This is a genomic window from Stenotrophomonas sp. CFBP 13718 (assembly GCF_014842145.1).
Classification (GTDB): domain Bacteria; phylum Pseudomonadota; class Gammaproteobacteria; order Xanthomonadales; family Xanthomonadaceae; genus Stenotrophomonas.
On the sequence record NZ_JACYVC010000012.1, the window covers coordinates 1 to 114,302 of the forward strand.

The window sequence follows — 114,302 nt, forward strand, 5'->3', positions numbered from 1 at the left end:
CATTCCGCCGAGCATGGCTCGGCGCTACCCGGTGTCGCACGGTGATGGATTCCGCCGATGGCCGGCGTTGCCGGGGCCGCGGGGCGTTGTGGGAACGGTGGCGCCGAGCCACGCTCGGCGAGCGCAGCGGCGCCTTTCGTCCTCCCGCACGTAGCCGGCATTCCGCCGAGCACGGCTCGGCGCTACCCGGTGTCGCACGGTGATGGATCCATCGGTGGGCGGCGTAGCCGGGGCTGCGGGGCGTTATGGGAACGGTAGCGCCGAGCCGCGCTCGGCGAGCGCAGCGGCGCCTTTCGTCACCCCGCACGTGGCCGGCATTCCGCCGAGCACGGCTCGGCGCTACCCGGTGTCGCACGGTGATGGATCCATCGGTGGCCGGCGTAGCCGGGGCTGCGGGGCGTTATGGGAACGGTAGCGCCGAGCCACGCTCGGCGAGCGCAGCGGCGCATTTCGTCACCCCGCACGTGGCCGGCATCCCGCCGAGCACGGATCGTGCGCTACCACGGCACCACGCACGAGCCCTACCCGGTAGCGCCGAGCCACGCTCGGCGAGCGCAGCGGCGCCTTCGTCCGGGACCTTACTCTGCCCGGGTCATCGAATACGGGGCGTCGGCGCCCTGCCCTGGCCATGCGGTGTTGGGCTCGGCCTGCATCACGAAACGCAGCTCGCCGCCTGCCAGGATCTCATCGTGACGCAGGAACGCTCGCTGCAGCGGCGTGCCGTTGAGCGTGACGGACCCGACGTACGCGTGTCCGGCCTTCAATCCATCGGCGACGATGCGGAACGTCTTGCCATTTGGCAGATGCAACGCTGCCTTCGGCAGGAACGGCCGGCCGATGATGTACTCGCCACTGCCCGGTGCCACCGGATAGAACCCCAACGCCGTGAACAGGTACCACGCCGACATCTGTCCCAGGTCATCGTTGCCGGCCAGCCCGTCAGGACGGTCGGCGTACTGCGTGTCCATGATCTGCTTCAGGCGTGCCTGCGTGCGCCAGGGCTGCCCCGCGTGGGCGTACAGGTAGGCCACGTGATGGCTGGGTTCGTTGCCGTGTGCATACCAGCCGATGAGACCGGTGATGTCCTCCATGTGCTCGAACACCGACGGATCCACCTTCGCCTCGAACACTTGGTCCAGCCGGGCCAGCAGGGCGTCGGCCCCACCGTGTGCGTCGGCCAGACCCCGCACGTCCTGCGGCACATACCAGGAGTACTGCCATGCATTGCCCTCGGTGTAGTCGGTGCCGTAACCGCTCGCCGATGGATCAAACGGCGTACGGAAGCTGCCGTCGCGCTTGCGCGCCCGCATGAAACCCGTCTCCGCATCGAACGCATGTTTCCAGTTGCCGGCGCGCTTGTTGAAGGTCGCGGCCACGTCGCTGCGCCCCATCGCCTCGGCCATGCGGGCGATGGTCCAGTCGTCGTAGGCATATTCCAGCGTCTTGCTGGCCGCCTCGCCTTCTTCGTCGATCGGCACCCACCCCAGCTCACGATACTGCGCGATGCCATCGTAGGGGCCGTGGTTGGCGGTCGCGACCATCGCCTCCAGGGCCTTGTCCGCATCGAAGCCACGGATGCCCTTGAGGTACGCGTCGGCGATCACCGGTACCGCGTGGTAGCCGATCATGCACCACGTTTCCTGGCCATGGAACGACCACACCGGCAGCATGCTGTAGGGGCTGTGCTGCTGGTGGGCCAGCAGCGAATTGATGAAGTCGCTGTTGCGCTGCTCCGGCTGCACCAGGGTCAGCAGCGGATGCAGGGCGCGGTAGGTATCCCACAACGAGAACGTCGAATGGTGGCGGAAGCCTTCAGCGCGATGCACGGCATTGTCGGGGCCGCGGTACTGCCCATCCACATCCATCGACAATGTCGGGCCCAGCAGCGAGTGGTACAGCGCCGTGTAGGCACTGCGCTGGTCGGCGCGCGGTGCGTCGATGTCCAGGACGCCCAGCGCGTCGGTCCACTTCTTTCTGGCCTCGGCACGCACGCGGTCGAAATCGTAATCCGGTACCTCCGCATCCAGGTTGGCGATCGCGCCGGCCTCACTGACCGAAGAAATCGCGACCTTCACCACCAGCGGGCCCTGAAGCGTGCCGAAGTCGAAGGTGGCCACCAGCTGCCGTCCTTCGATCTGCGCCCGCTGCAACGGCGACCCGTGGCCCGGCGGCGGAAACCCCTTGTAGGCGATGTCCGTTTCCGTATTGTGCAGCGCATGCGCCTGCAGGGGCCGCGAGAAACGCAGGGCGAAGTACAGCTGCCGACCCGGCGCCCAGCCCCGCGTTTCGCGGAATCCGGTCACGGTGCCGTCGTCGCGTACCCGCAGGCGCGACCACAGGATCTTGCCGGGGTAGTCGTACAGGCTGGTGCGAAGGTCCAACAGCACCTTCGCTTCATCGCCCTTGGCGAACGCATACCGGTGCACACCGACGCGCTCGCTGGTGGTCAGTTCGGCGCGTACGCGATAGTCGTCCAGGGTGACCGCGTAGTAGCCGGGCTCGGCTTTTTCGTCGTCGTGCGTGAAGCGGGAGGCATAGCCACTACGCGGTTTCTCCGGATCGCCCCGCTCCAGGCCCGGATCGCCGGTGTACGGCATCAACAGCACGTCGCCCAGATCGGAATGCCCGGAGCCCGAGAAATGCGTGTGCGAGAAGCCGACGATGCTGGTGTCGTCATGGCGGTAGCCAGCAGCCCAGTCATAGGCTTTCTCGCGGGGCTGGATGCGGGTATCCGGACTCAATTGCACCATGCCGAACGGCACCGTGGCGCCGGGGTAGGTGTGACCCTCACCGGCCGTGCCGATGAACGGGTCCACCGCGGCGAACGCGCGCTCCCCGATCGTGGCTGCGCTGGTGAGGCTTGAGCCGGTGGCCAGGCAGATGCCCGCAGCCCAGGCCACCCAGTGACGCGTCACGCTGATTCCCATGGTCGGCATTTAGATCGATTCAGGAGAGTCGATCCTAGCATCACGAAAGCACGCCAGCATGTTGCACTGCCGCGCCTGCGCGCGACATGCCAACCTCAACGCCCCAACGTTGCCGCCAAGGCGTCGAGATCGTCTGCGACAGCGGGACGCACTACCCGGCCTACCTCCTGCCCGTCGCGCAGCAGGATCAACGTCGGCCACAGTTTTACGCTGAAGGAGCGACCCAGTGGCCGCCCCTTCCCATCTTCAACCCACTGATGCGGCACGCCGCGCTGCTGCACAAACGCTGCGACCAGCGGCTTGGCCAGTTGGCAGTGCCCGCACCAGGTCGCGCCAAACTCCAGCAGCAGCCAGCCGCTGCCCGCATCAATCTGCGCGCGGGTCGGTTCGCTGGCCATCGCGGTGTCAGGTGCGGTCTGCATGCTGTCAGCTCAGTGCGCGCTGGATGTCTTCCAGCGGTGCGTTGGTGAAGTCCTTCGCCAGGTCGCGTACGAGTCGCGACTGCACTTCTTTGTGCAGTTGCGGACGGATACGTCCCAGCGTCTGCGGGTCGGCGATCAGCACCAGGTGCGCATAGCGGTTGTTCAACGCATCATCGTTGAGCTGCTCGGCCAACTGCTTGGCAAAGGTCGCTTCGTTGAGCTGTGAAATGGTCATGTCTTTCGGCACCGCGCCCGACGGGCCTTGCCCGGATACACCGGCATCACTGACATCACGCAGCACCAGCTCATCCTGCTGCTTGAGCTTCAACTCCGTCTTGCTGCCGACGTTGGTGAACACGCGCGCAGAACCGCCGTCGGCCACGACGATCAGGGTACCTTCGGGAATGGGGGTGTGCTCGGTCATGGCGTGTGCTCCGCTTGAGGTGATCAGGAAAGTAGTCACCACCGTAGAGACACGGATGTAAGGATCCTGCGTGCCCGGTGTGTGCGTACCGTGCATTTCCCAACCTCAGCAGGCCGCGAAACGTGACGGGATGTCGCGCAGCGCGTGCACTTCAAGCGTGGGGGTCGCACTGCCGTCGTTCGGCAGCCGTGCGGGATTGAACCAGCAGCTGTCGATGCCGTAACGGTTCGCGCCCAGCACATCCGCCTCCAGGCGGTCACCGATGATGACCGTCTGCGACTTGACGAACCGGCGCGCCATCGCGGTGCTGAAGGCGAAGAAGCGCTCATCCGGCTTGGCGTGTCCACAGGCCTCGGACGTGGCAACGAAACTGATGCGATCTGCGAGGCCGGATACGGCGATGCGCCGCGACTGCACCTGCTCGATGCCGTTGGTGATGATGCCGATCTCGCCCTGCGCGGCCAATGCATCGCACAGCGCACGTGCGCCGTCGATCAGGACCACCGTCTGCGGCAGCCAGTCCAGATAGGAATCACTTGCCCTGCGCGGATCGGCATCGATGCCATGCAGCGCGAACAGCCGGCGGAAGCGCTCGACCTTCAGCACATCCTTGCTGATCTCACCTTGTTCCAGCGCGGCCCACAGCTCCCGGTTTATCCCCTGGTAGTCCGCAAACACCGCCTCTGCCGTATCGGGCACCCCAAGACTGGCGAGCATGCGCTTGAAAGAAAGCCGCTCCGAGGCCCTGAAATCCAGCAGCGTGTCATCCAGATCGAGCAGGAACAGGCGGTATTTCATGCGGTGCAGCGTGGTTCGTAGGAGCTGCAGGCTAGCACCCCGATGCGTGCGGTGCACAGGGCAACACCTACCACCGGGATGCCGCCGACGCTGTCAGATTTGCCCCTTGCTGGACGAGCACCGCTCCGCGAGGGCTGACGCAGCTGCGTCTGATTGGACAAAAAAAACACCCCGTCGTTGCCGACGGGGTGCCTGCGCGTTCGATGACCACGTGCGCTTGCGTGGATCAGGCCGCTTTAAGGACCTGACGATAATCGTCGTTACTGGCGATTATGGTTTTTGCGCCGGTAACGTCGGTCGCCTCCCGAGCTGTCCACGCTGATTACTCGCCACGTCGAAACCAATACAGCCCCTTCAGCTGAGCATTGGCCCCCCAATACTCACGTGGTGGAGCTGGCGGGACTCGAACCCGCGTCCGCAACGCCTCCTCTTTGCTTCATACAGCCATAACCCCGTTGCCAACGACTGCGTGAGGGTGCGTCCCGATACCGGCGACGCAGGGCTATTGAAACAGGCGCGGACGCACGCAGCTTTCAGGAATCGCGCATGGGGCTCAGTGGCGCCGCTGCCGGACCAACCCGGCCAGGGCGCGGGCGGTGCTCGCCGCAGCGGCCGGCTTCTGCAGGCGCACGCAGGCGGCCTCCATCCCGCTTTCGACGGTGTCGTCATAGCCGGTGACCACCACATAAGGCAGACCCGCCGCCTGCAGCGCCTTCATCAGGGACGCCTCTGCTCCCCGTCCGAGGTTGAGATCGACCACCGCAGCATCCACGTGGCCCGTGCACAATGCATGCAGCGCGGTGGCGGCCGACGAATGGGGGCCATCGACCTCGGCACCGGCGCTGCGCAGGGCCGCGGCGGTGTCGTGCGCCAGATAGAAATCGTCCTCGACCACCAGCACCCGGCAGCCGGCCAGCAGCGCCGCATCGCCCAGGTCGACCGATCCACCGCCCACGCCGGCACTGCTCGGCGCGTCGGTCTGCAGGATGCTGTCACGCTGGCGCAGGGGGAACGAAATATGCGCCTCGGTGCCGTCCGGGCTCATGCGCAGGTGGCCCTCTCCGTCCAGCTCGTACGGAATGCGCTCTTCCACCAGCGCCGTCCCGAAACCACGGCGACGTGGCTGCTGCCAGTCGTCGCGCGGCGCATGGGTCTCCCGCCAGCGCACGTCCAGCCACCGTTCCGGCCCCCCTTCGCGCAGCGACCAGGTCACGTCGACCCGCCCGCTCGGCTCGCGCAATGCACCGTGGCGTACCGCATTGCTGGCCAACTCATGGATCGCCAGCGACAGCACTTCGGCGGCCTTCGGTGGCACCACGGTCGATGGCCCACGCAGCACCACCCGCGACCCGGTCGCCGCGTGCGAGCCCAGTTCGTCGGTCAGCAAGGTGCGCAGATCGATGCCCACGTTCGCTGCACGCGTCAGCAGCGCCTGCGTGCGCGCAAGGGACATCACCCGGCCCGACAACCGCTGCGCATAGTCCTCCACGCTGGTCGCCGACTCGCGCGTCCGCAGCGTGATCGATCCGATGGTGGCCATGATGTTGCGGACACGGTGCTGCAGTTCGGCCACCAGCACGCTCTGGTGCTCGGTCCAGCGGCGTTCGTCGGTCACGTCACTGGATATTCCCGCGATGCGGGTCACCCGCCCCTGCGCATCGAACAGCGGAAAAACGGTGTCGCGGATCCAACGGAACTGGCCATCGGACGGCCGTAACACGCGGAATTCATGTACGCGCCGGGTGCCGTCGCGGACGTCGCGCAGCGTGCCGATCGCGGCGTCCCGGTCGTCGGGCACCACGCGTGCCGCCCACTCCCGCAGCTCGCAGGCCGCCTCGTCAGCGGCGATGCCGTACACCGCATCGAAGGCGGTGCTCTGCAGCTCGGCAGCCAGCGTATCGGCGTCGCGTATCCACAGCACATCGGACGAGGCCGCAGCAAACTGCCGGAAGCGCTCTTCATTGAGACGCAGGCGCTCGTTGCTCAGACGCAGCTCGGCCTCTGACCGTTCGCGCTCCACGCGCGCGACATGCTCGGCGGTGGTGTCGAACATGGTGACCAGCACGCCCTCGATGTCACCGTGACCGTCGCGCAGCGGGCTGTAGGTGATGGTGAACCAGACATCCTGCAGCGCGCCACGCCGGTGCAACGGATAGCATTTGTCGGAGAATACGAGGGTTTCGCCCTGCCACACCCGGTCGTAGATCGGCCCGTTGATGTGCCACACCTCGGGCCAGCACTCGGCGGTAGGCTGCCCCAGGCCGGCCGGATGCTTTTCCGCCATGATCTCGGCATACCCGTCGTTGTAGATCTGCAGCAGATCAGTGCCCCACAGCACGATCATCGGGAAGCCATGGGCCGCCATGAGATCCACCGTGGCCTGCAGGTGGGGCGGCCATACGGCCTGAGGACCCAATGGGCAGGCGGTCCAATCGTGCTGTCTGATGCGGTCGGCCATGCCAATACCGCTGCGGTCCTTCACCCGCGTGCCGGGCGCTCGTCGCTGGCCGTCGGTGCGGTACAGGGAGGGGTCCGTCTGGCTCGCCATGGGGGTGTCACCCACCCGGGATCGCAGTCGGCGGACCCATCGCGGTCTGCAGGATGCGCGTCAGCGCTTCCAGCCGGTAGGGCTTGCCGCAGCGCGGGGTGTCGGAGAAGCGCTCCGGCACGTTGTCGTCGTAGCCGGACGTGAGCACGAAAGGAATATTGCGTTCAGCAAGCCGGTCCGCGAGCGGGTACACCAACTCACCGCCCAGGTTGATGTCCAGCAGGGCACCGTCGATCTCCTGCTCGTCCACCAGCTCGCCCAGTTTTTTCAGGTTTCCAGCCGGGCCTACTACTTCCACACCCTGCATCTGCAGGTATTCCACGAGGAACATGGCGATGTTGTACTCGTCCTCGGCAACCAGCACCCGCTTGCCGTCCAGCCCGCCTGTGTCCTTCATCGTTCCCGTCACGCGTTCCTCCTGCTTGTGCGCGCGCTCGTTGAATGCGCTGCGCGGTGCTGCCATGGGTATGGGGTGGATGATGCTGCAGATGCAGGGCAACGCAACGTGAGGGATGGGTTCGGCAGCGGTGATTGCGCGATTTGCGTCAGATCACAGCGCCGTGGGCTCGAAACGAGGACGCTGTACGTCACCTCTGTCGAAAGGCGATATCCATGACTGCCGCCGCTCCGCTCGTGCCCGCCGCCGTCGCCCAGTCAACGACAAGCTTCCCCTTGCAGGTCATCAGCCTGACGGGCGCATGCTGGGAAGGGCGGGTGCGCGAAGCCAGCGTCCCCTGTGCAGAGGGGCGGTTGGGGATCATGGCAGGCCACCTGCCCCTGCTGGTGCCGTTGCGCGAAGGTCTGGTCCGCCTGTTTCCCGAGCAAGGCGAAACGCCCGTGGACATCCATGTGACCGGCGGCTACCTGGAGGTGCAGCCTGACCAGGTCATCGTGCTGGCCGACCTCGCTTCACGCAGCAGCGCACTGGACGCAGCACGTGCCGACGAAGCCCGCCAGCTGGCGACCTCGCCGCTGGCTGCGGCCCTCACCGACGACCGCTATGGTGCTGTGCACGCTGAACTGGTCGCCCACCTCGCCCACCTGCGCCGTCCGCTCCGCCATCGCTGAGCGGCCGCCAAGCCGATCACGACCCGCAGATAAGCGCGGTGACCGACTGGCGTGCCGATGCAGGTGGTTCAGCTGCTGCTGGCTGCGAGCAGGCAGAGGCTGTATGCGGGCATCAACCACACACCGGATTCGTCCGGCTGCAGCGCCACCTCCGGCGTCTGCAGCAGCACCTTGCGGAATTCGGCCTCGTGCAGGATTGCGCGGAACGGCTGCGGCTCGGCCTCTGCATTGATCAGCAAGGCCAGGCTGAGATGGCGACCGGTATCGCTCGCAGCGTTGTCCACGCTGTGCCCGTCGAGCACGATCACCAGCCCCCTGCCCTCGCTGTCGTGCCAGTCCGCCGGCTGCATGGGCGCGCCGTCGGGGCGCAGCCAGTGGATATCGCCCGCAAGGTCGCCTTCGCGCAGGAAGCGGTTCCTGCGCAGCAGGCCGTAGCGACGACGCAGGGCCAGCAGGCGACGCACGAACGCTGCCTGTGCCTGTGCCGGTGGCTGGCCTGCGCGTTCCCAGTCTATCCACGCCAGTTCGTTGTCCTGGCAATAGACATTGTTGTTGCCGCGTTGGGAGTGACCGAACTCATCGCCTGCCAACAGCATCGGCGTGCCCTGCGAAAGCAGCAGGGTGGCCAGCAGGTTGCGCATCTGCCGTGCACGCACGCCGCGGATCACCGGATCGTCGGTTTCGCCTTCCACGCCGTGGTTGCTGGACAGGTTGTGGCCGTGGCCATCACGGCCCTGCTCACCGTTGGCATCGTTGTGCTTGTGTGCATAGCTGACCAGGTCATGCAGCGTGAACCCGTCATGCGCGGTGATGAAGTTGATGCTGGCCGACGGTCGTCGGCCGTGGTGGTCGAACAGATCGGCCGAGCCGGTGAAGCGCGCGGCGAAGCCGGGCAGCTGTCCGCCGTCGCCACGCCACAGGGCACGCGCCGTATCACGGAAGCGGTCGTTCCACTCTGCCCAGCCGGGCGCGAACGCCCCCAGCTGGTAACCCCCCGGGCCGATGTCCCAGGGTTCGGCGATCAGTTTCACCTGGCTGAGCAACGGGTCCTGTCGCACGGCGTCGAGGAAGCTGCATGACGGATCGAAGCCGTGCTTCTCCCGGCCGAGGATGGTCGCCAGGTCGAAGCGGAATCCGTCCACCCGCATCTCGGTGACCCAGTAGCGCAGGGAATCCATCACCATCCGCAAGGCGCCGGCATTGGTCAGATCGAACGTGTTGCCGGTACCGGTATCGTTGATGTAGAACCGTCGGTCGTCGGCCAGCCGGTAGTAGCTGGCGTTGTCGATGCCCTTGAACGACAGCGTGGGCCCGAGCTCGTTGCCTTCGGCGGTGTGGTTGTAGACCACGTCCAGGATGACTTCCAGCCCGGCGTGGTGCATGCGGGCGACCATCTGCTTGAACTCGGCCACCGTACCCAGCGACAGATAGCGCGGGTGTGGGGCAAAGAAGCCGATGGAGTTGTAGCCCCAGTAATTGCGCAGCCCCTGCTCAAGCAGATGCTGGTCATCGATGAAGGCATGGACCGGCAGCAGCTCGATGGCAGTGACACCCAGGTGTTTCAGGTGATCGACCATCGCGTCGTGGCGCAGGGCGGAGAACGTGCCGCGGTCTTCAACGGGGATCGCAGGATGACGCATGGTCAGCCCGCGCACGTGGGCCTCGTAGATCACCGTGTGGTCCCACGCGGTGGCAGGCGCGCGTTCATTGCCCCAGCTGAAGGCCGGGTCGACCACCGCGCAGCGCGGCATGTAGGCGGCGCTGTCGCGCCGGTCGAAGCTGAGGTCACGGTCGCGGTGGCCGATCGTGTAGCCGAACAGATGGGGTGCCCACTTCAGCTCGCCGACGATCTGCTTGGCATAGGGGTCCAGCAGCAATTTGTTGGGGTTGAAGCGGTGCCCCGCTTCCGGCGCATACGGGCCGTGCACCCGGTACCCGTAGCGTTGCCCCGGCCGCGCATCGGGCAGGTAGCCGTGCCAGATCTCGTCGGTGTACTCGGGCAGCGCGATGCGTTCGCGCTCGCGGCCGCGCGCATCGAACAGGCACAGCTCGACCCGGGTGGCATGCCGCGAATACAGGGCGAAATTGACACCGAGTCCGTCCCACGTCGCGCCCAGCGGGTAGGGTCGGCCTTCGCGTACACGCGATGTCTGCGTCCACTTACGCGTGGCCATCTCCCGCCTCCGCCGTGACATCGGCGGGCGACGCAGCCGGATCGGGCTCGCTGTCGCGGACACCCTTCATGACGGTCATGTCGGCCTGGACCAGGCGCTGGGCCATGTGCCAGTGGCGCAGCTGCTGCCCATCAGGACGCCCTTCGGCTTCCCATATCTGGTGGGCCAGCGCCGCCGTGCGTTCGTCCCGTTCCTTATCGTCCACGTTCTTCTCCCGTTTCAGTTACCCATACCGCGACCGGGCCGCCATCCAGCAGTGCACCCGGTCGGTCAATGTCCGTCGACGCCAGGCGTCGCCCATCCAGCAGATTGCGCCACGGCCGTGCGCGCAACCGGTCGTCCATGTCCTGCAGTACCGCGTGGGACGGTCGGGCGCAGCGCAGGCCGTCCATTCCCTCCGCGCGCTCCAGCGCACCGCATCGGTCCACCAGCAGCAGCACGGCCTCGCCGTCGTGCTCCCGGAGCAGCGCCATGACCGCGTCATCGCCCTTCACTGCCAGCTGGCGAAGCGGTGCATGGCGGTAAAGGTCGGGATGGCGCGCGCGATGCTGCAGCATCGCCGCCAGCATCAGCGCCTTGGGCGCCCCGTCAGTCCATTCCTGCAGGCCAGCGGCCCACGGTGTCGTGTCGGTCAGCCACTCCCTGCGCTGCTCGTGGTCCACGGCGCGTCGGTTGTCTGGATCGACCAGGCTGAAATCCCATCCTTCGTTGCCCTGATACAGATCGGGCACGCCGGGGCAGCCCAGCTGCAGGGCGAGCTGCGCCAGACCCAGCCGCGCGCCCATCGGCGCGATACTGCGCACGAAGGCGTCCATCGCCGAACGCAGTTCGCCCGCCGCGGGGTGGCTGCCCAGCCACTCGATCCACTGCAGCGCGGCCTGTTCGGCCACTTCGTCCGGCGCAGACCAACGACTGACCCGTTTGCCCTCCCGCAACGCCTTGCGCAGCCAGTCACCGACCCGCTCGAAGTAAGCGGACTGTACGGCCTCGGCCCGCAGCGGCCAGCTGCCCAGCAGCGTCTGCCACAGCATCAGCGTCTCGGCGCCTGGCAAGGGACACGGGTGTCCCGCCTGTTCGGCCAGCGTGTTCCAGTGCGCCACCTGTTCCTGCCACACCGCCACATTCCAGCTGAGCGCGGCCAGCCGACAGCGCGCATCCGGGCCCCGTTTGTGATCGTGCGTGGCGACCGCCAGCAAGGCCTGCGGCCAGTGCGTGCCGCGTTCCTGCGCCAGGGCCACGAAGGCGGCGGGCGGCAGCGCGATGCGCGCGGGATCGCTGCCCACCTCATTGCGTGACAGCATGCGCGCATGTCGATAGAAGGCCGTGTCCTCCACGGCCTTCGCGTTGAGCGGTGCGGCCACCTGTTCGAAGCGGGTCCGCAGGGCGGCACTTTCCGGCGTGTCCGCCGCGAGCAGGCTGACGATGCGTTGCAGTGCACTGCGCTCGGCTTCATCCAGGCTGCCCGCTGCGGCCTCGCGGGCGCGTTGCATCCACCCGTGGTCGGCCTGCGAGCGCAAGCCGTGTGTGCGGTAAACCGGGAAGTGCACGTGCAGCGCGGATGTTGCCCGGGCGAACATGCCGGGGGTGAGGTCGGCAGTGGCTGCATCGTCCCCTGTCAGGGCCTGTAGTTGGCGCAGGAACCGATCCAGGTCAGGCCGCAACGAGCCGTCCAGGACCTGCTGGCGTGCCTGCCGCTGCACCGCATCGAAGTGGCGCGCATCCCGGCTGGCGGACTGCCACAGCGCCTGCAGGGCGGGTTCACTGCCCTCGGCATGCAGCACCGCACCCACCTGGTCCATGAAGTCATAACCGGTGCTGCCGTCACAGCACCAGTCTTCCGGCAGGGCCTCACCATCGGCGAGGATCTTTTCCACGTACAGGGTCAAGGTGCCCGGCGCCTGGCCTGCGGCCGCGCCTGCAGCGTCCAGTGCGAAGCGCAGCCGGCGCAGGTAGCCGGCGGGGTCGGCCAAGCCATCGACATGGTCGATGCGCAGGCCCTGCACGCGGCCCTCGCGCACCAGCCGGAGCGGCAAGGCATGCACTGCATCGAAGACCTCATCGCGCTCCACGCGCAGCGCTACCAGCCCGCTGATATCGAAGAAGCGGCGATAGTTCACCACGTCCGCGCCCGTGCGCCACCACGCCAGCCGATACGCCTGGCGCTGCAGCAGGTCATGCAGCCGCGCCGGCGATCGCCTGCACCGTTCGGTCCACGTTTCCCAGCTGTCCGCCGGTGCGGGATGGCTGAGTGGCGACAGCGGCAACCGCAGCTCGTGGTGCCGCAGTTCGGGGCCTTCGCTGCCCACCTCCAGGGTCACCGCACCTTCTGCCAGTGCGGCATCCAGCGGACGGTCCAGCACCGGCAACCACACCTTGCCTTCGCAGCCGGGCGCGTCCCACTCGATGTCGAACCAGTCGGCGTACGCGCTGCGACGACCGTGCCGAAGCACGTCGTGCCACCACGGATTCGCCGGGCTGGCCGCCATGTGGTTGGGCACGATGTCGAGCACGATGCCCATGCCGTGCGCCTGCGCGGCCTGGGACAAACGGGCGAACCCCGCTTCCCCGCCCAGCTCGGCGCTGATGCGGGTGGGGTCCGTGTTGTCATAGCCGTGGGTCGAGCCGGCGGCAGCCTGCGCCACCGGCGACAGATACAGATGACTGATGCCAAGACGGGCGTAATAGTCGACCTGTGCCGCTGCCGCGTCGAAGTCGAAACCCGCATGCAGTTGCAGGCGGACCGTAGCGCGTAAGGTGTTCATGGGGTGCTCTCTTTACCCCGCTGGCCCGCAAAGGCGGCGAGGCGCGCGCTGACCGCGCTTTCATCAAGGTGCAAGGGAACCCGTCGGCGCCAGTTCGGGTGTTCGCTGGTGGTGCCCGGCAGGTTCGGTTGTTCTTCCAGCCCCAGCGCATCTTCCAGCGGCAACAGGGCGAGGCGCGCCGGCGAGCGCGCCGTCAGCGCAAGGGCGTCGCGTTGCAGGTCGCCGCTGTCCAGGCCTTCGTCAGCGACCCGCTCGGCCAGCTGCTGCACGTCGCGTTGGCGTTGCTGCCGTGCCGTGCGGGTGGCGGATTCGTCGTTCCAGCCAAGCCGCTGTCGCCACGCCAGGTCGGTACCGCGCAACCAGCCGGCGAGCGGTGGCAGATCATGGGTCGAGGTCATCGCCACGGCGGTTTCGCGCCAGCGCGCTGGCGGCCACACGCCCTTCTCGTCACGGCTGAAGGCCAGCACGTCCAGACCCAGCACGCCCCGCGATGCGAGTGCGTCGCGGATGCCGGGCGGCACCACGCCCAGGTCTTCGCCGATCACCAGGCAACGGTGACGCCAGGATTCAAGCACCAGCAGGTTGAGCAGGTCGTCGAACGGCTGATCGAGGTAGACGCCTTGGCCGGCGCCCGCCCCCCGCGGCACGACCCACAAGCGCCGCAGTCCCAGGATGTGGTCGATGCGGACCCCGCCCCGCTCCGCCATGACGGCGCGCAGCAGGCTGATGAACGGCGCGTAGCCCTGCGCGCGCAGGGCCAGCGGCGAATAGCCGGTGATGCCCCACGCCTGTCCGTGCGGATTGAAGGCGTCCGGTGGTGCACCCAGTTCCAGGCCCCGCAGCACCGCATCGGCATTGGCCAGTGCCTCGATGCCGGACGGGTCGAAGCCCACGGCGAGGTCTGCGATCAGGCCGATCTGCATGCCCTCGCTGCGCACCTGCTGCTGCGCCTGGCGCCAGCTTGCCTGCGCCAGCCATTGCCCGAAAGCGAGCAGCGAAGCCGGCGTGCGCGACAACGCGGCCGTCTGCTGGCTCCAGTGCAGCAGATCATCGCCGAGCGCCTGCATTCCGGCTTCGATGGACTGCCATTGCGCGGGCTGCTGCGTCTGCAGCCACGCAGGCAACCGGCCGATCCACTGCCATTTCGCTGCAGCGGCGGCTGGCCAGTCGATCAGCGTCGCTGCTTCATGTCGTGCCAGCGTCTGATCGAGAACGGGGTCGGCATGCCGGACTGCGGCGGCGGCCTCGGCAAGCACCTGGACCGGTGAGGCGTGCACGGGCTCGAGCCAGCGGCGGTCACTGGGCGAATATGGGCTGTAGGCATCGGTGATCGGCATGCTGGCGTGGATCGGCGACAGTGCCATGGACGTAGCGCCGTGCAGGCGCAGCGCCCTGCCCCACGCAAGCGCACCGGTGCTGTCGCCTATCCCGCCATCGTCCTGGCCACGCAGACCCTGCACCTGCAGCGCAGCGCCCCACGGTCGCACGGACGCACCGGCGTGCGGGAACCACGCCTGTGCCGGCGATACGGCAACGCGTTGCTGCCGTCCGCCCTGCAGCCACGCGTAGTAGCCGGGCTGCAGCGGCGCACCCCAGCGGCCCCTGCTGTCACGCAGCGCCGGCTGCTCTTCACCGCTCTCGGCGCGCCAGAGGGCCGCAGCGTCGCCTGCACCCGGAATGATGAGCGGCTGACCGCATACGGTGGTCAGCAGCGGTGCGTCCGCTGCGCACTGCTCGGCTCCCCCTCGCAAGGTGGCCAGCACAGCGCCCAGCACCTCCGGCGAGACGGTCCGTTCGATGCCACTGACGTCGGTCCAGTGCGGATGCAGGCCAGCGTCCACCGCGCGGCGCTGGAGGTCAGCGTCGCCGGGTGCCGGGCGGCTCATGACGCCACCCAGTGCACGCGGATGCCGCCGCCGGCCGCGAGGTGCGCCGCCTGCGCATCACCCTGCGCACGCAGCACCTGGCCGTCGGGCAGGCTATGCGCAACGTCCGCTGGGCCGGCATTGAATGCCACCCACCACTGTCCTTCGGGCAGCTGCCAGCCGGCCTGGACGGCCTGCGGGCCCAGTACCCTGGCGCCCAGCGAGCGCGCATGCGCCAGCGCGGGTTGCAGGTAGCGCCTGCGCACGGCCAGCAGCGCCGCGAAATCTTCGATATGCGCAGCGGCCAGGGCATCGTCCGCCGGCGGCAGCGCGACCCGCGAGCGTTCAAACGTAGCAATCGCGTTGGGATCCGGTATGCGGTCCCGCTCGGACTGCGAAGAAAATGCCGCGAATCCGGCGAACTCGCGACGCCTGCCCTCGCGCACGGCCTCGTCCAGCGGCGGCGCGAAGTCGGTGAAGAACTGGAACGGCTGCCGCGCGTGCCACGGCTCCCCCATGAAGACCAGCGGCACCATCGGGGTCAGGAGGGTCAGCGCCTGGACAGCGGAGGCGACCGCCGGCGTCACCTGCGTGCACAGGCGATCACCGAAAGCACGGTTGCCGATCTGGTCATGGTTCTGCGCGAAGATCACGAAATGATCGGCCGACACATCCGCACTCGGCTCGCCACGCATCTCGCCCTTGTGGTTGCGCTCACCCTGCCAGCCAAACCCTTCGGCGAGCGAGCGAGCCAGCAGCTCGGCCGCGCGATCCGCGTAGTCCGCGTAATACCCCTCGCGTTCCCCGGTCACCATCACATGCAGGGCGTTGTGGTAATCGTCGTTCCACTGCGCCTGGAAGCCCGCGCGCAGCCAGTGGGCCTGGTTGCGCTCGTTCTCAAGCACAAGGTGGATCGGCCGATCCGCGCCGCAATGCGTGCGCACGCTGTGCTGCAGATCGGCAAGGAAATCGTTGGGTACGATGGTGTGCACCGCATCCAGGCGCAGGCCATCGAAGCGATACTCCTGCAGCCACATCAACGCATTGTCGATGAAGAAGCGGCGCACCTGCGGCTGCCGGAAGTCGATGGCTTCGCCCCAGGGCGTGGGCGCATCGGTGCGGAAAAAAGCGGACGCGTAGCGCGACAGCAGATTGCCTTGCGGACCGAAGTGGTTGTAGACCACATCCAGCAGCACGGCCATTCCCTGCGCGTGTGCGTCATCGACCAGCGCCTTGAGCGCATCGGGATGGCCGTAGACTTCGGCCGGAGCGTACGGGAACACCCCGTCGTAGCCCCAGTTCCGGCGTCCCGGGAACTGCGCGACGGGCATCAGCTCCAGCGCCGTGATGCCCATCGCGGCCAGCGCAGGCAGTTGGGTGCGCAGGCCCTCGATGCCCCCACTGCAGCCGAGATGCACTTCGTAGATCACCAGCTCGTGCCACGCGCGACCTGTCCACCCGCTTTTCCACGCATGCCCGTCGACGGGCAGCAGCGCACTTGCGCCCTCTACCCCGTGCGGCTGCCAGCGCGACGCTGGGTCGGGCACCTGCTCGTCGCCATCGATCCGGTACCGGTACGGCGCACCGGCGCTGCCGGCGGCGTCCACGCTGAAGCACCCGTCCCCCTCCCCGTGCATCTGCAGCAGATCGCCGTCCAGCACCAGCGCGACCTCGCGTGCATCCGGTGCCCACACGCGGAACTGATAACACCCGTCGCCGATCGGCCATGCGCCGAGGCGCCCCGCGACCGCTACGCTCATGCGTCGACCTGCAGGTACAGCGTGGACAGGGGCGGCAGTGTCAACTGCAGCGAATGGGGTTGGCCGTGCATCGGCTGGGCCTGCGACTGCAGCACCCCGCTGTTGCCGAGATTGCTGCCGCCGTAGAACATGCTGTCGCTGTTGAGGACCTCGCGCCAGCGACCGCCCTGCGGCACGCCGACCCGGTACCCGTGGCGCGGTACCGGGGTCATGTTGCTGACCACCAACAAGGGCGGCGCCAGACCATGTGGATCATGACGGATGAAGGCCAGCACGCTGTTGCGGTGATCATCCCCGACGCTCCACGCGAAGCCGCGCTCGTCCTGCTCGTCGCGGTGCAGCGCGGCCTGCGACCGCAGTACCCGGTTGAGATCGCCGACCAGGCGCGCGACGCCTTGGTTCAGCGGCCTGCCGGCCTGTTCCCAGTCCAGCGATGCGTCGTGGTTCCACTCGTGGCTCTGGCCGAACTCGCCCCCCATGAACAGCAGTTTGCTGCCGGGGTGCGCCCACATGAGCGCGTAATACGCACGCAGGTTGGCGAAGCGCTGCCATTCGTCGCCTGGCATCCGCAGCAGCAACGACCCTTTGCCGTGCACCACTTCATCATGCGACAACGGCAGCACGTAGCGCTCGGAAAACGCATAGACCAGGCCGAAGGTCATTTCACTGTGGTGATGGCACCGGTGGATCGGATCGTGCTGCATGTAGTTCAGCGAATCGTGCATCCAGCCCATGTTCCACTTGTGGCTGAAGCCCAATCCGTCCTGCGCTACCGGCGCGGTCACGCCCGGCCACGCAGTGGATTCTTCGGCGATCACCATCACCTGCGGATGGCGCTCCAGCAGCGTGGCATTCATCCGCTGCAGGAAGGCCTTCGCCTGCAGGTTCTCGCGCCCGCCGTACTCGTTGGCGACCCACTCGCCCTCGTTGCGGCTGTAATCGCGGTACAGCATCGAGGCCACTGCATCCACGCGCAGCCCATCGATGTGGAAACGTTCGATCCACTCCAGGGCACTGCCCAGCAGGTAGCCGGCCACTTCATTGCGGCCGTAGTTGTAGATCAGCGTATGCCAGTCCTGATGGAAGCCTTCGCGCGGGTCGGCGTGCTCGTACAGTGCCGTCCCGTCGAAGCGTTCCAGCCCGTGTGCATCGGTCGGGAAATGGGCACTCACCCAGTCCACGATCACGCCGATCCCGGCCTGGTGGCAGCGGTCGACGAAGCGGGCGAAGTCGGCGGGGCTGCCATGGCGCGCGGTCGGCGCATAGATGCCCAGTGGCTGGTAGCCCCACGAACCACCGAAGGGATGCTCGCTGACCGGCAACAGCTCGATATGGGTGAAGCCGAGATCGTGTACGTGCGGAATCAGGCGGTCGCCCAGCGCATTCCAGTCGTACGCACCGCCGTCGGCGTCGTGCTGCCAGGAGGCCGCGTGCACTTCATAGATGGACAACGGGCGATGTTCGTTGCGGCTGCGCTGCTGCATCCACGCATCGTCGTTCCAGCCGTGCGGCTCCATCGGGGCGACGCGTGAAGCCGTCGCGGGTGGCAGTTCGGCCCAGCGCGCCATCGGGTCCGCCTTGTCCGCCAGCACATGGCCGTCCGCGCCGGTGATACGGAATTTGTAGCGCGCGCCGACCTGCACCCCCGGGATGAAGATCTCCCAGACGCCGGCCTCATGGCGCAGGCGCATGGGATGGCGACGTCCATCCCAGCTGTTGAATTCCCCCACCACGGCGACACGCCGCGCATTCGGGGCCCACACCGCGAACCGCACGCCATCGATGGCATCGACCTGCTGCGGCAGCGCACCGAGCGCGCGCATCGCCTCGCCGTCACCGGCCGCGACGCCGCGCAGCGCGGTATCACTGAGCAGGGGCCAAAAGCCATACGGATCATGCACGATCTGCTCGCCATCGGGCCACTGGATGCGCAGCAGGGCCAGCCCCGCGTTGGGCACCTCTGCCTGGAACAAGCCTTCGCCCTGCACCGCGGACAGGCTGACCTCGGTCGCCTGGCCGGCGATGCGCGCATGCACCGCGCGTGCGCCCGGCAGCAGCACGCGCAGTACATGGCCGCCGCGTCCATCGCCATGCACGCCGAGCCAGGCAAAGGGGTCCGCCGGCTCGCCCCGCAGCAGCGCGGTCAACTCGGCCGGCAGGTGCGCCGCGGGCTCGTTCGGTTCATCGGGCTGCGGGTTGGCAGGATGCAGGGTCGCGTCCAGCGCCATCATGCAGCCACCTGCCGGGCCTGGCGGTACAGATCCAGGTATTGGCGCCCGGCGATGTCCCAGCCGCTGGGCCGCAGCATCGCGGCGCGCTGCATGGACTGCAGCAAAGCGGGCATGCGGAACGTACGCAGTGCGCGCTCGACGCAGCGGCGCATCACGTTGGCCGTCGGCTCGTGGAACAGGAAGCCGGTCACCCCGTCATCGACGGTATCCACCAGGCCGCCGGTAGCGTGGGCGATGGGCAGGCAGCCGAAGCGCTGGGCGTACATCTGGCTGAGGCCGCAGGGTTCGAAGCGGGAAGGCATCAACAGGAAGTCCGCGCCCGCGAACATCTGCCGCGCCAGTTGTTCATCGAAGCCGATCCAGGCGCCGACCTGGCCGGGAAAACGCTGGGCCAGCGCGCGCACTTCGTCCTCGACCTGCGGCTCGCCGCCGCCGATGACGACCAACTGGCCACCGGCCGCGACGATCTGCGGTGCGACGTCGCAGGTGATGTCCAGGCCCTTCTGGTGCACGAGGCGACTGACCACCGCGAACAGCGGACCGTCACTGTCACGCAGGCCGAAGGCCCGACGCACGCTGGCCGCGTTCTCCGCCCGGCCGTCGCAGGCCTGCACGCTGAAATGCGCGGACAGGTGCCGATCCGAGCGCGGATCCCAGCTGGCGTCGATGCCGTTGACGATGCCACTGAGGTGCCCGCCTGCCGCGCGGCGTGCCAGAAGTTCGTCCAGCCCGCAGCCATCGGCCGGCGCGGTGATCTGCTCGGCGTAGCGCAGGCTGACGGTGTTCAGGCGCGTGGCATTGACGATGCCCGCTTGCAGGTAGGACATGTGGCCGAAGAAATGCATTTCTTCCAGATGTTCCGCCGGTACGCCGATGGCCTCGGCCAGCGCATACGGGAACAGTCCCTGGTAAGCGAGATTGTGGATGGTCAGCAGGGTTGCCACCGGCGTGGCATCCCAGCGCACATACGCCGCTGCAAGCGCCGTCGGCCAATCGTTGAGATGCAGCAGGCCCGGCGTCCAGTCCATGCCGGTGCGGCCGGCCGCGATCTCCGCGGCGGCGTGCGACAGGGTCGCGAAGCGGATCGCATTGTCTTTCCACTCCTTGCCGGCTTCATCCACGTAAGGCGAGCCTTTGCGATCGAACAGCGGCCCGTTCAGCAGCACGTAGATCGGCAGCCCATCGGACTGCAGGGCACGACCAATCCGACTGGCCGGCAGATGGCCACGCGGTGCCACACTGCCGACCACCTCGATCGTCGGCAGCCGCGCCAGCACGTCCGGGTAGCCCGGAATCAGGACGCGCACATCACACGCACCCCGCAACGCGCGCGGCAGCGAGGCGGCGACATCGCCCAATCCGCCTGCCTTGATGAAATCGGCCATCTCCGAGACAACGAACAGGACCGGCTCACCGCATTCCACGACCGTCATGGCCGGGGTGAAGCGTCCACGCAGGTCGCGCTGGCGCGAGCGCTGGCTCGCCTTGCGCGCGCTGGAGAGGGATTGCGGGCGTTTGAACGGGGGAATGCTGCTCATGGGGCGTGCTCGATGGGGCGTGCAGGTGGGTGCACCCTGCAGCCCGGGGGAGCTGCGTGGTGGTTATCGGAATCGGCGCGGGCGTGGGGGACGCTGGCGAAGCTCTTGGGTTGAATCTATACCCCCTATCAATCAACCCTCCGTGAAAACAAAGAGTTGTCTTTGTGACAGTGTGTGATGTGCGCCGAAGCGGGACGCATGAGCACGCCACACCGCCCTGAATGGCGCGCTGTCACAACGCGCTTTTCAAGTGGATTCCGTGCGATCGCGACCCTCCGCCGTGCCGTGGCGCGGATCACTTAACCGTTCATGCGGAGGCGCCGGTCACGGTTCGTCGCGATAGGTGGTGATGCTGATCTTGCCCGATGTTTCCAACATCGCCAGTTCGATGTCGGCATGCGCGCGACACCCCTGCGCGCGCATCGCCACATCCAGGTCGGCCGGTGACAGGTTGCTGTGCTTGAGCTGATTCCAGAACACCTGGCCGTTGCGTACCAGCACCACGGGGGCGCCCTCGACCAGCCGGTCCAGCCCGCGGCTGCGTGCGGTCGCGAAGCCGACCAGCCAGTTCAGCGACAACAACGTGGCCGCGAGGATCAATCCCCCCAGCAGTGAGCTGTCTTCGCCGATCAGCGAGTTCTGCACGGCGTTGCCGAGCAGCACGATCACCAGTACATCGAACGCGGTCGACTGGCCGAGCGAGCGTTTGCCGCTCAACCGGGTCATCAGCAGCACCACCACGTAGACCGCCACGGCACGCAGGATGAACTCCCACCAGGGCATCGTCAGGTGCCACAGATCGTCCACGTGTATCGCTCCCGCACCTTGGTGATGCAGGTGTTCTAGAGCAACCGATGTGCGTGCGCCGTGCACGCGCCGGGCTCAGTCAGCGGTGACCGAGCCGTCTGCCAGGTGCACGACCTGCTGCCCGAACATCGCCACATCCTGGGGATCGTGGCTGATCAGCAGGAGCGGAATGCCCGTCTGTGCCAGTACGCTCTTCAGCTCACTGCGCAGGTGGTCTCTCAGGTCGTGGTCCAGGGCCGCGAACGGTTCGTCCAGCAACAAGGCGCGTGGCCGGGTGACCAGTGCGCGCGCGAGCGCGATCCGCTGCCGCTGCCCGCCGGACACCTGCGCCGGATACAGATCGCCCAGCCGCTCTATCCGCAACAGGCGCAACCAGTGCGCAACGTCGGCATCGCGGGTATGGCGGCGCGGGTTCAACCAGCCACGCTGGAGCCCGAAGGCGACGTTCTGGCGCACGGTGAGATGGGGAAACAGCGCATAGTCCTGGAACACGTAGCCCAGGCGGCGCTCGCGGGCCGGCAGGCAGATCGATGCGGCCGCATCGAACACCACCTGCCCATCGAGCACGATGCGTCCGGTGTCGGGCCGCAGCAGGCCGGCGATCGCCTTCAGCGTCAGGCTCTTGCCCGCACCGGACGGTCCGAACAGCACCAGCTGCCGCTCGCTGGCCTGCACCTGCACCTGCAGGTGGAAATGCTGCCCGGCCGACTGCAGGTGGCGCTGGATGTCCGCCTCAAGCCACATCACGCATCTCCTGCCGGCGGCTGCCCACCAGTCGCGCTGCCAGCAGCAGCACGACAATGCACACCACCGACGTCAACAGCACCAGTGCGTTCGCACGGCCATCCTGTCCGGCCTGCACGGCTTCGTAGATAGAAATGGACAGGGTCTGGGTGCGACCCGGAATGCTGCCGGCGATCATGATGGTGGCGCCGAATTCCCCCATCGCACGGGCGAACGCCAGCAGCAACCCGGCGAGGATGCCGCGCCACGCCAGTGGCAGGGTGATCCGGAAGAACACGGCTGCCTCGCTTGCGCCGAGCGTGCGTGCGGCCTGCTCCAGCTGCCCGTCGACACCCTCAAAGGCCGCCCGCGCCGGCTTGAACACCAGCGGCAGCGCGGCAACGGCCGCGGCGATCACCGCCGCCTGCCAGGTGAACACGAGGTTGATGCCGAAGCTCGATTGCAGCCAGCCACCCAGCGGCCCGTTGCGGCCGATCAGCACCAGCAGGTAATAGCCGAGCACGGTGGGTGGCAGCACCATGGGCAGGGTCAGCAGAGTGTCCAGCAGTTCGCGGCCGAAGAAACGGCGGCGCGCCAGCAGCCACCCCAGGCCCACGCCGAGGAAGAGGTTGATCGCGGTCGCCCAGCCTGCCACCTTCAGCGACAGGCCCAGCGCACTCCAGTCCAGGTCGATCATTCAGGGCGTGCTGAAGCCATGCCGGCGCAGGATATCCACGCCTTGGGGCGAACGCACGAAGGCAATGAACCGCAGTGCCTCGTCACGCTTGCCACTGGCCTTCACCACCGCCAGCGGATAGGTGATCCCGCCCTTGACCGGCACCTCGAAGGCGCGTTTCACCCGGTCGGGCATGGCCTGCGCATCGGTGGCATAGACGAACCCGGCATCCACTTCGCCGCGCGACACGTAATCCAGAGACTGCCGCACGTTCTGCGTGGTGATCGCCTTGGCCTGCACCGCGGTCCACAGCCCCGCTGCCTGCAGCGCGCCCCGCGCATAGCTGCCTACCGGCACGCTGTCCGGATTGCCGACCGCGATACGCTTCACCGCGGGCTGCGCCAGCGATGGCAGGCCGGTCAGGCGCGCCGTGCTGCGGGTCGGCACGATCACCCACAAAGCGTTGCGCGCGAACACCTGGCGCGTATCGGCGTCCACCTCGCCCCCCTGCACGGCCTTGTCCATCGTGGCTTCATCGGCGGACGCGAATACATCCACCGGCGCGCCGCGCACGATCTGCTGGAGCAGCACGCCGGACGCGGCGAAGTTCAGGTCCACCTTGCTGCCGGGATGCGCCTTCTCGTACGCGCCGGCGATCTCGCGGAAGCTTTCGGTCAGGCTGGAGGCAGCCGATACAGTGAGGTCGGCCGCCGCCAACGGCGCACTGGCCAGCAGCAGCAACGTCGCGATCAGGGTTTTCATCCGGGGCTCCTGCAGCATGCGGGTATCAAGGCCCGCGCGCAGCGGCTGCTGCGGCGGCGGCGACGGTGGGAACGCCGGGCGTCGCCGGCTCATGACCGGGTTCGCACAGCGAGCAGCCTTCGCTCCAGACACTGTCGCCTCCCTCGTAGTGTTCCTGTTTCCAGATCGGGCTGCGGTGCTTCACCGCTTCGATCAGCGCACGGCATGCCTTGAAGGCCTCGTCGCGATGCGGGCTTCCTGCGGCCACCACGACCGCGACGTCGCCCACCGCAAGGCGGCCCTTGGCATGGGCGACATACAGCTTCAGCAGCGGCCCGTGGGCAGCGCGCACCTCGGCCACCAGGCGCTCGAACTCCGCCAGCACCAGCGGATCGAACAGGTCATAGCTGATGCCCAGCACCGCGCGCCCCTGATTCAGATCGCGCACCTTGCCGATGAAGACATCGATGCCACCAAAACCGGGATCGGAGACGAAGCCGATACCCTCTGCCGGATCAATGGCGTCGCGTTCGCGCTCGACGATCTTCCAGGTGTCCTGTCGCTGCATGCTCAGCCTCCACTGACCGGTGGCAGGATCGCCACGCGGCCATCCTCGGGCAGCGCATCCTGGTCACGCAGCACGCGCTGCTGATCGGCGAAGGCCGAATACTCCAGCAGCCCCGCACGGAACGCTGGCCAGCGCGTGGGCAACAGATCGCGCAGCGCGCTGCGCAGGTCCGCCACCCGGTCGCCGCTGACCTGCAGCCGGATCTCCCGCGCCGCATCCAGTTCCGAAAATGCCCCAAACAACTGCACGGTCATTTCTCTCATGTGATCTCCTGCGGGGCGGGCACGTGCGCTGCAAACCGCAGCGCGTCGGCATGCCCCCAACTGAATACCTGCACCGCGCTGCCCGCCGCGGCCTGCTCGCCCGCCCCGTCCAGCACTGCCCAGCCCGTTGCCTGTACCGTCGCCTGCAGCCGGAACGATTCCTGGCCTGCCAACGGCCGCGCCGTCAGCCGCCCACTGGCATCTGCCTGGATGACCGCACGCGTGTGGAAGCGCAGCCCGGGCGGCGTGGCCGTGTCGCTGGCCAGTGCCACCTGCACGCCCTGCTCATCCACCAGGCCCAGCATGCGGCGCAGCATCGGCTCGACGAAGAAGCGCTGGCCGACGGCGGTCGACGCCGGATTGCCGGGCAGGCCGAAGTACGCCGTGCCGTCCGCCAGCACGGCGAACAGCAGCGGTTTGCCGGGCCTGATCGCCACCTTGTGGAACACGATCCGGGCGCCGCGCGCACGCAGGGCATCGGGGATGAAATCGTAGCGGCCGGCCGATACCGCACCGGTGCTCAACATGATCTGCGCCCCCGCGGCCAGCGCTTCGTCCAAGGCTCGGTTGAAGCGTTCCACCTCATCACCCACCACGACGTCGGCAACCACCTCGGCACCCGCCGCAGCGAGCCGGGCAACCAGATACGGCCGGTTGCTGTCGCGGATCTGGCCGGACTGGAGGGCCTGTGTGGCATCGCTGACCAGCTCTTTACCGGTGGCGATGATGGCCACACGGGGCCGTGCCCGCACGCTCACCGTACCGATGCCGATCGCGTGCAGCAGCGTCACGGCGTTGGTATCGAGCAGTGTGCCGCCCGCCAGTATCTGCTCGCCGGTCGCCACGTCCTGGCCACGGCGGCGCACGAACTGGCCGGGCGTCACGACCGCGCGCAGGCGGATCCGCGTGGGGCGACCGTCCGCTGTCTGCAGTACCTCTACGTCTTCGATCGGCACCACGCTGTCCAGCCCCTCCGGCAGCCGGGCACCGGTCATGATCTCCCAGGCCCCCGCGTCGGCGACCGCACCGTCATCGCCCGCCGCCTGCCAGCCTCGGATATCGAACTCGGCGCCCTGATCGGCGGCTTCGCCGGCCAATCGAAGCGCGAAACCGTCCATGGCCGAGTTGTCGAACGGGGGCAGACATTGCCCACTGCGGACGGCGTCTGCCAGCACCCGGCCGGTGGACGCTGCCACCGACACCGTTTCGGCCGGCTGCAGCCCGGCGGCGTCGCGTACCAGCCGCACGGCGTGGTCATAGGGGATCATCGGTGCTGCCCGCCCTGCACCATCGCCAGCGCGTGGCCGAGCAACGGCGCCAGTATGTCCAGGCATTGCGTCGCGGCGCGCGGGCTTCCGGGCAAGGCGAAGACCAGCATGCCGCCCACCTGCACCACCTCGGCACGGCTCAGCCACGCGGTCGGCGTGTGCTGCGCACTGAGTGCGCGCAGCATCTGCGCCAAGCCGGTAACCGGCCGTCCGCCGAGCGACTGCAGCGCTTCGGGCGAAAGATCGCGCGGACCCAGCCCGGTACCGCCCGTGCACAGACACAACTGCACACCGGCGTCGGCCAGCGCCCTCACCTGCGCGGCAAGCGGTTCGATCCCATCCGGCAGCACCTCACTGGCCACGACGTCGGCGCCCAGCGCCTGCAGGCCCGCCACCAGGATCGGGCCGGACCGGTCTTCGTACTGACCCTCGCTGGCGCGGTCGCTCAGGGTCAGCACCGCACTGCGCGCACCGTCCAGCCGGTACGCCGCACGCGGCGCATAGCGCTGGGTTTCCCGCTCATCCATGCCCTGCGGGTGGACCCACAGGCCGCGTTTGCCGCCTTCCTTGAACAACAGGCGGATGCCGCTGATCTCCAGCGCAGGCTCCACCGGCTTGCTCAGGTCATACAGGGTCAGCAGCGCTGCGTTGACGCCCGCCAGCGCTTCCATCTCGACGCCGGTACGCGCCTCGCTGGCACACTCACACCAGACCCGGATCGCGTTGCGCTCGGGCACGGCGGCGCAGTGCACACGTACCAGTTCCAGCGGCAGCGGGTGGCACAGCGGCATCAACGCTGAGGCCATCTTCGCGCCCTGCAGACCGGCTATCTCGGCCATCACCAGCGCATCGCCCTTGGGCAGGCGGCGCTCGACGATCAGCGGATACGCCACCGGCCCGGCAAGCAGTTCACCCACGGCAACCGCGCGACGACGGGTGACGCGCTTGTCGCGCACGTCCGCCATGTGGAAGGCCGCGCTCATGTCCTCACTCATTGTCTTTCTCATCCTCCAATGGAGGCCAGGTGCGGGATCAAACCCGTCTGGCCCTGGTGCAATCCGTGTCCGGCCGCCTTCAACCCGAGCTGGGTGGTGATGCGGGCCAGCAGGGCATCGAAATCGTCGTCGGACTGCAGCAGCGGGCGTAGCGGCACACCGAACTCGCCGAACAGGCACAGCCGCAGGTCGCCACGCGCGGTGACCCGCAGGCGATTGCAGCCGGCGCAGAAATCACGTGCGTACGGGGCGATGATGCCGACCGTTCCGCGATGTCCAGGATGGCCGAATTCGCGCGCCGGGCCGGCATCGGCTCCACGCGGCCGTTCGCTCCAGCCTGCCGCCAGCAGCTGCGCGATGATCACATCGGCGCGCAGGTGATGGCGTTCGAAATAGGCTTCGTTGTCGCCGGTGCGCATCAGCTCGATGAAGCGGATGCTGACCGGGCGCTCGCGCAGGAAGTCCATCCACTGCGGCAGCTCGTCATCGTTGAGGCCGCGCAGCAGCACCGCGTTGAGTTTCACCGACGGCAGCTCCAGCGCCTGCGCCATCTGCAGCCCCTGCAGGATCTCGGGCAGCCGGTCGTGACCGGTGATGGCCTTGAAGCGATCGCGCTGCAGGCTGTCCATGCTGACGTTGAGCGCGGTCAATCCCGCCCGGCGCCATCCCGGCAGCCGTCTCGGCAGCTGGGTGCCGTTGGTGGTGATCGCCACCTTGCGGATACCCGGCACGGCCGCCACGGTTTCGATGATCGCATCGAGATCCCTGCGCAGGCTGGGCTCGCCGCCGGTAAGCCGGATCTTGTGCATGCCCAGCGCCGCGAACGCGCGCACCAACCGGCCGATTTCGTCCAGCGCGAGAAAGCGCGGACGCCCATCGGCCTGGTAGCCGTCCGGTAGGCAATAGCTGCAGCTGAAATTGCAGGCTTCGGTCAGCGAAAGACGCAGGTACGGGAAGCGCCGGCCAAAGCCATCGCTGAGCGGCGGCGCCGCCGCTGATCCTGCTGCTGTGTCTGCGCGCTGCGCCATGTCCTGACCTTGCCTGCGTTCTTCATGCATAGCGATCAAGGCTAACCGCCGCGGCGTCGACAGGGCATGACTGAGCCGCTTGAACCCTGCCGCGCAGAGGCCTGTTCGGCCGGTGCCGCGTGTAGCCGCCTGGTTCATCGCCTGCGGAAGCGCGCGCGACGACTGCACGAAGCTGCACGAACGTGCACGCAATTACGGCTTTTGGGCTAAGATGACGTGCCCGCCATGCTCTGGATGCCCCATGCGCCCTCTCCCTATGCTGATTGCCCTGCCCGCTGGCGGATGCGGGACGGCCTCGTCGACGACGGCCGCGGCCCGATGAGCGGCCCCGACGCGCTGCCGGGCGAACGCCAGCACTACATCCTGCGCGTGTTGCGCGACGAAGGTCGCGTGCTCGCCGCGCCACTGGCCGAGCATTTCGGCGTGTCGGAAGACTCCATCCGCCGCGACCTGCGTGAGCTGGACCAACGCGGTCTGTGCCGTCGCGTCCATGGCGGCGCATTGCCGCTGACGCCTGCGTTTCCGCCCCTGGCCGAGCGACAGCAGCATCAGTCGTCACGCAAACACGCGCTGGCGCTGAGCGCCGTCAGCCTGCTGCAGCCCGGCAACGTCGTCGCACTGGATGCGGGCTCGACCAACAGCGCGATTGCGGCGGCCCTGCCCGGTGACCGCGCCTTGCGCGTGGTGACCAACGCGCCGGACATCGCCCTGGTGCTGATGGGGCGCGGCGACATCGAGGTCACCCTGATCGGTGGACGCCTGGATGCGCGCTCCGGCGCAGTGCTTGGGGCGCAGGCGCTGGAGCAGTTGGCCACGCTGCGGGTCGATGTGGGCTTCATCGGTACCTGCGCCCTGGACAGCGAAGGGGAGGCGTGGGCCATCGACGGCGAGGAGGCCGCTTTCAAGCGCGCGTTGCTGCGCTGCTGTGATCGTTTCGTGGTGGTGGCCATGACGGAAAAACTGGGCGCCGTGGGCGCGCACCGTATCGGCCGGCGTGATCAGGTCGACACCGTGCTGGTCGAAGCCGATGCGCCTGCCGCCTTCATCGACGGCCTGCGCCAGCGTGGCGTGGCGGTCCTGCCCAGCCCTGACACTGCTGCCTGACTCCTGCCTGGAAAACGTCACGATGAACGATCTGTCCCGCCCTGCCGCCTTGCGCCAGCAGCACGCTACACGCGCGGTGTTCTTCCTGCCCGGCTTCGCCATCGCGGCGTGGGCGCCGCTGGTGCCGTTCGCCAAGATGCGTACGGGGTTGGACGAGGGCACGCTGGGGCTCGCGCTGCTCTGCCTCGGCGCAGGCTCGCTGCTGGCGATGCCGGTCGCCGGTGCGTTGGCCGCGCGTTTCGGCTGCCGCGCCCTGATGTTGGCCACGCTGGCACTGGCTTGCCTGGCGCTGCCCTTTCTCGCCGTGGCACCGAATGCCTTTGCGCTGGCTGGCGCGTTGTTCGTGTTTGGTGCGGGCGTGGGGGCCTGCGACTGCGTCATGAACCTGCAGGCGGTCATGGTGGAGCGCGATGCACAGCGGCCGATGATGTCGGGCTTCCACGCGTTCTACAGCATCGGCGGCGCGGTGGGTGCAGCGGCGATGACGGCGCTGCTTGCGCTGGGTGCGGCGCCGTGGGTCGGCGCGTGCCTGCTGGTCGCGGTGATGGGGGTGGTCATCCTCCTGGCCGCGTCGCACTGGCGCCGTGAGCGCGCCCCCGGTGATGCGCCGATGTTCGCCATCCCGCGCGGGGTGGTGCTGCTGATCGGCGCCCTGTGCTTCGTCGCCTTCCTGTGCGAAGGGGTCATGCTGGACTGGAGCGCGGTGTTCCTGCATGAAGTGCAGGCGGTGCCGGCGGGTCGCGCAGGGCTCGGCTTCCTGGTGTTTTCGGTGGCGATGACCGTCACCCGCCTGTTCGGTGACCGGGTGGTCGCCCGGCTGGGCGCCCTGCGTGCGGTACTGGCGGGGGCGGCACTCGGCGCGGGGGGACTGCTGATGGCCACGTTCGCCGACACGCTTCCCCTCGCGTTGTCGGGCTACGCGTTGGTGGGCCTGGGGTGCGCGAACATCGTGCCGGTGCTGTTCACCCTTGCCGGCAACCAGAAGGCCATGCCGGAAAGCCTGGCGATTCCGGCGGTGACCACGCTGGGCTATGCGGGCGTCCTGGCCGGACCGGCGCTGGTCGGGTTTGTCGCGCACCTGAGCAGCCTGGTGGTCGCCTTCGTACTGGTGGCCATCGCCCTGCTGCTGGTCGGCATCGGCGCGCGCGCGATCGGTGCGGGCTCACGGCGCGGGCCGCAGCGGTAGCGCCGAGCCGTGCTCGGCGGCTGTTGGTTCTGTGCCCCGGAAACACTCCGCCGAGCATGGCTCGGCGCTACCGGGGGCGCGTCTCNAGTGCCCGGAAACACTCCGCCGAGCGTGGCTCGGCGCTACCGGGGGCGCGTCTCGCGACGGAGCCTGCGGTGGTCGCGCCGCCAGCCGCAGTACGGTAGCGCCGAGCCATGCTCGGCGGCTGTTGGTTCAGTGCCCGGAAACACTCCGCCGAGCGTGCCTCGGCGCTACCGGGGGCGGGTCTCGCGACGGAGCCTGCGGTGATCGCGCCGCGGGCCGCAGTACGGTAGCGCCGAGCCGTGCTCGGCGGCTGTTGGTTCAGTGCCCCGGAAACACTCCGCCGAGCGTGGCTCGGCGCTACCCGTGCGGGGCGTGCGGGGCGTGCGCCGGCGTTACCGGAGCAGGCCGCGGCGGCGGAACCACCATTCCAACGGCAACGTGGCCAGCGGTGGCACGGCCGCGACGATGGCGAGCAGCGTGGCCCACCACGGCCAGCGCAGTCGCAGCGCAGCGACCACGGTCACGGCCAGATAGGCCATGAACGCCACGCCATGCAACCGGCCAAACCACCACACCACCGACTCGGTGGCCTGCGGGCCGTATTTCAACCACATGCCCAGCAGCAGGCCGGCCCACGTGAGGGCCTCGAAAAACGCCGTCCAGGCGAACACGCGGCCCATCGGACTGATCGGGGGTAAAGGCTTCAACAGAAACTCCGGTGGCCGCTTGCAGGAATACGGATGATACGCATCCGCAGCCGATACTCATGCTGCACCGACGCTTGCAGGCTCTGGAATCCGGTGATAGCGTCGTAATTACTCCGTAATTACAAAGGTCATCGGCATGACCCGTGTCTGGAATACCCTTGAGCAGCAGCGCCAGGAGCGCCTGCAACGCGCCGCCCAAGCCGGCTTGGCGCGCGAGGTGCCGCACGCCCGCGTGATCGACCTGTTCGAAGCCGTCATCGAGCCCGGTGACCGCGTCTGTCTGGAAGGCAACAACCAGAAGCAGGCCGACTTTCTGGCCGAATCGCTGGCCCAGGTCAATCCGGAACGGGTGCGCGACCTGCACATGGTGCAGTCCGTACTCTCCCTGCCCTCGCATCTGGACGTGTTCGAGCGCGGCATCGCCAAGCGCCTGGATTTCTCCTTCTCCGGTCCACAGGGCGGTCGTCTTGCGGGTCTGGTGGCTGAAGGACGCATCGACATCGGCGCGATCCATACCTATCTGGAACTGTTCGGCCGCTACTTCATCGACCTCACCCCGAAAGTCGCCCTGATCGCCGCCCAGGCAGCGGACCGCCATGGCAATCTCTATACGGGTCCGAACACCGAAGACACCCCGGTCATCGTCGAAGCCACCGCCTTCCGCGGCGGCATCGTCATCGCCCAGGTCAACGAGATCGTCGATACCCTCCCCCGCGTCGACATCCCGGCGGACTGGGTCGATTTCGTGACCCTCGCGCCGCGCCCCAACTACATCGAACCGCTGTTCACCCGCGATCCGGCACAGATCTCCGAGATCCAGGTGCTGATGGCGATGATGGCGATCAAAGGCATCTACGCGGAGTACGGGGTGCAGCGCCTCAACCATGGCATCGGCTTCGATACCGCGGCGATCGAACTGCTGCTGCCCACGTACGGCGAATCGCTGGGGCTGAAAGGCAAGATCGGCAGCCACTGGGCACTCAATCCGCATCCGGCGCTGATCCCGGCCATCGAATCCGGCTTCGTCAAATCCGTGCATTCGTTCGGCTCGGAACTGGGCATGGAGAAGTACATCCAGGCGCGTCCCGATGTGTTCTTCACCGGTGCCGACGGCAGCATGCGGTCCAACCGGGCGTTCTCGCAGACCGCCGGCCTGTATGCCTGCGACATGTTCATCGGATCCACCCTGCAGATCGACCTGCAGGGCAACAGTTCCACCGCCACGCGCGACCGCATCGCCGGCTTCGGCGGCGCGCCCAACATGGGATCGGATGCACGCGGCCGTCGCCACGCCAGTCCGGCCTGGCTGAAGGCAGGCGCGGAAGCGGCACTGCCCGGCCAGATGCCGCGCGGTCGCAAGCTGGTGGTGCAGATGGTGGAAACCTTCCGCGAACACATGGCACCGGCCTTCGTCGACCGGCTGGATGCCTGGGAGCTGGCCGAGCGCGCGAACATGCCCCTGCCGCCGGTGATGATCTACGGCGACGACGTGACTCACATCCTGACCGAGGAAGGCATCGCCAACCTGCTGCTGTGCCGCACCCCGGAAGAACGCGAACAGGCGATACGCGGTGTCGCCGGCTACACCGCCGTGGGCATGGGCCGCGACAAAGCAATGGTGGAGAACCTGCGCGACCGTGGTGTGATCCGCCGCGCCGAGGACCTGGGCGTACGCAGCCGCGACGCCACGCGCGATCTGCTCGCCGCGCGCTCGATCAAGGATCTCGTGCACTGGTCCGGCGGCCTGTACGACCCGCCCAAACGCTTCCGCAACTGGTAAGGGACAGCATCCATGGAAACCCTCCGTTATCGTTTTCCCGGTGAGCGCCTGCTGGGCGCCGCCGATCTGCACGCCCTGGTCGGCGTGGTCGCCTCGGGCAATCTGGAAGTACTGGTCGAAGCGGTGCCGCTTGATGGCCACATGGAGATCGACGTGATCACCTCGGCCCGCGGCTTCGGTGAGATCTGGCAGGCGGTGCTGGCCGACTTCGCCGCACGCCATCCGCTGCGCGATGTCCGACTGTCCATCAATGATGCGGGGGCGACGCCGGCCGTGGTGAGCCTGCGCCTGCAGCAGGCACTGGAAGCGCTCGACGAGCAGGGACAACAGCCATGAGCCAGCGCAGTTACTACGAAGCCGATGCCCGCGAGCGCATCGCTGGCCTGCTCGATGCCGGCAGCTTCACCGAATACTACGGTCCGCGCCGGCGCACCATCAGCCCGCACCTGGCCCAGCTGGACGTACCCGGGGCGTTCGACGATGGCATCGTCGTCGGCGCAGGCAAGTTGCGGGGCCGCGCGGTGCTGGTGGCCGCGCAGCAGGGCGCCTTCATGGGCGGCGGCGTGGGCGAAGTGCATGGCGCCAAACTGACCGGCCTGCTGGAACGCGCCCGCAGCGAGCGCCCGGACGCGGTGCTGCTGCTGCTGGACAGCGGTGGTGTGCGCTTGCACGAGGCCAACGCGGGCCTGATTGCGATTTCCGAGATCATGCGCGCCGTGCTGGCGGCACGCGCGGAAGGCATCCCGGTGCTGGCGCTGGTCGGCAGCGGGAACGGGGCCTTCGGTGGCATGGGCATCGTTGCCCGCTGCTGCACCGCGGTGCTGATGTCCGAAGAAGGCCGCTTGTCATTGTCCGGCCCTGAAGTCATTGAAACGGTGCGGGGCGTGGAAGAGTTCGACTCGCGCGACCGCGCCCTGGTGTGGCGGGTCACCGGCGGCAAGCACCGTTACCTTATCGGCGAGGCAGACCAGCTGGTCGCCGACCGGATGGACGCGTTCGTCGACGCCGCCGTGGCGGCCCTCGATGCCGGCGATGCGGCAGGAACCGACGACCCGCTTGCGTCGCTGGAGCAGGCCCAGCGCAAGCTGGAGGCACGCATCGCCGCCTATGGCGCGTGCCGCGATGGCCTGGATATCTGGACCCTGCAGGGCATCGCCCAGCCCCAGCGACTGCCCCTGCTCGATACCCCCGCCTTCCTCGATGCGGTTGCCGCGCGGAGCCTGCCATGAAGCTCGATCAACTGCTGCCTGCCCTGTTCCCGGCCGGCCACGCCATTGCCCGCAACGATGACGTACTGACCGGAACCGCCACCACCGGCGTGGGCGAGGTCACGGTCATCGGCACCGCCAACAAGCTCGAGGTGGGCGTTGATCACGCGCTGGCGCTGTCGGCCTGCGTCCTGGCCAGCACCCGTGCGCATCCGCAGCGCCCCATCGTGATGCTGGTCGATACGGCGGGCCAGCGGCTGGCGCGCCGCGATGAACTGCTGGGCATCAATGGGTGTTTCGCGCACCTCGCGCGCAGCCTGGAGCTCGCGCGTCGGCGCGGTGCGCCGTTGATCAGCCTGGTGTATGGCGAGTCCGTGAGTGGAGGATTCCTGTCCTTCGGCCTGATGGCGGACCGCATCTTCGCGCTTCCCGAGGCCCAGGTCCGGGTGATGGATCTGCGTGCGATGGCGCGGGTCACCAAGCAGCCGCTGGAGAAGCTGCAGGCGTTGAGCACCAGCTCCCCGGTGTTCGCGCCCGGCGTCGACAACTATGTGCGGATGGGCGCGGTGGAAGCGGTGTGGGAGGGCGATCTTGCGGTCGCGCTGGAGGCAGCGCTCGCCGCGCCACCGACCCGCGACCTGCGCCGCGAACGCGGCCTGCAACGCGGCGGACGCCTGCTGGCACACGACGTCGCCTGCGCCGTAGCGGCGGGCGAGGCCTGAGCCATGCAGCGCCACGATCTGGCCTGGATCGACCCGCAGGCGGACTTCACCGCGCTGACCCCGCAGGCCGAAGCCCGTCTGCGCGCCTGGTTGCGGGCACGGCTGCCGGTGGTCATTGCGCGGCGCGATCCGGCAACCGATGGCGATCAGCTGCGGCTCGGCGTGCCCTTGCCACTGGCCGAACAGCGCCAGCGCCTGGCCTTGCGCGCACCGCGCGGTGCGGTCCTGCGCCACGCGCCGCCGCCGTCGCTGCAGGCGGTGCTGGAAACCTGCAGCGGCAGCTGGCGGCCCGCCCTGCACGCGCTGCATCAGCAGTGCAGCGGACGGGGGCTGGCACCGCGCGTGTTCGGCAGCCACGGCTGGCAGGCGGTCACCGGACGTGAGTACGTACATCCTGGCTCGGACCTCGACCTGCTGTGGGAGGTCGATGATCAGCATGCCGCGACAGCGATCTGCACGCTGTTGCAGCACTGGGAATCCGTGCATCGTCTGCGTGCCGATGGCGAATTGCGATTCGCCGGTGGACAGGCGGTGAACTGGCGCGAATACGCCAGCGATGCACCGCGGGTGCTGGTGAAGGCCGATGCGGCCTGCTGGCTGGCGACGCGCGACGCGCTGGGCGCAGATGCGTGCGCCGACAGGCGTCAGCCTGCATGAACGCGCTCGCGATCCCCTGCCCTTCCCCCTTTCCGCGCGCACCCGCGCACCGGCTGGGCCGCATGGCCATCGCCGCGCTGCACGCCGAGCTGGCCTGCAGTCCGAAACCCGGCCTGGTGACCCCCTTCAGTCGTGGCAGTCACCGCGACATGGATGCCGGCACCTTCATGCGCAGCCTGTTCGCGCTGCGCGGTTATTTCGTGGCGATCGCCGCACAGGGCCCCACCGCGCAGCGATTCGCGTCGCTGCGACAGCTCGGCCTCAGCGCGGAGCAGGCAATGGGCGCAGCGACCGGCGGCATCAACACCCACCGCGGGGCCATCTTCAGCCTGGGCCTGCTGGTCGCACACGCGTCGCGGCTGTACGTCCAACAGGGTCGCCCGGCCCCGGCCGAGACGGTGTGCGCCGATGTTGCACGGTGGCGCGATGACCTGCTGGACGCCCCCTTGGACCCGCGCAGTCCGGGACAGCGTGCGCGTGCCCTGCACGGCGTCGCCGGTGTCCGCGAACAAGCCGCCGCTGGATTTCCCCTGCTGCAGGGGGTCGGAGTGCCAGCGCTCCGCGCGGCCTTGGCCGACGGGCTGGATCCCGCAACCGCGCATGTGCAGACCCTGATGCAACTGATCGCAGTGGCGGACGACCTCAACCTGCTGCATCGCGGCGGACGTGAGGGATTGGCGTTCGCGCAGGCGAGCGCACGGGAGTTCCTGGCCAGCGGAGGCGTCCATGCGGCGGGCTGGTCGGCACGCCTGCGGCACCTCGGCCATGCATTCGAGCAGCGTCGGTTGAGCCCTGGCGGCAGCGCAGACCTGCTTGCCTGCAGCGTGTTCCTGCTGATGCAGGAGCGCATGCCATGACGCTCGCGCTCCTGTGCCCCGGCCAGGGTGGGCAACAGCCCGGCATGTTCGATCGCCTTGCCGCGTCGGCGGCCGCCGCGCCGATGCTGGAGGTGCTTGCGCAGCTGCTTGGTGCGGCACCGGCCACGCTGGCGGCGGACCCGGACCGGTTCCGCAATGCCATGGCTCAGCCTCTGGTCTGTGCAGCGGCGCTGGGCCATTGGCTCGCCCTTCGCGATCACCTCCCTCCCCCACGGGTGGTGGCCGGCTACAGCGCGGGCGAACTCGCCGCTCACGCGGTGGCTGGCAGCCTGGAGCCGGCGCAGTGCCTGCAACTGGCCATCGACCGCGCGGCGGCCATGGACGCCGCAGCGCCCGCCGACGGCGGACTGCTGGCGGTGATCGGGCTGGAGCGCGGCGTCATCGACGCGCTGTGCCGCGACCACGGTGTCTTCGTCGCCATCGTCAACGGCGACGACCACGTCGTGCTGGGGGGGCAACGCCCTGCGCTGGATGCGCTGCAGGCCGCAGCCGAATCCCGTGGCGCGCGCAGCGTGCCGCTGCCGGTGTCGGTGCCAGCTCACACCCCTTTGCTGGCCAGCGCGGCGGCGGCGTTCGCCCAGCGTCTTGCGGTGACCGGGCTGCATGCGCCGCGCACGCGGTTGTTGGCCGGCATCGACGGTCGCAGCGTGGTCACCGTGGAACAGGTCCGCCGCTCACTGGCGAAGCAGATCGAACAGACCGTGCAGTGGCAGACGGTCATGCAGCAGGCCGTCGAACACGGTGCCCGCGTGTTCCTGGAGCTTGGCCCGGGCAGTGCATTGAGCCGGCGCGCCCGTGAGCTGCATCCGCAGCTGCAGGCACGCTCGGTGGAAGAGTTCCACACGCTGGAGGGCGTGCTGGAGTGGGTGCAGGCGGCCTGTGCGCGCGCATGAGCGCACGCACCGGTCAGAACGTACACGCAGTACCCCTGGATGGCGGGCCGCCATCCGAGCTGGTTGACCAGGTGTCTCGGGAGGGCGCATGAGTCCAGAAATCGCAACGATCATCGGACTGGTGATCATGTTCATCGTGGCCACGGCCCTGCCCATCAACATGGGCGCCGTCGGCTTTGCATTGGCGTTCATCGTCGGCGGCATCTGGGTCGGGATGGACGGAAAGGAAGTGCTGGCCGGCTTCCCGGGTGACCTGTTCCTGACCCTGGTCGGCATCACGTATCTGTTCGCGATCGCGCAGAAGAACGGCACGATCGACCTGCTGGTGCATTGGGCAGTGAAAGCCGTGCGCGGCCACATCGTGGCCATCCCCTGGGTGATGTTCGTGGTCACCGCGGTGCTGACGGCCTTCGGCGCCCTGGGCCCCGCTGCGGTCGCGATCATCGGGCCGGTCGCGCTGCGCTTTGCCAAGCAGTACCGGATCAATCCGCTGATGATGGGCCTGCTGGTGATCCATGGCGCGCAGGCCGGCGGTTTCTCGCCGATCAGCGTGTACGGTGGCATCACCAACCAGGTCGTGCAGAAGGCCGGGCTGGAAGTCACGGAAATGGCCGTGTTCCTGACCAGCCTGGGCTTCAACACCCTGATGGCCTTCATCTGCTTCTTTGCGTTCGGCGGCATCGCGCTGATGCGCCGCGGACCCGAGCTTGCATCCGAGCCGATGGTCGCCGGCGTGCAGGCTTCGTCGCGGCAGTTCGCCATTGAAGGCCATGGCGCGGTGGTCAGTGCCGGCGGTGGCACGCTGTCCAACGATCCCTTGGCACTGGAAGAGGTGCGGCTCAACCGCGACCGCCTGATCACCTTGATCGGCCTGCTCGGCCTGGGTGTTGCCGCACTGGTCTACGACCTCAACGTGGGCCTCGTCGCGATCACCGTAGCGGTGGCCATTGCGTTGGCTTCGCCGAGTGCACAGAAGGGCGCGGTGGATGGCATCAGCTGGTCGACGGTGCTGTTGATCAGCGGTGTGGTCACCTACGTTGCGGTACTGCAGAAGGCCGGTGCGGTCGATTTCGTGGGCCATGGCGTGGGCGCCATCGGCATCCCGCTGCTCGGCGCGCTGCTGGTCTGCTACGTGGGTGGCATCGTCTCGGCATTCGCCTCGTCGGCTGCCGTGTTGGGGGCCACCATCCCGTTGGCGGTGCCGTTCCTGATGCAGGGCCATCTCAGCGCGGCGGGTGTGATCTGTGCGCTGGCGGTGTCCTCCACGGTGGTGGATGTCAGCCCGTTCTCGACCAATGGCGCGCTGGTGGTGGCATCGGCCGCGAAGGAAGAACGCGAAGCCCTGTTCCGCCGCTTCCTGGTGTACAGCGGGCTGGTCGTGGCCTTCGGTCCGCTGCTGGCATGGCTGTTGTTCGTGGTGCCGGGCTGGATGTAAGGCCCACCGGTGCATCGAGGGTGGCGCAACCGCGTCACCCTCGGTGGCAGCGATTAAACTATCCCTTCCTGCATTCGATCACCTGACCATGCCCTTGGCCCCCGGCCCCCGCAGAAGCAACCGTCGCGTGCCGCTCTACGAAGAAGTCGCCGAACAGCTGCGGCAGAAGATCTACGACTATCTGCTGCCACCGGGTGAGTGGATCGACGAACCGGCGCTGGCGGAAGAGCTGGGCATCAGCCGTACGCCGCTGCGCGAAAGCCTGAAGCTGCTGGCTGCCGAAGGCCTGGTGCAGATCGACGCCGGCCGTGGCAGCCGGGTGACGCGGCTCACGCTGGAAGACCTGAACCAACTGTTTCCGGTGATGGCGATGCTGGAAGGCCGCTGCGCGCACGACGCCGTGCGGCGCATCGACGACGACGGCATCGCGCACCTGCAGGCACTGCACGACGCCATGGAAAGTGCTGCGGCAAGCGGGGACCTGGCGGAGTACTACCGCAACAACTACCTGATCCACGAATCGTTGCAGACCCATGCAGGCAACCCCTGGCTTATCCGGGTGACCCATGATCTGCACCGCATCCTGAAGATGCACCGGGGCCGGCAGTTGCTGACGCCCGGGCGCATGGCCCAGTCCTTGGCCGAGCATCGCGAACTGATGGCCTGCATCAGCCGCCGCGACGCGCAGGCGGCGGAAGCGACGATGAACCGTCACCTGCTCAGCCAGGGTGAAGCACTGGCCGCCTATGTGGCCGCAGGGGGGCAACTCAATGTGCCCGCCCCGCTGCCACGCGAAGGCGGCATCTGAAGGGTAGTGACGGCCGCTGGCCGTCAAGCTCCAGCTGGCCGTCAAGCGTCCAACGTCGCCTTCAGCGCAACGCGACACTCACCGCACGCAGCAGCTCGGACAGGTTGAACGGCTTCGGCAGCAATGCCATGCCCGGCCCCAGGAACTCATTGCGGACCGTCGCGCGCTCGGTATAGCCGGTGATGAACAGCACCGGCAGGCGTGGCCTGAGTTCCCGCGCGGCATCGGCCAGCTCGCGTCCATTCATGCCCGGCAGGCCGACATCGGACAGCAGCAGTGCGATGCTGTCGTCATCGCGCAGTTCACGCAGCGCCTGGCGTGCATCACCTACGGCCACCACGTCATAGCCGGCCTCGCGCAGCATGTCCTGCACCATCTGACGCACAGAGTCGGTATCGTCCACCACCAGCACGCGCTCCAGCCGTCCGCTGGGTGTATCGCGGTGCGCGTCCACCGGCAGTATCCGCGCGGCATCGCCCAACGGCAGCAGCAGCTCCACTTCGGTACCCACACCGGGCTCGCTGCTGATGCGCGCCACGCCGCCACTCTGTCGTGCGAAACCATACGTCATCGACAGGCCCAACCCGGTGCCCTCGCCCTGCGGCTTGGTGGTGAAGAAGGGCTCGAACACCTTCTTCAGCAGATGCGCCTCGATGCCACTGCCGTTGTCCATCACCTTGACGCTGATGTAGTCACCGGCCGCCAATGCGTAATCGCCGTCCACCCGCGCGCGCTCGCCGCGGATGCGGATCAGCCCGTTTCCGCCCAGCGCATCGCGCGCATTGATCACCAGGTTCAACACCACGCTTTCGAACTGGTTCGGATCGGCCAGCGCGACCAACGGCTCGTCGCCCAGCTCGAACTCGAGCTCGATGTTCTCACCGATGGTCCGCCGCAGCAGGTCTTCCAGCGAGTGGATGCACGCACTGACATTGAACGGACGCGGATCCAGCGGCTGTTTGCGGGCAAACGCCAGCATGCGCTGGGTCAGCGCCGCCGCGCGCGTGGCGGAACTGGACGCTGCTTCGGTATATCGCCCCAGGCGCTCCAGCTTGCCGGTGCTGGCCGCCAGCTCGATCATGTCCAGGCCGGAAATGATCGTGGTCAACAGGTTGTTGAAATCATGCGCGATGCCGCCGGTAAGCTGGCCCAGCGCATCCATTTTCTGCGCTTGCAGCAGCTCGGCTTCGGTCCGTTCGCGCTCGGCGATCTGGTAGGCCAGTTCGCGGCGCTGTTCGCGGTCGCGCTCATGGTGGGCGGTGATGTCTTCCACCACCACCAGGCCCAGATCCGGCTGTTGATACGGGGTCAGCCGCCACTGGGTCATGCGCGGGTTGCCCGCCGGATTGGGCAGCGCCACGGTGCCTTGCCAGCGTTCGCGCCGATGCAGCGCGTCACGCAGGCCATCGATGAACTCGCCTGCATTGCCCAGCCGTTCCAGCGGCATGCCCGTCGCCGCCTGGCTTCCCAGCAGCCGGACGAACGCCTCGTTGGCGTCGTGCACTTTCAGTTCCGCATCCAGCACGGCGATCGGTGCATTGATCTGGCGGAATATCTCGCCGAAACGCGCCTCGGCCTCGCGCAGGGCGTCTTCGGCACGCCGTGCACGCAGCAGGCTGCGCAGTGTGGCGAGCAGCACATCCGGGTCCACCGGGTGCACCAGATAGCCATCCGCGCCGGCATCCAGGCCGGTGATCATGTCACCGGTGCTGATCGAAGCCGCGGACACATGCACGATCGGCAGCAGCGCCGTACGCGGCTGCGCACGCAGTTCGCGCACCACGTCGAAACCGCTCATGTCCGGCAGGTTCACATCCAGCACCAATGCCGCGTAGTCGCGGGCAGCCACGGCATCCAGTCCCTCCTGGCCGGTGCCTGCTTCGTCTACCTGGTAGCCGTGGTGTTCCAGCACGCGCCGCACCGAATAGCGCGTGGCGATGTTGTCGTCCACCACCAGCAGCCGGTCACTCTGCTGCACGGGGCACCTCCGCGCTGGCCACCAGCTTCACCGGCAGCACCACGAAGAACTCCGAGCCCTCCCCCGGCACGCTGTTCATGCCGACATGGCCACCGAGCAGGGTGGCGAAACGCTTGCACAGCGACAGCCCCAGGCCGGTGCCACGCAGGCGCTTCTGCAACGGCGAATCCACCTGCATGAAGTCTTCGAACAAGGCCGCCTGCATGTCGAGGGGGATGCCGATGCCGGTGTCATGCACGCTGAAGCGCACCGCATCGGTTCCCTCCATCTGCGCGGAAACCACCACCCGGCCACGCGGGGTGAACTTCAAGGCATTGGAGATGTAGTTGCGCAGGATCTGCGCCAGCTTCTTGTCATCGGTGTACAGCATCGGCAGCCGCGGCGGGGCGACGAACTCCAGATCGATCTGGTTGCCCTCCAGCAGCGGCCGGAACATGCCGCGCAGCGCGGTGAACAGGTCCATCAGATCGAACCAGCCCGGCGAGATGGTGATCCGCCCCGCCTCGATCTTGGCCAGGTCCAGCAGGTCATCGACCATCTCGCGCAGCTCGCTGGCCGCGTTGCTGATGAAGGTCACCTGCTGCCGCTGGCCGCTGCTCAGCTCGCCGTCCATGCCATCGGTCAACAGCCGGGTCATGCTCAGGATCGACCCCAGCGGGGTGCGGAATTCATGGCTCATGTAGGACAGGAAACGGCTTTTCAGCTCGGACACCTGGCGCAGTTGTTCTGCCTGCTGGTCCAGCTCGCCATACAGCGCCACCACGCCCTGGTTGGTTTCGTCCAGCTCTGCGCGCAGCGCTTCGTTTTCCTGCCGCAGCCGGTCGAGCTCCTGCGGGTCCGGCACATCGTTGACGGTCATTCAAACGCTCCTGCACGCAGCGCGACGACGCAGACATCGTCGCGACCACGATCAAAATCACGGTGCAGCACGGCCACCACCAACGCTGGGTGGCGATGCTGCAGCCCCGGGTAATCACGCATGCTCCAACGCGCCTGGAGCCCGTCGCTGTGCATCACCATCAGCGTGCCAGCCGGTGCGTGAAGGGCAAATGCCTGGGCCTTGCGGTACTGCACGCCGACGATGCCGGGCATGGACGCCATGCCGCGCGACGTGTCGGCGATCAGCAGGCTGCCGGCGATGTTGCCCACGCCAGCGAAGTCGATCGCGCCGTTGTCCAGCGACAGGCAGGCCACGGCCGCCGCTCCCCCGCGCGAGCCGGAAAGTCCGGCATGCAGGCGTGCGATGCGATCCACGGCACCCTCGCCCGCTGGCGCCAGTGCTGACGCGCGCACCCCGGCTTCAGACGCCGCGGCGGCCAGTACGCCGTGGCCCAGCCCGTCGATCATGGTCAAGGTCAGCTGGCGGGCCTGCACCTGCAGGTGCCATGCATCGCCGCAGGCGTCTTCGTGCTTGATCGGCAGGCGGACGGCACCGTAGGCAAGGTCCGCATTGCGTGGGGCGCGCTCGGCATGGATGCGTGCGAGCACGACCGTGCCGCGGTCATCGCTCCACACGTCCATGACCCGTGACTGACGGGCGATCACGCCCATGCCCAGACCTTGGCTGCCACCGGTCGAGTAGCCGTCCTGCAGGGCCTGCGCGAGCACGAACCCCGGGCCGCGATCGATCGTGCACAGCTCCACGCCCAGGCCGTCGTGGCCGGCGATCACGGAAAGATACATGCGGCCACCGCCGCCATGGCGCCACAGATTCGTGGCCAGTTCGGTGGCGGCCAGCGCAACGCGTCCGGCATCCCCTTCGTTGAATCCGGCTTGGCTCGCCAGCGACAGCGCTTCGCGTCGCGCCTGGCCGACCTGAGTGGTTTCTTCGATGGTGACAACGCGGGTGACAGGGCCGGAAAAGTTCAGGTCCATTTGGTGATCGTGACCCGTGTGCCTTCACCGGGCGCGCTGTCCAGCGCGAAATCGTCCACCAGTCGCCGCGACCCGGACAGGCCGAGGCCCATTCCGGAACCCGACGACCAGCCGTCGGTGAGTGCCTTCACCTGGTCCGGGATGCCCGGCCCCTGGTCGGCGAACACCAGCTGGATGCCTTTGCGGACGCCGCGCTCGACGGTGGTCCAGTGCATGTCGCCACCGCCGCCGTAGATCACCGCATTGCGTGCCAGCTCGCTGGCGGCGGTGACCAGCTTGGTCTGGTCGACCAGCCGCAGACCGAACGCCACGGCCAGCTGGCGGACCGTCTGCCGGGCCACGACCACGTCCTGTTCGATGCGCACGGGAATGGAACCGCTGTGGGCGATCATGAGTCGGCGTCGCGTTGCTGGAGCAGCTTCATCCCGCGCTCGACGTTCAGCGCGGTACGCACACCGCGCAGGTCCAGGCCCAGCTCCACCAGGGTGATCGCCACCGCCGGCTGCATGCCCACCACCACGGTGGTCGCATCCATGATGCGGGCCAGCGCGGAGATCGTCGAAATCATGCGGCCGATGAACGAGTCGACGATATCCAGCGCCGAAATGTCGATCAGCACGCCACGTGCGGAGGTGCGCTGGATCTTCTCGGTGAGGTCATCCTGCAGGGTCAGCGCCAACTGGTCGTGCATGTCCACCTGGATGGTCACCAGCAGCAGATCGCCCATCTGCAGGATCGGGATGCGATCCATCTCAGCCGGCCACCTTGGTCACGGTCTGGCCGGTACGCTTCAGCGCCAGCGCCAACGCATCGGCCAGGTTGGCCTTGGTGACGATGCCCTGCAGGTCCAGCCCCAGGTGCACGATGGTCTGCGCGATCTGCGGACGCACGCCGCTGATGATCGCGTCGGCGCCCATCAGGCGGATGGCGGTGACGGTCTTCAACAGGTGCTGGGCCACCAGGGTGTCCACGGTGGGCACGCCGGTGATGTCGATGATGGCGATTTCCGAACCGGTATCGACGATGCGCTGCAGCAGCGATTCCATCACCACCTGGGTGCGCTGCGAATCCAGCGTGCCGATCATCGGCAGTGCCAGTACGCCTTCCCACAGCTTGACCACCGGCGTCGACAGTTCCAGCATCTCTTCCTGCTGGCGCTGGATCACTTCCTCGCGCGACTTCTGGAACGCCTTGACCGTATGCAGGCCCAGCAGGTCCAGCAGTTCGGACAGCGCCCACATCTGGTCGCCCAGCTGCTGCGGATTGTCCACGAAGCCCGCCTGCACCTGCTCGAACAGCGGGCGCTTGAGCGAGAACACGAACTGCGCGGTCTCCGACGAGTTGAAGCCGCGACGCGCGCGGTCCGCACTCAGCTCTTCAAGGAAACGCCGCAGCGACAGCCACTCCGCTCCCTGCAGAGAGCCCGCATCGGCGGCGGAGATCGCCTGCTGGAACAAGCGCCAGTACTCGCGCAGCTGACCATCCAGCTCCAGCGGTGAAATCCGGTTGTCCAGCCCCTGCCCACCGGCGGCAAGCGTCTGCTGCCACTGCGCGAGGATCTGCTCCTCGTTGCGGCGGATGAGGTCGAGGGTGCGCTGCTGCAATGCCGCCATGAAAGTATCCTGGAATGTTCGGGGGGCGCCTGTACCGACATGCGGTCAAGTCAATCGTCCGTGCCTGACAAGGCGCTGCATGCCTGCATTAACGTCATACGCGGCATTCCCTGTCCAACACAGCCCCGTCATTACGCAATCAGCAATGTGTTCGCGACGTGAAGATGCTCAGTCACTGACGGGATCGTTGCGCTGCAAGGAGATGCGTCCCACCCTGCGCTTTTCCACGGACAGAACGCGCAGACGGACACCGGCGTGCTCGACCACGTCACCCGGCACCGGCATCCGGTCGAGCGCATGCAGCACCAGCCCGGACAGCGTCTGGTAATCGCCCTCACGGGTAAAGCGGATGCCTGCATGACGTTGCAGGTCATCCAGCGTCAGCCTGCCGTCGGCCTCCCAGTGGCCCGCGCCGATTTCCTGGATGCCGTACTCCTCGCCCTGCGTATCGGCGAGGTCACCGGCAATGGCGGCCAGCAGGTCGTTGGCGGTCACCAGGCCCTCCACGCCACCGTATTCGTCCACCGCCACCGCCAGCGGCACCGGGTGCTGGCGTATCAGCTCCAGCACCTGCAGCGCGCTGGCCGTGGACGATACGAACTGCGCGTCGCGCAGGCTGGCCTCCAGCTGCAGCGGCCTGCCCTGCAGCAGATTGGCCAGCAGGTCGCGGCTCTGCACCACGCCGCGCAGGCGATCCAGGTCGCCGTCTGCGACCAGCAGCCGGGTGTGCGGGCTGGCGATCAGCCGGGCGATCACGTCCTCCTGGCCGCGGCTGATGTCCAGCCACTGCACGTCGGTGCGCACGGTCATCACGCTGGACACCGGTCGCTCGGCCAGTGTCAGCACGCTGCGGATCATGTCCTGTTCGGCCGGCTGCAGACGCTCGCTGGCATCGCCATCGCGGTCCGGATCATCGTCACGCGGCGAGCCGGCATCGCGTGCGCCGAACATGCGCATCACCGCGTCGGCCGTGCGCTGGCGGAACGGGACCCGCTGGGCATCCCGCTCGCGGTTGAAGCCCACCCACTGGTTGAAGGACTCGACCAGGATGGAGAACGCGATCGCGGCATACAGATAGCCCTTCGGAATCTTGAAGCCCAGCCCCTCGGCCACCAGGCTGAAGCCGATCATCAGCAGGAAGCCCAGGCACAGCACCACCACCGTGGGATGCTTGTTGACGAAGCGGGTGAGCGGTTTGCTGGCCAGCAACATCAACGCCATCGCGATGGTGACTGCCGCATACATCACGCCCAGGTTGTCGACCATGCCGACGGCGGTGATCACCGAGTCCAGCGAGAACACCGCATCGAGCACCACGATCTGGGCGACGACGGTGCCGAAGCTCGCATAGACCCGGTTGCCACCGTCCTCATGCGTACGCCCTTCCAGCCGTTCGTGCAGCTCCATGGTGCCTTTGAACAGCAGGAACAGGCCGCCGGCCAGCAGGATCAGGTCGCGGCCGGAAAAATCATGGCCGAGCACCGCGATCAGCGGCTCGTTGAGTTTCATGATCCACGACAGCGCGGCCAGCAGGACAAGCCGCATCAGCAGCGCCAGCGTCAGCCCGATCACCCGCGCGCGGTCACGCTGGTGTGGCGGCAGCTTGTCGGCCAGGATCGCGATGAAGACCAGGTTGTCGATGCCGAGCACGATCTCCAGCACCACCAGGGTTGCAAGCCCCATCCATATCGAGGGGTCAGCCAGCCATTCCATGATTCGTTCTTTTCAGTCGTTGAGGGGGATGAAGCGTTCGATGCTCAGGGGCCATCGTCCTGCGCGCGTGCCGGATCGTGGCCCAGCAGGTCGCCAGGCGTGCAGCGCAGCTCGCGGCAGATCGCATCCAGGGTGGAAAAACGAATCGCGCGCGCCTTGCCGGTCTTCAGGATCGACAGATTGGCCAGGGTGATGTCGATGCGCCCGGCCAGCTCGGACAGGGTCATGCCGCGTTCCAGCAGCATGCGGTCGAGGGTGATGACGATCGCCATCAGACCACGCCGTCCAGGTCCTCGCGCATGGCCGTGCCAACCGCGAACACATGCGCGATCACGAACAGCATCAGGACCGCGATAAGCCCGGTGATGGACATGCCGCCCCCCACTTCCATCCACGCGAACTGCGGGCCCATCCAGCTGGCGTAAAGGCCGATGACGATCGACAGCAGCTCCATCGCCAGCATCAGCCAGGCCATGCGCTGCAGGCGTGTCACGTTGCCGCGGGTGAACGGCTGCTGCTCACGCACCGAGCGCACCAGCCGCTGCAGGTGGCGCAGGAAGACCAGCCCCAAGGCCAACAGCACCACGATCGCCAGCAGGCCGGCGCTGAAGTGCAGCAGCAGATGGGGGACGTCGCCGTGTTCGGCAACGACGCGGGCATCGACTGAATCCAGCAGACGCGCGGGGCGATGGAACACCAGCGGAACAGCACACAGGGCGCCCAGGATGCCCAGCCAGCACATCGCCGTGACGGCGCGGATGGCGGCATGGGTCAGGTTGAAGATACCGCGCGATCTCGGCGCACGGTAGGTACGGCTTGGCACGAAGCCTCCGGCAGATGGTCACCGGAAGAGCGACCCGCCTTATTGATAAACGATAAACGCGGTCGTGTCCAGCGGCCCCGCGCGACGATCCCGTGGCGGGCACTGCCGCGAGGAGGCGCGGCTGCGGGTCGCTACATCCGGTCCAGCGCCGCGCGCAGTGCCGCCACCTGCTCTGTGCCGGACTGCAGGTGGTCCGCCTCCAGCCCGGACAGCGCAGGATTGTAGTGGTGCATCGTGGAGCTGACCCGGACCTTGGCCGAGGCGTGCAGCTCCCGGCAGCCGGTGCGCAGGGCAATCGCCGCGATGCGATCGGCGGTGATGCCCGCACCGGCCATCACCGCGATGCGTCCGTCCGCCTGGTGCACGGTCGCGGCCAGTGCATCGGCGCCCTGCTCCGCCGACGCCTGCCCGCCCGAGCTGAGGACCCGGCTGCAGCCGAGCGCGATCACGTCCTCCAGCGCCCGCGACAGATCGCGGGCGGCATCGAAGGCGCGGTGGAAGGTCACCTGCATGCCGCCTGCCGCTTCGACCAGGCGCTGGCACAAGGGCACATCGACATCGCCATCGGCGGTCAACGCGCCCAGCACCACGCCATCCACGCCCAGCGTCCGGCAGTGCAGGATGTCTTCCCTCATCACCTGCGCTTCCCAGTCGCCGTAGCGGAAGTCGCCGGCCCGCGGCCGGATCAGCACGAACAGCGGCAGCTGCACGCGCTCGCGGGCGACCGCAAGCGTGCCATGCGACGGCGTGAGACCGCCGGACGCAAGATCGGCGAACAGTTCCACACGGTCCGCTCCTCCGGCCTGCGCGGCCAGTGCCGAGCCCACCCCATCGCAGGCGATTTCAAGTACGTGCGCGGCGCTCATGTCTGTTCGCTACGGTAGACCGACGCCGCATCGTGCAAGGCATCCTGGCGCTGCGTATCGCACACCGCGTACACGAACCCACGGTGCAGCGCATAGGCGCCGACGTCGCCATCCCGGTTCATCGCCAGGAAACAGACCTGCAGCGTGCGGCTGGCCTCGGGGCGCTTGCGCACGACCCGCGCGATCGCCTCGCGACAGGCCTCGGCCGGACTGCGGCCCTGGCGCATCAGTTCGACCACCAGGAACGAGGCCGCGTTGCGGATCATTTCTTCGCCCACCCCTGAGGCGGTGGCCGCGCCGACCTCGTTGTCGACGTACAGCCCCGCCCCGATGATCGGACTGTCGCCCACGCGGCCCTGCATCTTCCACGCCATGCCACTGGTGGTGCAGGCCCCGGCCAGCCGTCCCTGTGCGTCGAGGGCGAGGATCCCGAGGGTATCGTGGTTGCTGCTGTCGCCCGGAATGCTGCGTCGTTCGGCATTGATCTGTGGCGCGTACTCCGCAGTCTTCTGCCACGCCTTCCAGGCCTTCTCCGCCGCCGGCGTCAGCAGCTTTTCGCGCGGGAAGCCCTGCTCGATCGCGAACTGCCGGGCGCCCTGCCCGACCAGCATCACGTGCGGGGTATGTTCCATCACCCGCCGGGCCACCGACACCGGATGCAGGATGTCCACCAGCGCGGCCACTGAACCGCAGCGGCCATCGCCGTCCATGATGCTCGCGTCCAGGCTGAGGTTGCCATCGCGATCCGGATTGCCGCAGCGTCCCACCGTGGGGTTGCATAGCTCGCTTTCCGCCCAGCGTGCCCCCTGCTCCACCGCGTCGAGTGCACTGCCGCCGGCGGCGAGCGTCTTCCACGCCACCTGGTTGGCACCGACGCCGAAGTCCCAGGTGGACACCACCCTGGCGCCGGCAGCGGGTGCGGACCCGCGTGCGCCACGGGGCAACCCCAGTGCACCGATGGCCAGCGCGCCGGCCTGCAGGAAAGTTCTACGGTCGCTCATGCGGTGTCGCTCCAGATCGCCCATGCCATGCCCGGCCACCGGCCGGGCAGCATCACATCGTATCGCCCTTCCAGGCCGCGGCACCGAGTACACCCAGCTCGCCGTGCTCGACGCGCCATACCGGCACCTGCTGCAGGACGCTGCCCAGCACGCCCTTGTTGAGGAAGCGCGCCACGAACGGGCTGTCAGCGATGAACGGGGCGATATGCGCGGACACGCCGCCGGCCAGGTAAACCGAGCGCGCGCCGAAGGCAATCGCCAGGTCACCGACGAAGCTGCCCAGCCAGCCGCAGAACACCTGCACGGTCTCGCTCGCAAGCGGATCATCGCCGGCCTTCGCCGCCGCGAGCAGCGAGGCGGTGTCCCGCCAGCGCGGCGACACCGTGCGCAGCACGCACAGGCACTCATAGAGATTGATCATGCCGGTGCCCGACAGCACGCGCTCGTTGTCGACATGCGGCCAGCGCTGCAGCAGCAAGCGCAGTACGTCCAGCTCCAGCGGCGTACCGGCGGCCAGCGCCGAATGCCCGACCTCGCTGGCCAGCACCGGTCGCTCACCGTCGGCGAACCGCAGTGCCGCACCCAGTCCGGTGCCCGGGCCAAGGACCAGCGCAGGCCATGCAGATGCAGCGCCGTCACCGTCATGCAGCGGCACAAGCGCGTCGGCATGCACGTGCGGGATGGCCAGCGCCACCGCTTCGAAGTCGTTGATCAGCTGCAGGTGGTGCAACCCTGCGTCACGCCGCGTGGCCTCGCGCGCCACCGGCCACGGCAGGTTGGCGTTGACCAGGGTGTCGCCCTGCAGCAGACCGGCGATGGCGACCACCGCACGCAGGCCGGCAGGCGGCGCGCTTCCGGCAAACTCGGACAGGATCGCCGCCAGGCTGGGATGGTGCGCGCACTGGTAACGGCGGAACCCGTCTATGTGCGGCGCGGTGCCGTCATCGTTGGCCCACGCCAGGCGGGCATACGTACCGCCGACATCGGCCACGATCAGGGGCGCGGGTGATCCGGCAACGGGAGGCGTCACGGGGGATGGGCCCGACTGTGGGGCCCGGGGAGATGCCGCAACGTTCACTCGCACGCCTTTGCTGGTTCAACTCAATCCTGAGGATTCTCAGCCATTGCCCGCGCTTTGCATAGCGCGGGCAGCGACCGGGTTCAGGCGGTGCCGGCTGCGGCGTGCGGCGCCCCCATGCGCGTCGGGCGGCTGGGGAATGCGTGGCGCAGGATGCGCCACACCACCTGTCCGAACTGGCTTGGCAGTGACCCGGTGTTGTAGTGCTGGCCGTAGCGACGGCAGATGTCCTTCACTTCCACGGCGATGCGCGAATAGCGGTTCGCGGGCAGGTCCGGGTAGAAGTGGTGCTCGATCTGGTGGCTGAGGTTGCCCGACAGCACGTTGATCACCCACCCGCCTTTCAGGTTGGACGAACCACGCAGCTGACGCAGGTACCAGTGGCCACGGGATTCGTTGCGCAGGCAGTCCTTCGAGAACGTCTCCGCATCGGCGGTGAAGTGGCCGCAGAAGATGATCACGTAGGTCCAGATGTTGCGCATGCCGTTGGCGACCAGGTTGCCCAGCATCACCGGCAGGAAGAACGGGCCGGCCAGCAGCGGGAACAGGACGTAATCCTTGCCCAGCTGGCGCCCCATCTTCGCGGCGACCGGACGCGTCTCTTTCCACAGCTGGTGGGCGGTCATGCGGCCCTTCAGCCAGCGACCGATGCGCAGGTCCTGGATGGCCACGCCCCACTGGAACATCAGCGCGAAGATCGGCGCGATGATCGGCTGCAGGAGGTAGAACGGACGCCAGCGCTGCTCGGGGAAGATGCGCAGCAGGCCGTAGCCGATGTCATCGTCCATGCCGCGTACGTTGGTGTACGTGTGGTGCTTGAAATTATGCGTCTTGCGCCAGTTGTCACTGGTGGCGACGATGTCCCATTCGTAGCTGTTGCCATCCAGCTTCGGATCGCCGGTCCAGTCGTACTGGCCGTGCATCACGTTGTGCCCGAGCTCCATGTTTTCGAGGATCTTCGACAACGCCAGCAACAACGTGCCGGCAATGCAGGCCGGCCACAGCAGACCGGCCATGAACAGCGGCGAGAACGCGCCCACGAACAACAGGGCGCGGCCCAACAGGCCGGACCAGCGCACCGCCGCAGCAACGCGGCGGATGTAGCGGGTATCACGGGCACCCAGCTCGCCGATCACGCGGTCGCGGATCGCATCGAGTTCGGCACCGAAGGCATTCAGTTCGGCAGGGGTAAGGGCACGATCAGGGCGGCTCATTGCATGTGTTCCTCAGAGATCCAGGACCAGGTCGGTGGTCGGCGCGCTGACGCAGATACGCACCGGCATCGCCGGTTCGTCCTGTGCCTCGCCGGTGCGCAGGTGTCGCGTGGCGCCGCTCGCGCGGACGCAGGTGCAGCTGTTGCAGATGCCCATGCGGCAACCGTGCTTGGGCTTGAGGCCGTGCGCTTCCAGGCTGTCCAGCAACGCCTTGCCGCGCGGCACCGTCAGCGTGCGGCCACTGCGCGCCAGGGTCAGCTGCACCTCGCCTACCGCAGTGATATCGACCGCGGGCGGCGTGAACGCTTCGGACTGGAAGCCCGCAACGTGGTGCAGCAGCCGCGCGCGTGCCGCACTGACGAAACCGTCCGGGCCACACGCCAGCACCTGGCGCTGCGCCAGCGGCACATCACCCAGCGCATCGAACGCGATGGTGTCGATGCGTGCGGCGGGCGTGGTGCCCTCGCGGGTCGCCAGCAGGTGCACGTGCAACTGCGGATCTGCTGCGGCCAGCGCCTGCAGTTCTTCGCGGAAATTGATGGCGGCGTGGCTGCGCTCCCAGTAATACAGGTCCACCGGAGCGGCCAGCGGGCGCGCCGACAACCCGCGCAGCAGGCTGCGCATCGGCGTGATGCCACTGCCTGCGGCGAGAAGCAGCAGCGGGGCAGCGGTTGGCGCGACGAATTCGCCGAACGCGGTGCCGATCGGGAACACCGTGCCGGGCGTGGCCTGGTGCACCAGATACTGGCTCACCCGCCCGCCGTCGACGGCCTTCACGGTGATCGACAGCTCGCGTGGGCCCAGCCGGGTCGGGCTGTAGCTGCGCTGCAGCAGCCGACCGTCCATCTCCACGCTCAACGCGACGTGCTGGCCCGGCTGCATGCCGCGCCAGTGGCGGTTGGTCTGCAGCACCAGCGTGCACGCGCCCTCGCCCGCCGGCTCGCGCCGGACCAGGCGGGCCAGCGGTTGGCGCAGGGTCCACAAGGGATTGAGCTTGCCTGCCCAGAAATCGAACAAGGCAGGCGGCATCCAGCGTTGCGGGGACATCCGCGACGGGCGGGTAACCGGGACAGGACGGGCGGCAGCGTTCATGGAGTGAACTATACGTCCGCGCACACAGCTGTGTATACAGGTGTATACCGACCACATCAGGTATGATTCACGCTACGTCCACCCGGTTGCCCCATGCCCCCCATCGTCACGCCTCCGCCTGAAGACACCACGCCGGTCCGCCGTACGGTGACCCGCGAGGATCTGATCATCGCGGCGCTGGCGTTGATCGGGCCGCACCGCAGTCTGTCCACCCTCAGCCTGCGTGAGGTCGCGCGTGAGGCCGGCATCGCCCCGAACAGCTTCTACCGGCAGTTTCGCGACATGGACGAGTTGTCCATTGCGTTGATCGACCTGGCGGGCCGCTCGCTGCGCACCATCATCGGCCAGGCCCGCCGCCGCGCCACGACGTCGGCGAGCAGCGTGGTCGGGGTGTCGGTAGAAACCTTCATGGAGCAGCTCCGCGCGGACGACAAGCTGCTGCACGTGCTGTTGCGTGAAGGCGCGGTCGGCTCCGATGACTTCAAGCACGCCGTCGAACGCGAGCTGCAGTATTTCGAAGACGAACTGCAGGTCGATCTGGTCCGGCTGGCGGCCATGGACGGAGTGCGCCTGCACGCACCGCAGCTGGCGTCCAAGGCGATCACCCGGCTGGTATTCGCCATGGGCGCAAGCGCGATGGACATGCCGCCGGAGAAAGACGCCGAGCTGATCGAAGAGATCTCCACGATGGTCCGCATGATCATCGTCGGCGCACGCACACCGGCCGCCTTCCGCCGCAAGCGCTGAACCGCGGCCGTCACTGCCCGAGAAATCGGGCGATCGCCGCCTCGATCTGGACCGGGGTCTGGTAGCCCGCCAATCGCGCCACTTCGCCACCGTCACGGAAGCGCATCAGGGTGGGGGTCTGCCGCAGCGCCAGCGCCTTGAAGAAGGGCTCGCCCAGCACCTCCAGCTGTGCGCGCAGCAGCACCACCCCCTGCCCGGCGGCCGTGCCTGCCACCCGTTGCAGCGAAAGCGCCAACATGCGGCAACCGGGGCACTGGTCTTTATGGAAGTCCACCAGCAGCCGGGGGTGCGTGGCCACCACCTGATGGAAGTGGTCTGTCGTGCCGGCCTCAATGATCTGCATGGCGCGCGCTCCCCAGGCCGCCCAGGACGGTGTCCATCCACTGCGCCACCCGCGTGGCATCGTGCGTGCGCTGTGGCATCTGTTCCACGGTCAGCGCCGGGTGCGGGCTGTTGAAGTAATGGATGAGCCGATGGACCGCCCCGCAGTAATAGTCCACCCCCCACTGCGTCTCGCCGGTGCCGAACACAGCGACCTGGCGAGGTCGCTTTCCGCTCTCCACCATGCGCGCGATCCATGCCTTCATCTCGGCCGGCGTCCTGCCCGCGTTGTCCGTCCAGCAGCCCAGCACCAACAGATCCGCTTCGTCGACCTGCAGCGGCGGCGAGGCGCCCCCCTGCTCCGCCTCCTGCCAGTGCACCGCATGGCCTGCCTGCCGGCCGTGGCAGGCGATCATGCGGGCCAACTCGCGGGTGTTGCCGCTGAGCGAGGCGACCACCAGCAACAGCCGCAAGGGGCGCGTCTGCTCACAGGTCGTCGAATCCGTTGTCGAGGTTGGTCTTCTTGTAACTGGCATTGCGCATCTCGAAGAAGTCGGTCTTGGTCTCGGTAAAGTTGTCCGCATAGGCCTTGATCCACGGCATCACGTTGTCGCTGGCATCGCTGTACAAGCGCTCGATGCCGAGCATCCCGGCCATCTTGTTGGCGCGGTACTTCACGTAGCGCACCATCTCATCCACGTCGATGCCGTCGATGCCGTCCAGGACTTCGCCGCTCCACTGCGTTTCCAGCTCGATGGCGTGGGCGAAGGCGTCGTGTACGTAGGCGGTCAGCGCATCCCCCTGCAGACTCGGGTTCTCGCCGACGATCGCGCGGATCAGTTCGCTGATGAACTTGGTATGCGCCAGCTCATCGCGGTTGATGAAGCTGATGATCTTGCCAGTACCGTTCATGCGGTTCTGGCGGACCATGTTGTAGAAGAACGCGAACCCCGAATAGAAGTTGATGCCTTCCAGGATAGAGGACTGGATCAGCGCCTTCAGCAGCGTCTCTGCGGACTTCTCGCGCAGGAAGTCGTCATACGATTCCATGATGGGCGCGTTGCGCTTGATGATGGTGGGATGCGTACGCGCGATCTCGAACACCCGGTTCTGGTTGGACAGGTCGGTGATCGATGCCAGCACGTAGCTGTAGCTCTCGTTATGGATCACTTCCTGCTGGCCGATGATCGCGGCGTTGGCATGCGCGGCAGGATCGGTGATGTACTCGGCCACGTTGTAGATGAAGCGCGTCTGCGGTGAGTCCAGTGTGGCCAGCAGGCCGATGATGCTGTCATACGCATTCTTCTCGCGACCGGACAGCTCGGCGTACTGGCGCGCGTCCTGCTTCATGTCCACTTCGTCGGGAATCCAGAAGTTGGTCGAAAGCTCCTTGTAGGCCCGGTAGAACGAGGGATACGGGATATCGTTCCAGTTGAGGATGCCGCTGGTGCGGCCGTTGATGATGCCGGTGCTGCGGTTGGGGTGGCGCGGTTCGAGGATGCGGATGCGGTCCAGCGGGGTTGCCATGGGGATTCCTGTGGTTCCGGTAGCGCCGGGCCCTGCCCGGCGGCGGTTGATCGGTTGCATCGGCCGTTCGCTGGGCGGCCAGCGCCTGTCACGACGATCAGCTGGAACACCACTCACATTCGCTGATGTCGATGTCATTGGAGCGCACGTAGTACGTGGTCTTGAGACCCTGCCGCCACGCATCCAGGTGCAGCTCCAGCAACGTGCTGGCGCGGATGCTGCTGGGCACATACAGGTTGAAGCTGATGCCCTGGTCTACGTGGCGCTGGCGCCGCGCGTTCTGCCGCACGCTGGCGAACTGGTCCACCATGTAGGCGCCCTTTTCGTAGTAAGGCCAGGTGTCGAGGGACAGGCCGGGTGCCGCGACGGGTCGCCGGAAGTCCTTCTTTTCTTCGTAATAGAACGCGCTGTAGATCGGATCGATGGACGCGGTCGACCCGGCGATCTGAGCGGTGCTCATGTTCGGCGCCACCGCCAGCAACCAGCCGTTGCGCAGCCCCTGCCGGGACACGTCGGCGGCGAGCGTCTGCCATGCGTCACTGTCATAGCCGCGGTCACGGAAGTAGGCGCCGGTGTCCCAGTCGCTGCCACGGAACATCGGGTAGCTGCCCTTCTCCGCCGCCAGTTGCGTGCTGGCCTGGATGGTGAGGAAATTGATGCGTTCGTAGAGGGTGTCCGCCAACGTCTCGGCATCCGGGCTGTCCCATTGGATGGCCTGCTGGGCCAGCAGATGATGCCAACCGAACGTGCCCAGGCCGATCGCGCGATAGCGTCGGTTGGTGATGGTGGCCTGCGGCACCGGCAGCACGTTCAGATCGATCACGTTGTCCAGCATGCGGACCTGGATGGGGATCAGCCGCTCCAGCACGTCGCTTGCCAGCAGGTCGTCCGCCGCCCTGATGGCGCGGCCGAGGTTGATCGAGGAAAGATTGCAGACGACGAAGTCACCGGCACGCCGGGTGGTCACGATCTGGTCGCCGCTGACGATCTCCTGGATCATTCGCGTCGGACTCATGTTCTGCAGGATCTCGGTGCACAGGTTGCTGGAATACACCATGCCGCAGTGCTTGTTGGGGTTCCGCCGATTGACCTCGTCGCGGTAGAACAGGAACGGGTTGCCGGTTTCCAGCTGGCTGAGCATGATCCGCTTGAACAGATCGATCGCACGCACGGTGCGGCGACTGATGCGCTCATCGGCGACCAGTTCCGCGTAGCGGTCACGGAAACTGCCTTGCCCGCGCGTTTCGTCGAAGAAGTCCTGCAGGTACCAGCCTTTGGCCTGCTTTACTTCATGCGGATCGAACAGATACCAGTCTGCACGGCGCTCCACTGCCTCCATGAACAGGTCCGGGACGCACACCGCAGTGAACACATCGTGCGCGCGCAGGCGCTGGTCTCCGTTGTTCAGTCGCAGGTCGAGGAACGCCTCGATATCGCGGTGCCAGATATCCAGGTACACCGCCACGGCGCCCTTGCGTTGCCCCAGCTGATCGACCGACACCGCCGTGTTGTTGAGCTGCTTGATCCAGGGCACAACGCCACCGGAGGAGTTCGCCACCCCGCGGATCGGTGCGCCGCTGCTGCGCACATAGCCCATGTAAGCGCCTACGCCGCCGCCATGCTTGGAGACGCGCGCGATGTCGGTGTTGGAGTCATAGATGCCCTGCAGGCTGTCGTCGACGGTATCGATGAAGCAGCTCGAGAGCTGGCCACCGGTCTTGCCGGCGTTGGCCAATGTAGGCGTGGCGACGGTCATGTACAGATGGGACAGGGCCCAGTACGCCTCGCCCACCAGCTGCATGCGGCGGCTGCGTCCGCCCTGCCCCGTTCCGCCCTCGTTCTGCATCAGGTACAGCGCGATGGTCAGCCAGCGCTCCTGCGGCAGCTCATACACCTCGCGCGAGGTGTCGGTGGCGAGGTAGCGCGTCGCCAGCAGGTACAGCCCGTTGTAGGCGAACAAGGCGTCGCGCTGCGGGTCGATCATCGCGCCCGCCTGCTGCAGCTCCTCCTTCGAGTAGCAGCGCAGGATATCGTTGCTGTACACCCCGCGATCGGCCAGGCTTTCCTGCAACCCGACGTACGAGCCGTACTTGAGGCCGGCATCGTAGAAGCGGTTGCGTGCGGCGCGTTTGTACAAGCGCGCCAGATAGAGCCGCGCGGCGAACTGCTCCCACTCAGGGGCCACCACGTCGACCCGCGATTCCGCTTCCCGGATCATCAGGTCGACCAGGTCATCCGCACTGATGCGGGGCTTGCGCTCGACGATGGAATGCACGCTGCGGCGGAAACCGGCAACGTCCAGCATCGGCAGATCATGCTGGATCCGGTCGATGCTGCAGTCCAGGCGCAGCGGATCGAAGGGCAGCTGGCGATTTCCTGCTTCCTTGGTGATCCACGTGGTGATGGACTCGCCAGTGGCGTGCACGGCCTCGCTGGCGCTGGCCGGGGCGGCCGCGCGGTAGGGGGTGTCTGTCATGGTCCAGCTCTCCTGGCACACCGCGGGACCCGGGTGTGGCCATGGAACCCCGCACGCGATACCGGCGCACGAGGAGGTCGGGTGTGATGCCATCGCGCGGGAACGGAGATCGTCGGCTGTTGCCTGCGCCTGCGGCCGGTATCCGGGCCGTGGGGGCGACCTGCGTCCGCATGGTGGCGGCCGCGTCGACACGGAAAGCTTCAGGGGAGGCTGGCCGCGGGACGTAGAGGTTGCGTCCGGCGGCGGCGGCTGACCGGGAGTGACAGCCACAACATAGTGGGCTTGGTCGATGCCGTCAACACAAGATAAGCGATTATCCGGCCTTGCGACGATAGGTCGCAGCCTGCGTTGACCTGCTGTTGCAGGGACGGGTGGCACGCTGTCCCTCTGTTTCTACGTACCAAGGATTCACCATGCGCGCTGCCCTCCACGCCAGTTTCGGCGACCCGACATCCGTCCTGTCCGCCGCCGATCATGACCTGCCCGAGCCCGGCCCGGGCGAAGTCCGCATCCGCACCGTGCTCGCGCCCATCCACAACCACGATCTGTGGACGGTCCGCGGCAAGTACGGCTACAAGCCCACCCTGCCGGCCATTGGCGGCAGCGAGGGCTTGGGCACGATCGATGCGCTGGGCCAGGGCGTCGAAGGCTTGAAGATCGGCCAGCGCGTCGCCGCTGCATCAGTGCACGGCACCTGGGCCGAGGCGTTCATCGCGCCCGAACGGATGGTCATCCCGATGCCGGACAGCATCAGCGACGAAATCGCCGCACAGCTGATCGCGATGCCGCTGAGCGCGCTGATGCTGCTGGAGTTCCTCAAGGTGGAGCGCGGCCAGTGGATCGTGCAGAACACCGCCAACGGTGCGGTGGGCAAGAGCCTGGCCATGCTGGCCAAGGCGCGCGGCGTGAACGTCGTCAACCTGGTCCGCCGCGACGACGGCGTAGCGGAGCTGGAGGCCATGGGCATCCCGCATGTCGTGTCCACCGCGTCGGACGGTTGGCAGGACGCAGTGCGTGACCTGCTCGGCGAGGCATTGGCCGCGGCGGCCGTGGATTCGATTGGTGGCACGGCCAGCGGCGAGCTGCTGGGCCTGCTCGGCGAGGGCGGCACGTTGGTGTCGTTTGGTTCGATGACCGGCGAACCGATGCAGATCCCGTCGGGGGATGTGATCTTCAAGCAGGCCACCGTCAAAGGCTTCTGGGGCAGCAAGGTCAGCCAGGCGATGGCCGTGGACGACAAGAAGCGGCTGGTGGGCGAACTGCTGAAGCGCGCGGCGGCGGGCGAGCTGCAGTTGCCGGTGCAGGCGGTGTTCTCGTTGGATGACATTGGCGACGCGGCGGCGGCCAGCCTCGCATCCGGGCGCACCGGCAAGGTGCTGCTGCGCCCGTAATCACGTCTGTCTCGCCGAACATAACGCGGCGCTACCGTCTCCGGGAGCTGTGGTAGCGCCGAACCATGCTCGGCGAGCGCATCGCGCGGCGCTTCCCGCGCTACGCCCGCTGGCCGTCAGCCCGGAACCCTCATGCCGGTTCGGCGACTACACGCCTGGGCACGTTCGCCGTGCCAGCGGTACCGCGCAGGCGGAAGATCGCCACCGCCTGTTGCAGTTCGTGCGACTGCTCTTCCAGTGAACGCGCGGCCGCGTTCGCCTCTTCCACCAAGGCCGCATTCTGCTGGGTAGCTTCGTCCATCTGCACCACGGTCTGGCTGACCTGTTCGATGCCCGCGCTCTGTTCCTGCGACGCGGCGGAGATCTCGGCCATGATGTCGGTCACCCGGTGCACCGAGCTGACGATTTCCTGCATCGTGCTGCCCGCCTGCCGTACCAGCGTGGCGCCCTGCTCCACCTGCTCCACGGAATCATCGATCAGGCCCTTGATCTCGCGCGCGGCCGTGGCCGAACGCTGCGCCAACGCACGCACCTCGGTTGCGACAACGGCAAATCCACGCCCCTGCTCGCCCGCCCGTGCCGCTTCCACGGCCGCGTTGAGCGCCAGGATGTTGGTCTGGAAGGCGATGCCATCGATCACCGAAATGATCTCGGCGATGCGCCGCGACGACACTTCGATGCCGCTCATCGTCTGCACCACCTGCGCCACCACCTCGCCGCCCTGTGACGCTACCCCGGCCGTGCCCTGCACCAGCTGGTTGGCCTGGCGCGCATGGTCGGCGTTCTGGCGCACGGTGGAGGTCAGTTCTTCCATCGACGCCGCCGTTTCTTCCAGGCTGGCGGCTTGCTGTTCGGTGCGCTGCGACAGGTCATCGTTGCCCGCCGCGATCTCGCCGGCCGCCGTGTTGATCATCGCGCTGGCCTGCTGGATGCCGCCGACGATGCGCGTCAGCTGTTCGACCGTGGTATCTGCATCACGCCGCATCTGTGCGAAGACGCCGTGGAAATCACCCTCCATCCGCGCCGTCAGGTCACCGCGGGCGATCGCCTGCAGCAGCCGCGAGAGCTCCGCCAGGTTGGCGTCAGTGGTCTGCATGAGGGTATTGAGCCCCTCCACCATGCCGCGGAAGTCATGCGAGAAGCGCGACGCATCGCCACGCTGGGTGAAGTCACCCGCTGCCGCGGCATGCGCCAGCTGCAGGATCTGTGTGTTGATGGCCTGCAGGTTGGCCTTGGTATCACGCATGGCAGCGCTGATCAGTGCTTTCTCGCCCGGCAGGTCCTCCATGTCCGCACTCATGTCGCCCACTGCGTAGCAGGCCATCACCTGCACCAGGCGCTGCTGCACCGCCACGTGGCCGGCCACCAACGCGTTGGTGCCGGCGATCATGCGACCGTACTCACCGGGGAATGCGGCCGCGTCCAGCCGGTAGCTGATCTGTCCCTCATCGTGCCGCTCGGCCAGTTCCGACTGGGCAGTGATGACGGCGCGCAGCTGGTCCTGCATGCTGCCCATCGCGCCCAGCAGGCGCCCCACTTCATCATCGCGCACCACGCTGATGCGGCTGTCCAACTTGCCTTCGGCAACGGCTGCCGAGACATGCTCCGCCTCCGCCAGCGGCTTCAGGACCAGCCGCTGCAGCAGCAGGTACAGCGCGGCGCTCAGCAGCAACGCCGACAACAGGCCCACGGCCACGATCACCCACAGCAGTTCCCGGGCCTGCGCCATCACGTGCGAGGCAGGCACCGAAATACCCAGCGCGAAGACCTGCGGCGCAGAGCCCACGCGCAGCGGCACGAACACCTGCAGCTCTTTTTCGCCATTGAAGTCGACCTCACCGCTCACCGTTTCCCCCTTGGCCACGGCGGCCAGCATCGCGCGGGTGGCGGCATCGTCGCGGACCTTGCCGACATCCGCTGGGTTGCGGCTGGCCATCACCGAACCGGCCGGCGACAGCAGCGTGGCATGCCCCACGTCCATCGGGCGCATCGCAGCGATGCGCGCCTGCAGCGCGGCCAGGGTGAAGTCCACGGTCACCACGCCCAGGTAGCGGTCGCCCTCCAGGATCGGCGTCGCCACCGTGGTCATCAGCGTGTCCTTGCCGGCCACGGGGTAGTAATACGGCTCCACCACGGCCTGCGCGCGGGTCTCCCGCGGCTTGAGGTTCCAGTCGCCGTCACCGGGCTTCTCGTAGTCCCTCAACGGTTCGCGCACCAGGGTGCCGCTCTGCCAGGCCCACCACGTCATGAAGCGACCGCTGTCATCGTGGCCCTCGCTGCCGACGAACTCCGCATCCTTGCCATCGAACGCATCCGGTTCCCACAGCGTGCCCATGCCGAGCCATTGCGGATGCGCCTCGAGCTGGGCCCGGATCACCGCGTCGGCGGCCGTCCGGTCCAGGCTGCCCAAGGTGCGCTGCACGCGGAAGCTGTTGGCCAGTGACGTGCCGGTGTCGGCAGCCACCGCGATCTCGGCGGCGATGCGCTGCGCTTCCTGGCCGGACAGGTCCTTCAACCGGGCCTGGGCGCTTTCCAGCAGCGCATCACTGCTGCGCCAGTAGCTGATGACGGCGGTGAAGCCGAAGCAGGCCAAGGCCAGCAGGCCGGTGCCCAGCATCAGGCGGCGGGCCACGCTGGGTCGGCGGGGGGAGCGGGGTGAGGGGGAGACGGCGCGCATCGTGAGGCTCGGAAGGGGGGCGGACAGCCTCTCTATCGACCTGCGTGACACTTTCTTGACCATCTTCGGCGCTGCCAGCATCCCGCCGAGCATGGCTCGGCGCTACAACGGCATCCCGCTTCGGCGCTGCCGGCATCCCGCCGAGCATGCCTCGGCGCTACAACGGCATCCCGCAGAATCGAGGGGCGGCCAGCGCGCCGGGGACGGTAGCGCCGAGCCATGCTCGGCGAGCGCACCGCGCGGCGCTCCCGGCGACACGCTGCCCTGCCCTGCCCGCATCCCGCGGGGCGTCAGCGGCTCAGGTGCAGGAACTGCACGTGCCGCTCGTACTGGCTGATGATGTCGTTGATGATCTGCTCGCGACTGTAGTCCACCAGATCGTAGTCCTGGCTGCCTTCGTACAGGTGCACCTCGGCGCGGTAGTAGCGACTGTTGCGTGCCTGGTGCGAGGCGAAGGACGGTACCCGGTAGCCGGTCAGGATGACCCGGTACTGGAAATCCTGCTGCTCACCATGGTCCACCGCCAGCTCCATGTCACCCGAGTCGAAGCGGGTCGAGACGTCCCAGCCCTGCCCGCGCAGCTGCTCGGCTACATCCTCCATCGCCGGCTTCACATCGTCATCCATGAAGCGGTAGACCTGGTCGCGCACCGGGAAGTTGACCGCCTGACCCAGCCGCTGGCGCCAGCCCTGATGGTGCCTGCTGGCCCCGACCAGCGGCGAGGCACGGTACTGCAGCGCCCGCTTGCGATGGCCCTCATCGGCGAATGACCGCATCAGCCCCCACATCATCAGCAGCAGCACGGCGGAGAACGGCAGCGAAGCCAGCACCACCGCCGACTTCAGGGCGTCCATGTTGCCGGCCAGCAGCAGGCCCGCGGTGACCACGGCGGTCACTGCGCCCCAGAACACGCGCAGCCAGCGTGGGCCATCGTCTTCCGGCGCCCCCCCGTGCGAGGACAGGGTCGACAGCACCACCGCACCGGAGTCGGCCGAGGTGACGAAGAAGATGAAGCTCACGAACACCGTCACCGCGATCACCACCCGGCTCCACGGATACGTGTCCAGGAGGGCGTACAGCACGGTCGGCGGGTCATCGATGGCCAGCTGCGCCAACTGCGATTGTCCGTGATGCAGGACCTGGTCCAGTGCGCTGTTGCCGAAGATGGACAGCCACGCCAGCGTGAAGCCCAGCGGGATCAGCAGCACCCCGAACACGAACTGGCGGATGGTGCGGCCACGCGAGATACGCGCGATGAACAGGCCCACGAACGGCGACCAGCCGATCCACCACGCCCAGTAGAACACCGTCCAGTTGCCCATCCAGCCGGGTCGTCCGCCGTAGGCATAGACATCGAAACTCTTGCCGACCACGCTGCCCAGATAGTCACCGACGTTCTGCATCAGCGTGCCAAGCAGGTACTGGGTCGGCCCGGCAAACAGCATGAACAGCACCAGCGCGATGGCCAGCAGCATGTTGACGTTGGACATCAGGCGGACGCCCTTCTCCACGCCGGTCACGGCCACCGCGACCGCGGCACCCATCATCACCACGACCAGGGTGATCTGCACCCAGTGCGCATGCGGGACATCGAACAGGTGCGACAGGCCGGCATTGAGGTGCAGCACGCCGAACCCCATGTCCGCGCCCAGGCCGAACACCGTGGCCACGATCCCCAGGGCATCCACGGTATAGCCGATCGGTCCGTTGATGCGGTTGCCGATCAGCGGATACAGCGCCGAGCGCAGGGCCAGCGGAAGGTTGTGCCGGTAAGCGAAGTAGGCCATCGCCATCGCCGCCAGGGCGAACACGCCCCAGCCGTGCAGGCCCCAGTGCAGGAACAGCACCGACATGGCCTGGCGTGCACCGGCCTCTCCGGCCGGCCCGCCGCCCTGCGGTGGCTGCATGAAGTGGGTCAGCGGCTCGGACACGCAGAAGAAGAACAGGGTGATGCTGATGCCGGCGGCGAACAGCATGCCGGCCCACGACAGATAGCTGAACTCCGGCTCGTCATGGTCAGCGCCCAGCTTGATGTTGCCGTACGGCGACAGCGCAGCGACGACGACGAACACCAGGTACAGCGTCATCGCCAGCAGGTAGTACCAGCCTACGTTCGACGAGGCCCAGTCCTGCGCCTGCAGCAGCATGCGCCCCGCGCCCAGCGGGTACACGCTGACGAAGACGGCGAACGCCACGACGATGATCGACGCGATGGCGAAGACGGGCCGCAGGGTCCGCACCGGGGTATGTTGTGGCTCCAGTGCTTCCATGAAAGCGACCTGCTCCGAATCAGTGGGATATCCGTACCATGATGGCGGAGCTGCCATGGATTCTGCATGAAGAATGGCAAAAACCGCGCTTTAGGCGCGGTTTCGGCTGTTTACGTTAGTCAATTGCGTCATATTGCCGTACGTCACCCACCGGCGACCCGGCCGAGGGCGTGGTCCAATGCCGCCGTGACCGCGGCCACCTGGGCGTCATTGCACTGTTGTGGGGTCGCCCGCGGACTGTCCGGATACACCTCGGTGGTGGTGGTGAAACGCGCCCCGGTGATGCCCGCGCAAAGGCCCAGCGCCACCAGCGGGTACTCGATCACCCCGTGCGACACCACGGTTGAGCCGATGATCTCGCCCTGGGTGTCGGCCGGCGCGATGTGGGTGACCTGCTCCACCGCGCGGATCACCGCCTGCTGGAACGCCGGCTGCGGGTTTTCGGTGTCATCCACCAGATAGAAGCCATCGGGGATCAGGCCCGGCTCGAAGGGCTTGCCATCGCGTGCAGCGACCGCGGGGCGGAACTCGCTCTCGTCGCTGTCCGTGGTCTCATGCAGGTCGATGTGCAGCACGAACTGTGACTTCAGCGGTGCCACCAGCTCGACCACGGCCGTGGATTCGCGTGCAGGGCCATTCGCGCGGAAATTGCGGTTCGGGTCGATCGCATCGAAGTTCCACCGGTTGATGCGCTCATAGCCCCACGGGTTGACGCAGGGAATCACCAGCAGATTGATGCGGCCGGCGTAGTCGGCGGCGCGCTGCTCAAGGAACTCAAGCGCCCCCATCACGCCACTGGTTTCATAGCCGTGCACGCCACCGGTCACCAGCGCCGCGGGCAGGGCCGGATCCCACGGCTGGCTGCGCAGCGCGAGCAACGGGTAGCGATCCCCGGCGTAGTCCAACGCACCGTACTGCACGCGTTCGAAGCGCGACGACAGGGCATCGATGCGCGGCAGCACGTCTTCGTCGAATCGCCGCAGCCGCTGCTGGCGTGCACGCCACTGCGCACGTTCGGCTTCGCCCCAGGGCTGACCCGGTGTACCCACGGGATAGAACGCTTCAGGCGACATGATGGTCTCGCGGCAGCAGGAATCAGGCGTGATTTTAACACCGCACGCTGTGCCCCTGTCGGCCACCGTGCTGGGCCCGTGTGTCGCCCGCCCTACCCCATGGCCTCGCCGGCGTCGGCCAAGCGGCCTTCAATCTGCGCATACCAGTCCTGCAATACCTCGATCAGCAGGGCCATCTCGGCCTCGGCCCGCTGGGTGCGTCCGCTGCGCAGTGATACCTGTGCCTCCTGCAACTGCGCGATGAACCCCGCCACGGTATCGGACTGCACGATCAACCCCGGGTGGCGGCGACCGGGCAGGCGCACGACCGCATGATTGCCGAGCTGCCCGTACAGGCTGATCGTGGTCTGGGTCTTCATGGCCAGTTGTGCGTTCATGGATTTCCTGCTGCAAGAAAGAACTGGTTCACCGGCACGCGCGGGCTGGACGGGGGAGACGCTGCCGCGCGTGCCGGAGAACCAGGGGGACACGGGAGGTGAGCGTGCCGACAGGCACGTCACGCAAAGAGATCGGTCAGTCCATCCGTGCACGGCCGGATATCTGTACCCGGCGGTTGGGCGCCAGGCACGCGATCAGCTGCGCGTGGCTTCGCTGCGCGCACTGGACCAGGGGCTCGGCATCGCCGCGCCCGTCGGCCCGGATGGCCGTGGGGTCCACACCGCCTTCCACCAAGGCACTGCGCACTGCATCGGCGCGGCGCCGCGACAGGTCCAGGTTGTAGGCAGGCGTTCCGATGCGATCGGAATAGCCCACCACGTCGACGTGCTGGACCTGGCTGGCGCGTTGCACTTGGCCCACCACCCCGTCTACCGCCTGCCGACCTGTCGCGCTGAGCGCTGCGCTGTCGAACGCGAACAGCGCATCGGCCGAAAGGCGCAGGGGTTCACGCGGCAACGCGGCGGGCTGGGCTGCTGCAGCCGGCACCGTTGGCGGCTCGACCAGCGCCGCGCACGACTGTGGCTTCCAGTGGCCGCCCTGGGCGACGCCCTTGTCATCGAAGCGCACCTGGAACTGGCACGTGAAGTACTCGCCACCCTGTGGCATGCGGAAATTGAACAGGTAGTTCCACTCGCGTACGCCCCACATGCCTTCGTTGAAATGCGGCGTGCCCAGAAGGGCGTAGAGCTGCCGCTTGCTCATGCCGGGCGAGAAGCGCCGCAGGTCCGCCGGATCGGCGAAGACGCCCTCTTTCAACGACGCCTTGGCGGGCGGCGGAAACGCCATGCTGTCGGCACCCGCCGTCGCATGGCTGCGGCAGCCGGTGAGGGCAGCAAGGCCCAGGGCCACTGCCGCGAGCATGCAGCGCACGGCGTGGGCGTGATGGCGTGATCTGTTCATCTGTTTCCCCCTGTATGAAGCGATACCGGTGCCGGCCGACGCAGGGCCGGCCGCCCCGGTGCAGTTACCACTGGATGCCGGCACCCATGGCGACACCGCCGTCGCCGCGGGTGTTGGTCGACCCGCTGAACTTGTAGATCCAGCGCCCGCCATCGGAGACGCCGGAAATGCCCAGTGCCATGCCCGACTCGCCGTTGAAGCTGCCCGCCGCGAAGGAGGCCATGCTGCGGCCGGCTTCGCTGGGCTGCGGCAATGCAGCCACCGCCATGGCCGATGCGATGCCGGCCGACGCACGGTCGTCGGTGCGCTTCAGGTTGCGGTCGAAGCTGTCGATGCGTTCGTCTGTGTAAGCCTTCGACCAGTCCAACGTCTGCGACATGCCGCTGCGGAGCTGATCCACGTTGACCGCATCCGTGCCCGATGAGCCGGCCGCCACGTTGCGGACCTGGGTCGGGCCACTGCCCGCCTGGCCCAGGGTGACGCTGCTGAAATCGGTGGCGCCGCTGGTGGTGCTGTCGTAGCGGATCGTGCCCTGTTGCGAGGCCTGCAGTTGGCGGACGTTAACCGCATCGGTGGCCTGGCTGCCGTCGGCCACGTTGGCGATCTGCCGCTCTGCCCCCGCGCTGCCCACCGACACCGTGTTGGCGCGATTGGCGACCGACCCCGCACCCAGCGCAACCGTGTTGTCGGCCTGCGCCTGCGCGCCGTTACCCAATGCCGTGGCATTCGCCCCGGCGGCGCTGGCGCCTGCGCCACCGGCGGCAGCGTTGCTGCCGCTCGCCGACGGATTGGCCAGCGCCTGCGAGTTGTTCACCTGGAACATCCCGGCGCTGCCGTTGTTGATGTTGGTGATCTGCTGGTCGGTGTAGCTCCTGGACTCGTCGATGGCGTACTGCACACCGTTCTGCAGCTGGCCGACGTTCACCGCGTCGTAGCGCGCCGATCCATCGGCCACATGGGTGAGCTGCCGCTCGCTGCCGGTGCTGCCGAGCGACACTTCACCCGCCGAGCTGCTGCTGCCTGCGGCACCGAACGCCCCGGTGTAGCCGGCTTGCGCTCCCGTCGCGGCCACCGATCCTGCACCGAGGGCCACGCTGTTGTCGGCCGCCGCGCTGGCGCCATCGCCGATCGCCACGCTGGCCGTCCCGGCCGCACTGGCCTGCGGCCCTACGGCTACCGCGTCGGTGCCTGCGGCCGTGGCGCCGGACTTGCTCGAGTTGACCGCGAGGAACGCGCTTCCGCCGCCGCCGATGTTGTCGATGCGCTGGTTGATGTTCTGCAGCGACGAGTCCACGGCAGAGAACGCGACGGTGACATTGCCGTAGTCACTGCCAACCACCGACCCGTCGGTAGCGATGGACGAGATGCGGAACGTCGGTGCGGTCCAGGTATTGGTTGCGCCGTCATACACGGTCGTACCTCCGAAGTAGTTGGCGACGGTCTGGTGGGTGGCGAACAACTGGTTGCCGGTCACCGCCTGCCGGCTGCCCGCGCCGATGCTGCCGTCGGCCAGGTTGCCCAGCTGCACCGCGCCACCGCTGCCGTCACCGGCCAGGGTGATGGCGTTGCTCGCGTTGCCGGAGGCATCGGCGTCGTACTTCACGGCCAGCCGGTCAACGGTGTCGGTCTTGTCGGCGACATTGGCGAGTGAGGTACTCACCGCATCGAAGGCGCTGCCCACATCGTTGTAGTCGCCGCTGCTAACGGCACCGTCAACCGCCACGCTGTTGAGCGTATAGGTCGGCGCCGTGATGCCACCCGTGGCATCCACGCCGGCGCCCCCGCCCAGATGCGTTGCGACGGACTGGCTGGCCGCGAACAACTGGGCCCCGTTGATCGCCTCGCTGCTGGTGGCCGCCACCTCGCCCGCCGCCAGGTTGCTCAGCGTGGTCGCGGTACCGTTGCCCAAGGTGGCCGTGCGGTAGTCGATGCTGCCATCGGCCGCGACGTCGTAGCGCAGCGCGCCCTGTTCGGAGGCCTGCAGCTGCCCCAGGTTGACCGCATCGTTGCGTTCGGTGGCATCGGCCACGTTGGTCAGCTGGCGCGCGGCACCCAGCGCGCCGATGGACACGCTGTCGGCGCGATCCGCCACGCTGCCCGCACCGAGGGCCACGGCATTGCCCGCCATTGCGCTGGCGCCGCCCCCGATGGCGACCGACTCCGTGCCCGGCGCCGCCGCATCCACGCCGATCGAATTGACTTTGAAGAAGCGCGACGCCTCCCCATTGCGGATGTCGCTGATCTGCGTATTGAGGTTGACCAGCGAGCCGCCAACCGCGTCGAACGCGTCGTTGGCATTGTCGTACACGCCTGCTGCCTGCCCGCCGTCCGCTGCCACCGAGGTGATGGCGAACTGCGGCGCAGTGAACAGCGCGGTAGCGGGGTCATAGGACGTGGTGCCGCCGAAGAAAGCCGACAGCGCATCATTGGTAGTGGAGAGCTGCGCGCCGGTGACCGCTTCGGTGCTGGCCGCGGCAACCATGCCGTTGGCCAGGTTGCTCAGCCGGGTCGTGCCGCTGCCGTTGCCCAGCGTGGCACTGCGGTAGTCCACGCTGCCATCGGCGGCTACGTCATAGCGCACCGCGCCCTGCTCCATGGCCTCCAGCTGGCTGACATTCACCGCATCGTTGGCGTCCACGCCGTCGGCGATGTTGGCCAAGGTGGTCGTGCCCGTCCCCCCGCCCAGCGTGGCACGGCGGAAGTTGGGCAGGCCGGTGCCATCGTCGTCGTACGTGACGGCCATGACGCCTGCTGCGTTGATCAGTTCGACCGCGCCCTGCAGCTGTGCCACGTTGACCGCATCGCTGGCGAGGCTGCCCGCCGCGACGTGGGTGATCTGCCGCTCGCCGCCGGCGAAACCGACCGACACTTCGCCACTGGACACCTGTGCGGTATCCAGCCCATAGGCGTTGTAGCTGGCCTGCGCACCGCGCAACGCACTGGAGCGGTAACCCAGCGCGACACTGTTGGCTTCGCTGGACGTCGCCTCCGCGCCCAGCAACACCTGGCCGTTGGCGGTGCCGCTGGCGCTGTCACCGACGATCACCGAGTGGCCCATGCGTGCGGCGTAATCCGCCGTCGGCACGCCGGTGGGATTGCTTGGATCGTTGACGCCGGCGCCGGGGAAAGCGACGTTGGCATCCTGCTGCGGCAGTCGGTGGCTGGCATTGGCGCCGATCACCACTTCGCGCGACCCGTTGGCATAGGCGCCATCGCCCATCAGCACCTGGAAGTCCTGCGCCGGATTGACCGCCCAGCAGTCCACCGAGACGACGCCCAGCACGTTCAGGCACGATGCCGCCCACTCCGGCGCCTGGCCCGGAAGCAGCAGGCCCAGCAGCCCGTTCGGGTCGCCGTTGTTGATGTTGTAGATATAGCTGTCCGAGGTGACGCCGCCGATCAGCGTCAGGTGCGAGCTGCCACCGGTGGTGGCGCCACCCAGTCCGTCAAGCAACGTGCCGACCGGGGTCAGGTTGACCACCGGCAGGCCCAGCACATTGGTGACCGAGTAGGTCTGCTGCACGTTGGCGCTGCTGACCGACAACCCGCCATTACGGACGAAGCCATCGCCGCCCAGCACACTCTGCAAGGTCGGCCCGACCAGCGTGGACAGCGTACCGACCACGCCACCGCTGCCGATGACCAGGCCCGCGTTGGGCGCGGCCGGTCGCGGTGCCTTCGGGCTTCCCGGCGGAATGGCCGAAGGTGCGCTCAGGCCAAGCCCGTCAGTGACCCCGCCGACCAGTCCGCCCACGCCGGCGCCGATGCCGCCCACCACCGTGCCGAGGTCACCCTGCACCAGCCCGCCCACTGCGCTGCCGACGCCGCCCAGCAGCGAGCCGACACCGCCCACCACGCTGCCCAGGTTCAGGCCACTGGCCTGCGCGCTGGCAGATGCCTGGAGGACCCGCTTCGGGTTGCGATCGGCGGCACCGAGCACATGGGCGTCGGCGGCAACCGATACACCGCCGGCAGGACCCGCATCCAGCGCGGCGTTGACCACCACGTCGGTCGCAATCGGATCTTCTTCCTTCGCGGCGAGGCGCACGGCCGCTTCTGCCGCGACGTGGGCGTTGCTGCTACCGGTAGCGGTCCTGCCATCCGACAGCGCAGCAGCGACGACGGCCTGCACGCCACTCGCTGGCTGATCGGCTGCACCACCGGCCTGCACGGCTGCGTTCACTGCCATCGCAGGTACGGCGCGGCGCGGGTCGGTGACGGAAGCGACGGCACCCGCCGCGATGACCGGCTTCGCCGCCGATGCCTCTGCCCGCACCGCCGCTGCGACCTGCACCTTCGCTGGCAGCACGTGGCGGACAATCGGCAGGTCGGCCGCGAGTCGCAGGTTGACACTCGCATCGACGTCGACAAGCGGTCGTGCGGCCTGTTGGCCGGCGAGGACGGCCAAGGCGGCATCGGCATCGATCTTCACCGGTGCCTGCTGCGTGTACTTAGCGGCCAGGGCATGCAGATCACGCATCGTCTGGTTGTTCTCCGCAGCGGCAGCCGAGCCGGCGCACAGCGCAAATGCCATGGCAATGGCGAGCGCGGCCGGGGCGGGCAGCCCAGGGCGCTGATCGATGAGTGAAGAGGCGCCGTGGGCGCCGGTGGCCAGTTCAGAGGCCACGACCATGGCGCGCAGCTGCTTGCTCCACACCAGTCGGAAAATGCGATTCATGAGTTCAGTCCCCCGTGGACGACGCGTCGTGAGTCATTCGGTCTGCCTGTTGGCAGGTGACTGCTATTTCAGCGCGTGCACGTCATGCGGGGCACTTCATTCCGGCAGGCAAACGACGCATTCCGGCAAGGTGTCGAAGAGATTCGGCAGCGCGATGCACGATTCCGGCAATCGCGTCTGCTGCCTCAGTTGGACTGGCCCGTCGCGCCCGGCGCACGCATCAAGGTATCGCGTGGCAGCTCACCGAACACCTTGCGGTAGTTGTCGGCAAACCGGGACAGATCCCACAGGCCGCAACTCAATGCGATGGCCTTCACCGAGCGACGTCCGCCGTCCGCCATCGACAGCCCGCGGCAGGCAGCAGACAGGCGCAGCATCGACAGGTAGCGGTTCGGCGAGAGGCCGAACAGATCTTCGAACGCGTAACGCAGGCCGCGCTCGCTCACGCCCGCCGCATCGCAGATCTCGTTCATGTAGATGTTGTGGCGCAGGTTCAAGCGCATGAAGTTCTCGGCGCGCTGCACGATGAGGTAGTGCGTCCGTCGCGCCCGCGTGTTCATCACCTGCTCGCCCGGTCCCGCGGCAAGCAGTGCCTGCACATGTTCGTGCAACAGGCCGTCGCTTGCCTGCGCAGCCAGGCCCGCACTGTTGCCCGCGGTCAACACTGCCTGCAGTTCCCGGTAGTGATCCGCTAGGCCGGCATCGTCGGCGATGCCGAACAGATTCAGCGCCTGGCCTGACGGCGGCGTGGATCGCAGGCTGAGCTCGGTCAATTTGCGCTGCAACCGCGCGGCAGCGACAAGCACCAGCGTGATGCGTGTTCCGGCGCCCAATGCGAATTCACTGATGCCCTCGGGCAGCACGGTCAGCACCGTGCCGGCCGCCAGCGGTACACCGTGGCACCAGCTGCGATCGGGATCAGCGGCATGGACATACCCCACCATCGCCCAGTCGGGCGGCAGCATGAAGCGACCACGCACCTGGAACCCAGTCGCCACATGGCAGAACAGCGCCTCGTCGTGCACGCGTGCGTCGATGGACGCGCGCGGACCGTTGCCATCAAGCAGCACCAGCTCCACATCGCACACGCGCAGCACATTGCCAAGCGTCGCCAGGTCCATCGGCCGCAATCCGTTTTCGCCAACGCTTCCAACACCATCTGCCATGACAGTGACATCCCCCTTCGGCACCACACTTCGACTTTCACCAACCATCCGGCGTGCGCACGCGCACCCTGGTTCGTTCGTGTTGATGAACGGAGTATGCCTGATTATCTGCGCGCGTAAACTTGAAATCCTGGACGCGCCGTGGACACACCGATTATTAAGTGAACGCGTCAATTTCCCGACGCACCCGCGGAGGACCTCTGCTTTAATTCGATCCAAATGTGATGTAGTCCGCACTCCGCCACGCCTCAATCGCATTCATCACGTTTGTGCCGAATTTGCATAGCGATTGATGTTGTCATCAGGTGAAATTGAGGCACAGTAAGCACGCGGTGGCAGTTCGGGGAACCGTTGACTGGCGAAATACGAGCCAGCACACGGCCTTTGCAAGGCGGGGTCGGCGTTGGACGTCGTGCCGGCCGCCTATTAAGTCCGTGCCCTGTGCCGGTCGCCACAATATGCAGGTTCCCTCGCGGGAACCGCTGCCTGCACAGGGAATCGTGCGGGAAACTAAATGGTCGTGGCGGAGCCGCATCGACCATCCGGGCAATATCCTTGGAATAACTGACAGGTAAAGGGAGTCAACCGTCATGAATGCATCCATCCGCAAGTTCCTGAAAGAAGAAGACGGCGTTACCGCGCTGGAATACGGCCTGCTGGCGGCGGTCATCGCCGGAGTGTTGGTGGTCGTGGGCCGTGACCAGTTCACTGGCTTCTTCACTGCACTGTTTACCCGCCTCAACGTGCTAGTCACTCAGGGCAGCGCAACAACCTGACGCGGCGCCTCTTTCCCCGATCCCGCGCGTCGTATAGGAGGCGGGGTTTAACCGCTGACGTGCGCTCACCGGAGGAGCCCAACGATGACCGCCTTGAGCTTGTTGGCCATGGTGCTGTGCCTGCGGATCGTGATCAGCGATCTCTACGCACGTCGTGTTCCCAATCTCTGGCTGCTGGCGGCGGCGGGCGCCGGGGTCGTGGCCATCACGACCTCGGCGCTGACATCGTCCGACCGCGATCCGATGCCCCACGTCCTCGGTCTGTTGATCGGCTTTGCCGCCTTGATTCCGTTTTACGCCATCCGCTGGATGGGCGCGGGCGACGTCAAGTTCTTCGCGGTGGTGGGGCTGCTGCTCGGCTGGCAGGCGCTGCTGCCCGTCTGGATCGCAGCCAGCCTGCTGGCGGGCGTGCATGCCGTCGCCGTGTACGCCTGGCGTGCGCTGCAGGGCCTGCTGCCTGTCCGGATGGTGCTCGCGCGACAGCAGTGGGAAAGCCAGCTGCACGAACGTCCGGCGATACAGCGCATGCACAGTGCCCGGCAAGGGCGTGCCGGGATTCCGTATGCCGCCTACCTGGGTGCGGCTGCCATGGCCTGGGTGCTCTGGACCGTTGCCGGGAGCGCCCGATGAACATCCGCTTCCCTGCCCGCTCTGCCCGCTCTGCCCGCCCTTCCCGCCAGCGCGGCGTGGTCACCCTCGAATTCGCCTTCATGCTGATGCTCGGCGTGTTGCCGTTGCTGTTCCTGACCTACACCGGCGTGATGATGATGGCCGTGCAGCAGACCTTGGCCACGGCCTCGGCAGAAGGGGCGCGCGCATCGCTTCGTTTCGGCACCGCACAGCAGCGACGCGTCGGCGCCTGCCAGGCCGCACAGCGTTCCATGCAGTGGCTGCTCGCCTACGCCGGACAGACCCCGGACTGCAGCAACGGCGGCAGCGCCCCCATCCTCGTTTCCCAGCCCACGCCCTGCGTCGGCATGGCTGACGCCCAATGCATCCAGGTGTCGGTGAGCTACGACTACGGTGCGCACCCTTTCCTCCCTGGAACCGGGCGCCTGTACGGCTGGGCCATGGACCGTCCGATCCGCAGCATCGCCGTCGCCCAACTCGACCTGGGCAGTAACTGAAAGGTGTCAGGAGACGCTCCATGCTCAAGTTCACCCGCATCGCCGCCATTGTCCTGCTCGCCCTTGCGGTGCTGCTCGCGCTCATCGCGCTCGTTGTCGGCCGCCGCGCTGCGGAGGCCCGCGCGCCGGCCAGTCCGCCGACCCACAGCACCGCCGATGTTCCGCAGGAGCGGGTTGTCGAGGCCAGTGGGCGGCTGATCGCTGGCAGCCCCATCGAGCTGTCGCAGGTCCGCATCAGCGTGCGTCCGCACTCCCCTGCCGGCGCGTACCGCGACACGGCGAACGTGGTCGGCCTGGTGCCTACCCAGGACATCGCCGAAGGCACCGTGCTGCAACAGGAATTCCTCGCGCAGGGGTTCTCCCTCCAGGTCCGCCCAGGTGAGCGCGCGCTTGCCGTGCCGGTCGATGAGCTGGCGGCTGCGGGCAACCGGATCCTGCCGGGCGATTTCGTCGACGTGTTCCTCAACCTCAAAGGCAGCCAGGCCTACGGCGAGCCGGAGCAGGCGCAGACCCGCCTGCTGCTGTCCCGGCTGCGCGTGCTGAGTTACGGCGCACACGATCTGCACGTGCCACGGACGCAACCAGCGGGCACGGACGAGCCGCTGCAGGAGGCTGACAGCGACCCGCGCGCTGCGGACATCCGCGGGTCCGCCAGCGCGGACAGTGGCAGCGGTCCACCTGAGCAACCGGCGCGCAGTGCGGTGCTGGCGGTGCCGGTGGCCGAAGCCAATCGCCTGCTGCTCGGCGCACAGCAGGGCAAGTTGTTCCTTGCCCTGCGCAATCCCGCCGACACGGCCGTCGCCGACCCCAGCCTGTTCCCGGTGCCCCGGACGGTGCTGGCCGCTGCGCGCGGACTGCAGGACGAACGCGCTGCCGCGGTCTCGAATCCGGAGAACGACGCGTTCGCCGGTCTTGATTTCGACGCGCTGGCAGGGCGCAGCGGGCCGCGTCCCGCCGCAGCGGCCACCGCCAGCGCGGTCGCCACAACCCGGCGTCCAGTGCCACGACAGGCACCGCCCGGTATCGAAATCATCCGTGGCAGCAGCACCCCTTGAACTCGACGAGACCCTCCATGATTCCTCGCTGCACGCCTCGTCTGTTGCGCCGCCCGCTGCGGATGGTGATCCTGTTCGTCGCGCTGGTGTCCTCGCCCGCGCTGCTGGCCACAGTGTCGGCGGACATCGTTTTGCAGACGCGCGAACAGCGTCCCTGGGCGCTGCCTGCCGATCTGGAGCGGGTGGCCATCGCGGATCCTTCGGTCGCCGATGTGGTGATGCTGCGCGGCAACCGCGACGCCCTGCTGGTCGGCAAGGCCCCCGGCACTACCACCCTGCTGCTGTGGCAAAAAGGTCAGCGCGATCCGCAACGCCTGCAGATCGATGTGCGCAGCGCGGTACAGGGCGGACTCGCGCTTGCAGAGGGAGGCGGCGCCGCGGTCACCGTCCAGGGCAGCGACGCGCTGGTCAGCGGTACCAGCGCGTCCCTGCTCGACCATGCCCAGGCACGCAAGGCGGCTGATGCCGCGGTCGGCAAGGACGGTCAGGTCAGCGACATCTCCACGGTCGGCATCGGCGGAGTGGTGCAGGTCGAGGTCAAGGTGGTCGAGTTCAACCGCACGGTGCTGAAGCAGATCGGCATCAACTTCCAGAACCAGAACGGTGGCTTCTCGTATGGCATCGCACGGCCCGGTGGCGTCCCGGGGGGCGGCGACGGCGATGGCGGCAGTACACCGCTGCAATCTGCATTCAAGCTGGTGTTCGGCTCCAGCAAGGATCTGTGGACCGCGGACCTGGACCTGCTGCAGAGCAATGGCATGGCCCGTGTGCTGGCCGAACCCACGCTGGTTGCCCTGTCAGGACAGAGTGCAAGCTTCCTTGCCGGTGGCGAGCTGCCGCTGCTGGAACCCCAGGGGTTGGGCACCACCACCATCACCTTCAAACCGTTCGGCATCGGCCTGACGGTGTCACCCACGGTGTTGTCGGCGGACCGGATCGCGCTGAAGGTAGCGCCCGAAGCCAGCGACCTGGATTACAGCAATGCGCTGACCCTCAACGGCGTGCAGGTGCCATCGATCAGCACCCGCCGCGCCGACACCACCGTTGAACTGGGTGATGGCGAAAGCTTCGTCATTGGTGGGCTGGTCAGCAGCACGGTGGCCTCCACCGTGAACAAACTGCCGCTGCTGGGTGACCTGCCCATCATCGGTTCGTTCTTCCGCAACCTGGATTACAAGCGCCAGGACAAGGAGCTGGTCATCATCGTCACGCCGCGGCTGGTCAAGCCGCTGGCGCGCAACACCGAGCTGCCACTCCCCGGCGAGCGCGAGTCACGCGCCAACCTGCCGGTGTGGGGGTCCTGGCTGATCGGGCCGGCCGGCCCCGACGCCGTGCCCGGTTTCTCTCGCTGATCCATGGCCCGAGCCCACAGCCCATGCCACTCGCCACCGCCTTCAGCCTGCCGACCCTGGGACCGCCGATGAACCTCGTCGTGCTTGCCAGTGACCGCGACCTGCTGCCCAGGCTGGCCGCGAAGCTGCCGCCGAACTGGACGCTGGGGCACCACGATGCCGGCTTCCCGGGCGCGGTCCAGCAGCTGCGCGTGGGGGCGCAGACGCTGGTGCTGCTCGACTTCCATGCAGCACGGGCTGCCGCGTCGGCAGAACTGGTGCGCCAGCTGCGGCAGATCCGCCCCGACCTGTCGATGGTCGCCGTGGGGGCGACCAGCCTGGGCCAGATCGAGGGGGTGGTCAGCGCGTTGCGCGCGGGACTGCGCGACTTCGTTGACCTGGATGCCGATGCCGAAGAGATTCTTGCCGTCCTTGCGCGGGCGGCCATCGCGCCGGCTCCCCCCACACCGGAGGTTGCGCGCAAGGCGCCGTTGACCCTGTTGCTGGGCGTGCGCGCCGGGATGGGCAGCAGCACCCTGGCCGCCCATCTCAGCGTGCTCGCGCAGCAGATGCGCGCCGCTGGGAACCATCAGGATGTGCTGCTGCTGGACATGAGCCAGCCCGCCGGCGACCTCGCGCTCTACCTCAACATCGACAGCCGGTTCCATTACGACGAAGCCCTGCGCAGTGCCGCACGCATCGATGCCACCCTCGCACGCACCGCCATGGCCCGGCATCCCGGCGGCCTGGTACTGCTGGATCGCGCTGCCGGCAGCGAAGCGCTGCCGCCAAGTGACCCCGGCCTGCTGCTGCAGCGGCTGCGCAGCCTGTTCTGCAGCGTGCTGTGCGATCTTGGCGGCACGCCGCTGCGGCAGGTACCAGGCACGCTGCTCGACAACGCCGACGAGATCTGGCTGGTCACCGACAGCGCGATCGCCAGCCTGGTATCGCTCGACCAGCTGCTGCACCAGTTGCCTGCCGGCCTGCGCGGCAGCGATCGGCTGAAACTGATCGTCAACCGCGATGGAGAGCACAACGGCCTGACCGCCGCGCAGATCGCCACGCGTTTCGCGCTGCCGTTGCTGGCCACCCTGCCCGACCGTCCGCGGCTGCGCGCCAGTGCCAGCCAAGGCCACCTGTTGCTTGACGATGCGCCGCGTGATCCCTACGTGCGTGCCCTCGCCCCGCTGCTGGCCCGCTTCGACCCGACCACCAGCCCACCCGAAGCGCAGGGCCTGCGCGACAGGTTCGCCCACGCCCTGAGTAGCCTGCCATGGAAGACAAAGTGATGCCGTTCCCGAACGCACCCTTCCGCGAGGTGCCGCCTGATCCGGCGCCGCTGCCGTTCGCGCAGACAGAGCAGTACCAGAAGGTGCTGTCCGCCGCGCACGAACACCTGCTCAACCGGGTGGAAGACGAGCGCATCGACATCGACGCGTGGGCACCGGACACCGTGCGGCGCTGGGTGGAGGGTGAGACGGCCGGGTTCGTGCAGGAATGGCGCATCCCGATCAACGAACAGGAAATGCAGATCGTTGCCGAGGGCCTGGTCAAGGAGCTCACCGGATTTGGTCCACTCGATGACCTGCTGCGTGACCCGGACATCGAAGACATCCTGATCAATGGCTACAAGGACGTGCACGTCTCGCAGGGCGGGCGGCTGCAGCGCGCCCCACAGCGTTTCACCGACGACACCCACCTGCTGCGCATCCTGCGCCGGATCATCGCGCCGCTGGGGCGGAGGCTGGACGACTCCAACCCGATGGTCGATGCCCGGCTGCCCAATGGCGGACGCCTGAACGCCATCATCTCGCCGCTGGCCGTGGACGGGCCGATGGTGTCCATCCGCAAGTTCCGCAAGGACCCGTTCACCCCGGACGAACTGCTGGCGATGGGCACCTTCGACAAGCCGATGCAGACGTTGCTGCAGGCGATGGTGCTCGGTCGCTGCAACATCCTGGTGTCGGGCGGCACCAGCTCCGGCAAGACATCACTGTTGAACGCGCTGGCCAACTACATCCCGGAGAACGAGCGCGTACTGACGGTGGAGGACACCGCCGAGCTGTCACTCAACCATCCCCACGTGGTGCGCCTGGAAAGCCGCATCGGCGGCACCGATGGACACGGTGCGGTGAGCATCCGCGACCTGGTGCGCAACAGCCTGCGCATGCGTCCGGACCGTATCGTGGTCGGCGAGGTCCGCGGGGCGGAAGTCCTGGAAATGCTGCAGGCGATGAACACCGGCCATGACGGATCAATGGCCACCATCCATGCGAATTCCCCGCGCGACTGCCTCTACCGCATCGAGATGCTGGCCGGGTTCGCCGGTTTCCAGGGCAGCGAGGACAGCCTGCGCAGGCAGATCGCCAGCGCGATCGATTTCATCGTGCAGATCTCCCGGCTGGGCAGCGGCCGTCGCGTGCTGGTGTCGATCACGGAAATCACCGGCGTCAGCGACAACATGATCTCGACCCAGGAGATGTTCCGTCACGAAGTCGAGCTGGACGCGGAGGGTGGCGAGCGAGACCGCTGGATCGGGCTGGGCTTCCACCCGCATTCGCACAAACTGGAGCCGTTCCGCCAGGCACTGCGCGAATCGTTCAACGCGGGGGCCTGGTAAGCATGGCCACGGTGCTGCTGTTGCTGTGCATCGCCGCCGTGCTGGGTGCCTGCGCCCTGCTGCTGCTCGGCAGTGCACAGCGCCGGGCACGCGCACAGGCGTCGATGGGACACACAGAGCAGCGCCTGCAGCGCAGCGCAACGCCCGCGTCGGCCACCCAGCTCGACTCCGCCGCATCCGGTGCCGCCGCGATCGCGCCCCTGCCCGCTACACCGGGGGCCACCGCAGGTAACGCCAGCGCGCTGCCGTGGGATGCCACCCTGCTGCGCGCGGGCATGCGTCCGGGCTGGCGTGCGCCCGTGCTGGCCCTGCTGGCAGGAATCGCGTTTTCTTCATTTGCCGTGGTGCGCCTGGGCACCGGCTGGGCATTTCCGGTCACGTTCGGCCTGTACGCACTCGTCTGTGGGCTCGTCCTGCAGCGACGCATCGGCAAGCTGCAGCAGAAGCTGGTCCGCCAACTGCCTGACTTCCTCGACAACCTGGTCCGCCTGACCGGGTTGGGCAACAGTCTGCAGATGTCCTTCCAGACCGCAGCGATCCAGACCGTCGCGCCCTTGCGCGACCTGCTGGATGTCACGTTGCGCAATGCGCGTACCGGCATGGATCTCGACCGGGCGTTGTCGCAGGCGTCGGCTCCATGGCGGGTGGAGGCACTGGAGGTGCTCGCGGTGGTGATGGGTGTCTGCGTCCGCATCGGCGGCCGCTCCGACCAGGTGCTGCAGCGGCTCAGCGACTTCATGCGCGACCTGGACCAGGCGCAGCAGGAATTGAAGGCCACCACCTCGGAAACCCGGATGTCGGCGTGGGTACTCGGCCTGCTGCCTCCCATCAGCGCCCTGCTGATGGCCCTGATGAGCCCCGGCTTCTTCGAGCCGATGCTGCGCCAGCCACAGGGACACACCCTGCTGTTGGCAGCGCTGGGGTTGGAACTGGTGGGCGGCTTCCTGTTGTACCGGCTGGCGAAATCGCTATGAAACTTCCGCACGCCGCACCGGGAGCAGCCCCATGAGCCCGACCGGTTGGTGGACCCTGTCGTTGCTGCTGTTCGCCGCCAGCGTGGCGCTGTTCGGTGCGCTGTACTGGATCCAGGCGGTTCGACAGCAACGCAGTGATGCGACGCTGCAGTCCGCACTGCAGCCCCGCGCGTCGACCGTGCCGACCCCGGCAGCACCCCGCACCGCATTGGCCTGGCTGGAAGCCATCGGCCAGCGCTTCAGCGGCGGGCGGATCGAACGTGCGTTGCTGGCCAGCGAGGACCGCATGCTGCTCGACCTCGGCGGCTGGAACACGCGCCGGGGCACGGCCATCTATGTCGCCCTGCGCCTGCTGCTCGCCGTGGCGATCGTCCTGCCGGCACCGGCCCTGGTGGACGCCGAGGGCGCCGGACGGGTGTTCACCGTGATCGCCGCGCTGGCCGCCGGCCTGCTGCTGCTGCTGCAGGGCGTGGGTTACAGCATGGACCAGAGCCTGCAGACACTGGGCGAGAAACTGCGTCCCGCGCTGCCCGTGCTGGGGCGTGAGATCCACGACGCCAACATCGCCTATGCGCATGGCCGCAGTCGATCGCAGTCACTGCGCCGGCTGGGCGAGGCGTACGACGATGACGACCTGCGCAGCCTGGTGCAGCTGATCCTGCAGGTGCATGCCCACGGCGGTGCGGTGCAGGAGCCGCTCAAGCAGTTCAGCCTGCGGCTGCGCGAACAACGGCGGCACACCCTGAAGGAAAAGGTGGGAAAGCTGTCGGTGAAGATGACCGTGGTGATGATGCTGACCCTGCTGCCGGCGTTGATGCTGGTGCTTTCCGGCCCTGCGCTGCTCGCGCTGGCTTCTACCCTCACCCGGATATGACGACGATGCGGCGACACCTGATACTGACCTTGAGCTGCTGCCTGCTGGCCACCGCGTGTTCGCAGACCGTCGGCGGCTATCGCCAGGTCGCCCCCAGCCTGGTCGAGCCCGGCGCGGAAGCGGTCAACACGCGCGGTACCTACCTTGACCTGATCCAGCGCATGCAGAAGCAAGGCGCCTACTACGCGTCGCTGGCCCACATCGATGCGTTCAGGCAGCGCCATGGCGATACACCCGCCGTGCGACTGCTGCAGGCCGACGCCCTGCGCCAGACCGGCCAACTGGACGCGGCCGATGCCCTGTACGTCACCCTGACGCGCGGCGACCAAGCGGCGGCGGCCTGGCACGGCATCGGCCTGATCGCGGCGCAGCGCGACCAGGATGACAAGGCGGAAGCTGCCCTCGCACGCGCGGCCCACCTGATGCCGCTGGATACCGCCGTGCTGGGTGACCTCGGCTACGCACGCCTGCGTGCAGGCAAACTCGAACAGGCGCAGGCTCCGCTCGCGCAGGCACTGGAGCTCGTACCGGACGATCCGCGCGCTGTTGCGAACCTCGCGGTGTGGGCGCTGCTGCGCAACGACCCGGACACGGCCGAGCGCCTGCTGCAACGAGGCAACGCCTCCGCTTTCACGCGCAGCGAGGTGCAGCGCCAGGCCGTCGCACTGCGCCAGCGCGCCAGCAGCACGCAGGCGGCGTCCGCCACTTCATCACCCGGCATCGCATCCGCAGATCACCGGCGCCGCGGCGCGCCGCAGCCTGGTGCTGCAGACCGCCGGACCGTCCCTGTCCGCACCACCCCCGTACGTCCCGACAGCGCGCTTCCCGCCACCATGCTGGAGCGCTTTGGCCACATCGCCACTGCCACGGAGAGCACCCCATGACCTCACCTACCCTGCTCGGCTGCAGCCTTGCACTCGCCCTGCTGTCAGCATCCGCCGCCGCGCAGCAGGCACCCGTCACCGGGCGCATGCTCGGTGACCCTGTGGTGCCGTTGCGCACCGAGGCCCAGGTGCCTGCACCGCCTGCCGCCGACGCTGCACGACCGGCTGCACCAGGCCCCGTCCCGCCCCCCGCCTACCGCGCCGCGTCCGTCGCCACGCCGTCCGGGGAACCGGGCCAGGCCACCCGCGACCTGATCCGTCTGCAGGCATCGGGCACGCAGGCCGGACCCGGCCTGCCCGTACTGGGCGACCAGGCGCGTGCCAGCTACGCGCGCTACCTGAAGAGCTTCGAGCACGAACTGCCCGAGTACTTTGAAAACACCGTCGGGACCTCAACCAAAGCAGGGAGCAACTGACCATGGCCCGCCGCTGCGCGATACCCTGCCGCGCACGGCAACGCGGTGCCATGTCGGTCACCATGCTGCTGCTGATGGTCGGCCTGGTGACCATGCTGGGCCTGGTGGAAGTCGGCTATCTGTACTGGGCAAAGCGTGACGCGCAGAAGACGGCTGACCTTTCGGCCATCGCTGGCGCCCAACGGCTGGATCTGTGCAGTGCCGGCCTGGGCGACAATACGGCGGCACGCCGCAACGCGCTGGTGGAAAACCGGTTCGGCGGCCAGGTCGATATCCAGTGTGGCAGCTGGAAGCCTATCCATCCGGCGGCCGACCACTTCCTGTCCGGTGCCAGCACGCAGCACGCGCTGAACGCGGTCAAGGTCACGGCACGACGCAGCGTGGTGCCCTTCTTCGGCCACAACACCGCGATGCCGACCGTCAGCGCACAGGCCGTTGCCAAACGGAGCGCACCCAGCGCCGCCTTCAGCGTGGGTGCCCAGCTGCTGCGGGTGAATGGCAGAACGCCTCTCGGCAACACCCTGAAGCTGGTCGGCGTCGACCTGGACCAGACCACCCTGCTCGGCTACGACGGGCTGGCGCAGGCACGCATCACGCCGGGGGGCCTGCTGCAGGCGCTCGGCATCCCCGTGGATGCGAACATCAGCGTCGGTGACTTCAACGCCCTGCTTGCCGCACACCGCGTGTCACTGGGCCGGCTGCTGGATGCAACGGCGACCGTGCTGGCGCAGTCGGGCGTGGCGGCTGTCGATCTGAGCGCACTGCGCAGCGCGCTGGCCACCCGACTCGACCTCGACCAGCTGGCCATCAAGCTGGGCAGCGATACCGCAGGGGGTGGCCTGTTCGCGCAGGTAGTGGCACCGGAGGGCACGGCAGCCAGCGCATTGGAGACGCAACTGAACGCCCTGGACCTGATAACCACCAGCATCAGCATCGCCAACGGCGGACGCGGCGTCGCGGTCAACAACCTGACCCTGCTGGGCCTCGTCCAGGCGCAGGCCGCCGTGATCGAACCGCCGTCGATCGGCATCGGCGGCGCGCATCAAGGAGGACCCGGCATCACCCACAACGGCGCGCGCGCCTACAACGCCCAGGTCCGTGTCTTCGTCGATATCGACACCAACAACCTGCCACTGGCGGGCGGCCTGCTGTCGTTGCTGGGCACCCGCCTGAAGGTGCCGTTGCATGTCGACGTAACCAACGCGTATGCCGACCTGAAATCGTTGCAGTGTGGTGCCCGTCCGCGCACCGCCACCTTCGATGTCACCTCGTCGGTGCTGCGCACCTGCATCGGCAAGGTGGCCGATGCGGATCGTTTCACCCGGCGCGATGTCTGTGACGCCAGCCTGGGCAAGGAACAGCTGCTCACCCTGTTGGGCGCACCGCTGATCAACGACAAGCTGCAGTTGGCCGCGCTGTCGGGTACCCAGCGCGTGACCGTGCCCGAGAACGAAACCCGCTCCACCGACCCCAACGCGTTGCCGATCGGCACCTCGTTGATGACCCTCACCAATGAGCTCATGAAGCTGCTCGCCAACATGATCAATCCCGGCATCGCCGGCGCCAGGACCGACGACACCGCGCTGCAGTTCGCCGGTCAGTTCCTGGATGCGACGCGGCAGGCCAGCGGCCGTTACGATGTCGATCAGGCCGTCAAGGTGCTGCGCGGCGATGTCCGCGTCGCCAACTTGAATCCAATTGGTGACTGGTCACTGAAAGACCAGCCATCGGCCTTGAATGTCTTCGCCGATGTCACCCAGGGGCGCAATGGCGGATTGCTTGGCGGCCTGCTGTCGCTGCTGCTGGGTGACCTGACCGCAAAAAGCTGCAGCGGCCTGCTGACCCAGCTCGTCGACTACAACGGCTGCGTCAAGCGCAACCTGGCCTCGTTCCTGCAGACCCGGCCCGGCGGCATCGGCGACCCGAACGCCGGCAGCGTCGTGGCCACGCCGGGTGCCACGTTGAACTGCTCCGGGGTGCTCTGTGCCGTATTGAAAGTGGCACTGGAGCCGTTGAAGGGGCTGCTGAACGAGGTCGGCAGGCTGCTCTCGATCACGCTGGCGAACGTACTTGGCCTGGAACTCGGACGTACCGACGTGCACGTGCAGTCGATCAGCTGCAGCGGCGCGCAACTGGTTTATTGAAGCCATGCACGCGGCATCGGCGACAGTTTCACGCATGCTAGACTGCGCGCGGGGAACTCCACTTCAACAACAATCCACTCGTGGGTGGTCTATACATGCGACATGACTCTGGGGATGCAGCGACCAACCGACGGATCACCGTCGCGTCGATGGCGCTGTTGATGATCCTTTCCGCACCGTCGGCGTTCGCCGCGCGCACCGAACGCACGCCGCGACCGGATCCCGCTCCGACCGCGCCCGTCGCCCGCACGTCGGTGGACGAGCTCCGCCAGTTGATGGATTCCCAACAGCTGACGGAACTGCGCACGACCTACAACGGCGCGTACGGCGCCAGCCTGCTGTTCAATCCGAGCACGCTGAATTACTACGTCGCGCTGTTCCAGGAAAAGAACTTCTGGCGCGTCATCAAGACCGATTCGGTGGAGAACGCCGAGCATGCGTACCGCACGTTCGTGCAGCAGACCGAGCAGCTCGCACAGGTGAGCCTCGACACCATCCGCCTGGATGCCGGCAAGCGCTACACCGAGCGCCTGGTCAGCTTCAACGAGGAGCGCCTGCGCACCCTGCAGGCGCAGGTCGAGCAGGAACGCGCGCAGTCGCTGCAGGTCAGCACCGCGCTGCAGCAGGCACAGCAGCAGGCCGTCAGTCTGAGCACCGACCTGCAGAGCAGCAACAGCCAGCTCGATACCCTGCAGCAGCGGATCCAGCAGCTGCAGTTGCAGCAGGGCAACCCGGAGACCACGCTGCCCGCGCCGACGACGACGTCGGCCGCACCGGTGGTCGGCGACTGAGACCCGGCACGGGTCCCCGTTCCACCGACGTGATGTACGCCGACGGCGCCCCAGGGGCGCCGTCATCGTCTACGGTGCAGGCTCAACGGACGACGTCGGGATCCTCCATGACCGGCAGCGCCTCCGCCGTTTCGCGCCAGGCCTCGCGCATGCGCCTGCGCTGCTGCGGCGAGGTGTAGAGATAGATGTTGAGCGTGTCGAGGAACGTGGACTGCTCCAGTATCGCCAGATCAGCGAACTGTTCCAACAACAGCACAACGCTGACAGGAGGCAGGGGAAACACATCGACACCGGAAGATCAAAGCGGAGCCCGTCACGATACCCATCGCCGCAGCGTGGACGCATCGGACCCGGCTGAATCCCGTGCAGGGCCTACTCCGACTCGACTGCCTTGGCCCGCGCTTGTTGGGATGCGTTGACCAGCCCATGTGCGATGGCGTAGTGGAAGACTTCTGCGTCGGTGGCGAGGTTGAGCTTGCGCATGGCGGCGACCTTCTGCGTACTGACGGTCTTGCGGCTGCGACCGATGCGCTCGGCGATCTCGATCACCGAAAGCCCTTCGGCATACATGCGCAGCACTTCGTTCTCGCGCTTGGACAACACCGCGCCGTGATCGGCCATGGCAGGTTCGACGGCCAATCGGGACTCGACCTCGGGGGACTGATACGCGCCGTCCGCCGCTGCCATGCGCACGGCCGGCAACAGGTGGTCCAGCGGATCGCTCTTGCTGACGATGCAGCGGACGCCCGCCGCCAGAATGTTCCTCAGCACCAGGGGGCTTTCCATCCCGGTCAGCACGACCAGCCGGGTCTTCGGGAAACGTCGCTGCAGGAAACGCAGCATGGCAATGCCGTCGCCATAGCGACCATGCGGCATCGAAAAATCCGACACCACCACGTCCACGCTGCTGCTGCTGACCAGATCGACCAGCGCCGTGGAATCCTTGACCATGCCCACCAGTTCCAGCCCGGGCTGGCCCTGCAACAGGTGGGCGATGCCCGCCAGCAGCACGGGATGATCATCGGCAAGCACGATTCGGAGTTTCACGTCTGCAGCCCGTCCAGGATGGGGTACGGCGGCCACTATATGCCACCTCGGCACGAAGCTGGCATATAGTTGCGCCGCTGCCCGTCTGCAGGCTGCCCCCCCGATGAGAGCTGGAGTCCAGAATGGTCGATAACTCGATCCGTGTAGCCATAGCCGACGACCACCCCCTGATCCGGATGGCCATCGAAGCGGCACTTGATACCGTACCGGCGATCGTCCATGTCGGTTCTGCCGCCAACTCCACCGAGCTCATCGCCCTGCTCGATGCGCACCCGTGCGATGTCGTGGTCACCGATTTCGCGATGCCCCACGGCGAGCACGGCGACGGTCTGCAGCTGCTGCAGCTGCTGCGTTCGCGCTATCCCGAGCTGCAGATCGCCGTGTTCACCGGACTGGACCAGACCGCTGTCGTCCAGGCGCTGTACGACGCCGGCGTGAACCACATCCTCAGCAAGGGAGACGATGTATCGCACGTGGCGGCCGCCATCATGGCCGCGCATGTAGGCAGACGCTATCTGTCTCCCAGCGTGGCCCCGCTGTTGCCGGCGCGCAGCAGCCAGCGCAGTACCGTGCCACTTTCACCACGGGAGCGTGAAGTGCTGCGCCTGTTCGTGGGGGGTATGAGCATCAACGCCATTGCCGAGCAACTGGACAGGCGCAAGCAGACCATCAGCACGCAGAAGGTCAATGGCATGGCCAAGCTGGGCGTGGAGCGTGATGCCGATCTGTTCAAATACGCGGTTGAACTTGGCCTGGAGGCTCCCGCTGCAGGTTGAGCGGACCGCCGGCCCGGTCCGCTCCATCAATTGTCCTGCGCGGTCGTCGGAAGCTGCGCGGCATGCTGGTCCACCAGTGCACGCAGATCGGACAGCGCTGCATCGAGTGCGACGCCATCGACGGCTACGCCGTCACGCAACTGCCCCTCCATGACGCCGAAGCGGATCCCCAGCGCGCGATGGCCCAGCATCATCAGCACGCCTTTCACGGCATGCAGGCGATCGAGCAGGCCGTCGTGGTCTTCCGCGAGTCGCGCTTGCGCGATCCGCTGCAGGTCATCAAGCGTGCTGGTCACGAAGGTGCGGCGCAATGCATCCGGCAGGACCATCGGCGGCGGGTCCGCAGTGCCCGCCTGCGTCGCGACCCGCCCACCCTCACGCGGGCCCGCAGGCGCACTTGCCACAAGGTACGGTTCCAGCGCGCGCGCCAGCGTGTCCAGGTTCATCGGCTTCAGCAGCAGGTCACTGATGCCCGCCGCGCGACAGCGCTCGCGCTCGCTGGCAAGCGCCGTCGCGGTGATGGCCAGGATCGGCACGGCACTGTCGCGCGCGCGCAGCGCGCGGGCCAGCGCGTAACCGTCCATCACCGGCATGTTGATGTCGGTGAGGACAGCCAGGTGTACATCGGGGCGCCAGGCAAGCAGGCCGTCACTGCCGTTCTCCGCAGTGTCCACGCTCAGGCCCAGTGTCTCCAGCTGCTGCTGGATCAGCTCGCGGTTCACCGCATTGTCTTCAACCAGCAACACGCGTCCCTGAGCTGCCTGCATCGCGCTGACCGGGGCTGCGGCGACGACGGCGGGCGCCCCCTCGACGGTGTCATTCAACGCCCGCAGCAATGCGTCGGCGGCGTAGCTGCTGACATGCACGCCATCGTCCATCGGCTGTGGCGACAAGGGCCCATTCGGAGACGCGCGGACAACATCACGATGCAGCGCCGCCAGCGCATTTTCCTCGTCTGCCGTCCAGGCGCGTCGCTCGCCGAACAGCAGCAGCGTTGTATCGGCGTGCGGCAAGGGCTGCAAGGGGGGCTGCTCCAGCACCGTGACCTCCGCACCCCAGCGCTGCAGAAGTTCCGCGATTTCATGGCGCCACTCCGCTGCCGCCGACAGCAGCGTGATGCGACGGCCGCGCAGCGGCTGTGCGCTGCTGACCGGAGCCCCCTCCGGCTGCACGGGCACTTCGAAGGTGAAGACGCTGCCGACGCCCAGGGTGCTCTCTGCGCGGATGCTGCCCCCCAGCAGCCGCGCCAGCTGCTGGCACAGCGCCAGCCCGAGGCCGCTGCCGCCATAGCGCCGCGAGATGCTCGCATCCGCCTGCTGGAAGGGCTGGAACAACTGCGCCAACGCCTCCTCGCCCAGGCCGATGCCGGAGTCGACCACCTGCAGGCGCAGCATCGGCGCGGCACCGGGCGGACGCTCCAGCAACTGCGCGCGTACCACGATGCGGCCCGACTCGGTGAACTTGACCGCATTGCCAAGCAGGTTGTTCAGCACCTGGCGGATGCGGTGCATGTCCGCCAGGAACGTGCGCTCGAGCTCTGGGGCGATGGCGTAGAACAATTTGACGCCCTTGCGCTGGGCTTCCGGCGCAAACAGCAACGCCGCCTGCTCGATCAGCGGCCGCGGCGTGAATGCGACCGGATCGATGTCCAGCTGCCCGGCCTCGATCTTGGAAAAGTCCAGCACGTCGCTGATGATGCCGAGCAGCGCATCGGCCGAAAGACGGATACGCGCCACCCGTTCGCGCTGCGCCGGCTGCATCGGCGAACGCGCCAGCAGCTCCAGGTGCCCCAGCACGCCATTGAGCGGGGTACGGATTTCGTGGCTCATCGTGGCGACGAACGCCGACTTGGCCCGCGATGCCGATTCGGCGGCAGCGCGTGCACGCTCTGCATCGTGACGCGCACTTCGCAGCGTCTGCTCCAGCTCGGCTTGAGCGGTCACATCGCGCAACGCGCACACCCACACGGCACGGTCGCGGTACGCAGCCAATGCCATGGCCACCTGGAGTCTGAGTGCAGGCTGGTCCGGCACGGCGACCGGCGCGCTCCAGAGGAACTCCCGCACCGGCTGACCGCTAGCCGCATCGGCCTGCACTTTATCCGCCAGCGCCGCATGCAAGGTCTGCCCGTCCACCGTCGCTGCCGCATCCGCCATCTGCCGGGCAAGCTCGTTCTGCACCAGCGGCTCACCACTTTCCGGATCGATCAGCACCAGGCCGACCGGCGACGTATCGATGATGACGCGACTCAGCGCTTCACTTTCGTACACCCGCCACGCATCTGCCAGCGCAGGCATGAAGACGCGCCGATCCAGCCGCAGCAACACCCACCACAACGCAGCGAGGATCAGCGTCGCCGCCAGCAGCTGGGCCAACAGCCGGTGACCTTTGTCGTGCCACAGGTCGCCCCAGCCATAGGTATGCAGGATGCGCCAGTCCACTGCCGCCACCGGACCGGCCACCACGAACTGGCCATCCTGGTAGAACCGGACGTCGGCCTTTCCCGCCTCGTCGTTCACGCGCCTGGCCAACGCGGGCGCGATGGCGGCAGCCGCACCGGCACTGCGCAGCACCGTGCGGCCGTCGTCGGTAATGACCGTGTAGGCGCCCGACTCCCGCGCGTCCAGCCGTGCCTTGATGGTGTCCACCGGCTCGAACGCCACCCGACGCAGAATCGGTTCGCGGCCCTGCTGCAGCAACTGCAGCGCAACCAGCGAAGGCTGGCCGGTGATGGGATTGGCGTCGAAGGTCGACACCATGCGGCCTCCGCCCGCTGCGCTCTGCACCGGGCCGACGGCGGGACGCATGCGCAGCGCCCGTGCTTCGGTCGCCAGCAAGCGGGTAAAGGCTTCTTCGCGGCTGCTGACCCGCAGGGCACGCAGCAGCTGTGCCTCGTCGGTGACACCGGACACGGCCAGCAGCCGGCGCTTCGGTTCGTAGAAATACATCGTGACCGGTCCCACCGACCGCAGCGCGGCCACCGATGCTGCCGTGTACACCGAGTACTCATGCATGATGCCCATGTAGGCATCCAGCAGCGGCCGCGGCACCGGATTGTCCTTCGCCCCCAGTACCAGCCACGGCACCGCCGTGCGCCCTTCGGCGCGCACCAGCAGCTGCCCGCCATTGGCCAGAAAACGGTCAGCCAATGGAGCGCCCAGCGTCTTCAGCCTCGGCTGCTGCGTATTCCACATCATCTCGCTGCCATTGATGTTGCTGGCGTAGGCGCGATCCCGCTGGAACAGGAAGTAGTCGACCGCCGAGCGCGCGTCGACGAAGCGCTGGCGTTCTTCGGCGTGGAACGTATCGACGTCCGAAAACACCGCCATCAGCAGCGTGGCCACGATCAGCAGGCTGACCAGCCCCCCACCGCCGAACAGCAGGCGACGCTGGTGGCGGCGCAGTGAAGCGAGCGACGGGCGTGCCTGCACGGTCGTTCCCAGGGTGGATGACAGCGGGTCCAAGGCAGTTCCTCGTGCGCGTCTGCGCGCGTCGAATCTAGCTCATCGTCGCAGGGGTTTCCATGTCGCCGCCCGGATCCGCTGTGCCGCCGATCCCTTCATCCGCAATGTCAGCCTGCAGCGCCTCCAGCAGCGCGGCGGCCGAGTACGCCGACACCCGCAGGTCGCCGGGTGGGCCAGCGGCGCGCAGCGGCCCATCGCCGCGCACCCGCACGATCCGTCCACGGAATCCATCCACCGTTCCTCGTGCCGCACGCTGGTTCCGCTCGAAGATCACCAACGGCAGTGCGCGGCATGACGCCACGGCCTCGATCTGCTGCAGCGATTCCAGCACCACCACCTTGGCTCCCCATGCACGCAGACGACGGGCAAGCTCTTCGCGCCACGTCACGGTGGCGGAGTACAGCAGCACACCGCGCCCCTGCAGCGGAGGCGCAGCGTCAGCGGTTGTTTCCACCGCCTGTGCCTCGATATCGAAACCGAACACGCTGCCCACCCCCGGCGTGCTGTGTACATCGATCTCACCGCCCATCAGATGACAGAGCTGCCGGGACAGCGACAGCCCCAGGCCAGAGCCGCCGAAACGGCCGGCAATGGAGGCATCGGCCTGCGCGAACGGCTCGAACAGCCTGCGCTGTTGCACCTCGCTGAGGCCGACCCCGGAGTCGGCGACTTCCAGCCGCAGGCAGTGGGGATGTCGTGAGGAGACGGCCCGGATCTCGATCCGACCCGACGCGGTGAACTTGACGGCGTTGCTGACGAGGTTGCGCAGCACCTGCTCCACCCGGTCCGCGGCACCGCGGTACCGTGGCGCCAACGACCCGTCGACCAGCAGGTCCAGGTCCACGCCCTTGCCCTGCGACAACGGCGCGTACAGCAGCGCCACCCGCTCCAGCAGCAGGGCCGGCTCGAACACGGCGCTGTCCAGCTCCAGACGGCCGGATGCGGCACGCTCCAGGTCCAGTACGTCGTTGATGATCAGCAGGAGCGAATCGGCGGACTGGGTGATGCGGCCCAGGCGCGCACGCTGTTCGATATCCAGCGACGAGCGTGCGAAGAGCTCCAGATGGCCCAGGATGCCGTGCAGCGGGGTGCGTATCTCATGGCTCATGGCCGCCAGGAACCGGGACCGGGCGCGGTGCGCCGCCTCGGCTTCATCGCGCAGCTGGTCTTTCTGCACCTGCAGTTCCACCCTCGCGGTCAGGTCCTGCAAAGTACACAGCAGCACCCTGCCTGCACTGTCGAACAGCGGCGTCGCATTGACGAGCAGGTGCGTCGCCACCGCGCCGCGGCCGCCTGGGTAAAAGACCTGGAACTCTCGGATGTCCAGGTTGTCGTCACGACGCGAAACCGCCTCGGCGTAACCGTCGACCAGCGCATCGTACAGCGCGACCCCGGAGCGTTCGGCGGCACCGGCATAGCGGCGCGCCAGCTCGTTCTGCACCTGCGGCACGCGCTGCTCGATGTCCACCAGGCAGAGTCCTGCCGGCGTCATCTGGATCAACGAACGGAACAGGGCTTCGTTCGCGTACACCTGCATGGCGCGCGCAGCAGCAGGGGCCAGCACGTGCCGGTCCACCCACGCCAGCAGCCCCCACAGACCTGCCATCAAGCCCGCCCACAGGGCCAGTGCCAGGCACAACATGGGCGTTCCGTCAGCCAGCATGTCGCGCCAGCCCACGGTGGTCACCAGCGCCCAGTCCGTGCCCGTGACCAATGAAGCGATCACCCTGCGGCCGTTGCGACGGTACTGGACGATGCCGTCGTCCGCATGCGACCAGATCCCGGCATCGTGCAGGGTGCCGACCACGCCATCGGCCGCTGCGCTGCGCGATCCCAGGATGACTTCGCCGTTGGGCGCCATCACCTGCAGGTTGCTGTCACTGGCCTCGCGCAGAACCTGCGCCAGCCCCGCAGTCGGCTCGAACGCCACGAAGACACCCAGTCCGCGTCGGCCGTCGTGCGCGGCAAACACGGTGACCAGCGACGCCCGCCCGGTCACCGGGTGTGCGGCAAAGCCGATGCGCGCCTCCCCCCGGCCATGGCTGGCACGCAGCGCAGGGACCGTATCGGCCGCCGAGGCCGGCGGTAGCAGGTGCGCATAGGCCCGTAGCTGGCCGAACGTGCCTTGGCGATCACGCTCGGCGCTCGCGATGCCGGTGCCGCTGTCGTCCAGCCCTTCGTTGATCACGACCAGATGCCCGGTGGGGTCCAGGAAGTAGGCAGCGCCGGCGGCTTCCGCATCGGGTCCGTTGAACGCCATCCGCGTGATGACCGACATGGTACGTGCCAGCGCCAGGTAGCGATGCAGCCGTTCTGCGGGCCAGTGATCGGTCCCCAGTCCCAGCACGAGCTGCGGGGCGTCCTGCGCACCCTGCTGCAACCGCAGCGTCTGGGCGTCGGCCAGGTAGCGCCGGGTTTCTGCTTCCAGTACCACCGGGTCGCTGTCCATGCGGTGCCGCCACGCGTACTCGGTCATGTTGACCAGACGCGCGTAGCTCGCGTCATGCCGGGTCAGCTGCGCATCCAGTGCGGTCCGGGCACGGATGAACGCCTGCAGCCGATTTTCCTCGTAGCTGCGCGCATGCAGCCACACCGCCGTCGCCAGCGCCGCCAGCAGCAGGACGCTCAGCAACGCGCCGGCGATCAGCAGCAGCCGGCGCGGATGGCTGCGCAGCGCGCGCAGGTCCTCGTCGTTGGCGCACGTGTCCTGCAGGGGCTGAAGGCGCGCCATGATGGATCGCAGCAAGGGGCTCATGACGGGGGGGCGGGGCCGCGGTCGCGCGCGGGAGCAGCGCGGCCGACGCAGCGCAGCGAGCGTTGGGAAAGGACCATCCACGATATGCAGACCGGACGTGGGTCCCTATAGGACCCGCCTGAATCGCGGAAGCCGCGGCCTCCTCAGCGACAGGCCTCGCGCACGCGATCGTCCCAGCCGCGCTGCATGAGGTAGTCCGGTCGCCGCAGTGCACGACGCAAGGCCTCCTCGCGCAGGCGCTGCATCCGCCTGCAGGCATCGGGATCACGCTGGAGGGTGATCAGCGCCGCCTGGCCGCGCGATTGCACGCGTGCACCGCGCTTGCGGGTAACGGCGGCGCGGCGCGGCGCGCTGGGCGTTGCTCCCGCCTGACGGGTCGCAGTGCCTCCATCGTGCGGCCGCCATTGCCCGCCGGCCTCATCGACCGCGCAGGGCCGGTCCTGATAGCGCACGGCACCCGCGGCGACGCAGCGATGGATGTCCCCCCCGTCCCGTGCCTGCACGCTCGTTGCCACCGCCGGGAGAAGCGTCAGCACCCAGACCAGCGTCCTCAGGATCACCGTGCGCATGAAAAGCCTCCGTGGAAGGCCCACCGTCGTTCATCGGTTCGCTGCCTGCCAAGCGCGGTACGCGGCAGGGCTCACCTTTCGTGATTGTTGTATTCCGCTGTCTGCGGCCAGCGACGAAGCTGCTTGGCGTGGATGACCTGCGCCGCCACTCCCTCCCCACCGGCGAAGACGAATGATCGCCCTGCTTGCCCGCCTGCGCGACACGGCGCGATGCCATGCCGAACACCGCGCACGGGTCCGCCGCATCGAAGCGGGCGTGCTGGTGCTCATCGTACTCAGCGTGCTGGTGCTGATGGCCGACAGCGTGCCCGAGGTGCATCGCCGTCATGGGCCGCTGCTCAGCGTGCTGGAATGGACCTTCACCGCGCTTTTCACGATGGAATACCTGCTGCGCCTCTGGCTGCTCCGCCGTCCGTGGCGCTATGCGCGCAGTTTCTTCGGTGTGGTCGACCTGCTGTCGATCCTGCCGGTGTTCCTGGCCTTGCTGATGCCCGGCCTGCACGTGCTGGCCGACGTCCGCCTGCTGCGGCTGCTGCGGCTGTTCCGGATCCTGCAGCTGCCGTTCTATCTGGAAGAAACCCGCCACCTGCGCCAGGCACTGGTGCGTGCACGGCGCAGCATCCTGGTGTTCATCGGCGTCATGGGCCTGCTGCTGGTGCTGCTGGGCACGGTGATGTTCCTCGTCGAAGGACCGCGCAACGGGTTCAACAGCATCCCCACGGGCGTGTACTGGGCGGCCGTCACCATGAGTACGACCGGCTACGGCGACCTGACCCCACAGACCGCGCTGGGACGTTTCATCACCGGCTGCGCGATCCTGCTCGGCTACGGCATCATCGCCTTTCCGACCGGCCTGCTGGGCGCGGAGATATTCGCCGGTGTGCTGCAGGATCGCGACGCGACGGCCACGGGCTGCCGTTGCAGCTGCCACCGGCGCCCGCCCGCTGCACCGCCCGATCCGTAAGCCTCAGGGCGCGGCCTTCGCCGCCTCTGCGTTCCACTGTTGCACCTGGCCACGGACCTGCTGCAACAACGCATCCAGGGCAGCGCGGTCCAGTACGGTGCCGCGCACGATCACCGTATTGATCCGTTCGGTCGCCCGGATGTCCTGCAACGGGTTCGCGTCGAGCAGCACCAGGTCAGCGGCCTTGCCCGCTTCGACCGCGCCATAGCGATCCAGGGTGCCGAACCAAGCAGGTCCCGCGCGGGTGGCGGCGGCGAGCGCCTGCGGCGCGGTCAGGCCTTCGCGGACGAACAACTGCATTTCCTGATGCAGGCCGATGCCGGGAAAGTTGAACGAATTGAGGAAGCCCGCATCGGTACCGGCAATGATCGTCACCCCCGCTTGCTGCAGCATCGGCAGCACCGCGGCCACGTCGTGGTAATGCTGGTGGCGGGCGGCGATCTGCGCCGGCGTTGCCTTCGCCGCGCGCTCCACACGCCACGCGTAGGTCGCGCGCAGGCCGGGCCCGATATAGGCCAGGTAGGGGTCGGCGTGATGGTCATCCTGATCGAGGAAGTCGAGGATCCGCCCCCCATTGAGCGTCGGTGTCACGAATACGCCGCGACGGGCGAAATCACGGTAGGCGGCCATCGCCGTCGGCCGGTCGAAGCTGGCATCGATACGCTGGTTCGCCTGTGCCCGGTCGATCCTGCCGGCAGCGAAGTCCGCGGCGATGGCGGCTTCGTCGCGACTGCCCGCCTTGAAGGCGTAGTCCAGGTGCTCGATGGACGCCAAGCCCGCATCGACGGCCTGCTCCACCGTCAAGGCCATCGGTATGTGGCCGGAGGCCTTCAGTCCTGCCTTGCGCGCCGCACGGGCGGCATACAGGAACAACGCCGGCTTCAGCGTACTGTCGGTGATCTTGACGAAATCCACCCGGTCACGCTGCAACTGCACGATGGCAGCATCCACGTCGGCCTCGCTGCCCACCTCCAGGGTGCCTTTCCATACCGGCTTGATGCCCTCGATCTTGGCGCCGGAGGTCAACAGGCGCGGGCCGAACAAGGTGCCCGCTGCGATATCGCCACGCCATTCAAGCACCTGCTGCGGCAGGTCGCCCGACGCATCGCGCACCGTGGTGATGCCGTGCGCGATGTACAGCGGCAGCAGGGCCTTGTTCTCTTCCACCAGCGCCGGCCCGCCACCGAAATGCACGTGCATGTCCCACAGCCCGGGGATCAGGTAGCGGCCGGCAGCTTCCACCTGCCGCGCTGCCGTCCACTGCGCCTGCATGGCGGCATCGGGCCCCACCGCGACAATCGCGTCGCCCCGGATCGCCACGCTTTGCCCGGGAATGGCGCGCGCGTGTTCGACGTCGATGACCACGGCATGCCGGATCAGGACGTCCGCTGTCTGCGGTGCCGCCTGCGCGATCGCAGGCAGGGCGAGGGCGAGACTCAACAGGGTTCGGGCAAACATGGCGGGTATCCGTCGAAGCGGCGCGTCGGCCGCGGGTTGGGGCGGAACCGCGCGCTGGCCTGTCCCGTCAGCGCATGGTAGAAGTCGCAAACCGCATGCGGAAACAAAATAAGTGAATGCCAGTCATGACGCAGTCGAATAGATCGCTGTTCGAGCTCGATCTGCTGCGCGCGCTCGTCGCCGTCGCGGACTGCGGTAGTTTCACCGCCGCCGCCAGTCGCTTGCACTCAACCCAGTCCACCATCAGCCAGAAGATCCGTCGGCTGGAAACACTGGCCGGCCATCGCCTGCTCGAGCGCGGCCATCGTGATGTGCAGCCCACCGACGCCGGGCATACCGTGCTGGGCCATGCGCGGCGGATGTTGGGGGTGAACGATGAACTGCTGCAGGCATTGGCCGGCGAGACGGTGGCCACCACGCTGCGCCTGGGCGTGCCCGAAGACTTCGTCAACGCGCGCACGACCGGCATGCTGGCCACGTTCAGTCGCCGCCATCCCCAGGTCAGGCTCGAGATCAGCAGCGGCCTGAGCCGTGACCTCGCCCACGGCTTCGACCATGGCGAACTCGACCTGGTGCTGGTGAAACAACGACGCAACAGTCGCCCCAGCGTGTACTGCTGGCCCGAGCCCCTGCACTGGATCGACAGCGCCCGTGCGCCCTGCTCCGCCGCAGACGTGCTGCCATTGGTGACGTTCCCGCCGCGCGGCCTGTACCGGGATGAGATGCTGCACGTCGTGGAAACGCTGGGCAGACGGTGGCGCATCGCATTCACCAGTTCCTCGCTCAGCGGTATCCAGGGCGCGGTCGCCGATGGGATCGGCATCAGTCTGCTGCCGCGCCGCGCGGTCCGCGCCGATCACCGCATCATCGACGGCGAGCACGGGCTGCCGCTCATCGACAATTACGAGATCGGCATCCTGTTCCGCGACACGGCCGACGAGGGTGTGCATGCACTGGCACGCGAGCTCAAGCGCCAGGTGGACGAGGAGTCGACCTGATCGGTGCGCGTCACGCCGGCGGCGGCACCACCCAGCGGCCTTGGCGCATCGACAGCCGTGCCGCCGGCGTGCCCGCCACGGCCGCCGCCGCATTGTCCGCGCGCACCGCGAAGAACGTGGCCGGCTTGCCCTCGCCCAGCCCGTGATCCTGCAGGCCGAGCACCGCGGCCGCGTGCGTGGTCACCATGTCCAGCGCCAGTTGCAGCTCGGCATCGGTATTGAAGCCCGAGCGGTAGCCGATCAGCATCGCCCGCTGCAACAGGTCGCCGTTGCCGTACGGCCACCAGCTGTCACGGATGTTGTCGTTGCCGGCGAACAGGCGAACCCCCAACGCGTGCAGGGCCGCCACCGGCGGGAACGGATGGTCGCCCGGCGCGTTGGTCATGATCGCAACATCGGCACGTGCCAACTGCTCCCCTACCTGCAGTGCCCGTGCCAATGGCACTTCGCCCAGGGCATAGGCATGGCTCACCGCCACCCTCCCCTGCAATCCCCCGGCAGCCGTGCGCTCGCAGATGCGCTGCAACTGCCGCAGCCCCTGCTCGCCGGGTTCGTGCAGATGGATGTCGATGCGCGCGCCATGGCGTTGCGCCAGATCGAACAACAGGTCCAGCTGACCTTGGGCATCGCCGTCCAGCAGATCCGGATCGATGCCGCCGATCACCTGCACACCCGATTCCAGTGCCTGCTGCAACACCTGCGAGGTACCCGCACAGGACATCACGCCGGCCTGCGGGAAGGCGACGTACTGGATGTCGAGCAGGTCCGCGCATCGCGCGTGGGCGTCCTGCACGGCATGCAGGTTGCGCAGCCCGGTGGTCGCGTCCATGTCGATATGGCAGCGCACCGCACTGGTTCCCCAGCCGACGATCTGCCGGATCAGTGCTTCGGCCCGGTCGGCCATCGGCGCCGCAGTGGCCAAGGCGTCTTTCTCCTGCGCCAGGCGTTCACGCAGGCTGGCGACCGGCTGATGGGGATGCCAGCGGTCGCCGACAAAGCTTTTGTCCAGATGGATGTGGCCGTCCACCAGCGCAGGCAGCACGGTATAGCCGGTGAGATCGGTCGCGTCCATCGGCGGCGATCCCGGCGACGGCGCGCCGAAATGGCTGAAACGGCCGTTATCGACGGTGAACGCCAGCGGCTGGCCGGCGGAATCCACGGCACCGTGGAAATGCTGGGCGCGCATCTGCGCCTCCTTCAGGGGGATGAATGCTGCGGACCTTACGCGCCGCGCGTCTGGCCCTGCAAATGAAATCCCTGCATCGCAGGCATTCACCTCGGCGATGGCCCGCGCTGAGCCGCACACCGTGCGTGCACGACAGCGGGTAAACTAGGCACCAGAATCAAGCGTGGACTCCCATGGGCCCGTTCAACCGCCCCGACCGACTTCGCTGGCAGGCCGCTTCCGTGCTGGCTGCCGCGCCGATTGCCGCGCTTGCGGCAGGCGACTTGCCCGCGCCGCCCCTGGGCGCACCCGTGCACGCCAGCCCTGCCGCCCTGGTGGCGGACCTGCATCGGCGCCTGCTCGCAGGCCAGAGCGCGACGGCCACCCTTGAAGCCTGGTGTGCCGAGCATGGGCTTGCCGACACCCCGCGCGTGCGCGCCGTGCGCGTGCGCGGCGTGCAGCGTGACGCACCGGCGGAGGTGCGCAGCGCCCTCGCGATCGAAGACGCCACGCCGCTACGCTACCGCCGGGTCCAGCTGACCTGCGGCCAGCGCGTGCTGTCCGAAGCCGACAACTGGTATGTCCCGTCCCTGCTGACCGCTGCGATGAACCACGCGCTGGACAGCAGCGATGAACCGTTCGGCCGTGTCGTGGCGCCGCTCGACTTCAAACGGCAGACACTGCACGACCGGGAATTCTGGCCGCCACGCGTGGACGGTACACGTGCCACGGTGCTGGAAGTGCGCGCCCTGCTGCGCGATGGCCAGCGTCGTCCCTTCAGCTACGTGGTGGAGAATTATCAGCAGGAGATCCTGCCGCGGCAGACACCGGCGGCAGGTGGGACGGCACCCCACCGCTAGCGGGGTGACACAGCCAGCGGATCGATCCGCACCAGCGCATCCGGGCCGATATCCGCAATACACCGTGCACCGGTGAGCGTCATCGCCACGCGCATTTCCCTGGCGATCAGATCCAGCAGGTTGCCCACGCCGGCCTCGCCGTGCGTCGCGAGTGCATACACGAACGCACGCCCAAGCAGTACGGTATCCGCACCCAGGGCGAGCATGCGTACCACGTCCAGGCCGGTACGGATGCCCGAGTCGACGAGGATCTTCAGGTCGCCCTGCACCGCATCGGCGATCGGCGGCAAGGCCCGCGCCGTGGACAGCACGCCGTCCAGCTGGCGGCCGCCATGGTTGGACACCACGATGCCATCCGCACCGAATCGCACCGCTTCGCGCGCATCGTCCGGATCCAGGATCCCCTTGATCACCATCGGCCCCTTCCAGAACTCGCGGATCCACTGCAGGTCCTTCCAGCTGATGGACGGGTCGAAGTTGCTGCCCAGCCAGCCGATGTAATCGGCCAAGCCGGTGGATTCACCGCGATACGCGGAAATGTTGCCGAGATCATGCGGCCGCCCGTTCACGCCGACGTCCCACGCCCACCGGGGGCGCGTAAGCACCTGCAGTGCGCGTCGCAACGCCGCATGCGGGCCACTCATGCCGGAATGCGCATCGCGGTAGCGTGCACCGGGTACCGGCATGTCCACGGTGAACACCAGCGTCGAGACGCCTGCTGCCTGCGCGCGCTCCAGCGCATTGCGCATGAAGCCGCGGTCACGCAGTACATAAAGCTGGAACCACATCGGCCGCTTTATCGCCGGGGCGACTTCTTCAAGCGCACAGACCGACACCGTGGACAGCGTGAAGGGGATGCCGTGACGGTCCGCCGCACGCGCTGCCTGCACTTCGCCCCGTCGGGCGAACATGCCGGTCAGTCCCACCGGCGCCAGCGCAACGGGCATCGACATCGCTTCGCCGAACAGCTCGGTCTCCAGGCTGAGTTCGGCCATGTCACGCAGGACGCGTTGGCGCAGCGCGATGTCGGCAAGGTCGGACACGTTGCGCTGCAACGTCTGCTCGGCGTACGCACCGCCATCGAGATAGTGGAACAGGAACGGCGGCAGCCTGCGCTGCGCGGCGGCACGGTAATCGGAGGAAGCGGAGATGATCATCGGTCAGCCAAGGTCCGGGAGCAGCGGAACGCACGCAGGGTACAGGGACGCAGTGAACCGCCCCGCCGCCATCAAGCCCATTAGACCATGGGCTACCCCGGCCGCTGGGCCCCTCCTCCGACAGCGGTCACTCGCGCTTTTCGATGCGTTTTTCAACGCGCTGCATCACCGCCAGCACGATCACGCACATCAACGTGACCCCGGTGGCGATGACATACGCCCCGATGCCCACGGCAATTCCCACCGCAGCCGACATGATCAGCGAGCTGGCCGTGGTCAATCCGCTGACCTCACCGTCGCGCGAACCCCGCAGGATCGTGCCGGCCGCCACGAAGCCCACGCAGGCAATCACCGCTTCGATCAATCGGATGGGGTCGACCTGCAGCAGGTCGCGGTACTGCTCCTGGCGGAAATGCTCGGCGACCGAATCCCCCAGGCCGACGATCAGGGCGGCCGCACCGGCGATGAGCATGTGGGTACGAAGGCCGGCCGCATGCTTGCCGAGCTCCCGCTCGAAGCCGATGACGCCGCCGAAGACCATGGCCGCCGCCACGCGTAGCAGGATCGAGACATCCTGGCTGAGATCCATCGCACAACTCCGGTCGAATGATCCGGCACGTTGGCGAGGGTCACGTGCGGATGACGTGAAGCCGCGCGCGCGGCGGCGGCAACCGGCACCGCCGCACCCTGCCCCGCGCACACCGCACCGGCGCCGCAGCTCACACGGCCAGGTATCCGCCATCGATGGCGTAATACGTGCCGGTCGCGAACGATGCCGCATCGCTGGACAACCACGCGACCAACGCGGCCACCTCCTCCGGCGTACCCAGCCGCTTCATCGCATGGCGCCCTTCCAGGGTCGCGCGCACCTTGGGTTCCATCGTCTCCAGCAACGGCGTGCTGATGAATCCCGGACCCACGGCATTGATGCGGATCCTGTCGGCGGCGTGCTCCCACGCGGCGGTCTGGGTCAGACCCACCACCCCGTGCTTGGCCGCCGCGTAGGCGGACGATCCGGCGTAACCCACCTGGCCGAGGATCGAGGCCATGTTGATGATGCTTCCGCCTTTGCCCGCTGCACGCATGGCCTGGATCTGCGCACGCTGGCACAGGAAGACACTGGTCAGGTTCACATCGATCACCCGGCGCCAGCCGTCGATGGGGTAGTCACCGCTGCTCGCGGCCGGGCCGGAGATGCCGGCATTGTTGACCGCGATATCCACCCCGCCGAATGCGTCCACGGTGCGCTTCACGGCGGCCTCGACGGCCGCCTCATCGGTAACGTCCAACGCGATCCCGATGGCCTCGGCACCCTTGGCCTTCAGATCAGTGACCGTGGCATCCACTGCCTCCTGCTTGAGGTCCCACACGGCAATCCGGGCACCGGACGCGGCGAGCATTTCAGCAACGGCCAGGCCGATGCCGGACACGCCGCCAGTGACGATCGCGGTCTTGCCCTGCAGCTGGTAATCAATCATGTGCGTATTCCTCGTTTGGACAGGCGTGGTGCAGGCACCACCTGTGTCCGACCCTACGCCGCAGCGCGTTATGCCCCTGCCTTCTCTGTCCACGCCTCGTGCAACAGGCCTTCCCATGATTGCAACACCGCATCGCCTATGTTCGCTGCGATGCTGCAGATCCCCCTTCCCCACCACGAGGTTTCCATGTCAGACCATGACACCGTGTTGTTCTCCCCCACCCGCCTGGGCGACATCGACATCGCCAACCGGATCGTGATGGCCCCGCTGACGCGCAACCGCGCGCAGGCAGATCGCGTGCCCACGCCACTGGCGGCGACGTACTACGGACAGCGCGCAAGTGCCGGCCTGATCATTGCCGAAGCCACCCAGATCAGCCCGCTCGGCCAGGGGTACCTGGACACACCCGGCATCTACAGCGACGCGCAGATCACCGGTTGGAAAGCGATCACCGACGAAGTGCACGCTCGCGGCGGACGCATCGTCCTGCAGCTGTGGCATGTCGGCCGGATCTCGCATACCAGCCTGCTGCCGGACGGTGAGGTCCCGGTAGCGCCCAGCGCCCTGCGTGCGGATACGAAGACGTTCACGGCGAACGGATTCGAGGAGGTCTCCACGCCGCGCGCATTGGCACTGGATGAGCTGCCGGGCCTCGTCGAGGACTACCGTATCGCCGCACGCAATGCGATCACCGCAGGCTTCGACGGCGTGGAGGTCCACGCCGCCAACGGCTACCTGATCGACCAGTTCCTGCGCGATGGCAGCAACCACCGCGACGATGCGTACGGCGGCAGCATCGAAAACCGTACCCGTCTGTTGTTTGAAGTCGTCAGTGCCGTCGCCGACACCATCGGTGCCGCACGCACCGGTGTGCGCCTGTCGCCGACCACGCCGGCCAACGATGCCCACGACAGCAACCCGCAGCCCTTGTTCGAGCGCGCGGTGGAGCGTCTGGAAGGTATCGGCGGACTGGCCTTTGTCCACGTCATCGAAGGCGCCACCGGTGGCGACCGTGACAACATCGACTTTGATTACGCTGCGTTGCGCTCACGCTTCACCGGGCCGTGGATCGTCAACAACGGGTACGACAAGCAGCACGCAGTCGACGTGCTCACCGCCGGGCAGGCCGACGCGGTCGCGTTTGGGCGGCCCTTCATTGCCAATCCGGACTTGGTGGAACGCCTGCGCCGGAATGCCCCGCTGGCACAGCCGGACCAGGACACGCTGTACGGCGGCGGCGAACACGGATACACCGACTACCCCGCACTGGGCAGTTGAGCCAGCGGACACGACGCTACAACGTAAAAGAGCCCGCCTGCTTGCGCGGGCGGGCTCTGTTCGTCGCCTGGATCAGCGGACCGGTGTTTCCTGCAGCGTGATGTCCACGACCTGCAGCGGCTCGGCGGCCGTACGACCCAACTGCACCTGGTAGGTGCCCGCCGCGATCGTCCACTGGCGCGTCGCCGGATCAAAATCGGCCAGCGTTTTCGGCTCGGCATCGATGCGGATGCGGCGCTGTTCGCCCGGCTGCAGCGTCACCTTGTCGAAGCCCACCAGGCGGATCGGCGTGGTGTGCCCCTGCGGCAGCTTGAGGTACAGCTGGGCCACGTCCGCACCGGCGCGTGCACCGGTGTTGCGTACATCCACGCTGGCCACCAGACGCTGACCCTCCACGCTGACGCTCAGGTTCTCGTACGCGAACTGCGTGTACGACAGGCCGTGGCCAAACGCGAACGTCGGCACCAGGCCCTTGGCCGCTGCCCACTTGTAGCCCACGTTGGCGCCTTCGATATCGAAGTCGAAGATATCCACCGGCGGCTGCTTCGGGTTGAAGCCGAGGCCCGGGATCTGCGGCCGCGGCAGCTGCGATTCGTCAACCACCCAGGTCACCGGCAGGCGGCCGGACGGGTTGGCCTTGCCGGTCAACAACGCCGCGATGCCTTCACCGCCACGGATGCCCGGGTACCATGCCTGCATCAGCGCCGGCACCTGCTGCAGCCACGGGGTGCGCACCGGGCCGTTGGTTTCCAGCACGACCACGGTCTTCGGATTGGCCTTGGCCACGGCGGCGATCAAGCCGTCCTGCTTGTCCGGCAACTGCATATCCGGCAGATCCACCGACTCTGCCGCCCACTGGGTAGCAAACACGATGGCCACATCGGCCTGGGCCGCAGCGCGTGCCGCAGCGGCGGTGTTACGGCCGTCGACGTACTGGATGTCGGCGTCCGGACGTTCGGCACGCAGTGCTTCCAGTGGCGAGGACGGGTGGAACATCACCGGGCCCGGCCACGTCGTCGGCAGCACGCCCGGTACCGCGTTGGTGCCCTTGGCAGTGATGCCGACCATCGACGAACCGCCGCCGCCGATCACGCCCTTGTCCGCGTGGCCGCCGATGATCACGATGCGCTTGACACTGTCGGCCAGCGGCAACAGGTTGCCCTCGTTGCGCAGCAGGACGCTGCCCTCTTCGACCGTGCGCTGGGCCGCGGCGAAGCCGGCTTCGACGTCGATCTTCAGGTGCTGCGGCGGATTGTCGAAGTTGCCGTGCAGGAACATCGTGCGCAGGATGCGCGACACCATGTCATCCAGGCGGGCCTGCGGCACCACGCCACCGGCCACAGCCATGCGCAGTGGTGCATCGAAGAACGTGGTGGCATCGAAGACTTCGCCGGCCGACTGCTGGTCCAGCCCGGCCAGGGCGGCCTTCGAACCGCTGTGCACGCCGCCCCAATCCGACATCACGAAACCGGGGAACTTCCACTCCTGCTTCAGCACCTGGTTCATCAGGTAGGGATGTTCGCAACCGTAGATGCCGTTGATCTTGTTGTACGAACACATGGCCGAACCGGGCTTGCCCAGCTCGATGGCGATCTCGAACGCCAGCAGGTCCGACTCGTGCATGGCCTGGTCGCCGATCTGCACGCTGTGGAAATTGCGCCGTGTCTCCATGTCGTTCAGCGCGTAATGCTTCATCGTGGAGATGACGTGCTGGCTCTGGATGCCACGGATCGACTCACCGACGATCACGCCGGCCAGCAACGGATCCTCACCGGCGTACTCGAAGTTGCGGCCGTTGCGCGGGTCACGCTGCAGGTTGACGCTGCCACCCAGCAGGATGTTGAAGCGCTGCTGCCAGGCCTCGCGGCCCATCGTGGCACCGCCGGTATAGGCCACTTCCGGGTTCCAGCTGGAGGCAGTGGACGGGCCCGACGGCATGGCGGTAGCGAAATCACCCGGGCGGATGCCGCCCGGATTGGTGACGCCCACGCCCGCATCGGCAGACTGCTGCGCCGGGATGCCCAGCCGCTCCACGCCCGGTACGAAACCGGCCGAACCGACCGCGCCTTCCGGCAGCGGGCCGCCGTCCTTGCCCAGGCCGAAGTAGCTGCGCAGCATCTGGAATTTTTCGTCCTGGGTCATTTCACCCAGCAACAGCCGCGTGCGCTCATCCGCACTCAGGGCCGCATCCATCCACGGCTTCGCGCCGCCCGCCGCTTCGGCGTAGCCCAGCACCAGCAGCCGCGCGGCCAGCGACTTGCCGGCCGCATCACGCAGCGCCACCTTCTGCACATCCGCGTCGGCGAAGCCCGCGCTTGCGGCGCTGTCCAGTCCGGTCGCGGTGAATCCATCGATGCCTGCCTTGCCACCCAGCACCACCGCCGGTGCGCCAAGACGCGAGGCACTCAACAGCGAGGCCATGCCGTTGGCATCCTGGTCCGCATCGGTATACAGCGCTACCACGTTGCGGCCGTCGGCCACGCGCAGGTAGCTGCGGCCCGGATGGTCCGGGCCGGACTCGGCCTGCACCGGCAGGCGGCTCAGCACCACCTGGCCGCGCGCGTTGCCCTGCGCATCGACATCGGCCTGCACGAAGCGATAGGCGTAACCCAGCTGGTCAGCCAGGGTCTGCAGCGGGTCGATCGCCCCCGCTGCGCGCTGGACCTCGTGCACGGCCACGATATCGGCCTGCAGGCCAGGCAACTGGCTGGCAAGCGCCGCGACATCGGCACTGGCCGGGGCTTTTTCCAGCGCAAGCACGCTGAAGCCGGGCGCGGTGTCGGCCGCGAAGGCCGGTGCGGAGAGCGCGACGGCAATGGCCGCGGAGAGGGAAAGCTGCTGTGTAAACGTTTTCATCGACGGACGTTTGAATACCGATGCCTACGCAGTCGGTCCTGGAAAGGGTGCCGCCGAAGGGAGCAGCGCTAGCCATGCGCAGGCATCACCAAAGCGATGCTGCGCGGGCCGGGGTGCAGCAGGCCTGCGCACGGACCCCTCCGTCCGGCGTGACAACCTGCTGCGGGTCGCAGAGCAACCCAACAGGTGAAGAGTCGTTTACCGGGTTATTTGCTGTCAACCTCTGACGCATACGCCAAAGGTCGCAGGCGCGCCCGGGGCACCCTGGCCAGCTCCGCTGGCGTCGCTGGCGGATCCCTGCACGGCGTCTGCAGCTCTTGCGCAGCTTCAAGCCCGGCGTGACCCCGTGACGCCGGGCTTTGCCCGGCGCATCGCCCTTACCCTTGCGGTACTCAGCGCGGACCGAACATCAGCTCAAGGTCATTGCCCTGCGGCATGCCCGAGCGACGCTGCACGTTGCCTTCGGCATCCTTGAACAGGATCCCCGGCGTTCCCTGGAAACCAAGTTCCACCATCAACGCCTGGTTGGCCTCCAGCTTGCGGCCGACATCGGCACTGATGGCGACCGGCTTGATGCCGCCGCGTTCGAAGCCGCGCTCGTTTTCCAGCAACGCCGCGCTGGGGTCCTTCGCACCGATGATGGCCGCCGCCTTGCCGGGGCTGTCTTCGCGGATGACACCGACCATGATGTGGCGCAGCTGCACCTTGCCGGCATCCACCCAGGGACGCGCCGCATCCCAGAATCGGTGGCAGTACGGGCAATTGGCATCGCCGAAGGTGTAGACCACGCGTGGCGCGTCCGCCTTGCCATCGGCAACCCAAGCGCTGTTCTCCAGCTGGCTCCAGATCTTCGTGGTCATGGGCCCGGCGACCTTTGCCGTCAGCAGGTCACGCCCGACGTCATTGCCCTGCGCATCGAACAGGCTGCCGACCACCACGTGCTTGCCATCCGGGGTGAGGTAGGCGGCCGCAGGCTGCTGTCCGCCGACCACGCCGGCGAAGCCGCGCAGGCCACCGGGTGCGTCGAATTCGGATACCACCTCGAAGCCCAGCTTCTGCAGGCCCTTGATCGGCGCAGGCACGGCCGCGCCGTCCTTGGCCACCGCCGCCGGCTTGCCGCCGCCAGCGGCTGCAGGCGTGGGGGCCTGCGCCTGGCCGCAGCCGGACACCGCCAGCAGGATCGGCAACACCAGCGCTACCGGAGCAGCGCGCAGATACGTGGGCAACATGGAAAACTCCTGGTTGATTGCGTGCGCAAGGCTACCTCAGCCGGCGCAGTTTGTGCTCCAGCCCGGCGGCGGTAAGTTCACCGAGGTGCAGCTCTCGAAGGCGACCATCACGGTCGAAAAACAGGGTGCTGGGATAGGCCTGCACCCCCAGCGCATCGCCGGTGGCGGACGGCGCATCCAGCAACACGCCCTGCAGCGCGGGCGCATGCTGCCGTAGGAAGCGCTGGACGGTTTCAGCGTCTTCGCCCTGGTTGACGAACACGAAGCGCACCTGCCCATGCCGGCGTTGCGCGGCGGAAAGCACCGGCATTTCGCGCACGCAGGGGCCGCACCAGCTGGCCCACAGATTCAGCACCAGCGGCTGGCCCTGCGTATCGGCGAGCCGGACCGGCGCGCCTGCCAGGTCCTGCAGCACCACCGCAGGCACCTGCACGCGCTGTGCCTGCAGGTGCTGCAGGCCGAACGACGCCAACAGCCAGCCGCCGCTGCCCAGCAGCGCAGCCGCCAACACCGGCCCCCGCACGGCGGGTGCCTTGCGCAGGCGCCAGATGGCCCAGGCTGCAGCGACGACGAAGAAACCCAATGGGTCGAACCCGCCATCGCCGATGCGCAGCACCGACCAGGGCGACTCCAGGTAAGAGGCGGCGTTGCGCAGCACGAACACTCCGCGTGCACCGACCAGCCCGAGCAGGAACATGTCCAGCAGCAGCGCGTTCGCAGGCCGCCACGACAGCAACGGCGGCCGTGGCCAGAACCGCGCGACCCCCATCGCAAGCAACAGGAACACGAGGGCCAGCACCACCGGCAGCGGTACTGGCCCGACACTCAACATCGCTTGTCCCTCATCACCACACCCTGCCCTGCACTGTCGCGACCGCTGATGCTCCACGACCCCTGCATCCAGCACAAGACAGGGAAAGCGCCGTCATTCAGGCAGCGTGACGATCTACCGGGCGCACCGGCGCACCCATCACCGAGGGCACCGGCGCGGGCGCCAGCGAGCGATCACGCAGCTTGCCGGAGACCATGCGGCGATACGTCGCCGGTGTCATACCGACGATGCGCAGGAACAGGCGCCGGAACGCACTCTGGTCCGCGTAACCGACCCCCCATGCCACTTCATCGATCGCGCCGCCCTGCTGCAGCAGCAACTGGGCCTTGGCGATGCGCAGCCGCTGACAGTACTCGATGGGGCGCAGGCCCGTCGCTTTCAGGAACCGCCGCTGCAGCGTGCGCGGCTCCAGTCCCGACGCCTGGCAGATCGCGCCCAGCGTCGCACCACGTGCCGCCGTGGTGTGCAGCCAACGCTGCGCCTTCAGCACGTCACGGTCACCGTGGGCGAAATTGGCACTGAACCGCTCCAGGTCCTGCTGGATCGCCGCAGGCACCACGATGCCCTGCTGCTGGGCCACGGCCGCCATGACACCTTGACCGTGCACGCGGTACAGAAGGCGCAGGGCCAGGAAACGCCACGCCTGGGAGCCGCTGACGGTCAGCAGATCGCCATCATCCACCAGCAACCGCTCGCTGGGCACCCAGCTGCCGCTCTGCGCATTCAGGCCGGGAAAACGGGTGCTGTCCAGACTGGCCACGGCACGCCCAGCCAACAGCCCGGCACGTGAAAGCACGCCGATTCCATCATTTACCGCCGCCAGCAGGCTGCCGCCGTCGTAGTGCGCACTCAGCCATTCCAGCAGGATCGCCTCGTCACGGATCTGGCCGTTCTGGCTTACCTGTCCCGGCAGGGCGATGATCGCAGGCACCGTCGCATCCAGTACGTCCGCGCCGGCTACGCGCTGTGGCCCGCCGCCATCATTGGCCATGACCCAGCGCGACACCAGGATGCGCGCGGTATGGCGCCCCTGCTGTTGTGCGAGCCGGTTTCCGACGTGGGCCATTTCGGCCAGCATCGATGCCGCAGACGGGTCGGCGCCCGGGTATTCAACTACTGCGATTTCTGTCAGCTCGTTCTTGTGTGCGTCCATCAGCTCCTCCTCTTGCCTACCGCGAACAGAGTCGGCGCCATTGACAGCGTGACTCTTCGGTGGCTGCAGGTTAGGAACGGCGGACAGGCCGAGGCTATGAAGAAAGCTGCAATCTGCGCCAAAAGCCTTGCATTTAGCTCGGTATTGACTCTAGACCACACTCAAGGGTTGATGATGGTCACATTCGGAGGTGCAGATGAACATTGGTCAACTCGCGCGCCATGTGGGCGTGCCTATCGATACGGTCCGCTATTACGAGCGCCAGCAGCTACTGCCGCCGGTGCACAGGTCAGCGGCCGGCTATCGGGTCTTCGACGAGAACGCGGTGCAGCGGCTGCGCTTCATCCGACGCGCCAAAACGTTGGGATTCACCTTGCAGGAAATCGCTGAACTGCTTTCGTTGTCGGCGCGCGCACCGCAGGACATGGCCGCAGTGCGGCTGGCCGCTACCGCCCGGCTTGCCGATATCGACCAGCGGCTGCGCGAACTGCAGCGGATGCGCGAGGCGTTGGCGCACCTGGTCGATGCCTGCCCGGGCCATGGCGCGCTGGCGGCCTGCCCGATCATGGCCGCCCTGCAGGAGGACCCCGCATGAGCCCGACTGCCTGCTGCGGCAGCTCCGCCCCTGCCGACAGCGTGCAGGCGAAGGATCCGGTCTGCGGCATGACGGTGGACCCCGCCACCACGCCCCACCGCACCCAGTACGATGGCACGGCATGGCACTTCTGTAGTGCACGTTGCCGCGAACGGTTCATTGCCGATCCGCGCCGGTTCCTCGATCCGCAGACACGCCCCATCGTGGCCGCCGGAACACCGTATACCTGTCCGATGGACCCGGAGATCATCCAGGACGGACCGGGCAGCTGCCCGATCTGCGGCATGGCGCTGGAGCCGATGATGCCGACGCTGGATACGCAGGAGAGTCCCGAGCTGATCGACTTCCGCCGTCGATTCTGGTGGTCGCTGCCGCTCAGCGCAGCCACCATGGCGCTGGCCATGCTGGCGATGACGCCCCTGCTGCATGCCCTGCCTGCGGGCGCGCGGGTCTGGATGGAGGCCGCACTCGCTACGCCGGTGGTGCTGTGGGCCGGTTGGCCCTTCCTGCAGCGGTGGGCGCAATCCATCGTCAACCGCGGTCCGAACATGTGGACACTGATCGGCACCGGCGTCATCGCCGCCTACGGCTATTCGCTGGTCGCCACCCTGGTTCCAGACCTGTTCCCGGCCTCGTTCCGCACGCACGGCCATGTCGCGGTGTATTTCGAAGCCGCCGCGATGATCGTATCGCTGACCCTGCTCGGCCAGTTGCTGGAACTGCGCGGACGCGCGCGCACGTCCGACGCGATCAGGGCCTTGCTGGGTCTGGCACCGAAGACGGCGAGGCGGATCGATGCCGATGGCAGCGAACACGACGTGCCACTGTCTTCGATTGCGGTGGGTGACCGCCTGCGCGTACGCCCCGGCGAGAAGGTACCCGCGGATGGCCTGATCCTCGACGGCCAGTCCCATCTGGACGAATCGATGCTCACCGGCGAGCCGGTGCCGGTCACCAAGCGCGCGGGGGACAGCGTGATCGGCGCCTCGTTGAATGGAACCGGCGCACTGGTGATCGAGGCCGTACGCGTAGGCGAGGCCAGCCTGCTGTCGCAGATCGTGCAGTGGGTGGCACAGGCCCAGCGTTCGCGCGCGCCGATGCAGAAGATGGCGGACAAGGTGGCGTACTGGTTCGTGTTGGCGGTGCTGCTGGTCGCCGTGCTGACGTTGCTGGGATGGGGGCTGTTCGGCCCTCCGCCGTCATGGACGCATGGACTGCTCAACGCGGTCGCGGTGTTGATCATTGCCTGCCCGTGCGCGCTGGGCCTGGCCACCCCGATGTCGATCATGGTCGCCAGCGGGCGCGCTGCGCGGCATGGGGTGCTGTTCCGTGATGCCGAAGCGATCGAAAAGCTGGGCGACATCGATACGTTGGTAGTGGACAAGACCGGCACCCTGACCGAGGGCCGCCCTGCATTCGGTGGCGTCATCGCGGCACCCGGCTTCATGCCCGACCAGGTGCTGCAGTTGGCGGCCAGCCTGGACCAGGGCAGCGAGCACCCCCTGGCCACGGCCATCGTGGCCGAAGCACGCCGTCGGCAGATCACGCTGTTGCCCGTGGAAGACGTCGATTCGATTACTGGCAGGGGCGTGCGCGGCGTGGTCGATGGCCGTGCGCTGCTGATTGGCAGCAGCAGCCTGATGGCCGACAACGCGGTCACGCTGCAAAGCGCAACGCGGGCCGATGCGGACGCCCAGCGCAGCCGCGGTGCCAGCGTGATGTTCCTGGCCGCCGACACGGTACTTGCGGGCGTGCTGTGGGTGATCGATCCGATCAAATCCACGACCGCAGAGGCACTCGCCGCGCTGCGCGCAGATGGCCTGCGCATCATCATGGCCAGCGGCGACGACGCACGCACCGCGCAGGCCGTGGCCGCGGCACTGGATCTGGATGAGGTGCACGGCGCCATGAGCCCGCAGGACAAAGCCACGCTGGTGACGCGCCTGCAGTCAGAGGGGCGCAAGGTGGCGATGGCCGGCGACGGCATCAATGACGCCCCGGCGATGGCCAGCGCCGACGTCGGCATCGCCATGGGCACCGGCACCGATGTCGCCATGTCCAGCGCACAGGTGACGCTGGTAAAGGGCGACCTGCGCGGCATCCTGCGTGCACGGCATCTGTCACGCATCACGGTACGCAACATGCGGCAGAACCTGGCGTTCGCGTTCGTCTACAACGGGGTCGGCATTCCGGTAGCCGCCGGCGTGTTGATGCCATGGGGAATCAGCCTGTCCCCGATGCTTGCCGCCGTGGCGATGAGTGTGAGTTCGGTATCGGTGATCGGCAACGCGCTTCGACTGCGTACACAACGTCTTCCAGATGGCTGAAGAGGCCTGCAGAAAACTGCAATAAATGCTTGCCATCCCCAGACCCCATCGCTATGATTTCGCACCTCGGCGACGTGGGGCCATAGCTCAGCTGGGAGAGCGCCTGCATGGCATGCAGGAGGTCAGCGGTTCGATCCCGCTTGGCTCCACCACACTTCCGGCAATAGGCCGTCGGAAGGTCGCGAAAAAATTGATGAGATACGCGTCCCCATCGTCTAGAGGCCTAGGACATCACCCTTTCACGGTGGCGACCGGGGTTCGAATCCCCGTGGGGACGCCACTCATCTGGACAAGCAGGACCTGCCGAAACCGGGTCTTTTTTGTTCATCGCCTTCGGCCTTCACGGGCGGCGCGCATTGCATTTCCTTCACTGCCGGTGCGGGACGATACAGGCGACAGGAAGCAGAAAAAGTGCTTCCACAAACGTGAATAAGCCGGTATGATAGGCGGCTCGGTTAAACGGGGCCATAGCTCAGCTGGGAGAGCGCCTGCATGGCATGCAGGAGGTCAGCGGTTCGATCCCGCTTGGCTCCACCACTTTCGACAATAGGCCGTCGAAGGTTCTACAACTTGAAGTTTTTCGTGCGTCCCCATCGTCTAGAGGCCTAGGACATCACCCTTTCACGGTGGCGACCGGGGTTCGAATCCCCGTGGGGACGCCAGTTTCAAACGGAAACCTGACCCATCAGGCAACCGGGTTTCATCGGGGCCATAGCTCAGCTGGGAGAGCGCCTGCATGGCATGCAGGAGGTCAGCGGTTCGATCCCGCTTGGCTCCACCACTCCAGGCATTAGGCCGTCTGGATAGCAGTACAACTCAAGTTTTCGTGCGTCCCCATCGTCTAGAGGCCTAGGACATCACCCTTTCACGGTGGCGACCGGGGTTCGAATCCCCGTGGGGACGCCAATTCTGCAAAAACCCGGCTTCGGCCGGGTTTTTCTTTTCCTGCGCTAAGCTGCCTCCATGTGCTACTCCGCCCAGATCCGCGCCGACTACGCCAAGCTGGTCCGCCATTACGGCGCGACGATGTCGCTGGAGGAATTCTCCCGTCTTTACACCTTCGACCCGACCAAGAAACGGCCGAAGACACCGAAGGCGATGGACGACGGATTCCGGGGTGCGCGCACCGACCAGGGGCGCGAGATCGTGGCGATGATCCAGCAATGGCATGCCACCGAGCACGCCGAACTGGAGACCGAACTGCGCCGCCAGCACGAACGCCGCCGCACCGCGCAGGCCGCCCTGGCCAGCACCCCCACGCAGAAAGCCCGCAATGAACTGCGCATCGCCGGCAACCGGATCGAGCGCGCGCAGTCACGCCTGGACGACCTGCAGCGCAGCCAGCACCTGCCGCGCGACAACCGTATTTTTCCCGGCACGTACGCGCCGGTGATCGTGTCCGAACAGGGCCGGCGGGTGATCAAGCCGATGCGCTACCAATGCAGGCTGCCTGACAAACCCGCGCGCAACGACGCCCTGTATCCAGGCACTTACAACGCGCGCAGGGACAGCCTCGAGGGCTATTGGCGCGGCGCCTTCGGCCATCGCCATGGCGTGGTGGTGGTGCAGTCGTTCTATGAGCACGTGCCGCGCAAGGGGCTCCCGCTGGCAGCCGCCGATGACGAGCGCGATGTCGTGCTGGAATTCCAGCCGCGGCCGCAGCGAGATCTGTTGATTGCCTGCCTGTGGGCCGAGTGGGAGGGTCCCGAAGGTAGACTGCTGTCCTTCGCCGCCGTGACCGATGAGCCACCACGCGATGTGGCGGTGACCGGTCACGACCGGGGCATCGTGCCCATCCGCGACGTCCACCTGGATGCATGGCTGAATCCGGACCCCAGCGACCTTGCCGCCCAGTACCGCATTCTCGATGATCGCGAGGATATTCAGTACGTGTGGAGCGAGGCCGCCTGATCGTCGCTGCCCCTACCCGTCTGCCGCAGTTTTGTTTACACTACGCGGCCACGCTGCCGGTGTGGCGGAATGGTATACGCAGCTGACTCAAAATCAGCCGGGGGTGACCCCATGAAGGTTCGAGTCCTTTCACCGGCACCAGTGACATCAGAACAGCCAGGCCCGCGCCTGGCTTTTTTGTGCCTGTGATTACGCCCTCCGCCACAATCCCCAGCTGACCCAGCCACCGTGGCCGAGCGTGGCCATCAAGAGTCCCACCACGGTCCAGCGCAGCACCGCTGCCACCTCCAGCTGCACCGCCTGGCCCTGCAGCTGCTCCAGCAGCAGCCAGCCGATGACCGCAGCCACCCATGCGCCCATTGCGGGCCGATAGGCACGAAGTACGTTCTGATCCCAACCTGTCATCTCTGCCACCGGTGTGTCTGAAGGTGCGGCCAGTGTTCCCTGCCCCGCTCTCACCAGCTGAGATCTTCAGCAAACCACGTCACGCCACAGTGGCCGGCGGGACATCCGCCTCGCCATCGGTTTCGGAC

At 67.5% G+C, this 114,302-nt stretch carries 99 protein-coding genes and 7 tRNA genes (1 of these 106 running past the window's edge); 42 read left to right on the forward strand and 64 right to left on the reverse strand.

The features are described 5' to 3' along the window. Positions 1-578: 578 nt before the first annotated feature. The 6 genes from IFT58_RS16005 to IFT58_RS16030 form a co-directional block, all read right to left on the reverse strand. Complete coding sequence (locus IFT58_RS16005) at positions 579-2,936, reverse strand: GH92 family glycosyl hydrolase (protein ID WP_192096086.1); 2,358 nt, start codon at positions 2,934-2,936, stop codon at positions 579-581. An 86-nt stretch (positions 2,937-3,022) separates the two neighbouring features. Further along, positions 3,023-3,349 (reverse strand): thioredoxin family protein, encoded by a 327-nt coding sequence (locus tag IFT58_RS16010; protein WP_192079611.1) that lies wholly within the window; start codon positions 3,347-3,349, stop codon positions 3,023-3,025. A 4-nt stretch (positions 3,350-3,353) separates the two neighbouring features. Next, a complete protein-coding gene (locus IFT58_RS16015) occupies positions 3,354-3,773 on the reverse strand; it encodes a host attachment family protein (RefSeq protein WP_192079614.1) in 420 nt (139 codons plus the stop codon). Between the two features lie 105 nt (positions 3,774-3,878). Continuing rightward, entirely contained in the window at positions 3,879-4,571 is a 693-nt protein-coding gene (locus tag IFT58_RS16020) for a YjjG family noncanonical pyrimidine nucleotidase (protein ID WP_192096088.1), read from the reverse strand. A 553-nt stretch (positions 4,572-5,124) separates the two neighbouring features. Beyond that, the gene (locus IFT58_RS16025; protein ID WP_192096090.1) at positions 5,125-7,119 is read right to left on the reverse strand and encodes an HWE histidine kinase domain-containing protein; all 1,995 of its coding nucleotides are present in this window, start codon (positions 7,117-7,119) and stop codon (positions 5,125-5,127) included. 7 nt (positions 7,120-7,126) lie between these two features. Continuing rightward, entirely contained in the window at positions 7,127-7,582 is a 456-nt protein-coding gene (locus tag IFT58_RS16030) for a response regulator (RefSeq protein WP_249404986.1), read from the reverse strand. Between the two features lie 149 nt (positions 7,583-7,731). On the opposite strand from IFT58_RS16030, the gene atpC reads away from it, so the two are divergent. Continuing rightward, positions 7,732-8,187: an ATP synthase F1 subunit epsilon gene (gene atpC / locus IFT58_RS16035; protein WP_192096092.1), complete on the forward strand. Its 456-nt coding sequence runs from the start codon at positions 7,732-7,734 to the stop codon at positions 8,185-8,187. 68 nt (positions 8,188-8,255) lie between these two features. Here atpC and glgX read toward each other — a convergent pair whose 3' ends face one another. From glgX to moaA, 16 genes are all read right to left on the reverse strand, one after another. Then, positions 8,256-10,382, reverse strand: coding sequence for a glycogen debranching protein GlgX (glgX, locus tag IFT58_RS16040; protein WP_342029573.1), 2,127 nt, complete (start codon positions 10,380-10,382; stop codon positions 8,256-8,258). Next, entirely contained in the window at positions 10,348-10,566 is a 219-nt protein-coding gene (locus tag IFT58_RS16045) for a DUF2934 domain-containing protein (RefSeq protein WP_192079624.1), read from the reverse strand. The genes glgX and IFT58_RS16045 overlap by 35 nt, the downstream gene beginning before the upstream one ends. After that, a complete protein-coding gene (gene treY, locus IFT58_RS16050) occupies positions 10,556-13,123 on the reverse strand; it encodes a malto-oligosyltrehalose synthase (protein WP_192096096.1) in 2,568 nt (855 codons plus the stop codon). The genes IFT58_RS16045 and treY overlap by 11 nt, the downstream gene beginning before the upstream one ends. Then, positions 13,120-15,009: a 4-alpha-glucanotransferase gene (malQ, locus tag IFT58_RS16055; protein WP_192096098.1), complete on the reverse strand. Its 1,890-nt coding sequence runs from the start codon at positions 15,007-15,009 to the stop codon at positions 13,120-13,122. The genes treY and malQ overlap by 4 nt, the downstream gene beginning before the upstream one ends. Continuing rightward, positions 15,006-16,748, reverse strand: coding sequence for a malto-oligosyltrehalose trehalohydrolase (treZ, locus tag IFT58_RS16060; protein WP_192096099.1), 1,743 nt, complete (start codon positions 16,746-16,748; stop codon positions 15,006-15,008). The genes malQ and treZ overlap by 4 nt, the downstream gene beginning before the upstream one ends. Beyond that, on the reverse strand, positions 16,745-18,979 hold the full coding sequence (glgB, locus tag IFT58_RS16065; RefSeq protein WP_192096101.1) for a 1,4-alpha-glucan branching protein GlgB: 2,235 nt from the start codon (positions 18,977-18,979) through the stop codon (positions 16,745-16,747). Before glgB ends, treZ begins: the two co-directional genes overlap by 4 nt. Continuing rightward, positions 18,976-20,517, reverse strand: a complete 1,542-nt coding sequence (gene glgA / locus IFT58_RS16070) for a glycogen synthase GlgA (RefSeq protein ID WP_274602774.1) — start codon at positions 20,515-20,517, stop codon at positions 18,976-18,978. Before glgA ends, glgB begins: the two co-directional genes overlap by 4 nt. Before the next feature lie 324 nt (positions 20,518-20,841). Beyond that, positions 20,842-21,324, reverse strand: coding sequence for a YetF domain-containing protein (locus IFT58_RS16075; RefSeq protein WP_192096103.1), 483 nt, complete (start codon positions 21,322-21,324; stop codon positions 20,842-20,844). Positions 21,325-21,399: 75 nt separating this feature from the next. After that, positions 21,400-22,068 carry an ATP-binding cassette domain-containing protein gene (locus IFT58_RS16080; RefSeq protein WP_192096104.1) on the reverse strand — a complete coding sequence of 223 codons (669 nt, stop codon included), beginning with the start codon at positions 22,066-22,068 and terminating at the stop codon, positions 21,400-21,402. Further along, complete coding sequence (gene modB / locus IFT58_RS16085) at positions 22,058-22,741, reverse strand: molybdate ABC transporter permease subunit (protein ID WP_192096198.1); 684 nt, start codon at positions 22,739-22,741, stop codon at positions 22,058-22,060. The genes IFT58_RS16080 and modB overlap by 11 nt, the downstream gene beginning before the upstream one ends. Before the next feature lie 3 nt (positions 22,742-22,744). Continuing rightward, positions 22,745-23,485, reverse strand: coding sequence for a molybdate ABC transporter substrate-binding protein (gene modA, locus IFT58_RS16090; RefSeq protein ID WP_192096106.1), 741 nt, complete (start codon positions 23,483-23,485; stop codon positions 22,745-22,747). A 25-nt stretch (positions 23,486-23,510) separates the two neighbouring features. Then, the gene (locus IFT58_RS16095) at positions 23,511-24,032 is read right to left on the reverse strand and encodes a molybdenum cofactor biosynthesis protein MoaE (RefSeq protein WP_192096108.1); all 522 of its coding nucleotides are present in this window, start codon (positions 24,030-24,032) and stop codon (positions 23,511-23,513) included. A gap of 2 nt (positions 24,033-24,034) precedes the next feature. Next, the gene (locus IFT58_RS16100; protein WP_188327122.1) at positions 24,035-24,295 is read right to left on the reverse strand and encodes a MoaD/ThiS family protein; all 261 of its coding nucleotides are present in this window, start codon (positions 24,293-24,295) and stop codon (positions 24,035-24,037) included. Continuing rightward, positions 24,292-25,563: a gephyrin-like molybdotransferase Glp gene (glp, locus tag IFT58_RS16105; RefSeq protein WP_192096109.1), complete on the reverse strand. Its 1,272-nt coding sequence runs from the start codon at positions 25,561-25,563 to the stop codon at positions 24,292-24,294. Before glp ends, IFT58_RS16100 begins: the two co-directional genes overlap by 4 nt. Further along, positions 25,560-26,558: a bifunctional molybdenum cofactor biosynthesis protein MoaC/MoaB gene (gene moaCB, locus IFT58_RS16110; protein ID WP_192096111.1), complete on the reverse strand. Its 999-nt coding sequence runs from the start codon at positions 26,556-26,558 to the stop codon at positions 25,560-25,562. The genes glp and moaCB overlap by 4 nt, the downstream gene beginning before the upstream one ends. 8 nt (positions 26,559-26,566) lie before the next feature. After that, positions 26,567-27,586, reverse strand: a complete 1,020-nt coding sequence (gene moaA / locus IFT58_RS16115) for a GTP 3',8-cyclase MoaA (RefSeq protein ID WP_192096200.1) — start codon at positions 27,584-27,586, stop codon at positions 26,567-26,569. A 318-nt stretch (positions 27,587-27,904) separates the two neighbouring features. Between moaA and IFT58_RS16120 the strand changes: the two genes are divergently transcribed. Next, the gene (locus IFT58_RS16120; protein ID WP_192096113.1) at positions 27,905-28,690 is read left to right on the forward strand and encodes a DeoR/GlpR family DNA-binding transcription regulator; all 786 of its coding nucleotides are present in this window, start codon (positions 27,905-27,907) and stop codon (positions 28,688-28,690) included. 22 nt (positions 28,691-28,712) lie between these two features. After that, positions 28,713-29,876: an MFS transporter gene (locus IFT58_RS16125; RefSeq protein WP_192096115.1), complete on the forward strand. Its 1,164-nt coding sequence runs from the start codon at positions 28,713-28,715 to the stop codon at positions 29,874-29,876. Positions 29,877-30,292: 416 nt separating this feature from the next. Here the strand turns inward: IFT58_RS16125 and IFT58_RS16130 are convergent, their stop codons facing one another. Further along, entirely contained in the window at positions 30,293-30,580 is a 288-nt protein-coding gene (locus IFT58_RS16130) for a DUF3817 domain-containing protein (protein WP_192096201.1), read from the reverse strand. A gap of 163 nt (positions 30,581-30,743) precedes the next feature. Here IFT58_RS16130 and mdcA point away from each other — a divergent pair, with 163 nt between their 5' ends. From mdcA to IFT58_RS16175, 9 genes are all read left to right on the forward strand, one after another. Then, complete coding sequence (mdcA, locus tag IFT58_RS16135) at positions 30,744-32,387, forward strand: malonate decarboxylase subunit alpha (protein WP_192096117.1); 1,644 nt, start codon at positions 30,744-30,746, stop codon at positions 32,385-32,387. Positions 32,388-32,399: 12 nt separating this feature from the next. Then, positions 32,400-32,723, forward strand: a complete 324-nt coding sequence (gene mdcC, locus IFT58_RS16140) for a malonate decarboxylase acyl carrier protein (protein ID WP_192096119.1) — start codon at positions 32,400-32,402, stop codon at positions 32,721-32,723. After that, positions 32,720-33,616, forward strand: coding sequence for a biotin-independent malonate decarboxylase subunit beta (locus IFT58_RS16145; protein WP_192096121.1), 897 nt, complete (start codon positions 32,720-32,722; stop codon positions 33,614-33,616). Before mdcC ends, IFT58_RS16145 begins: the two co-directional genes overlap by 4 nt. Beyond that, entirely contained in the window at positions 33,613-34,317 is a 705-nt protein-coding gene (gene mdcE / locus IFT58_RS16150; RefSeq protein WP_192096123.1) for a biotin-independent malonate decarboxylase subunit gamma, read from the forward strand. The genes IFT58_RS16145 and mdcE overlap by 4 nt, the downstream gene beginning before the upstream one ends. Before the next feature lie 3 nt (positions 34,318-34,320). Next, positions 34,321-34,974: a malonate decarboxylase holo-[acyl-carrier-protein] synthase gene (gene mdcG / locus IFT58_RS16155; protein ID WP_192096125.1), complete on the forward strand. Its 654-nt coding sequence runs from the start codon at positions 34,321-34,323 to the stop codon at positions 34,972-34,974. Next, positions 34,971-35,831 carry a triphosphoribosyl-dephospho-CoA synthase MdcB gene (mdcB, locus tag IFT58_RS16160; protein ID WP_192079663.1) on the forward strand — a complete coding sequence of 287 codons (861 nt, stop codon included), beginning with the start codon at positions 34,971-34,973 and terminating at the stop codon, positions 35,829-35,831. Before mdcG ends, mdcB begins: the two co-directional genes overlap by 4 nt. Beyond that, the gene (gene mdcH / locus IFT58_RS16165; protein WP_192079665.1) at positions 35,828-36,745 is read left to right on the forward strand and encodes a malonate decarboxylase subunit epsilon; all 918 of its coding nucleotides are present in this window, start codon (positions 35,828-35,830) and stop codon (positions 36,743-36,745) included. Before mdcB ends, mdcH begins: the two co-directional genes overlap by 4 nt. 88 nt (positions 36,746-36,833) lie before the next feature. Then, a complete protein-coding gene (locus tag IFT58_RS16170) occupies positions 36,834-38,180 on the forward strand; it encodes an SLC13 family permease (protein WP_192096127.1) in 1,347 nt (448 codons plus the stop codon). An 88-nt stretch (positions 38,181-38,268) separates the two neighbouring features. Further along, entirely contained in the window at positions 38,269-38,988 is a 720-nt protein-coding gene (locus IFT58_RS16175; protein ID WP_192079669.1) for a GntR family transcriptional regulator, read from the forward strand. A 61-nt stretch (positions 38,989-39,049) separates the two neighbouring features. Here the strand turns inward: IFT58_RS16175 and IFT58_RS16180 are convergent, their stop codons facing one another. The 14 genes from IFT58_RS16180 to IFT58_RS16245 form a co-directional block, all read right to left on the reverse strand. After that, a complete protein-coding gene (locus IFT58_RS16180) occupies positions 39,050-40,966 on the reverse strand; it encodes a response regulator (RefSeq protein ID WP_342029574.1) in 1,917 nt (638 codons plus the stop codon). Further along, the gene (locus IFT58_RS16185; protein ID WP_192079671.1) at positions 40,953-41,825 is read right to left on the reverse strand and encodes a HAMP domain-containing sensor histidine kinase; all 873 of its coding nucleotides are present in this window, start codon (positions 41,823-41,825) and stop codon (positions 40,953-40,955) included. The genes IFT58_RS16180 and IFT58_RS16185 overlap by 14 nt, the downstream gene beginning before the upstream one ends. Then, a complete protein-coding gene (locus tag IFT58_RS16190; RefSeq protein ID WP_192096129.1) occupies positions 41,822-42,841 on the reverse strand; it encodes an ATP-binding protein in 1,020 nt (339 codons plus the stop codon). The genes IFT58_RS16185 and IFT58_RS16190 overlap by 4 nt, the downstream gene beginning before the upstream one ends. Next, complete coding sequence (locus IFT58_RS16195; RefSeq protein WP_192096131.1) at positions 42,832-43,233, reverse strand: ATP-binding protein; 402 nt, start codon at positions 43,231-43,233, stop codon at positions 42,832-42,834. The genes IFT58_RS16190 and IFT58_RS16195 overlap by 10 nt, the downstream gene beginning before the upstream one ends. After that, the gene (locus IFT58_RS16200; RefSeq protein ID WP_188327103.1) at positions 43,230-43,592 is read right to left on the reverse strand and encodes an STAS domain-containing protein; all 363 of its coding nucleotides are present in this window, start codon (positions 43,590-43,592) and stop codon (positions 43,230-43,232) included. The genes IFT58_RS16195 and IFT58_RS16200 overlap by 4 nt, the downstream gene beginning before the upstream one ends. A 1-nt stretch (position 43,593) precedes the next feature. Beyond that, positions 43,594-44,454 (reverse strand): STAS domain-containing protein, encoded by an 861-nt coding sequence (locus IFT58_RS16205; protein ID WP_192079677.1) that lies wholly within the window; start codon positions 44,452-44,454, stop codon positions 43,594-43,596. Between the two features lie 168 nt (positions 44,455-44,622). Beyond that, a complete protein-coding gene (locus IFT58_RS16210; protein ID WP_192096133.1) occupies positions 44,623-46,167 on the reverse strand; it encodes a TerC family protein in 1,545 nt (514 codons plus the stop codon). Positions 46,168-46,211: 44 nt separating this feature from the next. Then, the gene (locus tag IFT58_RS16215) at positions 46,212-46,439 is read right to left on the reverse strand and encodes a helix-turn-helix transcriptional regulator (RefSeq protein ID WP_192079681.1); all 228 of its coding nucleotides are present in this window, start codon (positions 46,437-46,439) and stop codon (positions 46,212-46,214) included. Further along, the gene (locus IFT58_RS16220) at positions 46,439-46,909 is read right to left on the reverse strand and encodes a DUF2975 domain-containing protein (RefSeq protein ID WP_192096203.1); all 471 of its coding nucleotides are present in this window, start codon (positions 46,907-46,909) and stop codon (positions 46,439-46,441) included. The genes IFT58_RS16215 and IFT58_RS16220 overlap by 1 nt, the downstream gene beginning before the upstream one ends. A gap of 212 nt (positions 46,910-47,121) precedes the next feature. After that, the gene (locus tag IFT58_RS16225; protein WP_192079683.1) at positions 47,122-47,856 is read right to left on the reverse strand and encodes a copper homeostasis protein CutC; all 735 of its coding nucleotides are present in this window, start codon (positions 47,854-47,856) and stop codon (positions 47,122-47,124) included. Further along, complete coding sequence (locus IFT58_RS16230; RefSeq protein WP_192079685.1) at positions 47,853-48,857, reverse strand: N(4)-(beta-N-acetylglucosaminyl)-L-asparaginase; 1,005 nt, start codon at positions 48,855-48,857, stop codon at positions 47,853-47,855. The genes IFT58_RS16225 and IFT58_RS16230 overlap by 4 nt, the downstream gene beginning before the upstream one ends. 52 nt (positions 48,858-48,909) lie before the next feature. Further along, positions 48,910-49,887 (reverse strand): glucokinase, encoded by a 978-nt coding sequence (locus IFT58_RS16235; RefSeq protein ID WP_192079686.1) that lies wholly within the window; start codon positions 49,885-49,887, stop codon positions 48,910-48,912. 131 nt (positions 49,888-50,018) lie between these two features. Further along, entirely contained in the window at positions 50,019-51,149 is a 1,131-nt protein-coding gene (locus tag IFT58_RS16240; protein WP_192079688.1) for an acyl-CoA desaturase, read from the reverse strand. 12 nt (positions 51,150-51,161) lie between these two features. After that, positions 51,162-52,241, reverse strand: a complete 1,080-nt coding sequence (locus tag IFT58_RS16245) for a ferredoxin reductase (protein WP_192079690.1) — start codon at positions 52,239-52,241, stop codon at positions 51,162-51,164. A 93-nt stretch (positions 52,242-52,334) separates the two neighbouring features. Between IFT58_RS16245 and fabR the strand changes: the two genes are divergently transcribed. Further along, positions 52,335-52,988: an HTH-type transcriptional repressor FabR gene (gene fabR, locus IFT58_RS16250; RefSeq protein WP_188327094.1), complete on the forward strand. Its 654-nt coding sequence runs from the start codon at positions 52,335-52,337 to the stop codon at positions 52,986-52,988. Between the two features lie 10 nt (positions 52,989-52,998). Here fabR and IFT58_RS16255 read toward each other — a convergent pair whose 3' ends face one another. The 4 genes from IFT58_RS16255 to IFT58_RS16270 all read right to left on the reverse strand — a co-directional run bounded on the left by IFT58_RS16255 (position 52,999) and on the right by IFT58_RS16270 (position 57,312). Continuing rightward, positions 52,999-53,331, reverse strand: coding sequence for a thioredoxin family protein (locus tag IFT58_RS16255; RefSeq protein WP_192096135.1), 333 nt, complete (start codon positions 53,329-53,331; stop codon positions 52,999-53,001). Further along, on the reverse strand, positions 53,318-53,782 hold the full coding sequence (locus IFT58_RS16260; RefSeq protein ID WP_274603074.1) for a flavodoxin: 465 nt from the start codon (positions 53,780-53,782) through the stop codon (positions 53,318-53,320). The genes IFT58_RS16255 and IFT58_RS16260 overlap by 14 nt, the downstream gene beginning before the upstream one ends. 13 nt (positions 53,783-53,795) lie before the next feature. Further along, positions 53,796-54,836, reverse strand: a complete 1,041-nt coding sequence (locus IFT58_RS16265) for a ribonucleotide-diphosphate reductase subunit beta (protein WP_188327092.1) — start codon at positions 54,834-54,836, stop codon at positions 53,796-53,798. Positions 54,837-54,933: 97 nt separating this feature from the next. After that, positions 54,934-57,312, reverse strand: coding sequence for a ribonucleoside-diphosphate reductase subunit alpha (locus IFT58_RS16270; protein ID WP_192096139.1), 2,379 nt, complete (start codon positions 57,310-57,312; stop codon positions 54,934-54,936). Between the two features lie 413 nt (positions 57,313-57,725). On the opposite strand from IFT58_RS16270, the gene IFT58_RS16275 reads away from it, so the two are divergent. Further along, positions 57,726-58,703: a zinc-binding dehydrogenase gene (locus IFT58_RS16275; protein ID WP_192096141.1), complete on the forward strand. Its 978-nt coding sequence runs from the start codon at positions 57,726-57,728 to the stop codon at positions 58,701-58,703. 130 nt (positions 58,704-58,833) lie between these two features. Here the strand turns inward: IFT58_RS16275 and IFT58_RS18955 are convergent, their stop codons facing one another. The 7 genes from IFT58_RS18955 to IFT58_RS16310 all read right to left on the reverse strand — a co-directional run bounded on the left by IFT58_RS18955 (position 58,834) and on the right by IFT58_RS16310 (position 71,905). Further along, positions 58,834-61,380: a methyl-accepting chemotaxis protein gene (locus IFT58_RS18955; protein WP_274603075.1), complete on the reverse strand. Its 2,547-nt coding sequence runs from the start codon at positions 61,378-61,380 to the stop codon at positions 58,834-58,836. Between the two features lie 290 nt (positions 61,381-61,670). Further along, positions 61,671-63,650, reverse strand: coding sequence for a choline BCCT transporter BetT (gene betT, locus IFT58_RS16285; RefSeq protein ID WP_188327089.1), 1,980 nt, complete (start codon positions 63,648-63,650; stop codon positions 61,671-61,673). A gap of 143 nt (positions 63,651-63,793) precedes the next feature. After that, complete coding sequence (locus tag IFT58_RS16290; protein ID WP_192096143.1) at positions 63,794-64,723, reverse strand: M14 family metallocarboxypeptidase; 930 nt, start codon at positions 64,721-64,723, stop codon at positions 63,794-63,796. Between the two features lie 92 nt (positions 64,724-64,815). Next, a complete protein-coding gene (locus IFT58_RS16295) occupies positions 64,816-65,100 on the reverse strand; it encodes a hypothetical protein (RefSeq protein WP_188327087.1) in 285 nt (94 codons plus the stop codon). Between the two features lie 136 nt (positions 65,101-65,236). Next, the gene (locus IFT58_RS16300) at positions 65,237-66,061 is read right to left on the reverse strand and encodes an OmpA family protein (RefSeq protein WP_192096145.1); all 825 of its coding nucleotides are present in this window, start codon (positions 66,059-66,061) and stop codon (positions 65,237-65,239) included. 64 nt (positions 66,062-66,125) lie between these two features. Then, positions 66,126-70,739: a YadA-like family protein gene (locus tag IFT58_RS16305; protein ID WP_192096146.1), complete on the reverse strand. Its 4,614-nt coding sequence runs from the start codon at positions 70,737-70,739 to the stop codon at positions 66,126-66,128. A gap of 185 nt (positions 70,740-70,924) precedes the next feature. Beyond that, entirely contained in the window at positions 70,925-71,905 is a 981-nt protein-coding gene (locus IFT58_RS16310) for a helix-turn-helix domain-containing protein (RefSeq protein ID WP_192079709.1), read from the reverse strand. Positions 71,906-72,495: 590 nt separating this feature from the next. Here IFT58_RS16310 and IFT58_RS16315 point away from each other — a divergent pair. From IFT58_RS16315 to IFT58_RS16375, 13 genes are all read left to right on the forward strand, one after another. Next, positions 72,496-72,681, forward strand: a complete 186-nt coding sequence (locus IFT58_RS16315) for a Flp family type IVb pilin (protein WP_192079711.1) — start codon at positions 72,496-72,498, stop codon at positions 72,679-72,681. A 108-nt stretch (positions 72,682-72,789) separates the two neighbouring features. Next, the gene (locus IFT58_RS16320; protein ID WP_342029575.1) at positions 72,790-73,311 is read left to right on the forward strand and encodes an A24 family peptidase; all 522 of its coding nucleotides are present in this window, start codon (positions 72,790-72,792) and stop codon (positions 73,309-73,311) included. Next, on the forward strand, positions 73,308-73,808 hold the full coding sequence (locus IFT58_RS16325; protein WP_192096150.1) for a TadE family protein: 501 nt from the start codon (positions 73,308-73,310) through the stop codon (positions 73,806-73,808). Before IFT58_RS16320 ends, IFT58_RS16325 begins: the two co-directional genes overlap by 4 nt. Positions 73,809-73,828: 20 nt before the next feature. Further along, positions 73,829-74,863 (forward strand): Flp pilus assembly protein CpaB, encoded by a 1,035-nt coding sequence (gene cpaB, locus IFT58_RS16330; protein ID WP_192096152.1) that lies wholly within the window; start codon positions 73,829-73,831, stop codon positions 74,861-74,863. Positions 74,864-74,925: 62 nt separating this feature from the next. After that, positions 74,926-76,215, forward strand: a complete 1,290-nt coding sequence (locus IFT58_RS16335; RefSeq protein ID WP_192096207.1) for a type II and III secretion system protein family protein — start codon at positions 74,926-74,928, stop codon at positions 76,213-76,215. 23 nt (positions 76,216-76,238) lie between these two features. Further along, complete coding sequence (locus IFT58_RS16340) at positions 76,239-77,483, forward strand: fimbrial protein (RefSeq protein ID WP_192096154.1); 1,245 nt, start codon at positions 76,239-76,241, stop codon at positions 77,481-77,483. Then, entirely contained in the window at positions 77,468-78,814 is a 1,347-nt protein-coding gene (locus tag IFT58_RS16345) for a CpaF family protein (RefSeq protein WP_192079723.1), read from the forward strand. The genes IFT58_RS16340 and IFT58_RS16345 overlap by 16 nt, the downstream gene beginning before the upstream one ends. A 2-nt stretch (positions 78,815-78,816) precedes the next feature. Then, positions 78,817-79,788 (forward strand): type II secretion system F family protein, encoded by a 972-nt coding sequence (locus IFT58_RS16350; protein ID WP_192096156.1) that lies wholly within the window; start codon positions 78,817-78,819, stop codon positions 79,786-79,788. 31 nt (positions 79,789-79,819) lie between these two features. Then, the gene (locus IFT58_RS16355; protein WP_192096157.1) at positions 79,820-80,662 is read left to right on the forward strand and encodes a type II secretion system F family protein; all 843 of its coding nucleotides are present in this window, start codon (positions 79,820-79,822) and stop codon (positions 80,660-80,662) included. Positions 80,663-80,667: 5 nt separating this feature from the next. Then, positions 80,668-81,546: a tetratricopeptide repeat protein gene (locus tag IFT58_RS16360; RefSeq protein WP_192096159.1), complete on the forward strand. Its 879-nt coding sequence runs from the start codon at positions 80,668-80,670 to the stop codon at positions 81,544-81,546. Then, positions 81,543-81,962, forward strand: coding sequence for a DUF3613 domain-containing protein (locus tag IFT58_RS16365; protein WP_192096161.1), 420 nt, complete (start codon positions 81,543-81,545; stop codon positions 81,960-81,962). Before IFT58_RS16360 ends, IFT58_RS16365 begins: the two co-directional genes overlap by 4 nt. A 2-nt stretch (positions 81,963-81,964) precedes the next feature. Next, on the forward strand, positions 81,965-84,106 hold the full coding sequence (locus tag IFT58_RS16370; RefSeq protein WP_192096162.1) for a TadG family pilus assembly protein: 2,142 nt from the start codon (positions 81,965-81,967) through the stop codon (positions 84,104-84,106). Positions 84,107-84,201: 95 nt separating this feature from the next. Further along, positions 84,202-84,897, forward strand: coding sequence for a DUF2968 domain-containing protein (locus tag IFT58_RS16375; RefSeq protein ID WP_192079735.1), 696 nt, complete (start codon positions 84,202-84,204; stop codon positions 84,895-84,897). Between the two features lie 82 nt (positions 84,898-84,979). Here the strand turns inward: IFT58_RS16375 and IFT58_RS16380 are convergent, their stop codons facing one another. Both IFT58_RS16380 and IFT58_RS19030 read right to left on the reverse strand, forming a co-directional pair. Beyond that, entirely contained in the window at positions 84,980-85,180 is a 201-nt protein-coding gene (locus IFT58_RS16380; RefSeq protein ID WP_192079737.1) for a hypothetical protein, read from the reverse strand. 89 nt (positions 85,181-85,269) lie between these two features. Beyond that, entirely contained in the window at positions 85,270-85,944 is a 675-nt protein-coding gene (locus IFT58_RS19030; RefSeq protein WP_192079739.1) for a response regulator, read from the reverse strand. Between the two features lie 122 nt (positions 85,945-86,066). On the opposite strand from IFT58_RS19030, the gene IFT58_RS16390 reads away from it, so the two are divergent. Further along, a complete protein-coding gene (locus IFT58_RS16390; protein WP_192079741.1) occupies positions 86,067-86,720 on the forward strand; it encodes a response regulator transcription factor in 654 nt (217 codons plus the stop codon). 26 nt (positions 86,721-86,746) lie between these two features. Here IFT58_RS16390 and IFT58_RS16395 read toward each other — a convergent pair whose 3' ends face one another. The 3 genes from IFT58_RS16395 to IFT58_RS16405 all read right to left on the reverse strand — a co-directional run bounded on the left by IFT58_RS16395 (position 86,747) and on the right by IFT58_RS16405 (position 93,508). After that, the gene (locus IFT58_RS16395) at positions 86,747-90,184 is read right to left on the reverse strand and encodes a hybrid sensor histidine kinase/response regulator (RefSeq protein WP_249405734.1); all 3,438 of its coding nucleotides are present in this window, start codon (positions 90,182-90,184) and stop codon (positions 86,747-86,749) included. Between the two features lie 34 nt (positions 90,185-90,218). Further along, entirely contained in the window at positions 90,219-92,939 is a 2,721-nt protein-coding gene (locus tag IFT58_RS16400) for an ATP-binding protein (protein ID WP_192096164.1), read from the reverse strand. 143 nt (positions 92,940-93,082) lie between these two features. Further along, positions 93,083-93,508, reverse strand: coding sequence for a hypothetical protein (locus tag IFT58_RS16405; protein ID WP_192079744.1), 426 nt, complete (start codon positions 93,506-93,508; stop codon positions 93,083-93,085). A gap of 172 nt (positions 93,509-93,680) precedes the next feature. Between IFT58_RS16405 and IFT58_RS16410 the strand changes: the two genes are divergently transcribed. Further along, the gene (locus IFT58_RS16410) at positions 93,681-94,472 is read left to right on the forward strand and encodes a potassium channel family protein (RefSeq protein WP_192079746.1); all 792 of its coding nucleotides are present in this window, start codon (positions 93,681-93,683) and stop codon (positions 94,470-94,472) included. Between the two features lie 3 nt (positions 94,473-94,475). Here IFT58_RS16410 and IFT58_RS16415 read toward each other — a convergent pair whose 3' ends face one another. Continuing rightward, positions 94,476-95,930, reverse strand: coding sequence for an amidohydrolase family protein (locus IFT58_RS16415; RefSeq protein WP_192096169.1), 1,455 nt, complete (start codon positions 95,928-95,930; stop codon positions 94,476-94,478). A 116-nt stretch (positions 95,931-96,046) separates the two neighbouring features. Here IFT58_RS16415 and IFT58_RS16420 point away from each other — a divergent pair, with 116 nt between their 5' ends. After that, positions 96,047-96,928 (forward strand): LysR substrate-binding domain-containing protein, encoded by an 882-nt coding sequence (locus tag IFT58_RS16420; protein WP_192079751.1) that lies wholly within the window; start codon positions 96,047-96,049, stop codon positions 96,926-96,928. 10 nt (positions 96,929-96,938) lie between these two features. Here the strand turns inward: IFT58_RS16420 and IFT58_RS16425 are convergent, their stop codons facing one another. Beyond that, positions 96,939-98,114, reverse strand: coding sequence for an amidohydrolase family protein (locus tag IFT58_RS16425; protein WP_192096171.1), 1,176 nt, complete (start codon positions 98,112-98,114; stop codon positions 96,939-96,941). A 173-nt stretch (positions 98,115-98,287) separates the two neighbouring features. On the opposite strand from IFT58_RS16425, the gene IFT58_RS16430 reads away from it, so the two are divergent. After that, positions 98,288-98,953, forward strand: coding sequence for a hypothetical protein (locus IFT58_RS16430; RefSeq protein ID WP_192079755.1), 666 nt, complete (start codon positions 98,288-98,290; stop codon positions 98,951-98,953). Here the strand turns inward: IFT58_RS16430 and lldD are convergent. From lldD to IFT58_RS16445, 3 genes are all read right to left on the reverse strand, one after another. Continuing rightward, entirely contained in the window at positions 98,950-100,110 is a 1,161-nt protein-coding gene (gene lldD, locus IFT58_RS16435) for an FMN-dependent L-lactate dehydrogenase LldD (protein WP_192079758.1), read from the reverse strand. The genes IFT58_RS16430 and lldD overlap by 4 nt on opposite strands. A gap of 127 nt (positions 100,111-100,237) precedes the next feature. Further along, on the reverse strand, positions 100,238-100,699 hold the full coding sequence (locus IFT58_RS16440; protein ID WP_192079760.1) for an MgtC/SapB family protein: 462 nt from the start codon (positions 100,697-100,699) through the stop codon (positions 100,238-100,240). 130 nt (positions 100,700-100,829) lie between these two features. Further along, positions 100,830-101,588, reverse strand: coding sequence for an SDR family NAD(P)-dependent oxidoreductase (locus IFT58_RS16445; protein WP_192096173.1), 759 nt, complete (start codon positions 101,586-101,588; stop codon positions 100,830-100,832). Positions 101,589-101,774: 186 nt separating this feature from the next. Between IFT58_RS16445 and IFT58_RS16450 the strand changes: the two genes are divergently transcribed. After that, a complete protein-coding gene (locus tag IFT58_RS16450; protein ID WP_192079764.1) occupies positions 101,775-102,866 on the forward strand; it encodes an alkene reductase in 1,092 nt (363 codons plus the stop codon). 72 nt (positions 102,867-102,938) lie between these two features. Here IFT58_RS16450 and IFT58_RS16455 read toward each other — a convergent pair whose 3' ends face one another. The 4 genes from IFT58_RS16455 to IFT58_RS16470 all read right to left on the reverse strand — a co-directional run bounded on the left by IFT58_RS16455 (position 102,939) and on the right by IFT58_RS16470 (position 108,936). Further along, on the reverse strand, positions 102,939-105,722 hold the full coding sequence (locus IFT58_RS16455; protein WP_192079766.1) for a glycoside hydrolase family 3 C-terminal domain-containing protein: 2,784 nt from the start codon (positions 105,720-105,722) through the stop codon (positions 102,939-102,941). 392 nt (positions 105,723-106,114) lie between these two features. Beyond that, positions 106,115-106,951, reverse strand: coding sequence for a thiol:disulfide interchange protein DsbG (dsbG, locus tag IFT58_RS16460; protein WP_192079768.1), 837 nt, complete (start codon positions 106,949-106,951; stop codon positions 106,115-106,117). A 31-nt stretch (positions 106,952-106,982) separates the two neighbouring features. Further along, a complete protein-coding gene (locus IFT58_RS16465) occupies positions 106,983-107,783 on the reverse strand; it encodes a TlpA disulfide reductase family protein (RefSeq protein ID WP_192079770.1) in 801 nt (266 codons plus the stop codon). Between the two features lie 97 nt (positions 107,784-107,880). Further along, positions 107,881-108,936: a helix-turn-helix domain-containing protein gene (locus tag IFT58_RS16470; RefSeq protein WP_192079772.1), complete on the reverse strand. Its 1,056-nt coding sequence runs from the start codon at positions 108,934-108,936 to the stop codon at positions 107,881-107,883. Between the two features lie 196 nt (positions 108,937-109,132). On the opposite strand from IFT58_RS16470, the gene IFT58_RS16475 reads away from it, so the two are divergent. The 10 genes from IFT58_RS16475 to IFT58_RS16520 all read left to right on the forward strand — a co-directional run bounded on the left by IFT58_RS16475 (position 109,133) and on the right by IFT58_RS16520 (position 113,910). Continuing rightward, positions 109,133-109,531, forward strand: coding sequence for a heavy metal-responsive transcriptional regulator (locus IFT58_RS16475; protein WP_192079774.1), 399 nt, complete (start codon positions 109,133-109,135; stop codon positions 109,529-109,531). Next, positions 109,528-111,858 (forward strand): heavy metal translocating P-type ATPase, encoded by a 2,331-nt coding sequence (locus IFT58_RS16480; RefSeq protein ID WP_192096174.1) that lies wholly within the window; start codon positions 109,528-109,530, stop codon positions 111,856-111,858. The genes IFT58_RS16475 and IFT58_RS16480 overlap by 4 nt, the downstream gene beginning before the upstream one ends. Positions 111,859-111,934: 76 nt before the next feature. Continuing rightward, a tRNA-Ala gene (locus IFT58_RS16485) sits at positions 111,935-112,010 on the forward strand. A 52-nt stretch (positions 112,011-112,062) separates the two neighbouring features. After that, positions 112,063-112,138 (forward strand) — tRNA-Glu (locus IFT58_RS16490). 181 nt (positions 112,139-112,319) lie between these two features. Further along, positions 112,320-112,395: transfer RNA gene (locus tag IFT58_RS16495), tRNA-Ala, on the forward strand. Positions 112,396-112,444: 49 nt separating this feature from the next. Continuing rightward, a tRNA-Glu gene (locus IFT58_RS16500) sits at positions 112,445-112,520 on the forward strand. 43 nt (positions 112,521-112,563) lie between these two features. Beyond that, positions 112,564-112,639 (forward strand) — tRNA-Ala (locus IFT58_RS16505). Positions 112,640-112,688: 49 nt separating this feature from the next. Continuing rightward, positions 112,689-112,764 (forward strand) — tRNA-Glu (locus IFT58_RS16510). 57 nt (positions 112,765-112,821) lie between these two features. After that, positions 112,822-113,769, forward strand: coding sequence for an SOS response-associated peptidase family protein (locus IFT58_RS16515; protein WP_192096176.1), 948 nt, complete (start codon positions 112,822-112,824; stop codon positions 113,767-113,769). Between the two features lie 55 nt (positions 113,770-113,824). Next, positions 113,825-113,910 (forward strand) — tRNA-Leu (locus IFT58_RS16520). Between the two features lie 48 nt (positions 113,911-113,958). Here the strand turns inward: IFT58_RS16520 and IFT58_RS16525 are convergent. Both IFT58_RS16525 and IFT58_RS16530 read right to left on the reverse strand, forming a co-directional pair. Further along, positions 113,959-114,174, reverse strand: coding sequence for a hypothetical protein (locus IFT58_RS16525; RefSeq protein ID WP_192096177.1), 216 nt, complete (start codon positions 114,172-114,174; stop codon positions 113,959-113,961). Between the two features lie 79 nt (positions 114,175-114,253). Continuing rightward, on the reverse strand, positions 114,254-114,302 hold the end of the coding sequence (locus IFT58_RS16530; protein ID WP_192096178.1) for a PAS domain S-box protein. 2,129 nt of this gene lie beyond the right edge of the window; only the last 49 of its 2,178 coding nucleotides appear in the window; its start codon lies off the right edge, out of view; the stop codon is at positions 114,254-114,256.

What these genes read in the sequence shown, in the direction of transcription:
- IFT58_RS16005 (WP_192096086.1), bottom strand. Translation starts at nt 2,936, where the DNA reads ATGCCGACCATGGGAATCAGCGTGACGCGTCACTGGGTGGCCTGGGCT.
- IFT58_RS16010 (WP_192079611.1), bottom strand. Translation starts at nt 3,349, where the DNA reads ATGCAGACCGCACCTGACACCGCGATGGCCAGCGAACCGACCCGCGCG.
- IFT58_RS16015 (WP_192079614.1), bottom strand. Translation starts at nt 3,773, where the DNA reads ATGACCGAGCACACCCCCATTCCCGAAGGTACCCTGATCGTCGTGGCC.
- IFT58_RS16020 (WP_192096088.1), bottom strand. Translation starts at nt 4,571, where the DNA reads ATGAAATACCGCCTGTTCCTGCTCGATCTGGATGACACGCTGCTGGAT.
- IFT58_RS16025 (WP_192096090.1), bottom strand. Translation starts at nt 7,119, where the DNA reads ATGGCGAGCCAGACGGACCCCTCCCTGTACCGCACCGACGGCCAGCGA.
- IFT58_RS16030 (WP_249404986.1), bottom strand. Translation starts at nt 7,582, where the DNA reads ATGGCAGCACCGCGCAGCGCATTCAACGAGCGCGCGCACAAGCAGGAG.
- atpC (WP_192096092.1), top strand. Translation starts at nt 7,732, where the DNA reads ATGACTGCCGCCGCTCCGCTCGTGCCCGCCGCCGTCGCCCAGTCAACG.
- glgX (WP_342029573.1), bottom strand. Translation starts at nt 10,382, where the DNA reads ATGTCACGGCGGAGGCGGGAGATGGCCACGCGTAAGTGGACGCAGACA.
- treY (WP_192096096.1), bottom strand. Translation starts at nt 13,123, where the DNA reads ATGAACACCTTACGCGCTACGGTCCGCCTGCAACTGCATGCGGGTTTC.
- malQ (WP_192096098.1), bottom strand. Translation starts at nt 15,009, where the DNA reads ATGAGCCGCCCGGCACCCGGCGACGCTGACCTCCAGCGCCGCGCGGTG.
- treZ (WP_192096099.1), bottom strand. Translation starts at nt 16,748, where the DNA reads ATGAGCGTAGCGGTCGCGGGGCGCCTCGGCGCATGGCCGATCGGCGAC.
- glgB (WP_192096101.1), bottom strand. Translation starts at nt 18,979, where the DNA reads ATGATGGCGCTGGACGCGACCCTGCATCCTGCCAACCCGCAGCCCGAT.
- glgA (WP_274602774.1), bottom strand. Translation starts at nt 20,517, where the DNA reads ATGAGCAGCATTCCCCCGTTCAAACGCCCGCAATCCCTCTCCAGCGCG.
- IFT58_RS16080 (WP_192096104.1), bottom strand. Translation starts at nt 22,068, where the DNA reads ATGTGGCTTGAGGCGGACATCCAGCGCCACCTGCAGTCGGCCGGGCAG.
- modA (WP_192096106.1), bottom strand. Translation starts at nt 23,485, where the DNA reads ATGAAAACCCTGATCGCGACGTTGCTGCTGCTGGCCAGTGCGCCGTTG.
- IFT58_RS16095 (WP_192096108.1), bottom strand. Translation starts at nt 24,032, where the DNA reads ATGCAGCGACAGGACACCTGGAAGATCGTCGAGCGCGAACGCGACGCC.
- IFT58_RS16100 (WP_188327122.1), bottom strand. Translation starts at nt 24,295, where the DNA reads ATGAGAGAAATGACCGTGCAGTTGTTTGGGGCATTTTCGGAACTGGAT.
- glp (WP_192096109.1), bottom strand. Translation starts at nt 25,563, where the DNA reads ATGATCCCCTATGACCACGCCGTGCGGCTGGTACGCGACGCCGCCGGG.
- moaCB (WP_192096111.1), bottom strand. Translation starts at nt 26,558, where the DNA reads ATGAGTGAGGACATGAGCGCGGCCTTCCACATGGCGGACGTGCGCGAC.
- moaA (WP_192096200.1), bottom strand. Translation starts at nt 27,586, where the DNA reads ATGGCGCAGCGCGCAGACACAGCAGCAGGATCAGCGGCGGCGCCGCCG.
- IFT58_RS16120 (WP_192096113.1), top strand. Translation starts at nt 27,905, where the DNA reads ATGAGCGGCCCCGACGCGCTGCCGGGCGAACGCCAGCACTACATCCTG.
- IFT58_RS16125 (WP_192096115.1), top strand. Translation starts at nt 28,713, where the DNA reads ATGAACGATCTGTCCCGCCCTGCCGCCTTGCGCCAGCAGCACGCTACA.
- IFT58_RS16130 (WP_192096201.1), bottom strand. Translation starts at nt 30,580, where the DNA reads ATGGGCCGCGTGTTCGCCTGGACGGCGTTTTTCGAGGCCCTCACGTGG.
- mdcA (WP_192096117.1), top strand. Translation starts at nt 30,744, where the DNA reads ATGACCCGTGTCTGGAATACCCTTGAGCAGCAGCGCCAGGAGCGCCTG.
- mdcC (WP_192096119.1), top strand. Translation starts at nt 32,400, where the DNA reads ATGGAAACCCTCCGTTATCGTTTTCCCGGTGAGCGCCTGCTGGGCGCC.
- IFT58_RS16145 (WP_192096121.1), top strand. Translation starts at nt 32,720, where the DNA reads ATGAGCCAGCGCAGTTACTACGAAGCCGATGCCCGCGAGCGCATCGCT.
- mdcE (WP_192096123.1), top strand. Translation starts at nt 33,613, where the DNA reads ATGAAGCTCGATCAACTGCTGCCTGCCCTGTTCCCGGCCGGCCACGCC.
- mdcG (WP_192096125.1), top strand. Translation starts at nt 34,321, where the DNA reads ATGCAGCGCCACGATCTGGCCTGGATCGACCCGCAGGCGGACTTCACC.
- mdcB (WP_192079663.1), top strand. Translation starts at nt 34,971, where the DNA reads ATGAACGCGCTCGCGATCCCCTGCCCTTCCCCCTTTCCGCGCGCACCC.
- mdcH (WP_192079665.1), top strand. Translation starts at nt 35,828, where the DNA reads ATGACGCTCGCGCTCCTGTGCCCCGGCCAGGGTGGGCAACAGCCCGGC.
- IFT58_RS16170 (WP_192096127.1), top strand. Translation starts at nt 36,834, where the DNA reads ATGAGTCCAGAAATCGCAACGATCATCGGACTGGTGATCATGTTCATC.
- IFT58_RS16175 (WP_192079669.1), top strand. Translation starts at nt 38,269, where the DNA reads ATGCCCTTGGCCCCCGGCCCCCGCAGAAGCAACCGTCGCGTGCCGCTC.
- IFT58_RS16185 (WP_192079671.1), bottom strand. Translation starts at nt 41,825, where the DNA reads ATGACCGTCAACGATGTGCCGGACCCGCAGGAGCTCGACCGGCTGCGG.
- IFT58_RS16190 (WP_192096129.1), bottom strand. Translation starts at nt 42,841, where the DNA reads ATGGACCTGAACTTTTCCGGCCCTGTCACCCGCGTTGTCACCATCGAA.
- IFT58_RS16195 (WP_192096131.1), bottom strand. Translation starts at nt 43,233, where the DNA reads ATGATCGCCCACAGCGGTTCCATTCCCGTGCGCATCGAACAGGACGTG.
- IFT58_RS16200 (WP_188327103.1), bottom strand. Translation starts at nt 43,592, where the DNA reads ATGGATCGCATCCCGATCCTGCAGATGGGCGATCTGCTGCTGGTGACC.
- IFT58_RS16205 (WP_192079677.1), bottom strand. Translation starts at nt 44,454, where the DNA reads ATGGCGGCATTGCAGCAGCGCACCCTCGACCTCATCCGCCGCAACGAG.
- IFT58_RS16210 (WP_192096133.1), bottom strand. Translation starts at nt 46,167, where the DNA reads ATGGAATGGCTGGCTGACCCCTCGATATGGATGGGGCTTGCAACCCTG.
- IFT58_RS16215 (WP_192079681.1), bottom strand. Translation starts at nt 46,439, where the DNA reads ATGGCGATCGTCATCACCCTCGACCGCATGCTGCTGGAACGCGGCATG.
- IFT58_RS16220 (WP_192096203.1), bottom strand. Translation starts at nt 46,909, where the DNA reads ATGTGCTGGCTGGGCATCCTGGGCGCCCTGTGTGCTGTTCCGCTGGTG.
- IFT58_RS16225 (WP_192079683.1), bottom strand. Translation starts at nt 47,856, where the DNA reads ATGAGCGCCGCGCACGTACTTGAAATCGCCTGCGATGGGGTGGGCTCG.
- IFT58_RS16230 (WP_192079685.1), bottom strand. Translation starts at nt 48,857, where the DNA reads ATGAGCGACCGTAGAACTTTCCTGCAGGCCGGCGCGCTGGCCATCGGT.
- IFT58_RS16240 (WP_192079688.1), bottom strand. Translation starts at nt 51,149, where the DNA reads ATGAGCCGCCCTGATCGTGCCCTTACCCCTGCCGAACTGAATGCCTTC.
- IFT58_RS16245 (WP_192079690.1), bottom strand. Translation starts at nt 52,241, where the DNA reads ATGAACGCTGCCGCCCGTCCTGTCCCGGTTACCCGCCCGTCGCGGATG.
- fabR (WP_188327094.1), top strand. Translation starts at nt 52,335, where the DNA reads ATGCCCCCCATCGTCACGCCTCCGCCTGAAGACACCACGCCGGTCCGC.
- IFT58_RS16255 (WP_192096135.1), bottom strand. Translation starts at nt 53,331, where the DNA reads ATGCAGATCATTGAGGCCGGCACGACAGACCACTTCCATCAGGTGGTG.
- IFT58_RS16265 (WP_188327092.1), bottom strand. Translation starts at nt 54,836, where the DNA reads ATGGCAACCCCGCTGGACCGCATCCGCATCCTCGAACCGCGCCACCCC.
- IFT58_RS16270 (WP_192096139.1), bottom strand. Translation starts at nt 57,312, where the DNA reads ATGACAGACACCCCCTACCGCGCGGCCGCCCCGGCCAGCGCCAGCGAG.
- IFT58_RS16275 (WP_192096141.1), top strand. Translation starts at nt 57,726, where the DNA reads ATGCGCGCTGCCCTCCACGCCAGTTTCGGCGACCCGACATCCGTCCTG.
- IFT58_RS18955 (WP_274603075.1), bottom strand. Translation starts at nt 61,380, where the DNA reads ATGCGCGCCGTCTCCCCCTCACCCCGCTCCCCCCGCCGACCCAGCGTG.
- betT (WP_188327089.1), bottom strand. Translation starts at nt 63,650, where the DNA reads ATGGAAGCACTGGAGCCACAACATACCCCGGTGCGGACCCTGCGGCCC.
- IFT58_RS16290 (WP_192096143.1), bottom strand. Translation starts at nt 64,723, where the DNA reads ATGTCGCCTGAAGCGTTCTATCCCGTGGGTACACCGGGTCAGCCCTGG.
- IFT58_RS16295 (WP_188327087.1), bottom strand. Translation starts at nt 65,100, where the DNA reads ATGAACGCACAACTGGCCATGAAGACCCAGACCACGATCAGCCTGTAC.
- IFT58_RS16300 (WP_192096145.1), bottom strand. Translation starts at nt 66,061, where the DNA reads ATGAACAGATCACGCCATCACGCCCACGCCGTGCGCTGCATGCTCGCG.
- IFT58_RS16305 (WP_192096146.1), bottom strand. Translation starts at nt 70,739, where the DNA reads ATGAATCGCATTTTCCGACTGGTGTGGAGCAAGCAGCTGCGCGCCATG.
- IFT58_RS16310 (WP_192079709.1), bottom strand. Translation starts at nt 71,905, where the DNA reads ATGGCAGATGGTGTTGGAAGCGTTGGCGAAAACGGATTGCGGCCGATG.
- IFT58_RS16315 (WP_192079711.1), top strand. Translation starts at nt 72,496, where the DNA reads ATGAATGCATCCATCCGCAAGTTCCTGAAAGAAGAAGACGGCGTTACC.
- IFT58_RS16320 (WP_342029575.1), top strand. Translation starts at nt 72,790, where the DNA reads ATGGTGCTGTGCCTGCGGATCGTGATCAGCGATCTCTACGCACGTCGT.
- IFT58_RS16325 (WP_192096150.1), top strand. Translation starts at nt 73,308, where the DNA reads ATGAACATCCGCTTCCCTGCCCGCTCTGCCCGCTCTGCCCGCCCTTCC.
- cpaB (WP_192096152.1), top strand. Translation starts at nt 73,829, where the DNA reads ATGCTCAAGTTCACCCGCATCGCCGCCATTGTCCTGCTCGCCCTTGCG.
- IFT58_RS16335 (WP_192096207.1), top strand. Translation starts at nt 74,926, where the DNA reads ATGGTGATCCTGTTCGTCGCGCTGGTGTCCTCGCCCGCGCTGCTGGCC.
- IFT58_RS16340 (WP_192096154.1), top strand. Translation starts at nt 76,239, where the DNA reads ATGCCACTCGCCACCGCCTTCAGCCTGCCGACCCTGGGACCGCCGATG.
- IFT58_RS16345 (WP_192079723.1), top strand. Translation starts at nt 77,468, where the DNA reads ATGGAAGACAAAGTGATGCCGTTCCCGAACGCACCCTTCCGCGAGGTG.
- IFT58_RS16350 (WP_192096156.1), top strand. Translation starts at nt 78,817, where the DNA reads ATGGCCACGGTGCTGCTGTTGCTGTGCATCGCCGCCGTGCTGGGTGCC.
- IFT58_RS16355 (WP_192096157.1), top strand. Translation starts at nt 79,820, where the DNA reads ATGAGCCCGACCGGTTGGTGGACCCTGTCGTTGCTGCTGTTCGCCGCC.
- IFT58_RS16360 (WP_192096159.1), top strand. Translation starts at nt 80,668, where the DNA reads ATGCGGCGACACCTGATACTGACCTTGAGCTGCTGCCTGCTGGCCACC.
- IFT58_RS16365 (WP_192096161.1), top strand. Translation starts at nt 81,543, where the DNA reads ATGACCTCACCTACCCTGCTCGGCTGCAGCCTTGCACTCGCCCTGCTG.
- IFT58_RS16370 (WP_192096162.1), top strand. Translation starts at nt 81,965, where the DNA reads ATGGCCCGCCGCTGCGCGATACCCTGCCGCGCACGGCAACGCGGTGCC.
- IFT58_RS16375 (WP_192079735.1), top strand. Translation starts at nt 84,202, where the DNA reads ATGCGACATGACTCTGGGGATGCAGCGACCAACCGACGGATCACCGTC.
- IFT58_RS16390 (WP_192079741.1), top strand. Translation starts at nt 86,067, where the DNA reads ATGGTCGATAACTCGATCCGTGTAGCCATAGCCGACGACCACCCCCTG.
- IFT58_RS16400 (WP_192096164.1), bottom strand. Translation starts at nt 92,939, where the DNA reads ATGAGCCCCTTGCTGCGATCCATCATGGCGCGCCTTCAGCCCCTGCAG.
- IFT58_RS16405 (WP_192079744.1), bottom strand. Translation starts at nt 93,508, where the DNA reads ATGCGCACGGTGATCCTGAGGACGCTGGTCTGGGTGCTGACGCTTCTC.
- IFT58_RS16410 (WP_192079746.1), top strand. Translation starts at nt 93,681, where the DNA reads ATGATCGCCCTGCTTGCCCGCCTGCGCGACACGGCGCGATGCCATGCC.
- IFT58_RS16415 (WP_192096169.1), bottom strand. Translation starts at nt 95,930, where the DNA reads ATGTTTGCCCGAACCCTGTTGAGTCTCGCCCTCGCCCTGCCTGCGATC.
- IFT58_RS16420 (WP_192079751.1), top strand. Translation starts at nt 96,047, where the DNA reads ATGCCAGTCATGACGCAGTCGAATAGATCGCTGTTCGAGCTCGATCTG.
- IFT58_RS16425 (WP_192096171.1), bottom strand. Translation starts at nt 98,114, where the DNA reads ATGCGCGCCCAGCATTTCCACGGTGCCGTGGATTCCGCCGGCCAGCCG.
- IFT58_RS16430 (WP_192079755.1), top strand. Translation starts at nt 98,288, where the DNA reads ATGGGCCCGTTCAACCGCCCCGACCGACTTCGCTGGCAGGCCGCTTCC.
- lldD (WP_192079758.1), bottom strand. Translation starts at nt 100,110, where the DNA reads ATGATCATCTCCGCTTCCTCCGATTACCGTGCCGCCGCGCAGCGCAGG.
- IFT58_RS16440 (WP_192079760.1), bottom strand. Translation starts at nt 100,699, where the DNA reads ATGGATCTCAGCCAGGATGTCTCGATCCTGCTACGCGTGGCGGCGGCC.
- IFT58_RS16445 (WP_192096173.1), bottom strand. Translation starts at nt 101,588, where the DNA reads ATGATTGATTACCAGCTGCAGGGCAAGACCGCGATCGTCACTGGCGGC.
- IFT58_RS16450 (WP_192079764.1), top strand. Translation starts at nt 101,775, where the DNA reads ATGTCAGACCATGACACCGTGTTGTTCTCCCCCACCCGCCTGGGCGAC.
- IFT58_RS16455 (WP_192079766.1), bottom strand. Translation starts at nt 105,722, where the DNA reads ATGAAAACGTTTACACAGCAGCTTTCCCTCTCCGCGGCCATTGCCGTC.
- dsbG (WP_192079768.1), bottom strand. Translation starts at nt 106,951, where the DNA reads ATGTTGCCCACGTATCTGCGCGCTGCTCCGGTAGCGCTGGTGTTGCCG.
- IFT58_RS16465 (WP_192079770.1), bottom strand. Translation starts at nt 107,783, where the DNA reads ATGTTGAGTGTCGGGCCAGTACCGCTGCCGGTGGTGCTGGCCCTCGTG.
- IFT58_RS16470 (WP_192079772.1), bottom strand. Translation starts at nt 108,936, where the DNA reads ATGGACGCACACAAGAACGAGCTGACAGAAATCGCAGTAGTTGAATAC.
- IFT58_RS16475 (WP_192079774.1), top strand. Translation starts at nt 109,133, where the DNA reads ATGAACATTGGTCAACTCGCGCGCCATGTGGGCGTGCCTATCGATACG.
- IFT58_RS16480 (WP_192096174.1), top strand. Translation starts at nt 109,528, where the DNA reads ATGAGCCCGACTGCCTGCTGCGGCAGCTCCGCCCCTGCCGACAGCGTG.
- IFT58_RS16515 (WP_192096176.1), top strand. Translation starts at nt 112,822, where the DNA reads ATGTGCTACTCCGCCCAGATCCGCGCCGACTACGCCAAGCTGGTCCGC.
- IFT58_RS16525 (WP_192096177.1), bottom strand. Translation starts at nt 114,174, where the DNA reads ATGACAGGTTGGGATCAGAACGTACTTCGTGCCTATCGGCCCGCAATG.